The 115343-nt window shown below is 45.1% G+C and carries 93 protein-coding genes, 1 pseudogene, 1 riboswitch and 1 other annotated feature (1 of these 96 cut by a window edge); of the genes and pseudogenes, 71 read left to right on the top strand and 23 right to left on the bottom strand.

The window, feature by feature from the left end; all coding sequences use genetic code 11:
* On the top strand, positions 1-585 hold the 3' portion of the coding sequence (gene mgrA, locus NYE58_RS09190; protein ID WP_076277073.1) for an L-glyceraldehyde 3-phosphate reductase. Its footprint begins 414 nt before the window's first position; 585 of the gene's 999 nt are visible here — the last part of the coding sequence; its start codon lies beyond the left edge, outside the window; its stop codon occupies positions 583-585.
* A gap of 94 nt (positions 586-679) precedes the next feature.
* On the opposite strand, the gene NYE58_RS09195 is transcribed toward mgrA, so the two are convergent.
* Positions 680-1576 carry an AraC family transcriptional regulator gene (locus NYE58_RS09195; RefSeq protein ID WP_248547687.1) on the bottom strand — a complete coding sequence of 299 codons (897 nt, stop codon included), beginning with the start codon at positions 1574-1576 and terminating at the stop codon, positions 680-682.
* Positions 1577-1764: 188 nt separating this feature from the next.
* Between NYE58_RS09195 and NYE58_RS09200 the strand changes: the two genes are divergently transcribed.
* The 12 genes from NYE58_RS09200 (at position 1765) to pulA (ending at position 18480) form a co-directional block, all read left to right on the top strand.
* Positions 1765-2940: a galactokinase gene (locus NYE58_RS09200; protein WP_076126360.1), complete on the top strand. Its 1176-nt coding sequence runs from the start codon at positions 1765-1767 to the stop codon at positions 2938-2940.
* Between the two features lie 4 nt (positions 2941-2944).
* The gene (gene galE / locus NYE58_RS09205) at positions 2945-3931 is read left to right on the top strand and encodes a UDP-glucose 4-epimerase GalE (RefSeq protein WP_076126362.1); all 987 of its coding nucleotides are present in this window, start codon (positions 2945-2947) and stop codon (positions 3929-3931) included.
* Positions 3932-3985: 54 nt separating this feature from the next.
* Positions 3986-5566: a UDP-glucose--hexose-1-phosphate uridylyltransferase gene (locus NYE58_RS09210; protein ID WP_076218462.1), complete on the top strand. Its 1581-nt coding sequence runs from the start codon at positions 3986-3988 to the stop codon at positions 5564-5566.
* 163 nt (positions 5567-5729) lie between these two features.
* Complete coding sequence (locus NYE58_RS09215; protein ID WP_076218461.1) at positions 5730-6893, top strand: iron-containing alcohol dehydrogenase; 1164 nt, start codon at positions 5730-5732, stop codon at positions 6891-6893.
* 54 nt (positions 6894-6947) lie between these two features.
* The gene (locus tag NYE58_RS09220) at positions 6948-7127 is read left to right on the top strand and encodes a hypothetical protein (RefSeq protein WP_341001587.1); all 180 of its coding nucleotides are present in this window, start codon (positions 6948-6950) and stop codon (positions 7125-7127) included.
* Positions 7128-7880: 753 nt separating this feature from the next.
* A complete protein-coding gene (locus NYE58_RS09225) occupies positions 7881-8417 on the top strand; it encodes a protease (RefSeq protein ID WP_076184696.1) in 537 nt (178 codons plus the stop codon).
* Complete coding sequence (locus tag NYE58_RS09230; RefSeq protein ID WP_139330125.1) at positions 8417-10009, top strand: flotillin family protein; 1593 nt, start codon at positions 8417-8419, stop codon at positions 10007-10009. Before NYE58_RS09225 ends, NYE58_RS09230 begins: the two co-directional genes overlap by 1 nt.
* Before the next feature lie 410 nt (positions 10010-10419).
* On the top strand, positions 10420-11298 hold the full coding sequence (gene glcT / locus NYE58_RS09235; protein WP_076126370.1) for a glucose PTS transporter transcription antiterminator GlcT: 879 nt from the start codon (positions 10420-10422) through the stop codon (positions 11296-11298).
* A 265-nt stretch (positions 11299-11563) separates the two neighbouring features.
* On the top strand, positions 11564-13633 hold the full coding sequence (ptsG, locus tag NYE58_RS09240) for a glucose-specific PTS transporter subunit IIBC (RefSeq protein ID WP_076135917.1): 2070 nt from the start codon (positions 11564-11566) through the stop codon (positions 13631-13633).
* 98 nt (positions 13634-13731) lie between these two features.
* Positions 13732-14007 carry an HPr family phosphocarrier protein gene (locus tag NYE58_RS09245; RefSeq protein WP_076126374.1) on the top strand — a complete coding sequence of 92 codons (276 nt, stop codon included), beginning with the start codon at positions 13732-13734 and terminating at the stop codon, positions 14005-14007.
* Entirely contained in the window at positions 14000-15712 is a 1713-nt protein-coding gene (ptsP, locus tag NYE58_RS09250) for a phosphoenolpyruvate--protein phosphotransferase (RefSeq protein WP_076126376.1), read from the top strand. The genes NYE58_RS09245 and ptsP overlap by 8 nt, the downstream gene beginning before the upstream one ends.
* Before the next feature lie 380 nt (positions 15713-16092).
* Positions 16093-18480, top strand: a complete 2388-nt coding sequence (gene pulA / locus NYE58_RS09255) for a type I pullulanase (protein WP_341001588.1) — start codon at positions 16093-16095, stop codon at positions 18478-18480.
* Between the two features lie 61 nt (positions 18481-18541).
* Here the strand turns inward: pulA and NYE58_RS09260 are convergent, their stop codons facing one another.
* The 5 genes from NYE58_RS09260 to NYE58_RS09280 form a co-directional block, all read right to left on the bottom strand.
* Positions 18542-20155 (bottom strand): sensor domain-containing diguanylate cyclase, encoded by a 1614-nt coding sequence (locus tag NYE58_RS09260; protein WP_341001589.1) that lies wholly within the window; start codon positions 20153-20155, stop codon positions 18542-18544.
* A 413-nt stretch (positions 20156-20568) separates the two neighbouring features.
* On the bottom strand, positions 20569-21741 hold the full coding sequence (locus NYE58_RS09265) for an ABC transporter permease (protein WP_341001590.1): 1173 nt from the start codon (positions 21739-21741) through the stop codon (positions 20569-20571).
* The gene (locus NYE58_RS09270) at positions 21738-22436 is read right to left on the bottom strand and encodes an ABC transporter ATP-binding protein (protein ID WP_076277650.1); all 699 of its coding nucleotides are present in this window, start codon (positions 22434-22436) and stop codon (positions 21738-21740) included. Before NYE58_RS09270 ends, NYE58_RS09265 begins: the two co-directional genes overlap by 4 nt.
* Positions 22433-23893, bottom strand: a complete 1461-nt coding sequence (locus NYE58_RS09275; RefSeq protein WP_076277651.1) for an efflux RND transporter periplasmic adaptor subunit — start codon at positions 23891-23893, stop codon at positions 22433-22435. Before NYE58_RS09275 ends, NYE58_RS09270 begins: the two co-directional genes overlap by 4 nt.
* Positions 23894-23917: 24 nt before the next feature.
* Entirely contained in the window at positions 23918-26479 is a 2562-nt protein-coding gene (locus tag NYE58_RS09280) for a hypothetical protein (RefSeq protein ID WP_076277652.1), read from the bottom strand.
* 265 nt (positions 26480-26744) lie between these two features.
* Positions 26745-27030 (top strand) — a binding site (T-box leader).
* Between the two features lie 60 nt (positions 27031-27090).
* Here NYE58_RS09280 and pheS point away from each other — a divergent pair.
* The 3 genes from pheS to NYE58_RS09295 all read left to right on the top strand — a co-directional run bounded on the left by pheS (position 27091) and on the right by NYE58_RS09295 (position 32978).
* Entirely contained in the window at positions 27091-28125 is a 1035-nt protein-coding gene (pheS, locus tag NYE58_RS09285; protein WP_076126387.1) for a phenylalanine--tRNA ligase subunit alpha, read from the top strand.
* A gap of 118 nt (positions 28126-28243) precedes the next feature.
* On the top strand, positions 28244-30688 hold the full coding sequence (gene pheT, locus NYE58_RS09290) for a phenylalanine--tRNA ligase subunit beta (RefSeq protein ID WP_076126389.1): 2445 nt from the start codon (positions 28244-28246) through the stop codon (positions 30686-30688).
* 199 nt (positions 30689-30887) lie between these two features.
* A complete protein-coding gene (locus NYE58_RS09295) occupies positions 30888-32978 on the top strand; it encodes a hypothetical protein (RefSeq protein ID WP_076277653.1) in 2091 nt (696 codons plus the stop codon).
* A 137-nt stretch (positions 32979-33115) separates the two neighbouring features.
* On the opposite strand, the gene NYE58_RS09300 is transcribed toward NYE58_RS09295, so the two are convergent.
* The gene (locus NYE58_RS09300) at positions 33116-33469 is read right to left on the bottom strand and encodes a cupredoxin domain-containing protein (protein WP_256719075.1); all 354 of its coding nucleotides are present in this window, start codon (positions 33467-33469) and stop codon (positions 33116-33118) included.
* A gap of 316 nt (positions 33470-33785) precedes the next feature.
* On the opposite strand from NYE58_RS09300, the gene NYE58_RS09305 reads away from it, so the two are divergent.
* Positions 33786-34853 (top strand): GGDEF domain-containing protein, encoded by a 1068-nt coding sequence (locus NYE58_RS09305; protein ID WP_076220126.1) that lies wholly within the window; start codon positions 33786-33788, stop codon positions 34851-34853.
* Between the two features lie 70 nt (positions 34854-34923).
* Here the strand turns inward: NYE58_RS09305 and NYE58_RS09310 are convergent, their stop codons facing one another.
* Positions 34924-35271 (bottom strand): phage holin family protein, encoded by a 348-nt coding sequence (locus NYE58_RS09310; protein WP_036683548.1) that lies wholly within the window; start codon positions 35269-35271, stop codon positions 34924-34926.
* A gap of 152 nt (positions 35272-35423) precedes the next feature.
* On the opposite strand from NYE58_RS09310, the gene NYE58_RS09315 reads away from it, so the two are divergent.
* The 3 genes from NYE58_RS09315 to NYE58_RS09325 all read left to right on the top strand — a co-directional run bounded on the left by NYE58_RS09315 (position 35424) and on the right by NYE58_RS09325 (position 38999).
* Complete coding sequence (locus NYE58_RS09315) at positions 35424-37790, top strand: endonuclease MutS2 (protein ID WP_076277654.1); 2367 nt, start codon at positions 35424-35426, stop codon at positions 37788-37790.
* A 31-nt stretch (positions 37791-37821) separates the two neighbouring features.
* Positions 37822-38241, top strand: a complete 420-nt coding sequence (locus NYE58_RS09320) for a DUF350 domain-containing protein (RefSeq protein WP_036683543.1) — start codon at positions 37822-37824, stop codon at positions 38239-38241.
* A 212-nt stretch (positions 38242-38453) separates the two neighbouring features.
* Positions 38454-38999, top strand: a complete 546-nt coding sequence (locus NYE58_RS09325) for a hypothetical protein (protein WP_081387621.1) — start codon at positions 38454-38456, stop codon at positions 38997-38999.
* 439 nt (positions 39000-39438) lie between these two features.
* Here the strand turns inward: NYE58_RS09325 and NYE58_RS09330 are convergent, their stop codons facing one another.
* Complete coding sequence (locus tag NYE58_RS09330) at positions 39439-40689, bottom strand: NAD(P)/FAD-dependent oxidoreductase (protein ID WP_076277655.1); 1251 nt, start codon at positions 40687-40689, stop codon at positions 39439-39441.
* A 176-nt stretch (positions 40690-40865) separates the two neighbouring features.
* On the opposite strand from NYE58_RS09330, the gene NYE58_RS09335 reads away from it, so the two are divergent.
* The 12 genes from NYE58_RS09335 to NYE58_RS09390 all read left to right on the top strand — a co-directional run bounded on the left by NYE58_RS09335 (position 40866) and on the right by NYE58_RS09390 (position 51361).
* A complete protein-coding gene (locus tag NYE58_RS09335) occupies positions 40866-41099 on the top strand; it encodes a spore coat protein (RefSeq protein WP_036683535.1) in 234 nt (77 codons plus the stop codon).
* 30 nt (positions 41100-41129) lie between these two features.
* Entirely contained in the window at positions 41130-41513 is a 384-nt protein-coding gene (locus NYE58_RS09340) for a spore coat protein (protein WP_076126401.1), read from the top strand.
* 259 nt (positions 41514-41772) lie between these two features.
* Positions 41773-42273, top strand: coding sequence for an Lrp/AsnC family transcriptional regulator (locus NYE58_RS09345; RefSeq protein ID WP_036683529.1), 501 nt, complete (start codon positions 41773-41775; stop codon positions 42271-42273).
* A 13-nt stretch (positions 42274-42286) separates the two neighbouring features.
* On the top strand, positions 42287-43507 hold the full coding sequence (locus tag NYE58_RS09350) for an aminotransferase class I/II-fold pyridoxal phosphate-dependent enzyme (protein WP_036683526.1): 1221 nt from the start codon (positions 42287-42289) through the stop codon (positions 43505-43507).
* Between the two features lie 251 nt (positions 43508-43758).
* Entirely contained in the window at positions 43759-43947 is a 189-nt protein-coding gene (locus NYE58_RS09355) for an aspartyl-phosphate phosphatase Spo0E family protein (protein ID WP_232061510.1), read from the top strand.
* A 608-nt stretch (positions 43948-44555) separates the two neighbouring features.
* A complete protein-coding gene (ltrA, locus tag NYE58_RS09360) occupies positions 44556-45818 on the top strand; it encodes a group II intron reverse transcriptase/maturase (RefSeq protein WP_036681916.1) in 1263 nt (420 codons plus the stop codon).
* 197 nt (positions 45819-46015) lie between these two features.
* A complete protein-coding gene (locus NYE58_RS09365; RefSeq protein ID WP_076126402.1) occupies positions 46016-46582 on the top strand; it encodes a cob(I)yrinic acid a,c-diamide adenosyltransferase in 567 nt (188 codons plus the stop codon).
* Between the two features lies 1 nt (position 46583).
* Entirely contained in the window at positions 46584-47570 is a 987-nt protein-coding gene (locus NYE58_RS09370; protein ID WP_076219945.1) for an RluA family pseudouridine synthase, read from the top strand.
* A 193-nt stretch (positions 47571-47763) separates the two neighbouring features.
* Complete coding sequence (locus NYE58_RS09375) at positions 47764-48129, top strand: arsenate reductase family protein (RefSeq protein ID WP_341001594.1); 366 nt, start codon at positions 47764-47766, stop codon at positions 48127-48129.
* A gap of 60 nt (positions 48130-48189) precedes the next feature.
* Complete coding sequence (locus tag NYE58_RS09380) at positions 48190-49089, top strand: 5'-3' exonuclease (protein ID WP_076126491.1); 900 nt, start codon at positions 48190-48192, stop codon at positions 49087-49089.
* Positions 49090-49252: 163 nt separating this feature from the next.
* Positions 49253-50134 carry an ROK family protein gene (locus NYE58_RS09385; protein ID WP_051491338.1) on the top strand — a complete coding sequence of 294 codons (882 nt, stop codon included), beginning with the start codon at positions 49253-49255 and terminating at the stop codon, positions 50132-50134.
* A gap of 210 nt (positions 50135-50344) precedes the next feature.
* Positions 50345-51361 carry an HRDC domain-containing protein gene (locus NYE58_RS09390; protein ID WP_076219947.1) on the top strand — a complete coding sequence of 339 codons (1017 nt, stop codon included), beginning with the start codon at positions 50345-50347 and terminating at the stop codon, positions 51359-51361.
* A gap of 87 nt (positions 51362-51448) precedes the next feature.
* Here NYE58_RS09390 and corA read toward each other — a convergent pair whose 3' ends face one another.
* Positions 51449-52384 (bottom strand): magnesium/cobalt transporter CorA, encoded by a 936-nt coding sequence (gene corA / locus NYE58_RS09395; protein ID WP_036684479.1) that lies wholly within the window; start codon positions 52382-52384, stop codon positions 51449-51451.
* Positions 52385-52781: 397 nt separating this feature from the next.
* A riboswitch (SAM riboswitch) is annotated at positions 52782-52910 on the top strand.
* A gap of 115 nt (positions 52911-53025) precedes the next feature.
* Between corA and metA the strand changes: the two genes are divergently transcribed.
* From metA to NYE58_RS09485, 18 genes are all read left to right on the top strand, one after another.
* Positions 53026-53946, top strand: a complete 921-nt coding sequence (metA, locus tag NYE58_RS09400) for a homoserine O-acetyltransferase MetA (protein ID WP_076126410.1) — start codon at positions 53026-53028, stop codon at positions 53944-53946.
* A gap of 36 nt (positions 53947-53982) precedes the next feature.
* On the top strand, positions 53983-55155 hold the full coding sequence (locus NYE58_RS09405) for a PLP-dependent transferase (protein WP_076103991.1): 1173 nt from the start codon (positions 53983-53985) through the stop codon (positions 55153-55155).
* 627 nt (positions 55156-55782) lie between these two features.
* Positions 55783-56919: a cyclic dehypoxanthinyl futalosine synthase gene (mqnC, locus tag NYE58_RS09410; RefSeq protein ID WP_076184682.1), complete on the top strand. Its 1137-nt coding sequence runs from the start codon at positions 55783-55785 to the stop codon at positions 56917-56919.
* A 535-nt stretch (positions 56920-57454) separates the two neighbouring features.
* Positions 57455-58297, top strand: coding sequence for an SPFH domain-containing protein (locus tag NYE58_RS09415; protein WP_036684473.1), 843 nt, complete (start codon positions 57455-57457; stop codon positions 58295-58297).
* Positions 58298-58308: 11 nt separating this feature from the next.
* The gene (locus NYE58_RS09420) at positions 58309-58479 is read left to right on the top strand and encodes a toxin-antitoxin system HicB family antitoxin (RefSeq protein ID WP_341001595.1); all 171 of its coding nucleotides are present in this window, start codon (positions 58309-58311) and stop codon (positions 58477-58479) included.
* A 506-nt stretch (positions 58480-58985) separates the two neighbouring features.
* Entirely contained in the window at positions 58986-60926 is a 1941-nt protein-coding gene (gene thrS, locus NYE58_RS09425; protein ID WP_341001596.1) for a threonine--tRNA ligase, read from the top strand.
* Between the two features lie 385 nt (positions 60927-61311).
* Positions 61312-61911 carry a 3D domain-containing protein gene (locus NYE58_RS09430; protein WP_175618916.1) on the top strand — a complete coding sequence of 200 codons (600 nt, stop codon included), beginning with the start codon at positions 61312-61314 and terminating at the stop codon, positions 61909-61911.
* A gap of 146 nt (positions 61912-62057) precedes the next feature.
* Entirely contained in the window at positions 62058-62201 is a 144-nt protein-coding gene (locus NYE58_RS09435; RefSeq protein ID WP_156113077.1) for a hypothetical protein, read from the top strand.
* 239 nt (positions 62202-62440) lie between these two features.
* Positions 62441-63517 (top strand): cell wall-active antibiotics response protein LiaF, encoded by a 1077-nt coding sequence (gene liaF, locus NYE58_RS09440; RefSeq protein WP_076277657.1) that lies wholly within the window; start codon positions 62441-62443, stop codon positions 63515-63517.
* Entirely contained in the window at positions 63518-64594 is a 1077-nt protein-coding gene (locus tag NYE58_RS09445; RefSeq protein WP_076126420.1) for a HAMP domain-containing sensor histidine kinase, read from the top strand.
* 3 nt (positions 64595-64597) lie between these two features.
* A complete protein-coding gene (locus NYE58_RS09450; RefSeq protein ID WP_036684464.1) occupies positions 64598-65251 on the top strand; it encodes a response regulator in 654 nt (217 codons plus the stop codon).
* 236 nt (positions 65252-65487) lie between these two features.
* Complete coding sequence (locus NYE58_RS09455) at positions 65488-67161, top strand: S1C family serine protease (protein ID WP_076126421.1); 1674 nt, start codon at positions 65488-65490, stop codon at positions 67159-67161.
* Between the two features lie 105 nt (positions 67162-67266).
* The gene (locus NYE58_RS09460) at positions 67267-67956 is read left to right on the top strand and encodes a response regulator transcription factor (RefSeq protein ID WP_076126423.1); all 690 of its coding nucleotides are present in this window, start codon (positions 67267-67269) and stop codon (positions 67954-67956) included.
* 1 nt (position 67957) lies between these two features.
* Entirely contained in the window at positions 67958-69424 is a 1467-nt protein-coding gene (locus NYE58_RS09465) for a sensor histidine kinase (RefSeq protein WP_076126425.1), read from the top strand.
* Between the two features lie 59 nt (positions 69425-69483).
* A complete protein-coding gene (locus tag NYE58_RS09470) occupies positions 69484-70440 on the top strand; it encodes a 4-hydroxy-3-methylbut-2-enyl diphosphate reductase (RefSeq protein ID WP_076126427.1) in 957 nt (318 codons plus the stop codon).
* A gap of 263 nt (positions 70441-70703) precedes the next feature.
* On the top strand, positions 70704-71750 hold the full coding sequence (gene aroF, locus NYE58_RS09475) for a 3-deoxy-7-phosphoheptulonate synthase (protein ID WP_076126429.1): 1047 nt from the start codon (positions 70704-70706) through the stop codon (positions 71748-71750).
* Positions 71751-72033: 283 nt separating this feature from the next.
* On the top strand, positions 72034-73458 hold the full coding sequence (gene glnA, locus NYE58_RS09480; protein WP_036684454.1) for a type I glutamate--ammonia ligase: 1425 nt from the start codon (positions 72034-72036) through the stop codon (positions 73456-73458).
* Between the two features lie 113 nt (positions 73459-73571).
* Positions 73572-75130 (top strand): IS3 family transposase gene (locus NYE58_RS09485; protein ID WP_341001598.1). Its coding sequence is split into 2 segments (ribosomal slippage): positions 73572-74205 and positions 74205-75130, totalling 1560 coding nucleotides; the frame shifts between segments, so codons are not numbered across the junction.
* Between the two features lie 138 nt (positions 75131-75268).
* Here the strand turns inward: NYE58_RS09485 and NYE58_RS09490 are convergent.
* Positions 75269-76303 (bottom strand): LacI family DNA-binding transcriptional regulator, encoded by a 1035-nt coding sequence (locus NYE58_RS09490; protein WP_076101584.1) that lies wholly within the window; start codon positions 76301-76303, stop codon positions 75269-75271.
* A 376-nt stretch (positions 76304-76679) separates the two neighbouring features.
* Here NYE58_RS09490 and NYE58_RS09495 point away from each other — a divergent pair, with 376 nt between their 5' ends.
* From NYE58_RS09495 to NYE58_RS09530, 8 genes are all read left to right on the top strand, one after another.
* Positions 76680-78050, top strand: a complete 1371-nt coding sequence (locus tag NYE58_RS09495) for an ABC transporter substrate-binding protein (protein WP_076126433.1) — start codon at positions 76680-76682, stop codon at positions 78048-78050.
* A 127-nt stretch (positions 78051-78177) separates the two neighbouring features.
* Positions 78178-79071, top strand: coding sequence for a carbohydrate ABC transporter permease (locus tag NYE58_RS09500; RefSeq protein WP_076126435.1), 894 nt, complete (start codon positions 78178-78180; stop codon positions 79069-79071).
* The gene (locus tag NYE58_RS09505) at positions 79071-79907 is read left to right on the top strand and encodes a carbohydrate ABC transporter permease (protein ID WP_036684447.1); all 837 of its coding nucleotides are present in this window, start codon (positions 79071-79073) and stop codon (positions 79905-79907) included. Before NYE58_RS09500 ends, NYE58_RS09505 begins: the two co-directional genes overlap by 1 nt.
* Positions 79908-79936: 29 nt before the next feature.
* The gene (locus tag NYE58_RS09510) at positions 79937-82675 is read left to right on the top strand and encodes a GH36-type glycosyl hydrolase domain-containing protein (RefSeq protein ID WP_076218320.1); all 2739 of its coding nucleotides are present in this window, start codon (positions 79937-79939) and stop codon (positions 82673-82675) included.
* A 111-nt stretch (positions 82676-82786) separates the two neighbouring features.
* The gene (locus tag NYE58_RS09515; protein WP_341001599.1) at positions 82787-83674 is read left to right on the top strand and encodes a hypothetical protein; all 888 of its coding nucleotides are present in this window, start codon (positions 82787-82789) and stop codon (positions 83672-83674) included.
* Positions 83675-83780: 106 nt separating this feature from the next.
* A complete protein-coding gene (gene serC, locus NYE58_RS09520; protein WP_076141387.1) occupies positions 83781-84869 on the top strand; it encodes a 3-phosphoserine/phosphohydroxythreonine transaminase in 1089 nt (362 codons plus the stop codon).
* 124 nt (positions 84870-84993) lie between these two features.
* Positions 84994-85458 carry a tRNA (uridine(34)/cytosine(34)/5-carboxymethylaminomethyluridine(34)-2'-O)-methyltransferase TrmL gene (trmL, locus tag NYE58_RS09525; RefSeq protein ID WP_076135879.1) on the top strand — a complete coding sequence of 155 codons (465 nt, stop codon included), beginning with the start codon at positions 84994-84996 and terminating at the stop codon, positions 85456-85458.
* Positions 85459-85584: 126 nt separating this feature from the next.
* Positions 85585-85839 (top strand): AbrB/MazE/SpoVT family DNA-binding domain-containing protein, encoded by a 255-nt coding sequence (locus tag NYE58_RS09530; RefSeq protein ID WP_036684437.1) that lies wholly within the window; start codon positions 85585-85587, stop codon positions 85837-85839.
* Positions 85840-86185: 346 nt separating this feature from the next.
* Here NYE58_RS09530 and NYE58_RS09535 read toward each other — a convergent pair whose 3' ends face one another.
* Both NYE58_RS09535 and NYE58_RS09540 read right to left on the bottom strand, forming a co-directional pair.
* On the bottom strand, positions 86186-87250 hold the full coding sequence (locus tag NYE58_RS09535) for a phosphodiester glycosidase family protein (protein ID WP_143761961.1): 1065 nt from the start codon (positions 87248-87250) through the stop codon (positions 86186-86188).
* Complete coding sequence (locus NYE58_RS09540; protein WP_036684435.1) at positions 87247-87654, bottom strand: hypothetical protein; 408 nt, start codon at positions 87652-87654, stop codon at positions 87247-87249. Before NYE58_RS09540 ends, NYE58_RS09535 begins: the two co-directional genes overlap by 4 nt.
* A gap of 284 nt (positions 87655-87938) precedes the next feature.
* On the opposite strand from NYE58_RS09540, the gene NYE58_RS09545 reads away from it, so the two are divergent.
* The 3 genes from NYE58_RS09545 to NYE58_RS09555 all read left to right on the top strand — a co-directional run bounded on the left by NYE58_RS09545 (position 87939) and on the right by NYE58_RS09555 (position 90127).
* Positions 87939-88595 (top strand): response regulator transcription factor, encoded by a 657-nt coding sequence (locus tag NYE58_RS09545; protein ID WP_036684433.1) that lies wholly within the window; start codon positions 87939-87941, stop codon positions 88593-88595.
* Positions 88596-88739: 144 nt separating this feature from the next.
* Positions 88740-89957, top strand: coding sequence for an aminotransferase-like domain-containing protein (locus NYE58_RS09550; protein ID WP_076277658.1), 1218 nt, complete (start codon positions 88740-88742; stop codon positions 89955-89957).
* 8 nt (positions 89958-89965) lie between these two features.
* Positions 89966-90127, top strand: a complete 162-nt coding sequence (locus NYE58_RS09555; protein WP_179087044.1) for a hypothetical protein — start codon at positions 89966-89968, stop codon at positions 90125-90127.
* An 803-nt stretch (positions 90128-90930) separates the two neighbouring features.
* Here NYE58_RS09555 and NYE58_RS09560 read toward each other — a convergent pair.
* Positions 90931-91905 carry a DUF2161 family putative PD-(D/E)XK-type phosphodiesterase gene (locus tag NYE58_RS09560; RefSeq protein WP_341001601.1) on the bottom strand — a complete coding sequence of 325 codons (975 nt, stop codon included), beginning with the start codon at positions 91903-91905 and terminating at the stop codon, positions 90931-90933.
* Between the two features lie 194 nt (positions 91906-92099).
* Between NYE58_RS09560 and NYE58_RS09565 the strand changes: the two genes are divergently transcribed.
* The 5 genes from NYE58_RS09565 (at position 92100) to NYE58_RS09585 (ending at position 99279) form a co-directional block, all read left to right on the top strand.
* Positions 92100-93995, top strand: coding sequence for a PrkA family serine protein kinase (locus NYE58_RS09565; RefSeq protein ID WP_036684429.1), 1896 nt, complete (start codon positions 92100-92102; stop codon positions 93993-93995).
* Positions 93996-94549: 554 nt separating this feature from the next.
* Positions 94550-95476: an AraC family transcriptional regulator gene (locus tag NYE58_RS09570; protein ID WP_248547664.1), complete on the top strand. Its 927-nt coding sequence runs from the start codon at positions 94550-94552 to the stop codon at positions 95474-95476.
* 391 nt (positions 95477-95867) lie between these two features.
* Positions 95868-98021 carry an S-layer homology domain-containing protein gene (locus NYE58_RS09575; RefSeq protein ID WP_341001603.1) on the top strand — a complete coding sequence of 718 codons (2154 nt, stop codon included), beginning with the start codon at positions 95868-95870 and terminating at the stop codon, positions 98019-98021.
* A gap of 92 nt (positions 98022-98113) precedes the next feature.
* The gene (locus NYE58_RS09580; protein ID WP_341001605.1) at positions 98114-98581 is read left to right on the top strand and encodes a hypothetical protein; all 468 of its coding nucleotides are present in this window, start codon (positions 98114-98116) and stop codon (positions 98579-98581) included.
* A 257-nt stretch (positions 98582-98838) separates the two neighbouring features.
* The gene (locus NYE58_RS09585; RefSeq protein ID WP_076277659.1) at positions 98839-99279 is read left to right on the top strand and encodes a GNAT family N-acetyltransferase; all 441 of its coding nucleotides are present in this window, start codon (positions 98839-98841) and stop codon (positions 99277-99279) included.
* A 61-nt stretch (positions 99280-99340) separates the two neighbouring features.
* Here NYE58_RS09585 and NYE58_RS09590 read toward each other — a convergent pair whose 3' ends face one another.
* From NYE58_RS09590 to NYE58_RS09615, 6 genes and pseudogenes are all read right to left on the bottom strand, one after another.
* Positions 99341-100732 (bottom strand): SpoVR family protein, encoded by a 1392-nt coding sequence (locus tag NYE58_RS09590; RefSeq protein WP_312151138.1) that lies wholly within the window; start codon positions 100730-100732, stop codon positions 99341-99343.
* Between the two features lie 420 nt (positions 100733-101152).
* A complete protein-coding gene (locus NYE58_RS09595; RefSeq protein WP_076195279.1) occupies positions 101153-101689 on the bottom strand; it encodes a TetR/AcrR family transcriptional regulator in 537 nt (178 codons plus the stop codon).
* 153 nt (positions 101690-101842) lie between these two features.
* Complete coding sequence (locus tag NYE58_RS09600; RefSeq protein ID WP_076278199.1) at positions 101843-102478, bottom strand: FMN-dependent NADH-azoreductase; 636 nt, start codon at positions 102476-102478, stop codon at positions 101843-101845.
* A 263-nt stretch (positions 102479-102741) separates the two neighbouring features.
* Positions 102742-103562, bottom strand: a pseudogene (locus NYE58_RS09605) (SpoVR family protein); the annotation flags it as partial.
* A gap of 641 nt (positions 103563-104203) precedes the next feature.
* Positions 104204-105217 carry a bifunctional glycosyltransferase family 2/GtrA family protein gene (locus NYE58_RS09610; protein ID WP_341001608.1) on the bottom strand — a complete coding sequence of 338 codons (1014 nt, stop codon included), beginning with the start codon at positions 105215-105217 and terminating at the stop codon, positions 104204-104206.
* Positions 105214-106185 carry a phosphodiester glycosidase family protein gene (locus tag NYE58_RS09615; RefSeq protein WP_341001610.1) on the bottom strand — a complete coding sequence of 324 codons (972 nt, stop codon included), beginning with the start codon at positions 106183-106185 and terminating at the stop codon, positions 105214-105216. The genes NYE58_RS09610 and NYE58_RS09615 overlap by 4 nt, the downstream gene beginning before the upstream one ends.
* 158 nt (positions 106186-106343) lie before the next feature.
* Between NYE58_RS09615 and NYE58_RS09620 the strand changes: the two genes are divergently transcribed.
* The 5 genes from NYE58_RS09620 to NYE58_RS09640 all read left to right on the top strand — a co-directional run bounded on the left by NYE58_RS09620 (position 106344) and on the right by NYE58_RS09640 (position 111565).
* A complete protein-coding gene (locus tag NYE58_RS09620; RefSeq protein WP_076277544.1) occupies positions 106344-107060 on the top strand; it encodes a response regulator transcription factor in 717 nt (238 codons plus the stop codon).
* The gene (locus tag NYE58_RS09625) at positions 107060-107995 is read left to right on the top strand and encodes a sensor histidine kinase (RefSeq protein WP_076301345.1); all 936 of its coding nucleotides are present in this window, start codon (positions 107060-107062) and stop codon (positions 107993-107995) included. The genes NYE58_RS09620 and NYE58_RS09625 overlap by 1 nt, the downstream gene beginning before the upstream one ends.
* 117 nt (positions 107996-108112) lie before the next feature.
* Positions 108113-109033 carry an ABC transporter ATP-binding protein gene (locus NYE58_RS09630; RefSeq protein ID WP_076126453.1) on the top strand — a complete coding sequence of 307 codons (921 nt, stop codon included), beginning with the start codon at positions 108113-108115 and terminating at the stop codon, positions 109031-109033.
* A complete protein-coding gene (locus NYE58_RS09635) occupies positions 109017-109718 on the top strand; it encodes an ABC transporter permease (protein ID WP_232061220.1) in 702 nt (233 codons plus the stop codon). The genes NYE58_RS09630 and NYE58_RS09635 overlap by 17 nt, the downstream gene beginning before the upstream one ends.
* Before the next feature lie 209 nt (positions 109719-109927).
* The gene (locus tag NYE58_RS09640; protein WP_341001611.1) at positions 109928-111565 is read left to right on the top strand and encodes an ATP-binding protein; all 1638 of its coding nucleotides are present in this window, start codon (positions 109928-109930) and stop codon (positions 111563-111565) included.
* Between the two features lie 64 nt (positions 111566-111629).
* On the opposite strand, the gene NYE58_RS09645 is transcribed toward NYE58_RS09640, so the two are convergent.
* From NYE58_RS09645 to NYE58_RS09655, 3 genes are all read right to left on the bottom strand, one after another.
* Complete coding sequence (locus tag NYE58_RS09645) at positions 111630-112481, bottom strand: DegV family protein (RefSeq protein ID WP_076126458.1); 852 nt, start codon at positions 112479-112481, stop codon at positions 111630-111632.
* Between the two features lie 158 nt (positions 112482-112639).
* Positions 112640-113503 carry an AraC family transcriptional regulator gene (locus tag NYE58_RS09650; RefSeq protein ID WP_179087039.1) on the bottom strand — a complete coding sequence of 288 codons (864 nt, stop codon included), beginning with the start codon at positions 113501-113503 and terminating at the stop codon, positions 112640-112642.
* Between the two features lie 145 nt (positions 113504-113648).
* Positions 113649-115331, bottom strand: a complete 1683-nt coding sequence (locus NYE58_RS09655) for a glycoside hydrolase family 13 protein (RefSeq protein ID WP_036684397.1) — start codon at positions 115329-115331, stop codon at positions 113649-113651.
* Positions 115332-115343 lie beyond the last annotated feature (12 nt).

The raw sequence follows: 115343 nt of genomic DNA on the forward strand, positions 1-115343 counted from the left end.
CGTCCAGACCCGGAAACACCGCTTGAAGAAACCATGCAGGCGCTGGATTATGCGGTACGTTCTGGCAAAGCTTTATATATAGGACTATCCAACTATAATGCGGAGCAGACGGCTGAAGCCCTCAGTATTCTAAAAAGCCTGGGCACACCGCTCTTAATCCATCAGCCTAGTTATTCTATGCTCGATCGTTGGATTGAGGGCGGCTTACAGGATGTACTGGAACATAGTGGTGTAGGAAGCATCGCTTTTACACCCCTGGCTGAAGGCTTGTTAACCAACAAATATTTGAATGGTATTCCAGAAGGGTCAAGAGCTGCCAAGCCGTCTGCCGCCTTGAATGAGAGCCGGATTACACCGGAGGTGCAGCGGAGGATTCGCGCACTTAATCAGCTTGCGGTTTCGCGAGGACAGAGTCTGGCTCAGTTTGCACTGGCTTGGACACTCCGGGGTGGCAAGGTTACTTCTGCCCTAATTGGAGCAAGCAGAGTGGATCAGATTGAAGAGAATATAGCTGCTTTAGCTAATCCTGATTTCAGTCCGGAGGAGTTAGAGCGGATTGAAACGATTCTAAAGACAGAACTATAGCATATTGAACACAGTAACAGCCCGGTTCCTTACGTTAAGGAAGGCGGGCTGTTGTTGTATAGTGGATTTATGGATTTATGGATTAAAGGGCAAACTAACGTTCAGGTTTCTCTGCTTGTCTCGTTGTAGTCATCCGGTAAGCCGTCGGTGACTGGGCACAAAACCGTTTGAATTGGCGAGAGAAGTATAAAGCATCGGTGAGCCCCACAGATGCTGCTACCTGTTCCACGGACAGCTCCGGTCGTTCACGCAGCAGCTGTCTGGACTTTTCAATCCGCAGCTTCAGCAAGTAGGTCACCGGAGATAATCCGGTCTCTTGCTTAAATACACGGGACAGGTAGGCTCGATTATAACCCAGCGTATCACACATTTGTTCAATAGAGACCGGGTGCGCATATTGAGATGCCATGTAGTGGATCATTTGCTTCACAGTACGCTTAACCTGTGATTCTGCGCCGGGAAGACGAGAGAAGGAAGAGAGCAAATCAGCTGCTTCGCCGACAATGAGATAGAGATAGCCAAGCGAAGTCAGATGGGCACTCTCTTTGTTGGCGTTGAAGGCTTGCATGATGCTGGACAGGGCACCTGGAATTAGGCTTTCACCTGTTGTAGTCACCACAGGCTGTTGTGGTGTGAACCCTGTCTGCAGCACCAGATCGTCAGCTTCGCTGCCAGTAAAAGCTGCCCAGCGATAGCACCAGGGCTGGTCTTTATCCGAGACGTAACTGACTAATTGTCCCGGATGGATCAAGAAGCAGTCCCCTTTACCCAACTCATATTTATGATGTTCTGTACGGAAAACGCCCGAGCCAGATTCTATGAAATGCAGCAAATAATAATCATAGATCTTGGGTCCAGCTTGATGCATGGGCAGGGTCTGACTCTGGCCGGCAAACAGTACATGAAGGTTCTGTTTATCGTAATACACTGGATTGGATCCTACGGAATAAGTATGCTCCATTTGGGACAGCCTTTCTTGTGTTAATGTCATTTAATGGCTTATAGTTTAGAGAGTAACAGTAATATATGTAATTATTATATTATGGGAAGTCACATTTATCCATACATTACACACATGATTGCATTATCAGAGGATGAATGAATCTATTATAATGAGTACATAAAGAACGCTTTACTAATTCCCACTGGCTGAAGCAGCGAAAGGATGGAGTGGCATTAATGAGCATACAGGAACTTAATAACAAATTTATTGAAAAATATGGGGTGAGCGGGGAAGAGGCTAAGGTGTTTTATGCACCAGGTCGTGTCAATCTCATCGGAGAGCACTTGGATTATAACGGCGGGTATGTACTTCCCGCAGCTTTGGAATTCGGTACAACGCTGATTGTGCGTCCACGTAGTGACAGCAAAGTGAATTTTGCATCAACTAATTTTCCTTACGAAGCTTCTATTGATTATAGCGAAATTGGCAAGGCCAAAACGGGTGAATGGATTGACTATCCGATTGGGGTAATGGTTGAGCTGGATAAGAAAAGCACACCAGTATCCAAAGGGTACGATCTGCTGTTCCATGGCGATATTCCGAATGGAGCAGGCTTGTCCTCCTCGGCCTCTCTTGAAGTCGTTACTGCTTATGCGTTCCTGACTCTCGAAGGTGGCGATACAGACACTGTTGAGATTGCACTTTTGTCCCAGCGTGCTGAGAACCAGTACGTAGGTGTAAACTCCGGAATTATGGATCAGTTCGCAGTTGCTAACGGCAAACGCGATCATGCGATCCTGCTGATGTGCGACACACTTGAGTACAATTTGGTACCGTTCATCACAGGTTCATACAAATTGGTTATCGGCAACACGAACAAACGCAGAGGGCTTGTAGATTCCAAGTACAATGAACGCCGTCAGCAGTGTGATGAGGCATTGGCTATTTTGCAAAAAGAAGTGCCTTCACTAGCTTATCTGGCACAGCTTAATCGTGAACAGTTCGAAGCACATCAAGATAAAATCACAGACGAAATTGTAAGACGCCGCGCTCGCCATGTTGTGGAAGAGAATCAACGCGTGCTAGATTCCGTTGAGGTATTAAAAAACAATGATCTGAAGCAGTTTGGACAGTTCATGAATGATTCGCATGCGTCCTTGCGCGATTTGTATGAAGTTAGCTGTGCAGAGCTTGATATTATGGTTGAAGAAGCTGGGCGCATCCCAGGTACACTCGGTTCCCGTATGACTGGCGCGGGTTTCGGAGGCTGTACAGTATCTTTGGTACATGAAGATGATATAGAACGTTTTATTCGTGAAGTTGGTGAAGCCTATACCACAAGATCTGGTTTGGTTGGCGAGTTCTACGTTTGCGGCATCGGTAATGGTGTCCAAGAATTGAAGGGAGTGTAATCAGATGGCGATTTTAGTAACAGGTGGAGCAGGGTATATTGGGTCCCATACTGTAGCGGAGCTGCTGGATCGTGGTGAAGAAGTGGTGGTCCTCGACAATCTGCTAACAGGGCATCGTGAGGCGTTGCTGGGTGGCAAGCTGTACGAAGGTGATCTGCGTGATAAAGAACTGCTGGGTAAGCTGTTCGCTGAAAATGAGATTGAAGCGGTTATCCATTTTGCTGCAAGCTCTTTGGTCGGAGAAAGCATGAAGGACCCTGTAAAATATTATGACAACAACGTATATGGTACACAGTGTCTTCTAGAAGCTATGCAAAAAGCGGGCGTGAACAAGATCGTATTCTCGTCCACAGCCGCAACCTACGGCGAACCGGAAAAGGTGCCGATTGAAGAAACAGACCGCACTGAACCAGCCAATGTGTATGGAGAAACTAAGCTGACCATGGAACGGATGATGGCTTGGTTTGATAAAGTACTGGGCATTAAATACGTAGCATTGCGTTACTTCAATGCAGCTGGCGCACATGCCAGTGGCAAAATCGGTGAAGACCATCGTCCAGAAAGTCATTTGGTGCCGCTGGTATTGCAAACGGCCTTGAAGCAACGTGACAGTATCGCAGTTTTCGGAGATGACTATCCTACAGAAGACGGTACTTGTGTGCGCGACTACATCCATGTCAGCGATCTGGCTGACGCCCATGTTCGTGCGGTAACTTACCTGCGCAGCGGAAGCAGCAGCAATATTTTTAACCTGGGCAATGGACTTGGATTCTCGGTAAAACAGGTGATTGAAACGGCGAAGAAGGTTACTGGACTTGAAATTCCTGTAGTCATTCAAGAACGCCGTGCCGGCGATCCGGCTGTGCTGGTAGCTTCTTCTGACAAAGCGCGTAGCGTCCTTGGATGGAACCCGCAGCATGCAGATTTGGAAGATATCATTCAAAGTGCATGGAACTGGCACTCTGCCAATCCGCAAGGATACGGAGAATAAGGGACTTTAGGTTAGCTTATCTTGAACTTGAGACCCTACTTAAGGAGAATTAAAATGCACAACGAGAATAAGATTACACCTGCTGGCCAGAAAGCATTACATGCGATTGAGCAGCTTGTTCTGTTCGCACTGCGCCAGCAGCTTATAGCTCCATCCGATGAAGATTATAGCCGTAATGTGCTGCTCGAACAGTTCGGTTTCAGTGAGCCGCATGTAGGTGATATCGATCAAAGTCCATTGGAAGGGCCGCAGGCTCCACTCGATGCACTGATTGATTATGGTTTTGAAATCGGATTGATCCCAGAGAATAGTGACACTTACCGTGACTTGCTGGATGCCAAGATTATGGGACTTCTCATGGCCCGTCCTTCGGATGTAAATGCTGAGTTCTATAGTCTGACCGCTGAAAAAGGCATCTCCGCGGCTACAGACCGTTTTTATAAATTGAGCATTGATTCGAACTATATTCGGATGGATCGGATCTCGAAGAATGTCTACTGGCTGCAGGATTCGCCGTATGGAGACATTGAAATGACGATCAATTTGTCCAAGCCTGAGAAAAATCCGAAGGAAATCGCAATGGCTCGGCTGCTCCCGCCGCCAGTCTATCCGAAATGTCTGCTGTGCCGTGAGAATGTAGGTTATGCCGGACGGATCAATCATCCGCCGCGCCAGAACCTGCGTATCATTCCGCTTAACCTGAATAATGAAAAATGGTTCTTCCAATACTCGCCATATGTTTATTACAATGAGCACTGCATTGTATTCCATCATGATCATGTGCCAATGAAGCTCACCAAGGATACCTTGAAGCGGCTGCTTTGCTTCGTGGAATCATTCCCGCATTATTTTATTGGCTCCAATGCAGACTTACCGATTGTTGGCGGCTCTATTCTGACGCATGACCATTTTCAGGGCGGACGCCACACATTCCCGATTCAAAAAGCGCCTAAGGAAGATACATTTACACATGCTTCTTATCCGGGTGTCAGCATTAATATCGTAAAATGGCCGATGTCCGTATTGCGCTTAAATGGAGAAGATCCTGCGGTTCTATTGGAATGCGGAAATGCGCTTTATGAAGCTTGGAAAGCCTACAGCGATCCAGAGGCGGAAGTGCTAGCCTTTAGTGAGGTTGACGGTGAAGTACAACCACATAATACCGTTACTCCTATCGTACGCCGGGCCGAGGACGGCAGCTTCGAGATGGATCTTGTGCTGCGGAATAACCGGACTAATGAGCAATATCCTGAAGGGATTTTTCATCCACACCGGGAAATGCATCATATCAAGAAAGAAAACATCGGCTTGATTGAAGTTATGGGACTGGCGATTCTGCCGGGCCGTTTGAAGGAAGAACTCGATTCCATCGCAGGTATTCTTGCAGGAGATCAAGCGCTGTTAGAAGCGGTGAAGAATGACCCTAGTCATTCTCTTGCGCAGCATGCGGCTTGGATTCAGGAGCTGGTGGAGCGATTCGGAACTGCACTGCAACACGAGGAAGCGCTCAAGATTGTGCAGAACGAAGTTGGCATCAAGTTTACGCATATTCTTGAACACGCTGGCGTTTACAAACGGACTCCAGAAGGTCAAGCGGCTTTCCGCCGTTTCGTAACAAGCTTCGGCGCTTTGTAGTAAGTGAATTTGGATTTAAGGATGTCCTCTAGCCTATGGGCTTGGGGCATCTTTTTTTATTCGGAATGACGAAACCCAGCCACCTAATTTGAATGCGGGTAATCAGAGGTTTATAATACGAAGGAGTAAGACATTATGAATTAACTACTGGAGGTTTACACATATGCGTAAATTTGAATTTTATAATCCTACCAAGCTGATTTTTGGACAGGGTACCCTTGAAGCCTTGAAGACAGAGGTGCCTAAGTACGGTAAAAATGTGCTTTTGATGTACGGTGGCGGCAGTATCAAGCGCAGCGGTTTGTACGATAAAGTAGTTGCTGAGCTGAGTTCAATAGGCGCTACAGTGACTGAACTCTCTGGAGTAGAACCCAATCCACGTCTTTCCACAGTACATAAAGGCGTAGAGCTGTGCCGGGAGCATAATATTGACCTTGTTCTTGCAGTAGGGGGCGGAAGCGTATTGGACTGCGCAAAAGCTGTTGCTGTTGGAGCGAAATATGATGGTGATATGTGGGACTTTGTAGAGCGTAAAGCAGCGGCTCAAGACGCGCTTCCACTGGGTACAGTGCTGACAATGGCTGCTACGGGTTCCGAAATGAATAACGGCTCGGTAATCACAAACGAGGTTACTAAGGAAAAAATGGGTTGGGGCAGCGTGCATGCCTACCCGGCATTCTCGATTCTTGATCCAGAGAACACTTTTTCTCTGCCACGTGATCAGACCGTTTATGGCATGGTGGACATCATGTCGCATGTTCTGGAGCACTATTTCCATACAGACGGCAATACACCGGTACAAGACGGGTTCTGTGAAACTTTGCTGCGCACTGTAATTGAAACCGCACCGAAGCTTATCGAAGATCTGAACAACTACGAGCTGCGTGAGACCATTATGTACTGCGGTACGATGGCGCTTAACGGAATGGTCAGCATGGGTTTTGCCGGAGATTGGGCGACTCATAATATCGAGCATGCAGTGTCGGCTGTATACGATATTCCGCATGGCGGAGGTTTGGCGATTCTGTTCCCGCAATGGATGAAATATAATCTCAGCACAAACCCTGCGCGTTTCCGTCAGCTTGCAGTAAATGTGTTCGGAGTTGAACCTGCTGGCAAAACTGATGCAGAAATCGGGCTGGAGGGTATCGAGGCTCTGCGCAATTTCTGGGATTCCATCGGTGCGCCGAAGACACTCGGAGATTATGATATTGATGACAGCGAGATCGGCAGTATGGCTGACAAGGCTGTTCGTTTCGGAGCATTTGGTAATTTCCGCAAGCTTGAGCGTGAAGACGTAGTTGAGATTTATAAAATGGCTTTGTAAGTAATTCTTCTACGAAAAGAGACCAATTGTCTTTATTCCAGAAGTCACAATAGAATGTCAAAGAAGCGATTCCTCCGTTATGGAAGAATCGCTTCTTTGTATTTATGTTCTAGTGTGACTTGCTCCTCTTTCTATACTTTCCTGTCGCTCTCATCCCAAGGTTTCGCTGCCGCTGACCGTACCTCCGCTGCTGCTGGGGTACCTCATCAATCACTGTTCGCACCCGTAATCTAATCCGTCGACCGTCCTCGGTAGTCTTACGGACCCAGCTGACGTTATTTGCGAATTTTCAGCCTTTTGAGCAAGTTTTCGGACACCAGAGACACTATTGCTTCGAAATGGTCTTATATTTGCTGGTTTTTATGCCAATAGGGACTATGCGGTCCGATAGCATACCAAATGTTGGATAAATCGGCGAATAGGGTCTGCTGAGTCCGATGGGCCGAGGTGCGTAAGCAGCATAGCCTCTTCATACGCGCGAGAGTGTTACCCAACCAACTAGTGTTTGTAATCCCCCCTCACAACCGATTCCTCTACCAATACACGCCTACCCTACGGACCTAGCTGACGTTATTTGCGAATTTTCAGCCTTTTGAGCAAACTTTCGGACACCAGAGACACTATTGCTTCGAAATGGTCTTATATTTGCTGATTTTCATGCGAATAGGGGCTATGCGGTCCGATAGCATACCAAAAGTCGGATAAATCGGCGAATAGGGTCTGCTGAGTCCGATGGGCCGAGGTGCGTAAGCAGCATAGCCTCTTCATACGCGCGAGAGTGTTACCCAACAAAAATCCGCGCTTCACCAACTATGGGACGGCCTTTAGGACAACCCAGCACATGTAATAAAATAGTGCCAATGTGAGCATGCTTATCCTCTGAATGGAACTTATTTGGGTGAATATCCAAAGATTGTGAAACCAAGGACCTACTTTGTACGTTTAATGTAATATGACAGTCCTGATTGAAGACAGGAGGAAATAAAAATGCAAACGCTGTATTTAGGCTGCTTGGCGCTAGGCGTCATATTTGCCATAGTCAGCGTCCTGGTGGGAGATCTGATCGGAGATGCCTTGCATGGGGTCTTTGATTTCGTATCCGTAGATTTTCTGAATCCCACCGTACTGGCAGGAGGGATAACCGTGTTCGGCGGAGCGGGCATTCTTCTAACCCGGTACAGCGCTCTGGAAGCTGGGGCGATCATTGCTTTGTCTTTGTTAGCCGCCGCTTTTTTGGGAGTACTTATGTATCTAGGGGTGGTTAAGCCCATGGAAAAAAGCGAAATGTCCAATGGTTTCTCAATGAGTGATCTGCCTGGCAAGATCGGGGAAATCACAATTCCTGTTCCCGCCACTGGTTATGGTGAGATTATGGTAAAGTTTGGCGCCGGCAATAGCCTGCATACGGCAGCAAGCTTTGATCATGAGCTGCTTCCGGCAGGGATTAAAGTTGTTGTAGTGGAGGTTAGAGAAGGCGTTGCATTGGTGTCAGAATTCGAAAAGAGAAGAGGAGTGGATCTTTAATGTTCGGTATTCCTGAGTATTTGTTAGTCCCTGCTGTTGTCGTTGCTGTTTTGTTTGTGCTAGGTATCGCATTCTGGGCACGTTACAAAACGGTTGGACCCGATGAAGGGATGATCGTAACGGGGTCGTTCTTGGGGAAAAATCATATTTCAGACGATGGTTCTGGTCGTAAAATAAAGATTGTACGCGGGGGCGGGGCCTTTATACTCCCAGTCTTTCAGAAGGCTGAATTTATGTCGCTTCTTTCTCATAAACTCGATGTGACGACCCCGGAGGTATACACCGAACAAGGGGTTCCGGTTATTGCCGACGGTGTGGCGATCATTAAAGTGGGTAGCTCAACGGAAGATGTGGCGACAGCTGCTGAGCAATTTATGGGCAAACCGATTGAAGCACTGAAGAGCGAAGCACAAGAAGTTCTTGAAGGTCATCTGCGGGCCATTCTCGGTTCGATGACCGTTGAGGAAGTATATCGTAACCGTGACCGCTTTGCGCAAGAGGTTCAAGGCGTGGCGGCACGTGATCTTAAGAAAATGGGTCTGCAAATTGTTTCCTTTACCATCAAGGATGTGCGAGACAAACATGGATATCTAGAGGCACTGGGTAAACCGCGGATAGCTGCTGTGAAGCGGGATGCAGAGATCGCTGAAGCAGAAGCAGTGCGGGATGCGAGAATTCAAAAGGCAAACGCAGAAGAGCAAGGGCAAAAAGCTGAGCTGCTGCGGGATACGAATATTGCCGAAGCCTCCAAGGAAAACCAGCTTAAGGTGGCTGCGTTTAAACGGGATCAGGATACAGCGAAAGCGGAAGCCGATCAGGCTTATCATATTCAAGAGGCACGTGCAAAGCAGACCGTTGTTGAAGAACAGATGAAGGTTGAGCTGGTACGTAAGGAACGTGAAATCGATTTGCAAGCCAAAGAAATTCAAGTCCGCGAGAAGCAGTATGATGCTGAAGTGAAGAAAAAAGCAGAAGCGGATCGTTATGCAGTAGAGCAAGCGGCGGAAGCCGATAAGGCGAAGAGAATGCGTGAGGCAGATGCCTTGCAATATAGTATTGAAACGCAAGCTAAAGCGACATCTGAGCAGAAGCGTCTTGAAGGTCAAGCGATGGCGGATGCAGAGCTGGCTAAAGGTACAGCGGATGCTGAGGTTATCCGGTTGCGCGGTCTAGCGGAAGCAGAAGCCAAAGAGAAACTGGCGGAAGCTTTCCAGAAATTCGGCGAAGCAGCGGTGCTCGATATCATCGTCAAAATGCTGCCTGATTTGGCTGGCCAAATTGCGAAGCCGCTGGCATCTATTGATAAACTTACCGTTGTAGATACCGGTAACGGGGAAGGTGCAGCCCGGGTCAGCAATTATGTGACTCAGCTAATGTCCACCGCTCCAGAGATGTTGAAGAGCGTCTCAGGGATTGATGTAGAGGCACTGATCAAGGGGTTGACCTCTAAAGCTTCCGGAAGCAAAGGAGCATCAGTTACACCAGTCGCACCTGTTGCACCAGCTACACCTGCAACTTATATTCAGCCATCAGTAACATCTAGTACAGCCAGCGAGACTTTAACTTCTGTGCCTGAACAAAAGGAAAAATAGTTTAATGCAATTTATATGGATTTAATTTACTTAAGGTATGACTGGCAAAGCTGCTGGTCATACCTTAATCTTTATGTTTTGATCTGTTTTGATCTAAATTAGACAACATGATAAAAAGCTCATGCGTTTACAGGTGATTTTTGATAAACCTTATAGCTTATCGGCATCCCGTGGGAATTATTGTATATACAGACATCGACGCTTTCACTGGTGTTTAAAGATTTTTTCAGGTAAAATAAAAGCCTTTAAGGCTGTTCACTCTGATCTACTAGCTTAGTAAGGACACAGAGTGTTCTTCTAATATGCAATTCTTGGTGTTATGATGGTAGCAAAGCTTGTATTCATCGTACGATTTCTTATTGCGTATGCTGCTGGAAGTTAGGTGTTTAGAAATAAAAGAGGTGTCAAAAATGAGTAGCATAACAGTGGCGAAGGTGTTGAATAACAACGTTATCATTGCCCAGCATCCTCAATATTCCGAGGTTGTAGTTATCGGTAAAGGGATAGGGTTTAACCGCAAGCTGCGTGATCAGATTAATCTATCCTCCGTGGAGAAGATGTTTATTCTTCGCAGCCAGGAGGAACAGGAACAATATAAACAGCTTCTTCCCCAAGTGGATGAGAAGTTGATTGAGGTCGTTCAAGAAATAGTATTACATATTATGCATTGTAGCCGTCAGCCGCTTAATGAGCATATTCACATTGCACTTACCGACCATATTTCTTTTGCTATCCGTCGTTTCGAACAAGATATCCCAATTCATAATCCATTTTTGTATGAAACTAAGGAGATTTATCCTGAGGAATATAAGATGGCAGAATATGCGATTGGAAGGATCAATGAGGCTATGGGCGTGGAATTGCCGGTGGATGAGATAGGTTTTGTGGCTCTTCATATTGTCAGTGCACTTAGTAATAGGCAAATTTCCGAGGTTAGACAACATTCTCTCTTGATTGGAGAGCTGGTTGGGTTAGTCGAGAATTATCTGGACTATCGAATCCCACGTGATTCACTTGATTACTCAAGACTGGTAACCCATCTGCGATTCGTTCTAGAAAGATTACGCCGTGGAGAGGCGGTACAAGAGACCTCAACCCTGGATGGACTCATGAAACGGGAGTATCCTGAGATGTATTCGTTGGCTTGGAAATTAACAAAAATTATCGAACAGCGTGTGCGAATTCCCGTGTATCAAGCTGAGGTGAGTTATTTGACGATTCACCTGCAGCGTATTGCCCAGAAAAAAGTGGACGAACAAGATATGGACAAGAATGGTGAAGCTCCTTAAAGTGCAAAAGTTGTAACAAATCATGGTTTCAAAAAAAACGCTTGCCACTTAAAAAAAACGATGCTACAATGTTCACTGTCATCAACAAAACAGAATATCGAGCGTGTAACTGATTCGATCAGGCATGAGTGAATTACAGTATTTTGGTTGTTAACCCCCTTCTTGGGGCAATCTAACGATAGCGTTAGATTACAACTTCTATACTGTGTTGCTCATGCCTTTTTTGGCATCTGTTTTAGTGAAATTAATGAAAGGAGTAACCTAAATGTTTAAAAAGTTGTTTGGTGTTTTACAAAGAGTTGGTAAAGCTCTGATGCTTCCAGTAGCTATTCTGCCTGCGGCAGGTTTGCTTCTTGGAATAGGAAACATGCTGGTAAACCCAGACTTCCTGCAATATGTTCCAGCACTGGAGAACCATGTTGTTCAGGCTGTTGCCAACGTATTGATGAACTCAGGACAAATTGTATTTGATAATCTAGCCTTACTCTTCGCGGTGGGGGTTGCGATAGGTTTAGCCGGCGGTGAAGGTGTTGCAGGTCTAGCTGCCATTATCGGTTTCCTCGTAATGAACATTACGATGGGTACAGTTATTGGCGTTAATGATTACGTCCTGAGCCAAGGCGACTTCTCGTATGCCAGCGTATTAGGGATTCCAACACTGCAAACAGGGGTGTTTGGAGGTATACTCGTCGGGATATTGGCTTCGGCCATGTACAAGCGATTCTTCAAAATTGAGCTTCCTTCTTACCTGGGTTTCTTCGCAGGTAAACGTTTCGTACCGATCATGACGGCGGTAACAGCTCTAATCTTGGGCTTGTTACTAACAATAGTATGGCCACCTATTCAACATGGTCTGAACTATGTGTCACAAAGTATGATTGATACGAACAAAACGCTTGCAGCGTTTATCTTCGGAACGATCGAGCGTTCGCTCATTCCTTTTGGACTGCATCACATTTTCTACTCTCCATTCTGGTATGAATTTGGTACCTACGTTGATAAAGCTGGAGAATTGGTACGTGGTGACCAACGGATCTTCATGCAGCAGCTTCGCGATGGAGTAGACTTCACAGCAGGGACATTTACTACAGGTAAATATCCATTCATGATGTTTGGTCTTCCAGCAGCGGCTTTGGCTATCTATCATGAAGCTAAACCTCAGAATAAAAAGATCGTCGGAAGTTTGATGATTTCCGCGGCATTGACATCGTTCTTGACAGGGATTACCGAGCCGCTCGAATTCTCGTTCCTATTCGTGGCTCCGTTGCTGTTCGCTGTACATGCTGTGTTTGCAGGTCTGTCCTTTATGACTATGCATATTCTGGATGTTAAAATCGGCATGACATTCTCGGGTGGCTTTATCGATTTTGTGCTCTTTGGTATTATCCCGAACCGTACAGCTTGGTGGCTGGTCATTCCGGTAGGTCTGGTCCTTGCCTTAATTTATTACTTCGGCTTCCGGTTTGTAATTCGGAAATTCAATCTTATGACACCGGGTCGTGAAGAAGATACGAATGAAGAAGAAGAAGTGAATACGGAGTCTGTCTCCAGAGCCGGTGATGATCTACCGCGGAACATTTTGTCCGCTCTAGGTGGTAAAGAAAACATCACTCATCTAGACGCTTGTATTACCCGCCTTCGTGTTGAAGTTAAAGATAAGGCAGGCGTAGACAAGAACCGTCTTAAGAAACTTGGTGCATCAGGTGTGCTGGAAGTGGGTAATAACGTTCAAGCGATTTTTGGCACACGTTCAGATACGATTAAATCGCAGATTCAAGATGTGATTAACGGAAAGACACCTGCAGCTTCAGCAGCTCCAGTAGTGGTTACTCCAGAGCCAGAAGAAGAACAACAGGCAGGTGAAGCTGGTGAAGCGATTATCAAGGAAGATATCGTATCTCCAGTAAACGGTGAATTGTTGGATATCACAGAGGTGCCAGATCCAGTATTCTCCCAAAAAATGACGGGCGACGGCTTCGCGTTCCTATCCGAAGATGGGAAGATTGCTTCACCGGTTTACGGTAAGGTATTTAACGTGTTCCCGAGCAAACATGCCATCGGTATTATGTCTGACGGAGGCAAGGAAGTGCTAGTTCATATTGGGGTTAATACGGTTAAGCTTAAAGGTCAAGGCTTCACGGTATTAGTTGAAGAGGGCGATCTTGTAGCGGCTGGACAACCGATTATGGAAGTGGATTTAGAGTATGTAAAAGCACATGCACCTTCTGTAATCTCACCTGTTATTTTCTCTAATTTACCAGAGGGCTCTTCTGTGACATTGAAGAAGCCGGGTAAGGTTTCTATAGGAGACCAAGACATCATTACGATTCAGTAAAAGTGCAAGGGCCGATGCTTCCTTGTTCATACAAGGAAGCGAAGCTTTCACTATAAATTTAAAATACTTTAATAACAGAAAGCGAGTTGGATAATATTATGCAAAAAACATTCAGAATTGTCGATGAAGATGGAATTCACGCACGTCCAGCAACTGCCTTGGTAAATACAGCAACAAAATTCAAAGGTACAGAAGCATATGCAGAAGCTAAAGGTAAAAAAGTAACTTTGAAATCCATTCTTGGCGTATTATCATTGGGTCTTGAAGCTGGGGATACTTTGTCTTTAATTACTGAAGGAAGCGAAGAAGCAGAAGCTTTGAACGCTCTTCAAGAAGTAATGATTAAAGAAGGGCTAGGGGAAATCCATGAATAAGATTTCAGGAATCGCGGCTTCAGCAGGGATTGCAGTAGCCCGTGCTTTTATCCTGAAACATCCGGATTATACGATTACGAAGACAAGTATCAGTGATACTGAAGCAGAAGTCGCTAAGTTGAATGATGCACTCGCCAAATCAAGAGTGGAGCTGCAAACGATTAAAGAGCGTACTTTGGCAGAGCTGGGGGAGAAGAAGGCTGAGATTTTCGAATCACATCTGCTTATTCTTGATGACCCAGAGCTGATCAATCCTGTAATTGATAAAATCCGTGAGGAATCGGTTAACGCGGACTATGCGCTAAACGAAGTGGCTACGCAATTCATTGAGATGTTCGAAAATATGAAGAGTGCCTATCTGCAGGAACGTGCAGCTGACATGCGTGATGTTACCAAGCGCTTGCTGAACCACCTGCTGGGCATTCATTATGTAAGTCCTGCAGAAATCAGTGAAGAAGTAATCGTGATTGCTCAAGATCTAACACCATCGGATACAGCACAGCTTAATCGTAAGTTCGTTAAAGGCTTCACAACGAACATTGGTGGACGTACTTCCCACTCTGCGATTATGGCACGTTCTTTGGAAATTCCAGCGGTTGTTGGAACTAAAACGGTTCTGTCAGAAGTGAATTCTGGCGATTTGGTGATTGTCGATGGTCTGAACGGAGACGTTCTGATCAATCCTAGCGAAGCTGAAGTGGCAGAGTACACTCGCAAGCAGGAAGCTTACGACTTGCAAATCGCAGAATGGAAGAAACTTCGCGACGAACCTACAGTATCAGCAGACGGTAAACATGTTGAACTAGCTGCCAATATTGGTACACCAAATGATGTGAATGGTGTCATTGAGAATGGTGGCGAAGGTGTAGGTCTGTACCGCACTGAGTTCCTTTACATGGGTCGCGATAAGCTGCCTTCTGAGGAAATTCAATATAACGCCTACCGTACTGTACTTGAGAACATGAAGGGTAAGCCGGTAGTCGTACGTACCCTGGATATCGGTGGCGATAAAGAGCTGCCTTATCTTGACCTTCCGAAGGAAATGAATCCTTTCCTTGGTTTCCGTGCGATCCGTCTTTGCCTGGATCGTCAGGATATTTTCCGTACTCAATTACGCGCATTACTAAGAGCAAGTGTTCACGGGGATCTTCGCATTATGTTCCCTATGATAGCTACGCTTGGTGAATTCCGTGCTGCACGTGATCTTTTGCTCGAAGAGAAAGCTAAGCTTCGGGAAGAAGGTAAGGAAGTATCAGACAACATTCAGCTTGGCATAATGGTTGAGATTCCATCAACTGCTGTACTGGCTGACCAGTTTGCTAAGGAAGTTGATTTCTTCAGTATCGGTACGAATGATCTTATTCAATATACAATGGCTGCGGACCGTATGAATGAACAGGTATCTTACCTGTATCAGCCTTACAATCCAGCCATCCTGCGTTTGGTCAAAAATGTAATTGATGCAGCCCATGCAGAAGGTAAATGGACGGGGATGTGTGGTGAAATGGCTGGTGACGCAACAGCTATTCCGCTGCTACTGGGTCTTGGTCTCGACGAATTCAGCATGAGTGCAACTTCCATTTTGCCAGCGCGTAGTCAAATATCTAAATTGTCGGCTGCCGACATGAAGGATTTGGCTGCAAAAGCGTTGCAGCTTGGCACGGCTGAAGAAGTCGCTGCGCTTGTTCAAAGTATCGCTAAGTAACTTTTTACGCATGCATTAATCCGTTTTAGCGTTCTACTGTTTTTCCAACTACTATTGCCGACTTCCGATGGCTGGAGGTCGGCTTTTTTATGTTTTTTAACCTATAATTTTCTGTAATTCGACCTCATTTACTGTTCACTGTTTATTTTCTTTATTGCGCAGATGTCTATACCGATAGTATTAGTAATGAGCATAAAGTCGATAAGGAACCCAAACCTATAAATATGTCGTACATATAATAGTAAGGATCCATAGAAAGTTTATACTCCATTTGCCGACTTGCAGCGCTGTGCAAGTATTAATATGAAATGAATTGGTAATATATGGACTTATAAGCAACCCCACAGGTTAGGTGGGGAGCCATAGGATGGTGTTAATTCATGAGTAAAAATTATATAAATGCAGAATTGATGATGGAAGTCTACGAGGGCAAGGATTTAGGCTTGACGTATTCAACGGAGTACAGTGTATTTAAAGTCTGGGCACCTACGGCACTTGCTGTGTCCCTTGTACTGTACGAAACAGGTGGGCATCAACTGAATACTGAGTCACCAAAGAGTGCTATGGACAATGGTCGTATTGTATATATGCAGCGTAGTAATGGTGGAGTCTGGCAGACCAAGTTATCAGGTGATCTAAAAGGGAAATATTATATGTACCGTGCTGTTTTTGCAGATGGCAATGTGACGGAAGCAGTAGATCCTTATGCAACAGCGGTATCTGCAAATGGTTTAAGATCAGCAATCGTTAATTTGCAGGATACGAATCCAGAACATTGGGATCAGGATGTAGCGCCTCCGTTACAGCATCCTGCCGACGCAGTGATTTATGAACTGCATGTTCGTGACTTCTCCTCACATGAGAGCTCAGGTATGCATTATAAGGGTAAATTCAAAGCATTTACCGAATTTGGATTAAAGGATTCGGCAGGAAATACAGTGGGGATTGATCATCTGGCTGAATTAGGGATTACCCATGTACATCTGATGCCGGTATTTGATTTTCAGACCGTGGATGAGCTGAAGGTGGTCAATCGGGGTTCCTCCATAGCTAATGTGGACTACAATTGGGGGTATGATCCCCAGCATTATAATGTACCTGAAGGATCTTACAGCACCGATCCTGCCAATCCTGGCTTGCGGATTCGTGAATTTAAAGAGATGGTGCAGGCCTTACACAGCCGCGGGATCGCGGTAATTATGGATGTCGTTTACAACCATACGTATGCTGTGGAGAATGGCCCCTTTGAACCGCTTGTCCCAGATTATTTCTATCGCCGCGATTTTACGGGACGTTTGTCGAATGGCTCCGGGGTTGGCAATGAGCTGGCTACAGAACGTCCGATGGTCCGTAAATTTATTAAGGACTCCTTATCTTATTGGGCTTCGGAATATCATATGGATGGTTTCCGGTTTGATCTAATGGGACTGATGGACAGTGTTACCATGCGGGAGATTACCGAAGAGCTTCGGCTAGAAGTGAATCCGAATCTGTTGCTTTACGGTGAACCTTGGACGGGTGGAGATTCTCCGCTGGCCACTAAAACGCTAAAAGGTGTACAACGGGGCAAGGGCTATGCTGTCTTCAACGATAACTTCCGTTCAGCAATCAAAGGGGATAGTGATGGCTTCGGAAGAGGGTTCGTGACAGGCGAATACGGCAAAGAAGGTGCTATTGCAGCCGGAATTAAAGGAGCAATTCATGAGTTTACGGACTCGCCTGTGGAATCGGTGAACTATGTAACTGCCCATGATAATTTGAATTTATGGGATAAGATGCTTATCGTTCAAGGAGGGAGTCAGGAAGCTGATTTTCCGGTAATCGCTAACATGAATAACGAAGATCTGGAAGAGGCAGTGGCCCTTGCCAATCCATACGTGAATGTAGATCAGGAGAATATTCTCGGTAATGAAACTGTACGTCGATCCTTGCTTGCTAACGGAATGATTCTGACCTCGCAGGGGATTCCTTTCCTGCATGCTGGGGATGAGCTCCTGCGCAGTAAATTTGGAGATCATAACAGCTACCGCAGCGGTGATGCGGTCAACTCGATCCGCTGGAATATGAAAAGTGCATTTAAGCCCGTATTTCAATATTATAAAGGCCTGATCGAGCTGCGGCGTACACATCCGGCATTTCGTCTGCATGGCCGCCAGGAAATTGAACGCTCCTTAGAATTTCTGCGTTGTGATGGCGGAATAGTATCGTATCTGATTAGAAGCCATGCAGGAGGCGATCTCTGGAACAATATTACCGTTGTCTTCAATGCTAATAATGACCGGATGTCGGTATCACTTCCTGAGGTTGCTGATAGTTGGAACGTAGTAGTAGACCATACCCGTGCCGGGATAGAAGCCATCCGCAGAATCGAAGGCAATGAGGTAGAGGTGGAAGGGTTGTCGATGATGGTCCTTTATGATGAATGTGGTGAGCCAGCCCCACGCTCTAAAATTATCGAAATACACTATGAACGCCCAGATCAGAATTACCAAGGCTGGAATCTTTGGGTTTGGGATACAGGAATCCAGGATGGACAATGCGATTTCCGTTATATGGAGAACGGGCGTGCAGTAGCCCGTATCGAAGTGCTGCCAGATACCCAAACTATCGGATATATTTTGCGGCTTAATGATTGGGAAGAAAAAGATGGGGACGGAGACCGTTTCATTGATTGTTCTACGAATGGAGAGTTAACCAAGGTCTTAGTTCGGGATCGTGATCAGGAGATTGACGAAATTTCAGAAGATCATCTTCGGTTAAGCAGTTAGAGGCCATACAAAAAAAGCTGTTTCAGGGTTGATTTTTCCTGAGACAGCTTTTTATTTGCTCTTATGGTTTTACAATGGTCTGGTTAGCTAAACCTTCGTCCACAAGCTCGTAGTAGAGATGGGCTTTATTGCCACCATGGTCTTTGGAGCGATACATCGCCAAATCGGCGGCACGCAGCAGTTCATTAATACTGCTTCCGTGTTCAGGAAATAAAGCGACTCCGATACTCGCGGAGGTGTGGAAGCTGGACCCGTTATCAACAGACCAAGACTTGTTGAACAGTTTAAGTAACCGCTGCAGTGTTTCATCAAGCATCTCTGGAGAAGTGAATCGATGCAGTACAACTGCGAACTCATCTCCGCCGATCCGGAAGGCCTGACCTATTCCTTTAACCGTATGCTGAAGTTCACGGGAGAGCAGCTGAAGAAATTCGTCTCCAGCCAGATGGCCTAAGGTATCATTTAGCTGCTTGAATCTATCACAGTCCAGCAGGGCAAGCGCAATATTTTGCCTCCGTCCTTCGGGTTGGGTGATAAGGTTCTCCATATACATTTTGAAATGAGCCCTGTTGGGAATCGCTGTTAAATGGTCATAGAAGGCTAGCTTATGTAGTCGTTCTTCGTATTGTTTTCGCTGGGTAATTTCCCGAGATAACAGCATAAATTGTGCTGGGAATTTACGGCTGCCGAGAACAGGTGACACCTTAGTTTCAAGCCATACCCACTGACCTTCTGCTCCGCGCATGCGCAGTTCAGAAATACGCGGAGTTCCCTGAACAACACTTTTTAATTTAGCCCAGGCAATTTCCGGTTCACGTATGTAGTTGGATAACGGATCTCCTTTTTTAGGCACATAGCCTAGAATACTGGAGTGTGAGGGAGAAGCATATAGAATCAACCCGTTGGGATCCGTCAAAATAATGAAATCAGACATGGTTTCACCGATAAGCTGATAAAGTGTTTGTTCTTCCAGCATTTCATTCTGGAGCCAGATGATTTTGCGTCCAAGGTAAATAATAACTAGGAGAAACACAAATAAGAGGAGTGAATAAAGAGAGAACAAAGCGCTTTTTTTATCTCCAAATCCATCCGTTACTTGCAAGGCGTAGTTGCCAATCAAGTCCTCTGCTTGATCGAGATGTGTCCTAGCTTCATTGAATTGCGAGTTTAGGGTGAGCGCAGAATATGAATCTGGGTTCCAGCTGCTCTTCGTCCGTTCTGTTATTAGCGTATACCCTGAATTTTTCCATTTGATAATGGTAGTTTCGAAGGAGCTGAGCTCGTTTTTTAATTCGGAAAGGATAATTCCACTTTGTTTCATATCACTGTAAGGGTTTTTTATAGCGTTGATATTTGATCTTGCTACACTTATTCGTTCCTCCGCTTGAAGATTATTATCTATAAACTCCTTAGTGAACTGTTCACCTTCTGCGGCTGTTAGGTTTGAACCCATTGCGATTTGCAAGGCTACAGCGGCTTGATGCAGATCACGATCCGCGCTCAGTATGAGCTTAGAGTTCTGATATATATCATCATAAAGAGAATCTGACAATCTATTAATCGTGTAATTTAAATAGAGTAGCGAGGCGACGCTGATCCCAACCAGAAGGACGGAGATTGCAGCGAAGACATAGAATAGTTTGCGTGTTACCTTGAACTCAAAGAATCCTGCCACAGTCATCTTCTCCCTGTATAAGATGATTAAGAAAATCTATTGCTGCTTAAGTAGAACCTGCAGAACGCAATCTATGGTCAGGCGTAATTTAATACATTCACTGATGTTTGAAGGTGCTTTTGGGATAAAAGAGGTGTTGTATACATAGTGGGAAAACATAGGAAAGTGTACGTGTGAGTAAATGGTAGTTTCTAGTATATCAAGTATATAGGACGTGCTGCTTATAGAGCAATCTTTACTCAGATAATAATCAAAATGACAAAATTTAAAGTTTAGTGTATGGGCCTATTGAATTATCTATATTCAAACCGATGGTTCCTATTACCCAACTCGAGCATAAATGATACCTTTTACAGCTGCTGAAAAAAACTGCCCTTAGTCATCTTAATGACTATAGGACAGCTAATCATTCATTATTCGTTACGCAGTGCGTGAATGGGGCGAAGTCGTGCGGCTTTGTTCGCAGGCATCATTCCAAAAATCACGCCGATGAGTAAGGAGAAAATAAAAGAAATCAGTACCATATCCCAAGCAATGGAAACTGTAAGTGCAGAGTATTTACCCAGCAGCCAACTGACCGCGATACCAATGCCGACCCCAAGCACCCCACCCAAACCGCTGAGCACGATGGATTCAATCATGAATTGAGCGAGGATATCGAATTTTTTGGCACCAATTGCTTTACGGATACCAATCTCACGTGTTCTTTCATTGACAGATACGATCATGATGTTCATGATTCCGATGCCGCCGACAAAAAGTGAGATGCCTGCTATGCCTGCAAGCGCCATGGAAAGTGTATCTGTTGTGGAATTGACAGTTTCCAGCATTTCCTGAGAATCAAACACACTAAAAGCATTATCCGCATAATTGAATTTAGCATCAAGCGTACTTTCCAGTTTTTCTTTTGCAGCTGCTACAGTATCTGCTGAAGTTGTCTTAATGGTGATGGAACGGACGCCTTTACTTTTTAATTGGCGTTCTGCCGCGCTTATAGGAATGAGTATGATATCGTCGTTGGAACCACTTAGACTGGAGCCTTTTGTTTCTAAAAGCCCAACGATTTTATAGCTAATTCCGTTTAACTGGACCTTCTGCCCTACAGGATTGTCTGTACCGAATAAATCTTCGGCCGTACCTGAACCGATCAACGCTACCTTTTGCCGGTATTCGTTATCAATGTCAAGCAAGAAGCGGCCTGCCTGTACATGAAAATCCTTTACCTCCTCATAAGAGGGGGTGATTCCTTCTACAGTTACACTAACGTTGTCTGTTTTATTCTTGGCTGTAGCATTGCCGCTGATCACAGGAGCTACATTTGCTATACCCTCTATATCCCCTAGAGCAAGGGCTTCCGCATAGGTGAGAGAGGTAGTCGCCCCACGGCCAGTAATGTTTACAGTGAGTTGGTTTGTGCCTAGTCCGTTTAGCTGCTCTGTGATCTGTGAAGTAGTTCCTTGCCCAACAGAAACAAGAATGATGACCGAAGAGACTCCAATAATTATCCCAAGCATCGTTAAAAAAGCTCTAACCTTACTGCTGTTGATGCTCTTCAAGGCCATTCGCATGCTTTGGTACAATTTCACCCCGCATTCCTCCGATCTTCCACGAGGTTGCCATCCTGAATACGAATAATCCGCTCCGCTTGTTTAGCTATTTCCAGATCATGTGTGATAAGGATGATGGTATGTCCTTGCTTATTTAACTCACGTATCATTTGCATGACTTCCTGCCCCGTCCGTGTATCCAGTGCCCCGGTTGGTTCATCGGCGAGTAGAATAGGGGGAGATCCCGCCATAGCCCGGGCAATCGCTACCCGCTGTTGCTGTCCTCCCGAAAGCTCAGAAGGGCGGTGATGCATCCGATCCTCCAGCCCTACTTTAATGAGTGCTTCCTGTGCTAGTTGTCTTCTTTCCCGATGGGGGAGGCCACGATAAATCAATGGCAGCTCCACATTTTCAATGGCTGACAGCTTGGGGAGCAGGTTGAAATTTTGAAAGATAAAGCCGATCTTCTCATTGCGGATCGTTGCGAGCTTATTGTCGGATAACTTGCGAACCTCTTGTCCATCTAGAAGATAACTTCCTTCATCAGAGATATCGAGGCAACCAAGCATATTCATGAGTGTTGATTTACCAGAACCGGAGGGACCAATAATAGCTACGAACTCCCCCAGATCAATTGTAAAGGAAAGGCTATTTAAGACCGTCATGGTTTCTCCGGCCATTGTGTAGCCGTGGGACATGTCGTGAACTTCGATCAGAGATGCTGAAGCACTCATCTGCCGCCACCTCCGCCACCACCTGGTGCGCTGCCCATACCACCAGCGCCACCTCCGGTGAAGCCGCCACCCCCACTAAAGCCACTGCCGCCGAAGCCAGCGCCACCCATACTGCCCATACCACCTCTAGTTTCCGTTTCCGTGCTGGTTGTTCCGGTTTTCGTAGAGATTACGGTAGGGATGATCACCTGGTCCCCTTCATGGAGTCCGCTGACAATTTCAATGCTGCTCTCATCATGGAGACCCACTTCGACAGTGACCATCTGTCCTGAGCTATTGCCGCGATTTCTTCCACCGGCAGCGCCGCTGCGAGCGTCAGGAGCCCCGCTGGGCATAGCGCCGCCGCGAGCATCAGGAGCCCCGCTGGGCATAGCGCCGCCGCGAGCGTCAGGAGCCCCGCTGGGCATAGCGCCGTCGCGAGCGTCAGGAGCCCCGCTGGGCATAGCGCCGCCGCGGGCGTCAGGGGCACCGCTAGGCATTGGTACTTGGCCCTCGCCAGCAGTTTTGGAAGTTGTGACTGAACCCGCTGCAAGAGGAATAGAAACTGTGTATTTTCCGTTTCTTTCTTGTACAGCTTCAATAGGTACTGTTAATACATCCTTTTTCTCAGCAGTGGTTACTGAAACTTCCGCAGACATTCCAACAAGAGCACCTTCGGAGCTTGTTAGACCTATGGTAACATCGAAGAGGGAAACACCGTTTGAGGCGGTGCCCTCATTAGCTATTTTCGTAACCGTTCCCTTGAATTCCGTATCAGGCAGAGCATCCAATGAAATAGTGGCAGGCATCCCTAGCTTTACAGTAGGAATATCAAGCTCATCCACCTGCACAACTACACTTAAATTAGCATAATCGGTAATGTCGATGAGTTCAGAGCCGTCCATGGCTTTTTCGCCGCTTGCAATATTAACTGTCGTTACAGTTCCATCAATAGGAGCCGTTAACGGATCAGGAGGAAGCATATCTTCTTGGACAGAAGCTATTTTTTCCTGTTGCGCCGAAATGTCGGTTTTGGCCTTTTCAATCGAACGTTTGGCATTGCCTAGCTCATCTTCTGATGCACCTGCCACGGCCAGCTTCTTATATTGCTCCTGCTTGTCCTCAAGATCGGTCTCAAGCGAGGCAAGTGAAGTTTGCTCCTGCTTAAGATTGTCACTCAGATCATTGCCTTCAAAGGTAATCAAAGTCTGGCCTTTTTTCACGAGATCGCCCTCTTTGACAAGAACCTCAGCTGCGGTCCCGCTGTCCTTCGTTTTTACTTTACCAGTTTCTGTAGCAATCACGGAGCCGGCTCCGGATACACTAACTACGATATCGCCCTTTGTAACGGTAGCTGTGTTAACAGGCACTTCAGCGGCTTGACTGTTCTTATCAGGTAACAATGTATAAACCAGCATTCCTGCTGTGGCTACAACTACAACTCCAAGAGTCCAGAACACTATTTTTTTCTTCTTCATTTCTATCCTCCATAGCTCATCATATTAATTGCCCGATGTATTGCTGGTGTCTGGTTCTGTGCCAGAAGTAGAGTTGCTGTTCGAAGTCGTTGATGCCGCCTGATAAGTGACAACATAGGTTTGTGTTCCCAGCAGATTTCGATGGCCTTGGAATTCGTCGTATAGATTCAACCGGATTGCGCCGCCACCCAGTGTTTTGTACAGGCTGCTTGTGAAGGTTGTGGTGTACGACTTGAAGGTACCTAATTGTAGATCTGTGCCAAGCGTTAATGTTTTTTCCATGCTTTGTCCTAAGGGGTCAATCAGCTCCAACACCAGTTTGTGCTCATAGGTGCCTGATTCATAAAGCGTGCTGGCTGACATGTTGTAGGTTAGGACAGTGCTGAGCGTATCTTTACCAGCGGTGACGGTGGCGACTGCATTTGTAACGGATAGGGTATAAGGAAACATTTCCACGTTCAAAAGATTGCCTTTGGGCTCCACCCCCAACTGGTTCAGTCCAAGCGATACCGTATTGATGTAACCCGTCGATTGACCGCCAGGAGCGGTAAGCTTGCCTTCAGAAACACCCTCCCCGATGTAAAGGACAAGGTTCGCTGGATCTATACCGAGAGGGAGCTTACTCCAGAGGGTGACCAGACTTTTTCCGTTAGGACTGGTGGAGGTTTTGGACTGGGTGACTTCGGCTTCATAATATTGATTGTCTTGTGTTTTGTAATAGGCTACGAGTTGAGCCTGTTCGGATTTACGCGATTCCTCACTGTTCATTTCTAGTTCTGTGTACAAGAGATTTGAATCTGTACCTGGGTACACGAGGTTCCGGCGTACAAGTAATTCCGCTTTTTTACCTTCAAGCTCAAGATGGAAAGAATTTTCAGCTGCAACACTCTGTACCCGGCTGTCCAGTTGGGTAGTACTTAGAGAAAGGAAGTTAAGCTTACTTTCACCTGAAGTTTCTTGCAGGGTGATTTTTAATTGATTGAAAGTATAGCTATAAGGAACATTGGCTACGACATACACAGCAGCCGATTCATTTGGACCGAGGATGGTTTGCGTACTTTCTGAGACAACCTGGGAAGTGCTGCTGATGTCACTTTCTCCAGCTTTGACGACACTTGTAAGCGCAGGAAGCTGAACAGAGGTTGATTTAGTGTTGCGAATGTTGATTTTAGCCACGATCTGGTCTTTGTCAGACCAAGGGAGTCTTTGAATGTTTGCAATTTTGACAACAAATGTACCGTGACTGTTCTCAATGGGGTATTCCGTGTCCTGCCAATTGTTAGTTTGCAGCGTGTAAGGGATCTGATAATAGGCGGTAGGAAAAATGATCTTGCCCTCAGCAGCCGGCTCAGTCATTTGCAGCTGCAATGTTCCTTGATTGAGTGTGAGTGGTACATCTGCGCTGAGTTCAATAATCTTTTCTTCAAGCGGTTTCAATGTTAGGCTGGCAAAATCCTTCGTATCTACCGGAAAGCTATACCCTTCAGCGGCTTTAATAGCAAGTTCATAGGCAGGCACATTCACTGCTTTGTTGCCGCTATTTTTGATGCGGAACTGTAGTGTCCACTTTGCGTTGCCATTGTCAGCATAGACGTTAGCCGTTTTCAGCTGTGTTTCGACTGTATTATTGCTGATTGTAAGCTTCTTCGTGACATTGCTGGCTACGACAAGATCCGGTGTTGTTGCAGCGGGGAGATTGTAGGCGACAACCGGCAACGCTATTTTTAATGAGGCATCTTCTCCGGCAAATTGCAGCGCCATGTTGTCTGTCTTCATATAAGAAGGGATTTCCGTCAAATAGTAGATCGTCTTCTTTTCCTGAGGCTGTACTTTATAGCTGGTGCTGGTGTCATCAAGTGCGAGTTCAAATACAGATCCTCCAGCGGAAGCGAGGTATCCTTTAAGTCCAGTATCACTGAGTACCTTGGTTCCTTGATTAGTGAAGCTAACGCCAACCTTGGCATAGACCTTACCGTTATATTTATAAATTTGCAGGCTCTCTGCCTTGGTGGTTACAGGGAGATTGTTTAGGGTGATCTTTTTACTCTGCCCTCTGGCGACAGCTTGTGAATATCCTGTTGGTACGGTGAAGTTCCCTAGCTTTTTTTGATAATCGGTGGTGTTGAAGTCCCATCCGTACAATGAAATTTTGACCCCGTTTAAAGAGGTGGATTTGCCGATGTTTACATAGTAGGTGATAGATTGACTGCTTTTCGCGGCAATAGATTTGATGGTTGCACTGCTGGTAATAGAGCTTCCTTGAATAACTGTACCGCCGCTAGTAGTTACTTTGGAGAAAAAGTCCACCAGATTGAGGCTAGCGTTGCTTCCATTAGAGTAGCTGAGTGTGTATGTAAGAATATTTCCGCCATCCTGAGTTAATAAGCTGACATCCGTCAGCTTTGCGCTGATGTTAGTCTTCAAGGCTATGGAGCCTAGTTTATCCAGAGCGGATACGGAAGCTGTTGTTGCTATTTTGGTGGATGTAGTCCCGGCCGAAGCGGCATGAGCTCCATACGCTGCAGATTGGCTAAGCACAGCTGTGCTTAGCAGCACCGCGGCTACTTTTATTCTCCGTACATGCATTTGATTTCCTCCCAATAGGATAGTTAATAGTCTGCGAAGGTGCACCCGAGTGGATAAGCAAGCCTTCCTAGTAATGGAAATTATCAAGCTCCGCTGAATGTTAGCTGAAGAAAAGTTGGGAAAATGGCTCTGAAGCTTAAAGCCAGCTTAAAAGAAGATAAAAATTAGCCTAATTTTGTCCAGCTTGTCAAAACGACAGATTTTGCATATAATAAAGAGACATATCTCTTGTAGTAAAGAGATACCTGACAATTAGCATGAATTGTGAAATGCAGTGATGGAGAAGAGTACACAGTGCCTGACTTACAGGGAGGAGACGCCGCGGATTGAGAGCGTTTCTAAGAAGCAGAGCTGTCGAAGTTCACTCCGGAGCAGTTCCCTGAATTCCTTAAGCTGTCTAATAGGGAAGGGTAGGGGATACCGGTCACAGACCGTTATTTCTGTATAAAGTGAGATAGGTATCTGTCCAGCCAAAAGAGGGAATGAAGCTCTTAAGGGGAACAGATCAGCTTGTCTAACAAGGGTGGTACCACGGTCTTTTCGTCCCTTACCGGGAGGAAAGGCCTTTTTTTGTTGAACTAGACAATGATTGAAGGGGGCTGTACACGGCCATGAAAGAGAAGTTGGAAGCATTGAAGGTTGAAGCGCTGGCTAAGCTGCAGGAGGTTATGGATCCGCAGGTACTAAATGATCTAAGAGTGAAGTATCTCGGTAAAAAAGGTGAGCTTACAGAGGTTCTGCGCGGTATGGGAGGACTTAGTGCTGAGGAACGTCCGGTAATCGGGCAAGTAGCGAATCAGGTTCGCAGTGCTATTGAGGAGATTATCGGCGCAAAGCAGGAGGCTTTTCAAGAGCAGGAAACCCAGCAACGTCTGCAGGCTGAAAAAGTAGACGTAACCTTACCGGGTCGCCGTATGCAGCAAGGGGGCATTCACCCGCTTAGCAGAGTCGTACAGGAGATTGAGGATATTTTTATCGGCATGGGCTACCGTGTAGCTGAAGGCCCGGAAGTAGAGACCGATTATTATAACTTTGAAGCTCTAAATCTGCCTAAGAATCACCCGGCACGTGATATGCAGGATTCTTTCTATTTAACGGATGACCTGTTAATGCGCACACAAACCTCGCCGGTACAGATTCGTACTATGCAGGCTATGAACGGTGAAGCTCCGGTAAAAATCATCTGCCCGGGTAAAGTATTCCGCCGTGATGATGATGATGCAACGCATTCCTTCCAGTTCCACCAAATCGAAGGTTTGGTCATTGGAAGTAACATTCGAATGAGTGATCTGAAGGGCACCCTGCAACAATTTGTGCAGGAGATGTTTGGACCGAATACAGGCATTCGTCTTCGTCCGAGCTTTTTCCCATTCACTGAGCCAAGTGTTGAAGTAGATGTAAGCTGCTTCAAATGTGGCGGCGATGGCTGCAGACTATGCAAGCAAAGCGGATGGTTAGAAATCCTTGGCGCAGGTATGGTGCATCCAAATGTACTGAAAATGGGTGGCTATGATCCTGCTGAGTACAGCGGCTTCGCTTTCGGAATGGGTGTAGAGCGGATTGCAATGCTTAAATACGGCATCGATGACATCCGACATTTCTATAGTAATGACATGAGTTTTGTGAAGCAATTCAAGGGCGTTTAGTTTTTGTGGGCGCGCTGGCTGATAGTGGCGGAGAATGGCTTTGGAGCGTTCTCCCACAGGAAGCAGCGCGAACGACAGTGAAATAAATACATCTGAAACATAAAGGAAGTGAGCGGATATGAAAGTATCAACCGGATGGTTGGCTGATTATACATCGATTGAAGGAGTAACCGCCGAACAGCTAGCGGAGAAGATTACCGCTGCCGGCATTGAGATTGACGGCGTAGAGCGCCGCAATAAAGGCATTTCCGGCATCGTAACCGGCTATGTAAAATCAAAGGAAAAACATCCTGATGCAGACAAGCTGAACGTATGTATCGTGGATGTGGGCCAAGATGAGGAGCTACAAATCGTTTGCGGCGCAAAAAATGTAGCTGCAGGTCAAACTGTACCTGTAGCAATGGTTGGCGCAAAGCTGCCAGGACTGGATATCAAAAAAGCCAAGCTGCGCGGTGTCCTGTCGCAAGGAATGATCTGCTCGGCCAAAGAATTGGGACTGAATGATAAATTGCTTCCAAAAGAGCAACAAGAAGGTATTCTTGTGCTGCCTGAAGGGACAGAGATTGGTCAGGATATTTCCAAGGTCCTCGGTTTAGATGACGAGATTCTGGAATTCGATCTGACTCCGAACCGTTCAGATTGCCTCAGCATGATTGGTGCTGCTTATGAAGTAAGTGCAATTCTTGGGCGTGAAGTTAAATTACCTGATCCAAAAAGCGAAATGATTGAGATCAGTGGTCCTGCTGCGGATTCCATTTCCGTCAAGATTGAAGATGAAGAATACTGCAGCCATTATGCAGTTCGTTATATTGCAGGTGTTAAACCTGCACCATCACCGCTGTGGATTCAGAATCGTCTGATGGCTGCTGGGGTTCGTCCAATTAATAATATCGTGGACATTACCAATTATGTGATGCTGGAATATGGACAGCCGCTGCATGCTTTTGATGCAGATAAAGTACAAGGTGGAGAACTCGGCGTTCGTCTTGCTCATGAAGGTGAAGTTTTGGTTACACTTGACGGTCAAGAGCGTAAGCTAGAGCCGCAAATGCTCGTTATCGCTGATGGAGTAAAAGCTGTAGGTCTGGCCGGAGTAATGGGTGGACGGGATACAGAGGTTACTGCTGAGACGGTAAACCTTGTTCTGGAATCTGCTAAGTTTGATGGAGGAACGATTCGTAAAACCTCGCGTCAATTGGGACTTCGCTCGGAAGCCTCCCTTCGTTTCGAGAAGGAGGTGGATCCAAGTGCAGTTATTCCTGCATTGAACCGTGCAGCCGTACTGATTGCACGTTATGCTGGCGGATCGGTCCATGAAGGCATCGTGCAAGCAGGAACTGACGCTGTTCAAGAGAAGGTTCTCACCTTGTCCTTAGAGAAACTGAATCGTTATCTGGGAACGGATTTGTCCTTGTTGGAAGTGAAGACATTGTTTGGCCGTCTACATTTCAAATGTGGAGATACCGCACAAGGGCTGATTGAAGTTCAAGTCCCAACCAGACGAGGCGATATCAGCTATGATGTTGATCTTATTGAAGAAATTGCCCGCCTGTACGGGTATGACAATATTCCAACGACTCTAATTGAAGGAATTACAACACCAGGAGCACTAACTCACAAGCAAGCGCTCCGTCGTGAACTGCGTCGCCTATTGTCACATGGCGGTTACCAAGAGGTGATGGGTTACTCCTTCATCCAGCCGCAACAAAGCACAATGTTCCCTGAGTTATCAGAAGGAGCAGTAGCGGTGAAGCTGGCTATGCCGATGAGTGAAGAACGCAGCGTACTGCGTACCAGCCTTCTACCACAACTCTTGGATATTGCCAGCTACAATACCAATCGTCGTCAAAGCGACTTGGCATTGTTTGAAATCGGCAACGTCTTCTTCACGGATGAAGAACAGTTGACTCGTCAGCCACGCGAACTGCCGGTGCTGGGGCTGCTGCTTAGCGGAAGCTTAACAGTGAAGCAATGGAATGTTTCGGCACAGCCTGTGGACTTCTTTGATTTGAAGGGCGCGCTGGAAACGGTATTTGCTCATTTAGGGCTGACCGATAAAATCGTCTATGTAGGAGATAGTCCAGAAGGATATCATCCTGGGCGTTCCGCGTCGGTATATTTACTCGGAAACGAGGGTCGTGTGAAGATCGGAACGATGGGACAGATTCATCCGGATCTGCAAAGACAGCTGGATCTGGTGGATACTTATGCGGCGGAAATCTTATTGCAGCCGTTATATGAAAGTGCGCAAAGCCGTTTGCAATATAATGAGCTTCCGCGTTTCCCAGGAATGGAGCGGGATATTGCTGTGGTCGTGGATTCCGCTGTACCAGCGGGCGATCTGCTAGCTTCCATCCGCGATAACGGAGGTTCTTTGCTCCAGTCCGTACAGGTATTTGACGTTTATACTGGTGGTAAGCTGGAGAATGGAAAGAAGAGCATCGCGATCTCACTGCTGTATCGTCATAGTGAACATACACTGACTGATGAGGAAGTAGGAGAGGTGCATGAGAAGGTATTAGCATCTCTTCAACAAACTTTTGGTGCAGAATTAAGAAAGTAGCAGGAATTGTGTAAAGCCGCAGCGAATCCATTTAGAAACTGAGATTCGCTGCGGCTTTTTCTAGGTAGAGTGCAAAGCGGAGAATATCAGCCATAATCTATTGAATATTAGGGATTTTGCCAAATGCTTACCAAAAAAGCTACAATAGAAGAAGTGAAACTAGCTTAGAATCCGCACACATACAAAGGAGGGCACAACTGTGGCTATGGACCGGACACGTGTCGCCGTGGAGATATACGGAACTTCCTATAAACTCGTCGGAAGCAGTACTGAATATATGAAACAAGTGGCCCGTTATGTTGATGAACATATGCGCACGATTTCTAAATCTCACACCAGACTGGACACACCGCGTATAGCGGTGCTTGCAGCTGTACATATGGCGGAGCAGGCTATTCAGGTTCAGGACTTCAAAAATGAACTAAACATGATGACAGGTGAACGCAGTGAACTGCGATTGGAAGTATCTCGCCTGCTGGAGGTACAGCGGGAGCGGCAAGAAGAATTCGAGCGACTTGAAGCTGCGGCCAAAGAAGAGGCTGGGCGACTGATTGCTGCTGCGGAGGAAGAACGTAAGCGGCATTTGGAGATTCAGGAGAATGAACGCAAGGTACATGCGGAACAGCTTCAGGAGGCAGTGCAAGCTGTGGAAGCTGCACGTAAGAAGCTGGAAGAAGAATTGCTTGAGCGCGAGATAGAGCTGCAAGCACTGCGGACAAGCTACGAAGAAGAGCAGGCAGCTAGTCGTGAACACCAGCGGCAGGAACTGGCGAAGGCGGAAGCCATCCGCTTGCAGCAGCTGGAGGAGCAGAAGGCTGCTCATCTGCAAGAGCTGGAGAACATCCGGGAGACGCTGACCAAGGAGAAGACAGACACGCTGTCTGCTCTGCAGCTTGAGCTGACCGAGACCAAGTCAACACTGGAGGAAGAGCTTGAGGTTACCAAGTCTACATTAGGTAAAGAACTCGAAGATACCAGATTGGCGCTGGGTAAGGAGCTTGAGGATACCAAGTTGACGTTAGGTAAAGAGCTTGAGAGTACCAAAGCGAAGTTGAGCAAAGAGCTGGCGGAAGAACGTGAAGCACTGCAGCGGGAACAAACCAAGAATAAGGAACTGCGGCAGTCACAAGGCACTCAAGAGCATAGACATAAGCAAAATATTCAAGAGCTGGAAAAACAGCTGGCTGAGCTTCGTGGTGGGACAGGGCAACTTCAGTCCAGATTACGTGCGGCTGAAGCCAGTCTTAAGAGTGAGCGAGATGCAAGACAGACGCTTCTTGGACAATATGAAGCGATTGTTAAACGTGAAGAACAGCTCAGTGAAGAGCTGCGCACGGCTACTGAGCTGGGCACACTGTTGAATGAGGAGCTGGAAGAGTTACGCCAGCGTTATCAACAGTCACAGAATGAAGCTACAGAGCTAAGAGCGTCACTACAGGAGACGAGTGAAAATCTGCACCGTGTTCAGGAAGAGCTTGCGGGATCAGCAGCAGAGGCGGCTAACTGGCAGGAGCTTTCGGATAAACGCATGGAAGATATTGGTGAACTGGAAATGAATCTGCTGGAGTCTGAGGAGAAATCCGTGTTGCTCCAGAAAGAGATCGACACGCTACGTGGGCAAGCCGATGGATTAGTACAGCAGCTGGATCAGGAGGTTCAGCTTCGTACAGATGCAGAACGCGAAACAGCGGTACTTCGGGAGCAAGGTGTGCAGGCTCAGAGGGAATTGTCTGCGCTTCGTGTTCGTTATGAGGAATTGATTGCTCAATACGACGATGTACTGCAAGAAGGAGAACGCCTGCAGGAAAGATATCAACTGTTGCAGGAAGAAGGCGAAGAGGCAACACGACGCTTAGAAGAGTTATCTGAAGCTAGTCGTGAAGCTGCTGCTACTGTTGCTGAGCAACAGGAAGTGCTGAAGGAAGCAGAGGCGTACGGAGCTTCCTGGAAGCATAAGTACGAGGAACTATCCGATCAGCAGCTGCAGTGGACGGATCTCGAAGCGAAGCTGCGTGAGGAGATCGACATTTGGCAGCAGGAAGCCGGTGAGGCTGAAATGAAGCAGGAAGCTATTGATCGTGAACGTAGCGAAGTGCTTCAGCAGCTAGGTGAAGTTGGTGAAAGCTATGAAATGGTTCAAGGACAGCTTCGTTTGTTGCAGCTCCAGTTTGAAATGCGTCAGGAAGAGTTTGACAAGCTTACAGATGAGCATCGTAACCTTAAAGAGGAATATGCCAAGCTACAAAATGAATATAATGAATGGATTCAACTGATCGAGCAAGACAGTTGAGTGCCGGATGCAAGTAAGAGAGCTGACCTGATGAGTAGAGAGATCTATTTCGGGTCAGCTCTCTTTATTATTGAGCTCAAATTAAAAAAACAGCCGATCTCAGGGGAATCCCTAATAATCGGCTGTTTATGTGTAATCTATTCCACGATGATTGTAGCTCTCATTCCGCTATGTCCGGAGCCACACATAATGGAGCAGGTCATTTCGAAAGTTCCAGCTTCCTCGGGTACGATCACCTTTGAGGATTTTTTTTCATTAAGCTGCAGCTCGAACTCTGGAATAAGGATACCGTGATTGCCGTCATCATTTTTAAAAATGATTTTGACGGGAACACCCTTTTTTAGATGATATTCTTCCTGATCAAAGCTGTAATTTGTAGCTGTAATTATGAGTTCTGTTTCTGCCTCGATTTCCGGCTCCGCTGTGTTAGCATTGCCAGCAGCACTATCATTGTTGTTCCCACAGGCTGTAAGTGCTATAACGAACACCATTGAAAGTAGAATTGCAAATTTTTTAATAATCTAAATCCCCTCCCAAGAAGTCCAAGCATAGTGAAAATGTGACAATTATGTAGACATCATAACTTAAAATTTAAGTAAGCGCTTTGATGAAATGTGAAAAATATGTGAACAGGTAGACTGTTCAAACTTTGTCGTAAATTGCAAAAAAAATGATGAAAATATAACTAAAATTTATTATAATGAAAGCTATTACATTAACGGATAAAAGTAGGGGATACATATTACAAGTATTAATGATGCGCTAAGTACGGAGGTTTGGCACCGTAGAATCTTAAAAGGCTATTGGATGGTAGTCATTCTTTTATTAATCTCACAGTTGCTGTTTTTGTCGAATATTGACCGACTCCAAATAAAAACAGCCATGGATACGAATCTATGGCATTTATTTATAGCCTGTAATTTACTAATTGTGTTCCTTATGATTACTGCGGAGCTGTGGCTGCGTTATAGTAAACAGTCCCCTAAATATGGGGTGGTTAGCTGCGGGTTTTTAGTGTCTTACCTTATGTATTTTGTATTAGAGCCTTTTGTTGACGGTGCTCAGATGACACTTATGATGCCGATTATGGTTGCTCTTATTTATTTTGATCGTAAGCTCCTGTACATAATGGGGTTATTTAGTATTGTGTTTTATGCCGGGGTATATTTTGGGTTGGAACGGCCATTCCTACATAAACCGCTGCTTGAATTCTTGATGGTAGAGTGTGTATTTTTGGTATTTGTACTGATGGCTATTGCAGTAATTATTCGTGCTCGTGAAGCGCGTATTAATTTAGAAAGATTAACCAAGGCGGGCCAAGATCTAATGGTGGAGAGGGCTATTTCGGATAAGCTGCTGAAGATAGACGCACTCACTGGACTCTATAATCATAAAACCTTCCATGAATATTTGGATTCATTATTGGAGCAATGTGAAAGCAACAACCTTCAGCTACAGCTGGCTCTTTTCGATATTGATAACTTCAAGCAAGTGAATGATACCTACGGACACAGGGTTGGAGATCTTGTACTTAAGGTGATAGCGGACAAGGTTGGCGGCATGATTGAGTTAAATGATTTTGCGGCTAGGTATGGCGGGGAAGAGTTCGCTGTGATTTTTACAGATAAAAGTTTCTCGGAGTCCTATGAAGCAGTAGAAAAATTACGGAAAAATATTGCTCGAATTGAACATTTGCAGGCTGGTAACAAGCCGATCACCGTGAGCATTGGAATTTGTGATTATCAGCTTGGGGATGGAAAAGAGCTTCTCTTTCGTAAAACAGACAAAGCGCTCTATACCGCTAAAAAGCAAGGCAAGAACAGAGTGGTCAACTGTGCGGAGAGTCATAAAGAGGAGATTGTGTCTTTTGCATAAAAACAACACAGAACCCCTTATTGCCGGAGAAGAACCGGAATAGGGGGTTCTGTGTTGTGAAGAGCTTTTGTTACTTAGCTGCCTCAAATGGAGTGGATACCGGCAGAAACAGGTCGATAATCCCAATGACAAGAGCTGCTAAGATGGCACCCAGAATGGATACGCTGACTCCGCTGACTACGAATTGAGCGACCCAGATTACTACCGCACTGACAATAAATCCGACGATACCACGACCGAAAGGCGTTGCTTTTTTGCCGAAGATTCCTTCGACTACCCAGCCGAGTAGCGCAATCACCAGTGCAAGGATTAAAGCGCTCCAGAACCCACCAACCGTGAACTGTGGAACAATCCAGCCAACAACCATCAGAACAAGCGCTGCGACCACAAAACGACCAACATGACTTAAGAAATTCACTGTACTAACCTCCTTTGGCCCATGCTAAGGATATGTGCAGTTCTTATTGTGACCTTATTACGTGATTCTATGCTTAAAAATAAGACCCAAATAGCGAAATTGACCTGAATTCTGTATAATGGAAACATCTATGAAGGGAGCTGTGACTGTAATTGGACGACAAAATTTTGCATACGCTTGAATATCGCAAGATTTTAAATAAATTAATGCAATATACGCAAACCCCCATGGGAAGATTAGCTGCGGAGCAGCTAAGGCCCTCCGGCGATTTCGAAGGTGTGAAGAAGCTGCTTCAAGCCACGGATGAAGCGGCTAATGTGGATCGCCTGAAGGGCATTCCTTCGTTCGGCGGGGTAAACGATATTCGAGCTGCACTCAAACGTGCTTCTATAGGCGGAATGCTGGGAACAACTGAGCTGCTGGCCGTTGGAAATACCATTGGCGGCGCACGCAGAGTCAAACGTTTCCTGGCAGCTATGCATGAGGAAGAAAAGATTGAGCTCCTGTTCTCACTGAGCGACGTTTTATCGGAGCAAAAACATGTGGAAGATGCCATCCGTTTATGTATAGACGAGAATGCTGATGTACTTGATACAGCTAGTTCTGAGCTGGCTAACATTCGCCGTGAATTGCGCGGAGGAGAGACCAGAATTCGTGAGAAGCTGGATTCGATGATTCGTTCGTCTTCTGTAGCGAAAATGCTGCAGGATCAGCTGGTGACCATTCGTGGTGATCGGTTTGTTATTCCTGTAAAAGCAGAGTACCGTGCCCATTTCGGTGGTATCGTACATGATCAGTCTGGATCAGGAGCGACTTTATTTATCGAGCCAGAGTCTATTGTGGCGATGAATAATAAACTTCGTGAAACACGGCTGCGTGAGGAACGGGAAATCGAGATCATTTTACACAGGCTGACGGCACTTGTAGCCGACATTGCGGAAGAAATGACCTACGATATTGATATTCTGGGAGAACTGGACTTCATCTTCTCCAAGGCGCGTCTTGCTCGTGATATGAAGGCTACTCAGCCGCGTATGAATGACCGCGGTTATCTTAAGCTGCGCAAAGGGCGGCATCCGCTTATTCCATCGGAGCATGTGGTTCCTTTGGACGTGGAGCTGGGCAATCAATACAGCTCAATTATCGTAACCGGACCGAATACCGGTGGTAAGACCGTTACCCTCAAAACCATCGGCTTGTTGAGCTTAATGTCGATGTCCGGCTTGTTTATTCCAGCAGAGGAAGGCAGCCAGATGTGTGTGTTTGATGCCATTTATGCTGATATTGGCGATGAACAGAGCATTGAGCAAAGTCTGAGTACCTTCTCTAGTCATATGACTAATATTATCTCCATTCTGCGTAGAATGACTCCTAAGAGCCTTATTCTGCTTGATGAGGTGGGGGCTGGAACCGACCCGGCAGAAGGCTCTGCGCTGGCAATTGCCATTCTGGAGCATATTCACCGGATCGAATGCCGTATGGTCGCAACAACACATTATAGCGAACTGAAAGCATACGCTTATGAGCGTAAGGGAGTCATCAATGCCAGTATGGAATTTGATGTCCAGACCCTTAGCCCAACCTATCGCTTGTTGATCGGCGTACCCGGACGAAGCAACGCCTTTGCGATTGCCGAGCGTCTAGGCCTGCCTCATGCGATTCTGGAGCATGCCCGCGGCGAAGTGAAGGAAGAAGATCTGCGCGTGGAGCATATGATTGCTTCTCTCGAAGAGAATCGGCTGGGAGCGGAACAGGAGCATGAACGTGCAGAGGGCATCCGCCGCGAAGTGGAGGAGCTGCGCAGCAGACAACAGCAAGAGCTTGAGAAGCTGGAAAGCCAGCGTGAGAAACGCCTCGAGAAGGCTGAGAAGGACGCCAGCGCGATCCTGGACAAAGCACGTAAGGAAGCTGAGGGAATTATCAGTGATTTGCGCCGCTTGGCTATGGAAGAAGGAGCTTCAGTTAAAGAGCATAAGCTGATTGAAGCGCGGCGACGTCTGGATGAAGCTGAGCCATCACCGCGCAAGAAGGCTGTTACCCGCAAGACTACCAAGGCTCCACGTACAATTGGTCCTGGAGATGAAGTGAAAGTCGACAGCTTGAACCAAAAGGGCTTTGTGGTGGAGCTAAGCGGTACTAAAGAGGCGCTGGTGCAGTTTGGCATTATGAAGATGAAGGTAAGGCTGGATGATTTGGAATTGCTCTCCTCGAAGGCAACAGCTGCGCCAACGGCCCTTCGCCATGCGACAACCGTCAAACGTTCCCGTGATGAGAACATTCGCAGTGAACTGGATTTGCGCGGGACTAACCTGGAGGAAGCTATCATGGAGACAGATCGTTTTATCGATGAAGCCTTTTTAGGTAATCTGGGTCAGATCGCCATCATTCATGGTAAAGGAACGGGTGTGCTGCGTACAGGAATTCAGGAATATTTGCGTAAGCACAAGCATGTGAAGAGTTATCGGCTCGGGAATTATAACGAAGGCGGCGCGGGCGTAACTGTGGCTGAGCTGCAATAGCGGGATTTCCCGGCAGAAAGAAGGGGAAAGCGTGCAAGAAGATATTGATCTTTTGCTGGGTCATCCGCTAGGTGCCTTGCTTGGCTACTTTGCAGTGGCGATTCTTGGGCTGGTTGTATTTCTGTCTTTTTTTGAAATGGTAACGAAATATAATTGCTGGGAAGAAATACGTAAGGGAAACCTGGCAGTGGCAATGGCGACAGGCGGTAAAATCTTCGGAATTTGCAACGTACTGCGTTTCAGTATTGAAGCTGGTGTTTCAATTTACGAGACAATGAAGTGGTCCGTCGTCGGTTTTTTGCTGCTGCTGCTTGCCTATTTTTTATTTGAATTTCTGACCCCTGTATTCTCTATTGACGAGGAGATCGCTGCGGATAACCGTGCTGTTGGACTTATTGCCATGCTGATCTCGGTATCGTTGTCTTATGTAATAGGTGCGGCTATTTTTTAAATCCGTCCTTATAAGGACACCCTGCAAAGGATTATGGATCTGGACAAGCTTTGAATTGAGCAGTCCCACTCTTTGTGGGGTATCTTAGGAGGAAATCATGAAGATTCTCACCCGAGTTCTGTTTCTGTCAGCGATTGCTTTTATAGCAGCCGGTATTATTTATTTAATGATGAATTAAATTTAAAAGTGAAAGTATGAAGGAGATTATAAAGATGGAAACAACTGTATGCCCTTGGTGTCATACTGAAATTGTATGGGACGAGGAATTTGGACCTGAGGAGAATTGTCCTCACTGTAACAATGAGCTTAGCGGATACCGTACGGTCACTGTTGGGATTGACGGCATCGAAGAAGAAGAAGTAGAGGAAGTCGTAGAGGAACCCAAACAAGAGGTTGTTAATGACGATGATCTTTGGGGAGCGCCTGATAAAGACAGCGTAGTTCCAATCTATAATACGCTTAATCAATTCGGCGATGATTATGACTTGAACAAGTACGAAGAGAGTGTCTCAGCTATTCTGGCCATTCAGGAGGAAGCTCCGGAATGTACTCAATGCCATGAGCTTACGATCCTTGCGGGTAAGCAGCCTGTGAGCGGCTTTGAGCCGTCTGCTCCAGCTACACTAGGTAAGTCGGTATTAACCGCTCCATTCTCACTCAATGTTTACGTATGTCCTTCCTGCTTCCATGTTCAGCACAGTCTGGCGCAGGAAGATCGGATTCAGCTCGTACGCAATTTGAGCAACGCTCAGGCGTAAGAATAAGTATATAAAAAAAGGGGCGGTCCCATAAGCTAATAGCTGCTGGGGCGTGCCCCTTCTTTTTTTGGACCTTACTTGACCGTTGACCGTTGTCGGAAGCGTGCGAATATGTAATCACTGTCGGATGCGCATAGTAACCCGCTAACGGACACAACCGGCCTTAATCGCACCATTATCCGATATTTGGAATGCTATCGGACTCGAGTGCAGCTATTGGCTTGAAAAACGCCTATATATGGGCCTCTTTCCAAGGATAGCATCACTGGAGTCCGAAACCTTGCTTTAAAGGCTAAAAACATGTAAATAACGTCAACTGTGTCCGTAAGCTCCATGGGATGATGGATTTATGATTGAAGCAGGGAAAATAAAAAGCGGGGTTGTCCAAAAAGCAGTGAAGCGGCTGCGAGGGCCAGCCCCGTTTTTATTATCTACAAAATCAGTTCTGTTTCATCACGTCCAAACTCTTAGAAGGAGAGGGTTTGGCTGACCGGGTGAGTGAGAATAAATCTAACTCAGGCCGATGTTTGCCGGCAATCGTATCCGTTAACAACTCCGCAGCGATCATACTGTACACCGTCCCATTGCCTCCGTAGCCCTCGATGAAGTAACAGTGAGGGAACTTTGGATGTGGGCCGATATATGGAAGCCCATCACGAGTAGAACCGAACACAGCACCCCAGGAGTACTCCAGCTCAATGCCTTTAATTTCTGGAAATAAGGCTTCAAGCTCTTCGAGCAATTTTTGACCTTGAGAAATCACTCGGACCTCACGACGTTCGGGGTCTGTCAGCTGCTCATCCTTACCTCCTGCAATAATCCTGCCTTCAGGGGTTGTCCGAAAATATAAATAAGGGCGGGCTGTCTCCCACAGCAGGCTACGCTCATGCCACTTTGGAAAATCCTTTAGAGGTTTGGTCATCACTGCATACGTGTTGATCAGCTCAGCGCCCCGGTCTTTTTTGAATTCCTGTGTTTCATAACCCATTGCAAAAATAACGTCCTTGGCAATAATCCGGCCACTTTCTGTATGGCAAATCACACCATCCTCAGTAAACTCATAATGTTTCGCTTCGCTCTGTTCAAAGACGCGGACGCCATTCGACGCTGCCTTGGCGATTAGGCTGTGCACCGTTCGATAAGGATTCGCTTCGGCATCCCCACGGGAATAAAGTCCTGCTGGTTTTGAAAAAGAGTACAGAGCTGCAATCTTATCCTCTTCCCAAAATTCAGAATCGAAGCCATTAGCCACGAGATTCTCATATTCTTCCCGCAATGCAGGTACATCCGCAGGAGTGCTGGCATACAAAAGACTGCTGCGAGGAATGATCTGCGGATCGATATCGAGCTTGTCCGGCAGGTCCAGAATGTTCCTTACCCCAGCCTGGCATAACTGATAAAAGAGCAAACCGTTCTTTTGCCCAAAGGTGTTCATGCATGAGGTTAACGATTTATCGTTGGAAATCTGCAGGAGTCCAGTGTTAGCATGCGAGCTGCCGCTGCCGACCCGTCTTTTTTCGATCAGAACAGCATCCGCTCCAATTAAGGACAAGCGATAGGCGGCCATTGCCCCACCCATTCCGGCGCCTACAACCAGGCAATCACAATGAATAGTACCTTCTAGAGAGGGGTAAGTTGGAGGGTTCTGTAAAGTGCTTGACCAAGGTGTATTTCCACTATTTAAATTCATGAATTGTTCGCTCCTTCATTCGTGCCGTGATTTAGTATTGGCGGCATTTTATCGTCTCATTCGCGGTATGTTCTTATTTCTGTCATAACTCTCTAGTGCCTTCCGGCAAATAAATCGCGGGCATAGGCGGCATACTAAAGCCTGTATGAATCAACTACAAGGAGGGACTACAACAAATGCAATCAACGCAAATGCAAGCGCTAAGTGGTAAGGAATTGGAATATATCGCTGACTCCATCTCTAATGAGGACTTGCTTCTTAAGCAATGTGCAGCAACAGCTGCGACAACACAGAATCAACAAGTTCGTCAAATTTGTATGCAGCATATGCAAAATCACACCAAACACATGACTGAGCTCACTCAGTTAATCCAACAACATCAACAATACGCGCCAACAAGCCCACAATAATTGCAATATTAATTCTAAGGAGGTTATTTAATGAACGCGCAAAATACTGGGGCATTTATGCCGGATGAGGATTTACTAAACACCATTTTGTGTGATTTGAAGCGGACCGTACGCGAATATGCTACAGCTGCTACAGAATCAGCATGTCCAGCCGTTCGTAGGGTTTTTAACACTATGACCATGGACACTTTGCAACTCCAAGGTGATTTATACACGCATATGTCTCAACTGAATATGTATCCTGCACCTGCAAAAGCATTGCGCCAAGATGTGGACAAGCAGCTTCAAACCGCACAGCAAATGCAACAGCAAACCGGGCAATTTGTTCAACAAAAAACCGGGCAATTTGGCGCATACGCTCAGAATGCTCATATCCCGGCTAACGGACAACATCAGCCTTCCCATTTAATGTAACCATGATGGTTGGCGAATGAAGCAAATCACTTCATGTGTGTGGAGATAACGCCCGTTTTTACTGGTTAAATCCGGTAGAACGGGCGTTTTTTCTATTTTTTTGTGTATGTTCTATGTAAACTCTGCCTTTCATGGAAGCTCCTATGGGGTTATTTTGTTTGCAGAGATGCACATTTCATGTCATATTAGTATTAAACTCTTTTCGCGGGGCGACGCATTAATAGCGTACCGTCATTGGCGAACTATCCGGAGGGAAGGCATGAAGGAAATGAACGAGCTTAAGAGGAAAGTGCTGGAACTGCTTAAGGAAGACGCGAGAAGATCTACTGCACTCTTAGCAACGCTGCTTGGCGCGGAAGAAGAAGATGTGAAGACTGCGATTGAGCAGTTGGAGAAAGATCATGTCATTGTAAAATATGCCGCCGTTGTAAACTGGGATAAAGTGGACGATGAGAAGGTAACCGCACTGATTGAGGTGCAGATTACGCCTGAACGAGGGCGTGGTTTTGAAGGGATTGCCGAGCGAATCTACCTGTATCCACAGGTCAAATCAGTTTATCTGATGTCTGGTGCTTATGATCTTCTGGTGGAAGTGGAAGGCCGGAATTTACGTGAAGTGGCCAATTTTGTATCTGAGAAGCTGTCTCCAATTGATTCAGTACTTTCAACCAAAACGAATTTTACCCTTAAAAAATACAAACAGGACGGGATCATCTTCGAAGAGCATGAGGAAGACAACCGTCTGATGATCTCTCCATAAAGGAAGTAATCATATGATCACGAATAAATCGCAGCTAACTGGAGAAGACAGCAAATCAATGGATTCTTATTTGGCCCCGTTGGTACAGCAAATTCAGCCTTCGGGTATCCGCAAGTTTTTTGATCTGGCTGCAGGCAGTAAGGATATCATCTCTTTGGGAGTCGGAGAGCCTGACTTCAAGACCCCCTGGCATGTCAGAGAAGCTTGCGTCTATTCGCTGGAAAGAGGGTTTACAGGGTATACATCCAATGCAGGGATGCCTGAACTGCGGGAAGGGATCGCGAATTACTTGCACAGCCGTTTTGCTGTGGAATATGATCCTGCCAATCAAATTATAGCAACCGTTGGCGGAAGCGAAGCCATCGATTTGGCACTACGTGCGCTGATTTCACCGGGGGATGAAATTCTGATTCCTGAGCCTTGTTATATCTCTTATTCACCGATCACCGCGATTGGTGGAGGAATACCTGTAGGTATTGAAACGGTTGGTGAGAATAACTTTAAACTTACTGCGGAAAGCTTGGAAGCCAAAATCACTCCGCGCTCCAAGGTTCTGATTTTGTGTTACCCAAGTAACCCTACGGGAAGTGTAATGACCCGAGAAGATTGGGAGCCGATTGCTAAGGTAGTAGAGAAACATGATCTTATAGTGATTTCAGATGAGATTTATGCAGAATTGTCTTATGGCATTAATCACGTCAGCTTTGCCTCTTTACCAGGCATGATAGACCGTACGATTCTGGTTAGCGGCTTCTCCAAAGCTTTTGCAATGACCGGATGGCGGATGGGGTATGCTTGTGGTCACCCGGATCTTATCGCTGCAATGCTTAAGATTCATCAGTATACTGTGATGTGTGCTCCTTCTATGGGACAGGTGGCTGCACTTGAAGCGCTGACCAATGGGATGGAAGAGAAGGACCGGATGGTGGATTCCTATAACCAACGGCGGAGGTTGATCGTCAAGGGCCTACGCGATGCAGGGCTGGAGTGCCATGAGCCGCAGGGCGCCTTCTACGCTTTTCCAAGCGTGCGCAAGACAGGGCTGACTTCTGATCAATTTGCTCAGCGGCTTTTGCTTGAATACAAGGTTGCAGCTGTGCCTGGAAGTGTCTTTGGATTAGGTGGAGAAGGCTACTTGCGCTGTTCTTACGCCACATCAGTATCCCAACTGAACGAAGCAGTAGAACGCATTGGTGCTTTTGTCACAAAGCTTACACGTGAGAGAACGGATTAGTGAAAATTGAACTATAGCCGATCATACAATCCTATGGTATTATTTTACTTTGAGAGTAATTAGCCCCTATAATAGAACTTAAAAGGATTCATTTACTCTGGAACTAAGGCGTTGCTTTGAAGTTGCTTTATTTAACTTTTATGCTCTTTTGCAGCACGCGCTCAATAATACTTTTGGGAGGGATGATTGTGCTTAGCGCCGATTATTACTTACCTTCCTATGGTGGGAAATGTTTCTCTGGAAATGGGAAAATACCCCCCAAGGGTGATGCTTCTGCTCGCATACTCTCTCTGGAAGATGAAATTAGAATACTCCGCAGCAAGATGGAGCAGCTTTTCCTGCAGGAAAAATCATTCACTTCGGATAATGTGATTGAAATTAGCAGTTTATTGGACCTCAAAATAAATGAGTATATGAAGGGGCGTCCAGCTGGAAAATAGTGCTGCTGAATGCTCTTGAGAGGACCCTAGGGTCCTCTTTTTGTGTGCGCCCAGCATGGGCGCTATCTATAGGGTTGAAGTCCCGAATGGCGAAGGCAGTAGTAGCCATTAGCTTAAGGCAAGGGTGTCCACCGCGAGGTGGAATCTGAAGGAAGCCAGCGGCAAATCTCCGGTCTGAGGAATACGAACTTCATACAAGGCTAACGTAGGCTGGATGAGGTTGCACAACAAACCAAAGTCCATACTGCCAAAGGCGTACGAGAGTAAATGAAGCAGATAGATGGAGAGGAAGATAGCGTTCTTACCTGGGGAGATCTGTGTGATAGGCGAGTATACTTCGTAACCCTACTTGTGAGAGTAGGCTGAGTGCACAGAAGTCAGCAGACGCCATAGTACGCAAGCTGTTGCAACAGCTGCGGAAGGGCTGAACATGGAATAGGATTTATACATCCAGGCGTTCAAGATGAGCGATGAATGCAGAAAAAAAAAATCCGAAAGGACCTGACTGAAGAAGGAAACGGTGAATCCCGTGGGGGTCTTCAGCAGGGCGGAGTTCATCTTTGGCACAAATGGAAGGTATAAATCACGTAAAGAGAGGTTAAAAAAAAATGTTGGAGCAACTGCTATCACGGGAAAATCTTCTGCAAGCCTTAAAGCGTGTTGAAGCGAATAAAGGAAGTCATGGCGTAGATGGGATGTCCGTAAAATCCTTACGAGAACACATCGTACAAAACTGGCAGACCTTGCGGCATGCCATAGAAGAAGGAACCTATGAACCGAGCCCCGTGCGCCGAGTCGAAATCCCGAAACCCGGTGGCGGAGGTGTTAGGTTACTAGGAATACCTACCGTGACAGATCGAATGATTCAACAAGCAATCGCGCAGGTGTTAACTCCATTGTTTGATCCAGAGTTTTCCGACCATAGCTATGGATTCCGTCCGAAAAGACGAGGGCATGATGCGGTGAGGAAAGCTCGAACCTTTATGAAAGAAGGATATCGATTCGTAGTCGACCTAGACTTGGAGAAATTCTTTGATCGCGTCAACCATGACCGACTGATGATGAAGATTTCGGAGAAAGTGGAGGACAAGAAAGTTCTCCTGCTTATCCGCAAATATCTTCAGTCAGGTGTGATGGAGAACGGGTTAGTAACCCCGACAACGGAAGGTGCCCCGCAAGGCGGTCCACTGAGTCCGTTATTATCTAACATTGTCCTAGATGAGCTCGACAAAGAACTCGAGAAACGTGGGCACCGCTTCGTTCGTTATGCGGATGATTGCAATATTTACGTGAAAACGCTAAGAGCAGGAGAGAGAGTCAAGACAACGGTCACCCGATTCATCGAGACGAGGCTAAAGCTGAAGGTGAACCAAGTAAAGAGCGCGGTAGACCGTCCCTGGAAACGAAAGTTTCTAGGATTTAGTTTTAGTGTGGACAAAGAACCAAAGGTGAGAATTGCGAAGCAGTCCTTACAGAGAGTCAAGGTTCGAATACAGGAGATATCCTCTCGAAAGAGATCGATGAAGATGGAAGAGCGAATCAAGGAACTAAACCACTACCTCATGGGATGGTGCGGTTATTTCTCGCTGGCGGATACCCCAAGTACCTTTCGAGATATGGATAAATGGATACGAAGAAGGCTACGAATGTGCCTCTGGAAGCAGTGGAAGACCCCTAGAACCAAAGTCAAAAGACTTATATCCTTAGGGGTACCTAAGGATAAAGCCTATGAGTGGGGAAATACCCGAAAAGGGTATTGGCGAATTGCAGGGAGTCCAATTCTACAACATGCATTGAATAACCAATATTGGGAAGCCAATGGATTAAAGAGTGTATTGGACAGATACAACTCCTTACGGAATATTTCATGAACCGCCGTATATCGAACGGTACGTACGGTGGTGTGAGAGGTCGGGGGCTAGCCGCCCCCTCCTACTCGATTGTGCACTCTTACTAATGATGGTGTTTTTGTTTATACTCTTAATTTGCTATCTTTATTGCCTTCCTTATAGCAGAAAGCTTAAACTATCAGTATATGTTTTTTAAGAATGGATAGGAGGCTTAAACCATGGCGATTTATACACGTACGGGTGATGCAGGTCAGACCTCAGTGATTGGCGGCCGGGTCGGCAAGGATGATGTCCGCGTCGAGGCCTACGGAACGATCGATGAGCTGAATTGTTTTGTAGGGCAAGCACGAAGCCTGATGGAAAGTGATAATTTCGACGATGTCCGCGAGCAATTGCTCGAAATACAGCATGAGCTGTTTGATTGCGGCACGGATTTAGCATTTGTTAGACTTGCTGATGGTGGTCAATATATGGTGACAAGTGAGATGGCTCAGCGGCTGGAAGGCTGGATAGATACTCTACAAGAGGAGAATCCGCCACTTGAGAAATTTATCCTGCCAGGAGGTAGTCAGCTGGCTTCGGTTCTACATGTATGCCGCACGGTTTGCCGTCGTGCAGAACGCCGGGCGGTTACCTTAGGGCGAACTGCGGACATTAACCCAGAAGCGGTGATTTATCTCAATCGATTGTCGGATTATTTTTTTGCTTTGGCTAGAACGGCTAATACACGGTCAGGGATTACTGATGTAGAATACATCCGCAGTAAAAAGGTGTTCCGAGACTAATATGACAAGCTATTATTCACCCATTACTTATATCATACCGCCTGAAGAGGATGACTTCCTGCTGAAGACCATCCTGCACAAACGGATGGATGTCTCACGCAAGCTGCTCTCTCGCCTGAAGCAGACGGAGCAAGGCATTACATTAAACGGTGAACGTGTATACATTAGTGTGCATGTAAAGGCAGGAGATACCGTGCAGATTCGCATGGAAACGGAGACTTCGGATGATATTTTGCCGCAGCCGATTCCATTTGAGATTTTATTTGAAGATGAACATCTGCTAGTGGTTAACAAGGCAGCGGGAATTATAGTTCATCCCACACATGGACATTACACCGACACGCTTGCCAATGGTGTGGTTTATTATTGGGCACAGAAGAATGAACGCTTCCGTTTCCGGCCTGTTCACCGTCTGGATCAGGAGACCTCCGGTGTGTTAGTGATCGCCAAAAATCCTTACAGCCATCAGCATATTTCCGAGCAGATGATCGCCGGTACTGTGGATAAGCGTTACGCTGCATTTGTTCACGGGGTTCCTGCGGAGTTATCCGGCGATATCGACGGCCCTATCGATCGTGATCCTGAGGAGCCACATCGGCGTATCGTGACACCGGATGGATATCCTTCCCTAACCCGATATGAGGTTAAGCAGGTGTATTCAGCTGGCTCTAGAGTTGAACTAAAGCTGGAGAGTGGGCGTACGCATCAGATTCGGGTCCATATGACCTCAATCGGCTGTCCGCTGATTGGGGACAGCATGTACCGTCATGAGCTGTACAATCTACCAGAATTGACTTCAACTCAAAGCGAGCAATTGGAGACCGTTGCAGCACTCGATGCTTCCATACCGCGTCAGGCACTGCACGCAGTGCGTCTGACGTTCAAGCACCCTGTGCTTTTGCAAGAAATGATTTTCGAAGCCCCGTTGCCACCTGACATGGCAGCCTTGGAGAAAATATTGGAGCAAGGTCCGACAGCGGATTTGTGATAAAATTATAATTCAGGCGATGGAGTGGCGAAGGGGAGGATTGGAACTGTAGGAGCGATAGCGACCGCCTTTGTCTGCGGATTTCAACCGTGTTTAACGGTAAAATTGAAGAAATCTGTAGACAACAGCGGCCGGAAGTTCAAACATTCCCCGTAGTTACGATATTATTAGCCGATTATTAAAGGAGCACAGCATGAGCAAATTAAAAGTATTTCAATATCCCAAATGCAGCACCTGCCGCAGCGCAGTAAAATGGTTGCAGGGACAAGGTCATGAGCTGGAGCTTCAGCACATCGCAGAGCAGCCACCTACGGTGGACGAGCTGCGTGAGCTGCTCGCGAACAGCGGCCTTGAGCTGAAAAAGTTTTTTAATACAAGCGGTGAAGTATATAAATCATTAGGTCTGAAGGACAAGCTTCCCCAGCTTACGGAACAGGAGAAGTTAGAGCTGCTCTCAAGCCACGGGATGCTGGTCAAACGCCCGATTGTCACCGATGGAGTTAAAGTTACGGTGGGATTCAAAGAAGACCAATATGCCGATACTTGGGCTAATGTTTAATATCAATACAACGATCAAGGGAGAGGTTTATAAGTGAGAACAGATACAACGGGCCGGGTAATGCTTGTAGATGGAATGGCTCTGCTGTTCCGGGCCTTTTATGCGACCTCTTATGGAGGATATATTCGCAAGACAAAAGAAGGTTTACCGACGAATGCGGTATATGGATTTTTGCAGTATTTTTTTGATGCAGTAAGTACGTTTGAGCCTTCTCATGTCGTATGCTGCTGGGATATGGGTAAAGGAACGTTCCGTACCGAGAAATATGATGGATACAAATCCAACCGGATCGAAGCTCCGCTGGAATTAATTCCGCAATTTGATCTAGTAAAAGAAGTAGTGGCTGAGCTAGGTGTGCCAAACATCGGTCTTGCCGGCTATGAAGCAGATGATTGCATTGGTACGCTAGCATCCTGTTACAGCGATAATTCTGAGGTTTACATTCTGACGGGTGACCATGATATGCTGCAGCTTATTGATGAGAATGTTAAGGTCGTCATTATGAAAAAAGGACGCTCCAACTATAAAGTTTATGACCTTGCAGAATTGCTTGAGGATAAAGGTCTAACCCCTAGACAGGTTATTGACCTGAAGGGCTTTATGGGCGATACAAGTGATAATTACCCTGGTGTAAAAGGGATTGGTGAGAAAACCGCGCTGAAGCTGTTAACGGAATACGGTACAGTTGAAGGTGTAATTGAGAATCTTCACTTGCTCCCTAAAGGTGTACGGTCCAAAATTGAAGCCGACCTTGATATGCTGCATCTATCAAGAGAGCTGGCTGAAATCCGTTGTGATGTGCCTGTGGTCTGTGAGCTGGCGGAAGCTTTATGGCAATTACAACGGGAAACAGCCGCGCGTAAATTTCAAGAACTGGAATTTGGCAGCCTGATGCATTTGATCGCTGAGGTGCAGGACGAACGGGGAATTGTACAGATTGAGTTAGGTGATCTGGGTTAAGGAGAGTCTCCCTTCATGCAAAAAAGCATGAAGGGAGTTTTATTATTGTGATAGCGCTTCATCCAACGTATAATAAGGGCTGTTGATTGTTTTATTTTATATTAATTTTTATTTTCAAACTGGATGGCGGATTATTGCTTAATGGAGAAGGGAGATAGTTGCTATGAAGTTATTGGGAGCGATTGAAGCAGGCGGAACGAAGTTTGTATGCGGAATTGGTTATGAGGACGGTACCATTCTGGACCGAGTTAGCTTTCCGACAACAACACCGGAAGAAACGATGGGACTCGTAATCGACTATTTTAATGGGAAGAATGTAGAAGCTTTTGGTATTGGATCGTTTGGACCGATTGATCCCGTGCTGGACAGCCCTACTTATGGTTACATAACAACGACACCAAAACCTCACTGGGGACAATATAATTTGGTAGGTACAATGGCTGAGCAATTTAACGTGCCGATCGGTTTTGATACGGATGTGAATGGTGCAGCGCTTGCGGAAAGTAAATGGGGAGCGGCTAAAGGTCTGGACAGCTGCCTTTATATTACGGTTGGGACAGGCATTGGAGCGGGAGCAGTAGTTGGAGGTCAGATGGTGCATGGATTGTCTCATCCAGAGATGGGACATATTCTAGTTCGCAGACATCCAGAGGACACGTTTGAGGGCTACTGCCCTTATCATGGCGATTGCCTTGAAGGGTTAGCCGCAGGTCCGGGGATTGGCAAACGCTGGGGACAACCAGCAGGCGAGTTGCCTGTTGACCATCCAGCTTGGGATATGGAAGCTCATTATCTTGCACATGCACTTATGAATTACGTGTTGATTCTGTCTCCCGAAAAAATCGTAATGGGCGGTGGTGTCATGAAGCAAAGCCACTTGTTCCCGCTAATTCGTACCAAGCTGCAGGAGCTGCTGAAGGGTTATGTTCAGCATCCAGCGCTCAATACCGACATCGATAATTATGTTGTGCCACCGCAGCTTGGAGATAATGCAGGACTTGCAGGTGCGATTGGACTGGCAACTTTAGCTTTGGCAAGGAACTAGTATAAAAAGATATTGACTGTTAGGAAATATATGGTATTGTAGGATCTAACAGTATAGCATTTAATGAGGGAGCACCTCTTTCACGTTTATCGTGAGAGTGGTGCTTTTTTGCGTTTTCCGAGTCTGACAGTGTGGGATTCACATCAGCGAATAAGTAGCTCAGACCGGTAGGTATAGTGCTTGCTGAAGACTAGAAAGGCAGGGATGAATATGCAAATTGTATTTATGAATCGCTTATCCAGAATATCTGGGGTGGATCAAGAGGTGTTCGCTCAGCTATGGATTGGAGAGGAAGAAGGAGTGTGGAGCCTGGGCTGGCGTGATTTTTCAGGCGGTGAGGAAACACAGGAGCATTTGTGGTACGCGGGTGGTTCATGGAATGAAATGCTTTGTGTTTACAGGCATGAGCTGGCGGTGAAGATGGGGGATGGCTATCGGCCGTTGATTGATGGCGTATTTCATGAAGAAGACGGCCTTACCGGGCGTAATCAGGAGCAGCTAAGGCTGCAATATTACAGTGAATATAATGGGAACGAAGCTATTTATGAGGAGTTATGTGCTTGGCGCCGCAGCCGAGCTTCTAGTGAACGGAAAGCCCCTTACATTCTTGCCAGCAATCGTTTGTTACGTTTGATAAGCACTTTCTTGCCGCATACACCAGAGGAGCTGCTGCAGATCCCTGGTGTAGGGGAAGGAAAGGCAGCCCAATATGGCACGGATTGGTTGGCTATAACCTCTACGGCTGCAAGGGAACATTCCTTTCCTTTGAATTGGGTACACCAAGAAATTGAGGAGGATTCTTTTGTATCCTGGCTCTATAAACAGAAAGAGGTCAAATATAAGAAACAGCTAGAAAGACTGCGATTACGGCGAATTCTGCTGCAAGGGATCGAGAATGGGTTAGGGTTAGAACAGCTTAAGGTGAACAGTGGAGTGAACCGTCGCGAACTGATTGAGACGGTAGAGGAGCTGGAAAGAGAAGGTTATTGCGTGGAGAAATTGATCGAGGTAGAACTGAAAAATGTGCCGCAGAATGAGCAGGAGGCGATATGGAATGCCTATGCAGAGGTAGGAGATCTTTTTCTAAAGCCAGTGCTGCATAAGGTGTATGGGGAGGATTTTTCAGCAGCAGAAGGGCTGGATAGCTATTATGAACGTCTGCGGCTGATCCGCATTCGTTTCCGGCGGGAGCAAGCTCCTAAAGTGGGCATGGCGACCAGTTTCTAGTAGCTTTTTTATCATATCAAAAAGACGAAGGCTTCCTTACACCATAGGGTTAAAGGGCCTTCGTCTTGCCTATTCGTCCGTTTATTTTCATAGCCATTCTTTCTTGCGGAATACATACAGCATCCCACAGCCTAACGTCAACATTAGACCTATAACGGCAAAATAACCGTATTTCGTATGCAATTCCGGCATATGATCAAAGTTCATCCCATAGATTCCGGTAATTACGGTCAAAGGCATGAATATCGTTGTAATCGCGGTAAATACTCTCATAATTTCATTGGCGCGGTTGGCGATACTGGATTGGTAGGCCTCACGTAAGTTGCCCATGAGATCGCGGTACGTCTCAAAGGTTTCGGATATTTTAACTGCATTTTCATAAATGTCGCTAAAGTATTTCTGCAGCTGATCATCAATCAGACGGAGGTCTTTTTTATTCAGGGTATTGATAACCTCTTTCTGAGGTCCCAGCATCTTCTTTAACCATAAGATCTCACTTCGCAGACCGATAATCTCACTCAGATGAGATTTCTTGGTATGCATTAGGATATCCTCTTCAAGCTTCTCAATCCGGGCTTCAATTCGGTCACCTACGGAGAAATAATTATCTACGACAAGGTCGATAAGCAGGTAAAGGAATTGGTCGGGTTCGCTAACCTCTTGTTCCCATAACATGGGCTTCAGTACGCGTAGCTCGTGAATCTTTTGTTTCGTTACAGTAATAATATAATGTCTGCCCAAGAATATATTGAGCGCCCGCAGGAAGATTTCCTCATCATCAAAGCGGATGCTGTTTACAACAATAAAGTAATGACTTTCGTATATTTCGATCTTTGGACGTTGATCCTCTTCACTAAGGCAATCCTCAACAGCGAGATCATGCAGGTTGAACAGGGGCTGAAGCAGCTCCAAATCCTCCACATCTGCATCAATCCAATAGAACCCTTCTGTTGGGGGTGTCAATGTTTCATCAATTTCATCAATAGGTGTAAAAACCCCTGCATTCACCAGCCGGATTTTCATCTGATTCCACTCCTTCTATCCCCGGGTCTTCACCAGGGACTGCTAATTAAGCACAGAGAAAAAAATCAGCTTGGCCGGCGTTACAATCAATACAAGAGGCCGAATGACGATTCGAGGGCATGAAGAAGAACTGCTCCCGCCGCCGGCAAGCTGATGATTATCCTGTGTGGTTGCTCATTCTGTACACTTAATTGCGAGCTCGGGTCGCCTTCCATTCTTCTTCTCACCTCTTCTTTTCGTTCAGGTATGAAATACTTGTCTAGTATAACAACGGAGTATGCCTCTTTCAAGCAAATTTATTGTTACTTTGAGGCTACTTCAGCATTGTATGGACTTGACGAAAAGGAGGTTCATGATTTAAAGTAAATTTTAAAGAAATTTAATTGAATACAGCTAAATCTTATCAAGAGCAGGTGGAGGGACTAGCCCTATGAAACCCGGCAACCGGCGTGTGAACGCACGGTGCTAATTCTTGCGGAACTTTGCTGACGACTAACCTCGTCCAAAAGTTTCTGGCAGATGAGAGAGGCGCATATGACTGTAGATATGACCTTTCTCGTTTTCCGAGAAAGGTCTTTTTATTGTTCAGAAAGCCGCGATGTGACAACATAACCTAAATACAGTTAAGGAGTGGAAAGACAATGCCAATTAAAATTCCCGACAGTTTACCAGCAAAAGAAATACTATCCGGTGAAAATATTTTTGTGATGGATGATAGTTTGGCTTTCCATCAGGATATCCGCCCACTAAGGATTGCTATTCTGAATCTCATGCCGACTAAAGAAACGACGGAGACTCAATTGCTGCGTTTAATAGGAAATTCACCGCTACAAGTTGACGTTACCTTGCTGCATCCACGCTCACATACTTCTAAGAATACTTCTGCTGAGCATTTGAGAAGCTTTTACAAAACTTTTGACGAGATCAGCCACCGCCGTTTGGATGGTCTTATTGTTACAGGAGCACCCGTAGAGCAAATGGAGTTTGAGGAAGTATCCTATTGGGAAGAGCTAAAAGAGATTTTTGAATGGAGCAAGGATAATGTGACCTCGACCATGCATATCTGTTGGGCGGCACAGGCAGGGTTGTATCATCATTTTGGTGTTCGTAAAGTGGCTTTGCCTGAAAAATGTTTTGGAGTATTCTCCCATACGATTAATCAAAATAACATTAAATTGCTGCGCGGCTTTGACGAGGTATTCCATGTACCGCATTCCCGTCATACCGATGTCTCCCGCGAAGATATTGAGAGCAATCCAGATCTGCAGATTCTGGCGGAATCCGAAGAAGCTGGTATGTATCTAGTAGCTACGACCGACGGCAAACAAATATTTGTGACCGGACATTCCGAATACGATCCATTATCCTTGAAATGGGAATATGATCGTGATTTGGAGAGGGGCATGGAGATGGCCTTGCCGAAACACTATTTCCCTAAAGATGATCCAGAACGAACACCTCCTGCAGTGTGGCGTGCACATGCCAACTTATTATTCTCTAATTGGCTCAATTACTATGTATATCAAGAGACACCTTACGATATCGACCCGATTGTTTATTAAGATCAGCGCTACATTACAATTTAGGAGGCATTTATCATGGACGACAAACTTAGGATTGAAAGCAGACTGGCACAAATAGGTTCACAAGAAGATCCGGCTACCGGAGCCATTAATTTTCCTATCTATAATGCTACGGCATTCCGTCACCCGAAGCTTGGGCAGAGCACAGGTTTCGATTATAGCCGTACCAAAAGTCCAACCCGTTCCGTACTAGAGAATGCGGCTGCGGAATTGGAGTCTGGTGATGCAGGTTTTGCCTGTAGTTCTGGGATGGCAGCTATTCAAACCATATTTACTCTGTTTGGGCAAGGCGATCACTTGATCGTTTCGCTGGATCTTTACGGCGGGACCTATCGTTTGTTGGAACGAATTATGTCCAAGTTTGGAATCACTGCTTCCTATGTAGACACGAATGATTTGGATGCGCTTGAGGCTTCACGTCTTCCAAATACGAAGGCGATATTTATTGAAACGCCAACGAATCCTTTGATGATGGTTACGGATATTGCGGCCGTAGCTACTTGGGCCCGTCATCATGGGCTGCTCACAATTGTAGACAATACACTGCTGACTCCATTTTTCCAGCGTCCTCTGGAATTAGGTGCAGACATTGTAGTCCATAGTGCTACCAAATATTTGGGCGGACACAATGATGTTCTTGCTGGTCTTATTGTATCTAAAGGGGCTGAATTATCCGCTGAAATAGCGATTCTACATAACTCTATTGGCGCTGTGCTTGGGCCAACAGACAGTTATCAGCTGATGAGAGGCATGAAGACACTGGCCCTGCGTATGGAACGGCACGAGAGTAATGCGCTAGCAATTGCCCGCTATCTACAAGAGCATCCGGCGATTGCGGAAGTGTTCCACCCAGGCCTGCCGGATCATCCGGGATATGAAATCCAGAATCGCCAGTCCTCGGGCAATACCGGAATTTTTTCTTTCAAATTAAAAGATGCCAGATACGTAGAACCTCTGCTTCGTCATATCCGGCTTATTGCCTTCGCGGAGAGCCTCGGCGGGGTTGAATCGCTAATGACCTATCCTGCAGTACAGACGCATGCCGATATTCCTGTGGAAATTCGGAATGCGGTGGGTGTAGATGATCGATTGCTGCGCTTCTCGGTTGGCATTGAACATGCGGAGGATCTAATTGCTGATCTTGGTCATGCTTTGGAGGCTGCGCGGGCGGAAATCGAAACGAAGTAAAAGTAACGGCAACCCAGATCGGCACCGAATTGCTGGAAAATATCGAGGATCTATCTCAACGTTGATTTAGAGCTGGTGTTGGACGCAGGATGAAATAGAGCTGTCTCATAAGCCGGGAATTGGCTGCTGGGATAGCTCTTCTTTTTGGACTTTTTGCTATTGGACACAGCTGACCTTAGACACAGCATTATTACACATTTGGAATGTTAACGGACTCCACAGCAGCTATTGCGCTAAAAACCTGCCTTCATGAGTCTCTTGTCAAGGAATAGCGTCGCTGGAGTCCATAACTATGCTCCAAAGGCTAAATACTAACTAATAACGTCATCTGTGTCCGGCAGCCTCCAGGAATTTTGATTCACCGGGTGCAGGCAGCAATGTAAGGACTCTTTCTGCTGGATGGTATCTTGCTAAGAAAGTAAAAAGTTTTTCAAGCTGTTCAGATTGTGATACGATGAGGAAATGAACTGTTCATTTATTAAAATATAAGGTATAAGTTACATACTGTACTTTATCCTTATGTTACTACGAGAAACGGTTGTTATCTCTAAAGGACGACAACGTTATTTTTCTTGTGATTTTGTGAATCTACCATATCCCTAAGGGTTTAAAAGGAGGATGCGAACGATGAGTACGATAGATCTTATTTTGGATAAAGCCCTGCGGGGTGACCGTCTCCAATTGGAAGATACCATCCGACTATTCGAGAGCAACGAAATTGAGAAAATGGGTGCTGCTGCAAACACTATTATGGAACGCTGGCATCCGGACCCGTTAGCCACATTTGTAATTGGCCGTAATATTAACTATACGAATGTATGTGATGTGTACTGCCGTTTTTGTGCTTTTTACCGCAGACCAGGCTCGGATGAAGGCTATGTGCTGCCAGATGAAACGATTTATCAAAAAATTGCTGAAACGATTGCTGTTAATGGTACAGAAATTCTTATGCAAGGTGGAACTAATCCTAACCTTCCATTTAGCTACTATACAGATATACTGCGCGGAATTAAGCAACGTTTCCCTGAGATTACAATGCACTCCTTCTCTCCTGCGGAGATTATGAAGATGAAAGAAGTATCAGGATTACCACTGGAACAAGTGGTTCGTGAAATTCATGCTGCGGGTCTGGATTCCTTGCCAGGCGGAGGCGCAGAAATTCTTGATGACCGTACACGCCGCAAAATCAGCCGGCTAAAAGGCTCGTGGCGCGAGTGGATGGATGTAATGCAGACAGCACATAAAGTGGGTATGAATACAACAGCAACAATGGTGATTGGGCTTGGAGAAAGTATGGAAGAACGAGCTTTGCACTTACTACGTGTACGTGAGGCTCAGGATGAGTGTATTGCCAACAAATATGATTCTGAAGGTTTCTTGGCCTTTATCTCATGGACATTCCAGCCGGACAATACCAACCTGAAGCTGGACAGACAAACGCCTGAGGAATATCTGAAGACGGTAGCGATCAGCCGCCTTGTGTTGGATAATATTAAGAACTTCCAATCTTCTTGGGTCACTATGGGGCCAGAAGTCGGCAAGCTCTCCTTGCAATATGGCTGCAACGATTTCGGCAGCACAATGATTGAAGAGAACGTAGTATCTTCAGCGGGTGCGACTTATAAGGTAAACATCGAGTCGATTACTCAGCTGATTCGCGAAGCAGGCAAAGTTCCAGCACAGCGGAATACACGTTATGATATTCTGCGGGTGTTCGATGATCCTAATGCGAAGATTGATAATGATTTTGTAATGCAGAACTAATATATATTAATTATTAATCAACGCTTGATGCTTGTTAATCCTTAAGTGGATTACTGAGCATCAAGCGTTTTTTTGTAAGGTTAGGATTACGATCATTAGTAAGCCTTATTGCAGAACACATCTGAATCTTCGCTTGTTATATCATCCGCTAGGCGTACGGACTCAGTGGACCTTAATTGCAAATTCAGCGCTTCTTGAGTCGGGGTTCGGACCCCAGCGACGCTATTCCTTTAAAAGAGCCTCATCTCATATAGGCTGGTTTTTAGTGCAATAGGGACTGTGGGGTCCGATAGCATAGGGAAAATCGGAAAATGTGGCGTATAAGAGCATCAGTGTCCGATAGAGCTGATGTATACGAACAATATGAACTAATGTTAACTACACAAACGAGGGTTGGTGTGGAGTACGCCTTTTAACGAAGCTTTATATAAATGTGAACATAAAAATATTTTTTTATTTCTTTTTACCCATTCACATTATTATCCAAAAGTGATATCATAATCATATCAAAAGAATATCTAGTGGGGGTGCTTTTATGAAAGAGAAAACGCTTCGTCCTGTCAGTGGATTTTGGGTTCTCGCCTTAATTGCAGTTTGTTTAGCTGGGGGAATTTATGGTGCGGTTCAAGAGTATGTCGCAGTGCCGGTCATTCTGTTCGTTGTAGCTGGGGTATTATGTACAAGTGTTACGGTTGTGCAGCCCAATAAGTCGGTTGTAGTTACCTTTTTCGGGCAATATGTAGGGACTATCGTGACAAGTGGCTTGTTTGCAGTCATTCCGTTCAGTTTGCGCAAGACGGTTTCCCTCCGCGTACGTAACTTTAACAGTGTCAAGCTGAAGGTTAATGATGTGGAAGGTAATCCGATTGAAATTGCTGCAGTTATCGTATTTAAGGTAATTAACTCTGCAAAAGCGCTTTTTGATGTAGATAAATATATGGCGTTTGTGGAAATTCAAAGTGAAACAGCGCTGCGTCATGTGGCCAGTAAATACCCGTATGATAACTTCAATGAATCGGGCATGTCCCTGCGGGCCAATGCAGATGAGATTGCTAAAGAATTGGCAACCGAGCTGCAAGAACGTTTGTCGATATCTGGTGTAGAGGTCATTGAAGCGCGGCTCACACACTTGGCTTATTCCACAGAGATTGCCAGTACAATGTTGCAACGTCAGCAAGCATCTGCAATTCTGTCCGCTCGTCAAATCATTGTTGAAGGCGCCGTGGGCATGGTCGATATGGCGATTAAACAGCTTAAAGAGAGTGGCGTGGTTGAGCTTGATGAGGAACGCAAAGCGGCGATGATTAATAATCTGATGGTTGCGATCGTGTCGGAGCGCGGAGCGAGTCCGGTCATTAACGCCGGCTCGTTGTACTAAGGCGGTGCATCATGGCGGCCAAGAAAAGCTTTCCACTGCGGATTGATCCGGATATACATGAGGCGCTGGAACGATGGGCGGGCGAGGAATTTCGCAGCGTAAACGGACATATCGAATACTTGTTGCGTGAGTCTTTGAAACGTGCAGGCCGCTTACCTGAAAAAAAACGGCGAGAGGAATAACCATAGAAGGGCTGTTTCAGCATCCATGTATTGGCTGCCAGAACAGTCCTTATGTGTGTCTTCTGACTGTGTTTCTATCATTTTGGACCCTTTTCTGACTTGACTGTCAGAGAGGACAGATTTATAATTACTCCATAATTCACGTTAACAGCATTGACGAAGATATGAGTTGATTGTTCTGGACCGTTCAGAGAGAGGAAACTTAGGCTGAAATTTCCTCCGGCATCCTGCTTTCGATTTACCCCTTTGTAGCTGCGGTTTTGAACTCCCTGCAATGGGATAGTAAGAGCTGCCGGTTCATGGTCGTTACTCCATGCTTACGAAGGATTCTATCTTCACTCCGCTTGAGGATTCAAGGGAGGCTAGAGAGAATCGAATTTGGGTGGAACCACGGGTGTAATCGCTCGTCCCTTTGCGGGACGGGCGTTTTTTTTTGTGCGTGGATATTATTGTTCCGCAAAGGTTAAAGGGCCCTTAGGCTTAATTATATGAAGGAGGAATTAGCAATGTCAGTAAGTATTAAGCTTCCGGACGGTTCTGTCCGTGAATACGCAGAGGGTAGCAGTATTGATGATGTAGCAGCTTCTATTAGCAGTGGCCTGCGCAAAAATGCAGCAGCGGGGAAATTGAACGGTATCGTTGTAGATTTATCTACTCCCCTTGAAGAGGGCGCACTGGTAGAGATCGTAACTTTGGATTCACCTGAAGGTCTGGAGGTTATGCGTCACAGTACAGCTCACTTGATGGCTCAAGCGGTTAGACGTTTGTTCGGAACAAAAGAAGTTAAGCTTGGTGTAGGTCCGGTCATTGAAGATGGCTTCTACTACGATATGGATCTGGAACATCCTCTAAATCCTGAAGATTTGCTCAAAATCGAAAAGGAAATGGACCGCATAATTTCGGAGAACCTGCCGATCGTGCGCAAAGAAGTTAGCCGCAAGGAAGCACTTGAAATTTTCGGTGAGCTAGGTGATCCTTACAAGCTGGAATTGATCGAGGCATTGCCTGAAGATAGCGTAATTTCTATCTATGAACAAGGAGAATTCTTCGACCTATGCCGTGGACCCCATGTGCCGTCGACTGCTAAGATCAAAGTCTTTAAATTGATGAATGTAGCCGGTGCTTACTGGCGCGGCGACAGCAAGAATAAGATGCTTCAACGCGTATACGGCACAGCTTGGATTAAAAAAGCTCAGCTTGATGAGCATCTTCGTCTGCTTGAAGAAGCGAAGAAACGCGATCACCGGAAGCTTGGTAAAGAGCTTGAAATCTTTACATTTAATCAATTGGTAGGACAAGGCTTGCCAATCTGGTTGCCTAAGGGTGCTAAATTGCGCAGTATTCTGGAGCGTTATATCGTAGATCTGGAAGCAAGTCTTGGCTATCAGCATGTATACACACCAGTTCTGGGTAATGTTGAACTGTACAAAACTTCAGGACACTGGGAGCACTATCAAGAGGACATGTTCCCTAAGATGACTATCGACAATGAAGAATTTGTTCTTCGTCCAATGAACTGCCCGCATCACATGATGATTTATAAGAGCTCGATGCACAGCTACCGTGATCTGCCGATCCGTATTGCTGAGCTTGGTATCCAGCACCGTTATGAAATGTCAGGCGCATTGACTGGCTTACACCGTGTGCGCTCGATGACTCTTAATGACTCCCATATTTTCTGCCGTCTGGACCAAATTAAAGGCGAGTTCATTCGTGTAATCGAATTGATTAAACAGGTATACAGTGACTTTGGTATTAATGACTACCGTTTCCGGTTGTCCTATCGTGATCCTAAGGATACTGAGAAATATTATGCGAATGACGAAATGTGGGAAACTGCACAGCGGATGTTGCGTGAGGTTGTAGAGGAAGCTGGACTGCCGTTCTACGAAGCAGAAGGCGAAGCTGCATTCTATGGTCCTAAACTTGATGTGCAAATTAAGACTGTATTAGGTAAAGAAGAGACTCTGTCTACTGTACAAATCGACTTCTTGCTGCCTGAACGTTTTGAACTGGAATATATCGGCGATGATGGTCAAAAACACCGTCCAGTCGTTTTACACCGCGGAATCTTGGGTACAATGGAACGTTTCGTGGCCTTCCTGTTAGAGAACTTTGCGGGCTCGCTGCCGCTTTGGTTATCTCCACAGCAGGTTAAAGTAATTCCTGTATCGACAGCGTTCGACGATTATGCCAAGGAAGTTACAGACAAGCTGCGTCGCTGTGGTATCTCTGCTGAAGCAGATCTCCGCAATGAGAAGCTGGGTTATAAGATTCGCGAAGCTCAGCTTGAGAAACTGCCATACATGTTCGTCGTTGGCGAGAATGAGATGAACGCTCAGACGGTCTCCATCCGTAAACGCGGGGAAGGTGACATCGGAGCTAAGCCGCTTCAAGAAGTGATTGAGCTCTTGTCTCAGGAAATTGCTGATCGTGTGATCTCCTAATTTCTTGTAATTAACAACACCAAAATTACGTCTAAATAAGACCTCTGTTATATGCCAATGAGGATCAACTTCTGATCTTCATGTATAAAATTTTGTGAATCGGGAAACCTTCGCTAATAAGGGGGAGGTTTTTCACATGAACAAAATGGGCATATTTCAGAGGTTTTGGTGTCTTTTTGTCACCATCGTTTTGCTATTGACCGCTGCTGGAATCATTCCAGAATCTAAGCAACAGGCAGTAGGGGCCATTGGGACAGGAGACACTTTACAGCACACGGGTATTAACAAAACGCTATCGAACGAGTTGCAATATACCAAGGCTAGTTCTGTGTTTATGAGAACTACAGATGATAAGGTCATTCTTACGACTGGCCGTGCCACACTTATGTCAAACGAGGCGCATTCCGTCGCACCTGTATTACCTGCAACAACAAAAAATAAACCAGCAGCGACGAAGGCACCGCAGAGCACCAAAGCTCCAACCACTAAAACAAACGGTGGCAGCGGATCTTCCAAACAGTTACCAAATTCTATTCCTGTAGCCGCACCTGCGGAAGACCAGATCATTACTTCAATGAAAGTGATGGCGACTGGATATACTGCGGGTTATGAATCTACAGGTAAAACATCTAAACATCCCGAATATGGAATTACCTATTCAGGGGTAAAAGTGCGCAGAGACAAAAATACAGTCTCAACCATTGCTGCGGACCCTAAGGTTTTGCCGCTGGGGAGTATTCTTTATATACCGGGCTATGGATATGCCATAGTTGCTGATACGGGCTCGGCTATTAAAGGGCGGAAGATTGATCTGTATTTTGCTACTACGAAACAGGTGTATAAGGAATGGGGCAAAAAATCAGTTGTAGTTCAACTCATTAAGCGTGGTAACGGGACTTGTACGGAAGTCATGCTGAAGAAGCTGAGCCAAGCGATTGAGACTTACAAAGCAGTACCGCAATCCATGCTCGAAGAATCCATTTAAAGGGTTTGAACTTATTTTCACTTGGTCATGCATAATAGTGACATCACCTTGCCATAATACGGACTGGGGCAAAGCAATTGCCTCTTCCGAGATGTTCTCTTAGTAAGCATATTCTATGCTGCATAAGAGAAAAGGAGGTGAATTCCGTGGCCAATAACAAGAAATCTAAAGTACAAGAAAATTACAAAACACCAAATGAAAAATACAATGCTGAGTTTGCTGTTGAGAATGACGGCGCTACTAAGCAAAGTGGAAATACTTCTAAACCAGCTCAGAAACCGCAACAATAATGCGCTGACTGAAGCAGAAGACTGCTAAAAAAAAGAGACTGTCCAATTCAGTTAATTACTGAGGGACAGTCTTTTTTCATATATAATGAAGTAAATAGAATTTTATCCCATTCATCTCAGTCTAGAGACTGAGGGGAAGTTCCTTCTCTCGCCGCTGTTTCTCAGTACTTCATTCCTGTAGACTAAGGCTATAAGATTGAAGAAGAGAGCGTTCCACTACTTTAAAGGGGAAATGAATGATGAAAAGAAGGTTCACCAGCCAGGTTTTAGGCGGCCTGATCCTGATAGGGATTGGAGCTATGTTTCTACTGAGACAATTAGGTTACACTGATTTCAGCTTAGGTTACCTGATTTCGAATTATTGGCCGGTAATTTTGATCCTAATGGGAATGAACCGGCTTTTAGGTACAGGGGATGGACAATCCAAAGGTTCTTCACCTATCGGCGGCTTTTTCTTTCTGGCGATCGGAGTGTTTTTCCTTGGACGGAATTTAGATTGGTTCGATATTTCAGCCGGGGATTTTTTCAAAATGTTCATTCCAGTTATGTTGATTGGCGGCGGACTTTATGTGATTTTTAAACCACGCGGTTCAGTACCACCACCTGTGCCACCAGCTCCATCGTCACCACCAGATCACTTTCCTTCAGGAAAAAGCTCACTAGATGTGGAGCCGCCCAAACCACTGGATTCCACACTTGATGAACAATTTGAGCAAAAATTTGGCAAGGCTTCTGGTCAACGCGACTGGAAGGACTATCTTCAAAAAGATGAAGAAGACGATGAGGACGAAACAGGATCTTATAAGTCCAGCGCTGAAGCACGTTGGCAAGAGAAGCAGGAACGACACGAGCGCAGACGTCAGGAACGTCATGAGCGTCATGCTCATAGACATGGTAAATGGCATGAGGAATTCCATGAATCAAATAATCAAAAGGAATCGACCAATCGCTCTGCTTTTATCGGAGATGTCCACATGGGGCGCGAGCATTTCCAACTGAAGAACACGAATATCTCGCAGTTTATCGGCGATACCGTACTGGATCTGACGAATGCACAGATTGCTTATGGCGAAACGAGGATTAATATTTCCGCTTTTATAGGCGACATTAAAGTGTACATTCCGAATGATATGGATCTTGGCATCTCGGTGAACAGCAGTTCTTTTATCGGGGATATGGAAGTTCTGGATCAGTCTCGCAGTGGGTTTATGAGCAGTGTACAGTGCAAGACTCCTTATTATAAAGAAGCAGGCAAAAAAGTCCGTATAAATGTAAGTGCATTTATAGGTGACATTAAAGTTAAAACGGTGGGTTAGATGGGGACAATCTTCAGTAATACCAAATGGTTGCTGTTGTTTTACTTTTTGCTCACTGGAGCGGTAAGTGCAGGATTGATGTATGCAGGCACTTGCCTTGGTTATATCGAAGTGAAGGATTATCGGATGTGGCTGTACTTATGTCTCGGGATTGTGTTGTTCACCGTAGTTATCGGCTATATGGCAGGCCAGCGGATTCAGCGCCGGATTGATCATCTGGATCTGAATATGCTGCAGGTCGCCAAAGGAAATCTGTCCGTGCGGATGCCAGAAAGTGACGATCAGTCTTTTGCCCGAGTGTATCACGAGTTTAATGTCATGATGGATACGGTCGAGAATAAGATGCAGCTTCTACAGCGATTGGGTGAACAAGAGGTTATTGAGAAGGAACAGGCAGCGGAGAGTGCGGTGTTGGAGGAAAGAAGGCGTATGGCCCGGGATCTGCATGATACGGTGAGCCAACAGCTTTTTGCCATCCATATGTCGGCTTCTTCGCTGCCTAAAGTGCTGAAGGTCAATGAAGCTCAAGGTCAAATGGTCATGGACCAGTTGATTACAATGTCTCAGATGGCACAAAAACAAATGAGAGCATTAATTGCACAACTGCGTCCGGTGGAGCTGGAAGGTCGAAATCTGTTCGAGGCGCTGGAAAAATGGTTTCCCGATTATTGCCGCCAGAATGGCTTAAAAGGAATGAAGGAGCTCGAACTTCAGGGCGAGTTATCGGAAGCAATCGAACATCAGCTGTTCCTAATTATTCAAGAGGCGATGGCGAATATCGTGAAGCATGCCGGGGCTAGACTGGTGAGTCTATCGCTGCGTGAAGGATCAAGACAAGTTGTGCTGAGTATCAGTGATGACGGTCAAGGTTTTGAACATGTGCAGCAAAAACAAGGCTCCTACGGTCTCACCACCATGCGCGAACGGGCGGAGAAACTGGGTGGGCAAGTGGAGATTATTAGCCGCAAGGGTGCGGGAACGACGATCCGTGTACATATTCCTAAGTTTGTTCAAGGGAACCCAGAATTAGAGCAGAATAGATCGTTAGGAACAGATACACAGGACGAGGAGGAGTAGAGCATGAGTGTCATAAAAGTGTTGCTCGTAGATGATCATGATATGGTACGGATGGGCCTCAAAACTTATCTAATGCTGGAGCCTACATTCGAGGTCATCGGTGAGGCGGCGAATGGACAAGAGGCGCTGGAGATGCTGCGTGCTGGTGGACATGAAGGTCTGCCTGACCTCGTGCTGATGGATTTGATGATGCCAGTGATGAATGGTGCCGAGACCACAAGAGCAGTGCTGGCTGAATTTCCTGGCCTCAAGATCGTGATCCTCACCAGCTTCCTGGAGGATGATCTTGTTGTAGATGCTATAGAGGCTGGTGCAGTCAGCTACGTGCTCAAAACAGTGTCGGCAGAAGAGTTAATCTACGCATTGCAAGGGGCTTACCGCGGCATGCCAGTCATGACGGGTGATGTGTCACAGGCGCTGACCCGTGGTATTCGCCAGCGCACCGTGCAAGGTGATTCCTCCGGTTTAACAGAGCGTGAGAAGGAAGTCCTGCTGCTTATAGCTGAGGGCAAGACCAATAAGGATATCGGTGAGGAGCTGCATATCAGTATCAAGACAGTGAAGACGCATGTCAGCAATCTGTTGATGAAATGCGAGCTTGATGACCGTACCCAGTTGGCTATTTACGCTCATCGGAAGGGCTGGGCTCAGGGGTAGGACTTGTAGACTAAGGTGCATTACTATTTGAAATGGTTTTAGAAGCTCGGGCCGCGATGTTTTTCGCGCCCGAGCTTCTTTTTTTACTTTCCTGCCTAATCTCCTCCCATTTGCCTATATCTTTTATCTGCGCTTAAATTGTTTTTAATGTGACCTTAAGGTTTAAAGTACAAAATAAGAACATGAAAACAAATTAATCCTTGTCACGGCGACAGGAAGCAGGAGGAAAGATAAACATGGACGATAACAAAAACAACTTCAATCGCGACAATGGACCAGCACCAGATCGGGAATGGGACAATAATAACAATAGCAGCAATAATAATAATTCATCTGAAGCAGGATCATCATCATACTACTATTCTTACGGACCTTTTAAATCTTTGAACAAAGATGAGAATAACGCTGACGGCGGCGCACAACACTACAATCGGATGGAGCCAGAACGTGTCGAGGTTACACCTCCACAGCCTGTAAAGCCATTACCTTATAACACATCGCTTCGCACCACTGGCTATGATGGCAATGGTGGTGGCCGCGGAGGAAATGGCGGTGGCGGTTCTGAAGGTGGCGGCGGCTGGCAATATAATAAAAAACCAAAAAGCTCGTTAAAAACAGTGCTGGTATCATTCCTAGCCGGTATGGTCGTTCTCTCGGGCTCAATGTATATGGCAGACAGAGGTAACTGGTTTACGGGAGATACAGCTACAACGGTTGCTAGCTCCGGAACGAATGGAACGGCGAAGACAACGGGCGAAAGTGCAGGTGTTGCGCCTTCTACTTCTACTACATCCTTGGTGACTGGATCTCGTGATGTGACAGGTGTTGTTGATGCGGTGGGACCAGCAGTTGTTAAGATTGAGACACTAGTTAAATCTAATTCGCGTAATGGAAGCTCATCCAGCCCGAATCTGAGTGATCCCTTCTCACAATTTTTCTTCGGGGATCAATACAGTGGAAATGGTTCTTCCCAAAATGAACAGGATTCCAAATCAGGCTCGGATTCTTCATCACAGCTTATCCCTTATGGAATTGGAACAGGCTTCATTTATGAGAAATCCGGCTATATTTTGACCAACCAGCACGTAATTGACAATGCCGATGTAATCCAAGTCACCGTGGATGGCGTAACCAAGCCTTATGAAGCGAAGCTGCTAGGTTCTAGCAAAGATCTGGATTTGGCTGTGCTTAAAATTGAAGGAGATAGTGATTTCCCTACAGTAGCACTGGGAGATTCGGATAGCATAAAGGTAGGTTCAGAAGTGGTTGCTATCGGTAACCCACAAGGCTTTGATCATACTGTAACTTCCGGTGTTCTTAGTGCAAAAGGACGCAGTATTGATATTAACGAAGAAGATGGCAGTGGAACACGTAATTACAAAAACCTGCTGCAAACCGACGCTTCTATCAACCCGGGTAACTCAGGTGGGCCGCTGCTCAACATGAATGGGCAGGTAATTGGGATGAACGTAGCCGTCAGCACGGATTCTCAAGGTATTGGTTTCGCAATCGCTGTGAATACGATTAAAGAAGTCGTAGATAAGCTGGAAGCCAACCAAGCCATTCCGAAAGAGCCGGTACCTTTCATTGGTGCAACTCTTATGACGATTACAGATGAGGTTGCTAAGCAAATGGGTACGGATATTAAAGAAGGTTCTGTGGTTGCAGATATCATCTATAAATCCCCAGCGTATACCGCTGACCTGCGCCCTTACGATATTATTACCGGTGCGAATGGAACGAAGTATGCAACCAACCAAGATCTGATTACTTTCATTCAAACGTTAAAAGTTGGTGACAAAGTAACATTAAATGTTGTGCGCGACGGTAAAACCATGGATCTCTCAGTAACCATCGGTAACAAAAATGATTTTGATACAACGACTACACAACAAAGTCAGCAGCAATAATACCGGACGGTAAGTCACACGGAAGGGGCGACCCTTCCGTTTTTGTCTAATTGTGATGTAAACTGCTACAATATATAAAAAGAACTGAACAATGGGGGCTGCTTGATGCGACCGAATATTCTAATTATTGATGATGACGAAAAGATTATTTCTATGCTGCGTAGAGGTTTAGCTTTTGAAGGTTACGATGTGAAAACAGCGGTGAATGGAGCGGATGGATTACGGGCAATCTTGAGCAGTGATCCGGATGTGGTAATTTTGGATGTAATGATGCCTCAGGTGGATGGCTTTGAAGTATGTCGCCGCTTGCGGGAAGGGGGCAGTAATGTTCCTGTTCTCATGCTTACCGCGAAGGATGAAATTGAGCACCGTGTAAAAGGGCTGGATCTGGGTGCGGACGATTATCTGGTTAAACCTTTCGCGCTGGAAGAACTGCTTGCACGTGTACGTGCGCTGCTTCGGCGTAAGAGTGAGCAAAACGAAGGTGGAGAGCAAGCGGTTTCTTATGAAGATATTACGCTGGATGTGGATTCACGTGAGGTTACCCGCGCCGGTAAAAGACTGGAGCTAACAGCGAAGGAATTTGAGCTGCTTCATCTTTTTATGCAAAATCCGAAACGTGTGCTTTCACGGGATCTGATCATGGATAAAATATGGGGTTATGATTATAGCGGTGAATCTAATGTGCTTGAGGTATACATAGCTATGCTACGTCAAAAGACGGAGGAGCATGGCGGTAAACGCCTCATTCAAACGATCCGGGGTGCCGGTTACATTCTAAGAGGTGACAACTAACATGTCTATAAGATTGCGGCTGACTGCTTGGTATTCAGGGATTTTGGCCGTTATGCTGCTGGCCTTATCAGCCGCAATTTACGGTTTTGTTTATTTTAATACTTATGGGGACTTGAAGGATCGTATACAAAAACAGGGTGAACAGCTTGTAACCAATCTCAATCCTAACTGGGCGTATGACGGTTCATTGCAAAGTGTGAGCATAAACCCCTTCTTCGGCAACAAACTGGAGGAAGCTAATATTCTGGTGCAAACCTATATCTATAATAATGAGAACCTGCAAAAGTCAGAGAACTTGCATTATCTAGATATCCAATTCGATGTTCCGAAACTGGAAGATATTGATAAAGCTCACGGGTTCAAACAGACTACGCTTGGCGGATATCATTTGATGGTTTATCAGATACCGATATATGACTTGAATAAGAGTCCTGTGGCCCTTCTGCAGGTGGCAACACCGTCAAATTCGGAAGACAAGCTCTTGGAGCGTTTAAAAAATATACTACTCGTAGGTTCTTTTGCTACCCTGATCGCGGCATTTACCTTCGGTTTGTTCCTTGCTCGCAAATCCATGAGTCCAATCGGCAAAGTAATTGAAGCTGCGAACGGGATTCAGACGGGGAATGATTTAAGCTCGCGGATTGAATACGATGGGCCGCCAGACGAGATAGGAAGACTTATTGAGACCGTTAACAGTATGCTTGGGCGTATGGAAGGATTCTACACAGAGCTGGAGGATTCGTATGCGGCTCAGCGCCGTTTCGTTTCAGATGCTTCACATGAGCTTCGGACACCGCTCACTACGATCCGCGGAAATATTGATCTGCTGCAAAAGGTTTGGGAGATGGAACCCGGAGAAGGGAAGATGAGTGAAGCTGAGATTCGCCAGCTATCGCTTGAATCGGTGCAGGATATCGCAGACGAGTCTAAGCGTATGAGCCGCTTGGTAGCGGATATGCTCTCGCTCGCGCGTGCGGATACTGGACGTACTTTTGATATAGAGCCCGTGGCACTGGAACCGATGATGAATGAGATTGCGCGCCGCGCCTCTTTCCTGCCCCGTCAAGCCGAGTGGGTTACAGGTGATATGTCAGTCTTAAATGGCAAATATATAGTTGGGAATAAAGATTATTTACAGCAAATGCTCTTTATTTTTATTGATAATGCCTTTAAGTACACGCCTTCAGGCATCGTGAGTTTGGATACCCTCTTCTATCAGAATCAGATTGGCATTCGGATCACTGATACAGGGATTGGTATGGATAAAGATGAGGTTCCATATATCTTTGACCGTTTCTATCGTGCAGATGAATCGCGTGGAATTACGGAAGGGATTGGGCTTGGCTTATCCATTGCTAAGTGGATTATTGACGAGCATGGTGGGTCTGTGGAGGTTGTGACACGCCAAGGTGAGGGTACCACTTTTGTCATCTGGTTGCCGCTTCTCTTTGCTCCGCCGCTGGAATAGGGTATAATTTAGAAGTGTCCTATTACAGAGGTCAATGAAAGCAGAAAGCTGGTGAACTCATGGAAGTCATTAAAATCTCTCCCCGGGGATATTGTTACGGAGTTGTCGATGCAATGGTTATGGCACGGCAGGCTGCGCAAAATCTCGATCTTCCCCGGCCGATTTATATACTGGGTATGATTGTTCATAACAGTCATGTCACGAATTCGTTCGAAGATGATGGCATTATTACTTTGGACGGACATAATCGTCTGGATATTCTGGATAAAGTGGATAGTGGGACCGTCATATTCACTGCACACGGGGTTTCTCCTGAGGTACGCAAGATGGCTAGAGACAAGGGTCTAACTACGGTCGACGCTACCTGTCCTGATGTCACGAAGACCCATGATCTTATTCAGGAAAAAGTAGATGACGGTTATGAGGTCATTTATATCGGCAAAAAAGGCCATCCGGAACCGGAGGGTGCTGTGGGTATTGCCCCTGAGCATGTGCATCTGATTGAAAAAGAAGATGAGATTGCTACGTTATCCATCTCTTCTTCACGTATTGTCATTACGAATCAGACTACTATGAGCCAGTGGGATATTAAACACATCATGAAAAAGCTTCTAGAGACCTTCCCAGGTGCTGAAGTGCATAATGAGATATGTATGGCTACCCAGGTACGTCAAGAGGCTGTGGCGGAACAAGCGGGGCAATGTGATCTGGTGATTGTTGTCGGTGATCCGCGAAGCAACAACTCCAATCGTCTGGCACAGGTGTCGGAAGAAATCGCTGGGGTTCCTGCCCATCGTATTTCTGATGTGTCTGAACTCCAAACAGAATGGCTAGAGGGTGTAAATATCGTCGGGGTCACTTCTGGCGCGTCCACACCTACACCTATCACCAAAGAAGTGATTAACTACTTAGATCAGTATGATTCGGCTAATCCGGAGACGTGGGAGATCAAACGTACAGTGAATATGGCGAAGCTGCTGCCACCGGTTAAGAATAAAAGTGCAAGTACTACTTAATGTAATGGGCTAAGCTCGAACTTATATATTATGAACGCTGCAACAAGAGCGCTTAACTTCGTCAGTCGAGGTTAAGTGCTCTTTTTTATCGAAAGAACGCTTCCGGCATAGGAATTAGAATATAGATTGACTATAATCGTTTTTTGAGGTAAAATTGCTTTAGTGATTAAAAGCATAAAAGCTTAAAAGCGAACACGCGTCGTAGCGCGATAGTACTTAGCGGAATTATTATAAATTTTAAATGTAGAGAGGGAGTTATAAATATGATCGTCATTACATCAAATCAAACACCGGAAGAGCAGGTTAAAGATATAATTGCCGTAATCGAAAAAGAAGGTTTGCAGGTGCATCTCTCCAGAGGAGCAGATCACACGGTGATAGGTTTAGTGGGAGGCGTCACTCCTAAGCTCGCCGAGCATTTGCGGCAAATGAAGGGTGTAGAGAACGTCGTGAAGATCTCCAAATCCTACAAGCTGGCCAGCCGGGATTTCCATCCTGAGGATACGATTATTGATATCAAGGGTGTGAAGATTGGTGGAGAAAACCTGGTGATCATGGGCGGACCTTGCGCCGTTGAGTCTCCAGAGCAGATTGATGAGATCGCCCGGCTTGTTAAAGCGTCTGGTGCTCAGGTACTTCGTGGAGGCGCGTTTAAGCCCCGTACAGGACCGTACAGCTTCCAAGGCGTAGGTGTGGAAGGTTTGACTATGATGGCTGAAGCAGGAAAGCGTCATGGGCTGTTGACCATTACAGAGGTTATGACACCAGAGTATGTTGATATCTGTGCGGAGCATGCGGATATTCTGCAGGTGGGTACACGGAATATGCAGAACTTTGATTTGCTGCGCAAGCTGGGGACCTGTGGCAGACCTGTTCTTCTAAAACGTGGCTTCAGTGCGACCTACGATGAGTTGCTCAATGCAGCGGAGTACATTTTGGCAGGCGGTAATAAGGATGTAATGCTCTGTGAGCGCGGGATTCGCACATTTGAGACCTACACTCGTAACACGCTGGATCTATCGGCTATTCCTGTGCTACAAAGCTTAAGCCATCTTCCAGTAATCTCTGATCCAAGTCACGGAACCGGTCGTCGTGAGTTAGTTGAGCCTATGGCCAAAGCTTCTGTTGCTGCTGGCGCAAATGGTCTAATTATTGAAATGCACACAGATCCGGACAATTCCATGACAGGTGATGGTGTTCAATCGTTATTTCCTGATCAGTTTGATAACCTGCTTAAGGATCTGGAAAAGCTGGCTCCAATTGTTGGACGTAAGTTTTCAACTTCGCCAGAAGCGGTTTCGGTCCTATAAAATTTAATCTAATAGCTTCCTCGGAAGCCCTCTTAACCCGCGACCTAGTGGGAAAAGAGGGTTTTTTTGGAGTTGGATAAAATAAATGTGACATGGAAATATGCGAAAATAACAGATTTCACGAAAGCGTTAGAATATCTTACATTGCTGAAAGAAATACCTGACATAAGCATTGACGATGTTAGGTATGAGATTTATAATTACGACAGCAAAAAAAATTAAAACAAGAACATTTGCATACTGTGAGCGGCCTAATGTTCGGAACTTGGGGGAGGAAAAATTCATGTCGGTTGAAAAAGTGTTGCAAACAATTAAAGAGAACAATATCGAGTGGGTAGATTTTCGATTCGTAGATTTAGGTGGTCGTGCCCACCACATCTCTCTGCCAGCTTCTGAAGTGGAAGATGAAACTTTTGTAAATGGGGTAGCATTCGACGGTTCTTCCATCAAAGGTTTCCGTGGTATTGAAGAATCAGACATGGTTATGATGCCTGATCCGAATAGTGTATTCATAGATCCGTTTACAGCTCATCCAACGCTGAACGTGATGTGCGACATTTTCACTCCTGATGGCGAACGTTATGAGCGCGATCCTCGCGGTATTGCTGTGAAAGCAGAAGAATTCCTGCAAAAAAGCGGAGTAGGTACATCTGCATTCTTCGCACCTGAATCAGAATTCTTTATCTTTGACGATGTTCGTTACGAAAGTGGCATGAACAGATCCTCATTCTTCGTAGATTCTGAAGAAGCGGCTTGGAATACGGGTCGTAAAGAAGAGGGCGGCAACTTGGCATTTAAAGTTGGCGTTAAAGGTGGATATGTTCCTGTAGCACCAGTTGACTCCCAACAGGATATCCGCAGTGAAATGTGCCGTCTGCTCGCTGAAGTTGGACTACGCATTGAACGTCATCACCATGAAGTAGCCACTGCAGGTCAAGCGGAAATTAACTTCCGTTTTGATACCTTGAAGAAAACTGCTGATAATCTCATGACTTATAAATATATTGTACAAAACACTGCACGTCAGTATGGCAAGGTAGCAACCTTCATGCCAAAACCGCTGTTCGGTGATAACGGTAGCGGAATGCACGTGCATCAATCCATCTTTGACGGAGACACTCCTTTGTTCTACGAAAAAGGCGCTTATGCTAACCTGAGCGAAATGGCTCTTCATTATATCGGTGGTATTTTGTACCATGCACCAGCATTGATCGCTTTGACTAACCCAAGCACCAACTCCTTTAAACGTCTGGTTCCTGGCTACGAAGCACCGGTTAACTTGGTTTACTCCAAAGGAAATCGTTCTGCAGCAGTTCGTATCCCGGTAGCAGCTGTGACACCAAAAGGCTGTCGTATCGAATTCCGCACACCGGATTCCACAGCTAACCCTTACTTGGCATTCTCCGCAATGCTGATGGCTGGCCTGGACGGAATCAAGAACAAGATTAACCCGCAAGAACTGGGTTATGGTCCTCTGGATAAGAACATCTATGAATTGTCTGATGCAGATAAAGAAAAAATCCGCAGCGTTCCAGGCAGCCTGAGCGAAGCGCTTGATTCTTTGGAAGCTGATTACGAGTTCCTAACAGAAGGCGACGTATTTACTAAGGACTTCATCGATAACTATATTGCTCTGAAACGTTCTGAAGCACAAGAGGTTGCAATTCGTGTTCATCCACATGAATACGCCTTGTACTTCGATCTATAAGATTCCTGCTATTATAATCTTTATAATAAAAGAAGCTGTCTCAAAATGATATGCTCCCCATATAGTAGACAGGTGAAATAATAAAAACCTGTCGCTGTATGGGGAGCATTTTTATGGAACAAAAGAAGTTTACAGCACTGGAAAAGTTAACGATTCTCCAAGAAATTGAACGGGGCGACATTGGTTTGAAAACTGCGGCCCGGAAGTATGGAATATCCAAAAACTCATTAGTGAAGTGGCGGCAACGTTATCAATTGTATGGATACGAAGGGCTGGAAGTCCGAAGCTACAATCGTACATATTCTGCAGAACTTAAACTCCATGCCGTTAAGGACTATCTCGAGGGAGGATTATCGCAAAACCAAATCATCTGCAAGTATAAGATTGCAAGTTCAACCCAACTCGCCAACTGGATTAGGAAGTATAATGGTCATAGCAACAGCTTAACAGCTCATTCAGGAGGAACTAAAGCTATGACCAAAGGACGCGTAACCACTTGGCAGGAACGGATAAATATCGTGCTGTACTGCCTTTCGAACAGAGAAGACTATGCGAAGACGGCAAGCCATTTTCACGTGTCTTACCAACAAGTATATAGCTGGGTAAAGAAGTACGAAGCTGGTGGTGAAGAGGCGTTACGAGACGGTAGAGGACGCACTAAAGCGCCTGAAGAACTTACGGAAGCAGATCGCCACAAACTCGCGATGCAAAAGCTGGAATACGAGAATGCACGCCTGCGTGCGGAGAATGCTTTTCTAAAAAAGTTAGAGGAACTCGAAAGGAGGAGGCGTTAAGGACCATTCGCCAGGTGAACATCTACCTGGCCATTCAGGCCGTTCAGCAGGAACAGTCTTGCTCCATTCGGCTTTTGTGTGACATCGCAGGGATATCACGGTCAAGTTATTACAAATGGTTGAATCGCAAACCCAGTTCTCGAGAGGCTGACAACGAGAAACTGACAGAGGCTATGCTCCTCTTGTATGAGAAGGTGGAACGAACCTTTGGGTATCGCCAATTGACCCTGCATTTGCGCAGACAAATGGATAAATCTATTAACGCAAAGCGAGTGTATCGGCTGATGAGATGCCAAGGCATCCAGTCAGTCATCCGCAGAAAGAGAAAGAAGTATGTAGGCTCCACACCTCAGCAGGTTGCAGAGAATGTGCTGAACCGTAATTTTGAGGCTGAAGCTCCAAACCAAAAATGGGTAACGGATGTAACGGAATTCAAATACGGCAACGGCAAGAAGGCGTATTTAAGTGCAATAAAAGATCTGTATGACAAGTCGATTGTTGCTTACGTTCTGGGTCATTCCAATAATAATTCGCTAGTTTTTAACACACTGGAATTAGCTTTGAAGGCAGCACCGGGGAGCCGAACCTTACTCCATAGCGACCGTGGTTTTCAGTATACCTCTCTGCATTTTAAAAAGATGCTGGACGATGTAGAACTGAAGCAAAGCATGTCCCGAGTAGGCTGCTGCATTGACAATTCGCCGATGGAATCCTTCTGGGGAACATTGAAATGTGAGAAGTACTACTTACATTCCTACCAGACCTTTGAAGAACTCCAAACAGATATTGATACCTACATTCATTTTTACAATAACGAACGGTTACAGGCAAAACTAAACGGCCTCAGTCCCATTGAATTTAGGACTAAGGCCGCTTAAACTACTTTTATTTTTTGTGCTGTCTACTTGACGGGGTGCAGTTCAAAAGTAGTGAATTCTACTTGGGGCAGCTTCTTTTTTATGAATCAGGAAAAGTAATGGATTTTACTGTGCCCTATGACTATATGCTAAGAAAGACTACACTAGCCCCCGTTCAGGAGCGCCGCAGGACTCTCTAATGATAAGCTCTGGCTCCACGCTGAAAGAACTCGTGCCGGATTGGTTGTTTATTAGATCATATAGCATTAGCGCTGCTAGGCGGCCGATCTTATCTTTATTTTGGCGGATGGTAGTCAATAGGGGTGTTGTATAATTGCAGGCCTCGATATCATCACAGCCAATAATTGCGACAGTTTCAGGAACGGCGATAGAAGCCTCTTTAAGAGCACGCATCGCCCCTATAGCAAGCTGATCGGACGCCGCGAAGATCGCTCTAGGTAAATTTCCATTCTCAATCATTCTACGCATCGTCTCATACCCGCTGGCCTCAAAGAAGTTACTTCCGTTTAAGAACCAATTCTCGTTAATAGGCAGTCCTAAATCTTCAAGAGCTTTGCGATAACCACTTTCGCGCATATTGGAGATGTCTGAATCTGAGGAACTGCCGATATAGCCAAGCTCTCGATAGCCCAGTAAGTAAAAGTGTTCCACCACTTTGGAGGACATTTTGAAATTATCCGACATGATAAAACCAGAGTTGTCACCGGTCAGCTTTAAATCTACGCCGATACACGGAATTGCACTGTTGTCTAGTTCGCTGATAGAGGTTTCTAGCTCCTGTCCGGATAGAAGCACACACCCATCTACATTAAAATGCTGGCAACGGGCAAGATAATCGTTAGTATCGCCACTTTGGAATTTTTCATTGGAAAAAAAGATAAGGTCGTAACCTAGTAGTCCCATTTGTTTTTTGAATGAATTTAGCACCTCAATGAAAAAAGGGTGGGTAAAGTCGACATTCAGCATTCCGGCAAAAATCACTCCGATTAGATTGGATGATTTCGTAGCCAATGTTTTAGCTGAATTGGAGGGGGTATATCCAGTTTCTTTTATAATTTGTTGAACCCTTGTCTTGGTATCTTCCGAAATATCACTGTAGTTATTAATGATTTTGGACACTGTCGAAACAGAAACTCCAGCAATTTTCGCTATATCTTTGATGCTGTAGGCCAAATTAAGTCCCCCTTATAGTGAAAAATGTTCCGTAATATATGTTTAAAATCTACTCAAGGCTATTTTTTATGACTTGAATTTATGATTTACGAAATAGTTTCGTTACTTATTTTATAGTTCAATAAGATTATAGTCAATGGAATGTTTACTCTTAAACTAGGATTATGCTTGGTTTTAAAGGTTTTTTTGAATATTCGGTTCAAAAAACGTTCAAAAACGAACAAAGAAAAAAGACTTTACAAAGACAAATAACGATGTAATAATAAAAACACCGAAACCGCTTTCTGTGATATCGTCCTTACTGTTTCGTGATTTTCAGAAATTAACATGTGGTTTCGTTAAAAGGGTCATAACAAATTATCTGGGGGGTAACAAAATGGTAAAGAAGCTTTCTGCGGTATTGTTGAGCTCAGCGCTAGTGCTCTCATTAGCAGCATGTGGAAACAGCAATAACAACGCGAATGGTGAGGCTACTCCGGGCAGCGGAACAAACAAGCCTGCATCTGGTGATAAGAAAGTGATTAAGATCTTACACTGGAAACAAGAGAATATTAACAAGGTCATTACAGAAATTAATAAAAAGTTTGAAGAAAAATATCCGGAATACAAAGTGGAGTACACAACCACGGGTCCGGATGATGAATTCAAACAAGCACAAAGAGCAAGAATTACAGCTGGTGACGTAGATGTTCTTGCCGATCTATCCGGTATGAGATTGTCCCCGAAAGATTGGACACCAGGTGCGAAAGTGCCAGACTGGCAACAATGGATTGATTCCGGACTGATTGCTGATCTGAGCAACGAAGCTTTCGTTAAAAACTACAATGCGAATGATATTGCTAAAGCCGGCACTTATAAAGATAAAGTGTATGCAATCCCAACCGGTAAAGTAGCAATGTCAGGATTCTTCTATAATAAAGAAATTTTTGAACAAAACGGTCTGACTGTACCTACAACTTGGACAGAGTTCATTAGTGTTCTAGATACATTGAAAGCCAAGAGTATTGTTCCAATCGTAGTGGCTGGTAAAGACGTATGGCCATTGAAACTGCCAGTGTTCGGTTTGCAAGCTAAGATTTTGGGTGGCGGCAACCAACAACAATGGATTGAGGGTGTTTGGAAAGGAACTTCAGCATTTAACGATGCTGAGGCTGTAGAAGTATTGGAGAAAATGAAGACGCTTCAAGATAACTACATCATCGACGGTTTCTTGGGTATCGACTATGCAACAGCACCTTCGTTTTTCGCAACAGGAAAAGCAGCTATGATTGCTGACGGAACTTGGGATGCTCCTACGATCGCGGCAGCAAATCCAGATGTGAAATTTGGTTACTTCCCAATCCCAGCTACAGAAGATGCTGCTAAGAATAATTCTCTTGTCGGTAAATACGATGTAACTTGGTATGCAGCAGAAAAAGGCCCGAACAAAGAAGGTGCTTTGAAATGGCTGGAATTCTTCTCTGAACCAGAAAACTACACAGAATATGTTAAAGCAGCAGGATTCTTGCCTACACAAGACAATATTGCCACTGAAAGTGATTTTATTGACAAAGAACTTGCTCCATACATGACTGGAGATTTCGAACTTGCTTATGAAATTATGATGATTAACCGTGACAACGTTGGTGAACACATTGCAGCTGAAGGCGTTCACACTGAGTATTTGGCACCAGGCGGCGAGTTTAAAACCGCTAAAGAGCTTGCAGACGTACAACAAAAAGAATGGGAAGCAGCAGCACCTAAATAAGTAGCTATCCCGATAAATAAAAAAGAATCTACAACATACTGTACACCAAACATGTTTTACAGCTTCGGGGTCTGTTTTGGGCAGGCCCCGATCATTTTATTGAATTAGGATTGGGTAGGTGAGAGAAATGTATCCGTTCGGGAAAGGTTTTAAACGATATATACCGCTTCTGCTGCTAATGATTCCATTATCATTGTATGTAATTTTCTATTTTGGCCCATCTATGATGACGGTCATCTATTCATTTACAGATATCACTAACGTTCCTGGAAGCAAGATGAGTTTCGTAGGCCTTGACAATTATTATGATGTATTTTACTCAGGAAATTCAGGCGAGCGTTGGGATTCCATTATACGTACTATTTATTTCATGGTCATTGTAACCATTGTACAGAACGGTGTCGGTCTGCTTATGGCCGTAGTTATCAATCAGAAGCTGAAAGGCGATTATTTCTATCGCGCGGTATTCTTTTTACCGGTTGTGCTTGGTGTGGCGGTAGTTGCACTGGTATGGGGCATGATGTTCGATCCGCTGAGTGGTCCGGTTAACCAACTGTATGATTCTTTGTTCGGTTATAAAGATATGTTCTTTGGAAGCTTCACTCATGCGTTCGGTTATATTATATTTACGCAAATTTGGATGTATATGGGATATTCGATGTTGATTTTCCTTGCGGGACTACAATCCGTACCGAAAGATTTGTATGAGGCTGGATATATAGACGGAACTACGAAGTGGCAATCTTTTAAAAATATCACATTCCCACTTATCGCTCCATCCTTTACGATTAACATTATTTTGTCTATTATCGGTGCGATGTCCACCTTTGATATTATTCTCGCAACTACGGACGGTCGCTTTAACACAAGAACGATGGCATATGACGTTTATAAAGAGACGTTCCGTGGTTCTCTACAGATGGGACTTCCTTCCGCGCTTTCCGTGGTTCAGTTCCTTATGATTCTGGTGTTTGTAGTATTTGCAGTGAAACAAATGCGTAAGAGAGAGGTGGAATATTAATGAAGGATTCCAAAACCGCCAAAACTCTCTCTTATATTCTGATTGCAGTGCTGCTTGTTTTGTATATCATGCCGTTGTTATTTGTAATCAATATTTCATTCAAGTCCTTTACAGAATATCTGTTAGATCCTATCGGTCTCGTAAAAAGTATTCAATGGGATAATTATAAAGAAGCTTGGCTACAGGGTAATTTCTCTAATTATTTCTTAAACAGTCTGCTGTATACAGCCGTAGCAACAGTGCTGACCCTAATTGTTTCGTTATTCGGGGCCTTCCCGGTGGCGAGAAATTATGTGAAGTGGAGCGGATTTATTTATTTGTTCTTCTTGATGTCTCAGTTCCTGCCGAATCCAATGGTCGCACAGTTCAAGCTGATGCTTACCATGAAACAGGAGCTAGGATTTGTAGGTTATGACACGAAGCTGGGTTACATTCTCCTTAAAACAGGCGGAACGGGTATCGTGTTCATGATGTTTGTAGGTTACATCAAAGGAATTAGCCGGGAGATGGATGAAGCAGCAGGTATGGATGGCGCTGGATATATGCGTTATTTGTTCCAGATCATCATGCCACTTATGAAACCAGTAATTGCTACAGGTGTTATTCTAACAGCAATTAGTATCTGGAATGACTTCGTGGGGCCGGTCATGTATTTACCGAGTCCAGAAAACTATCCAATCACCTTCGGGCTTAAAGAATTCCGCGGTCAATACGGAAACAACTGGCCTATGTTGGCGTGCGGGATCATGATCGTATCTGCACCGCTTATCATCCTATACACCTTCATTCAAAAGTATATCGTTGACGGTGCATTGGCAGGTGCGGTTAAAGCTTAAGTAGTTGTGTAAATGAGAGGATGGAGAGAATGGATCGTAATAAAATTCATGGCTTCGAATTCACCGGAAATGATGGGGAATTCAGGCTTCAGCAACCGGATCGCAGCAGTTTTCTATATTTCCCTCTAGTGAATGAAGGGGGAATGATGTCGACAGTAACTCCAAAACTTCATGGTCAGGTTACCACAGGTCATAATTCATTTTTAACACCGCCATTATCTGTTGAAGATTTGCATAATTCGCGGGCTTCCCGCAACTTCTGGGTATACGTAGACGGCAAGGGAGCTTGGTCGGCAGTGGGGAACTCCGCTAAGCAAAATGCCGATTTTTATACATCGTCTACTGATGAAGCAGTACTAGAGGCTGGTTTCTTGTGGCAACGCGTAACGCGTTGTAACGCAGAGATGGGTGTTAAAGCAGAAATCACCAGCTTTGTGCCAAGTGGTAATGATAAAGTCGAATTAATGAAGGTTACGTTGACCAATACAGCAGCAGAGGCTATTACGCTGACACCGACAGCGGTAGTTCCGATTTACGCGCGTTCGGCGGATGATCTGCGCGATCATAGACATGTAACCTCCTTGCTTAACCGGATTTATACTTCACCCTATGGTGTTGAGGTTCAGCCTGCGCTCTCCTTTGATGAGCGGGGACACCGCATCAATCACACTTCTTATGGAGTATTTGGTGCAGAGGGTGACGGCAGTCAACCTGCGGGGTTCTTTCCGGTGCAGGAGGAGTTCATTGGAGAAGGTGGAAGCCTGGATTGGCCGGAAGCTGTTATCCTGAACAACACGCCGGAGATTGGCAAGGGCGGAGGCGTACAAAGAGAGGGATATGAGGCTATCGGGGGTCTTCGTTACGAAACGCTTACTCTGTCTCCTGGTGACAGCCATTCTTATATAGTAGTTATGGCGATCCATAATGAGAGAATTGACGTGGATGCTTTGATGAACAAATATGGTACATCTGAAGCTTTTGATCATTTGCTTGAGGAGACTAAAGCCTTCTGGGCAGATAAAGTGAATATGGTAGAATTTCATACCGGTGATTCAGATGCTGACCAATGGATGAAATGGGTTACGATTCAACCCGTGCTGAGAAGACTTTATGGTAACTCCTTCTTGCCTTATCATGATTATGGAAGAGGCGGACGTGGCTGGCGGGATCTTTGGCAGGATTGTCTAGCACTCCTTATTATGGAACCGGCTGAAGTACGGAGCTTACTGCTGAACAACTACGCTGGGGTAAGAATAGATGGTAGTAATGCCACTATTATCGGTCAACAGCCTGGTGAATTTATTGCCGACCGTAACAACATCCCGCGGGTGTGGATGGATCATGGGGCTTGGCCGTTCTTAACTACTATGTTATATCTGGATCAGAGTGGTGATCTTGATTTCTTATTGCAGGAACAGACGTATTTCCGCGATACCTTTATGAGTCGCTGTAAGGAACGTGATACTTCATGGGATACCTCGCTAGGAAGTGATCTCAGAACAACTTCTGGTGAGGTTTATAAAGGTACGATTCTGGAACATATCCTGCTGCAAAATCTGGTTCCGTTCTTTAATGTTGGAGAGCACAATAATATCCTGCTGGAGGGTGCAGACTGGAATGATGGTCTTGATATGGGCGCAGACCGGGGTGAGAGTGTAGCTTTCACAGCATTCTACGCAAGTAACTTATTGGATATTTCTCGTGTGCTGCGTACGCTAAAGACTTCTAAAGGGCAAGAGACAGTTGAATTGGCAGAAGAAATGAAACTATTGCTAGATTCGCTTGGTGAGCAAGTGGATTATGAATCTGTATCAGGCAAGCATGAAAGACTTAATCAATATTATGCTGCCGCTCCGAACAAAGTTAGCGGTATTCGTGCAGCACTCGACATAGAGACAGTAGCGGACGATCTGGAACAAAAAGCAGAGTGGATCTTTAATCACTTGCGCCGCAATGAGTGGGTGGAAAGTGAACAAGGTGGAGGCTGGTTTAACGGTTATTATAATAATGATGGAGAACAAGTGGAAGGGGAATTCGCAGAAGGCGTTCGAATGACGCTTACAGGTCAAGTATTCCCGCTGATGGGTCATGCAGCTGCGCCAGAGCAAATTCCGCATATCATTGCCGCCGTGGATCGTAATCTACTGGATGACAAAATTGGGTACAGACTTAATTCCCGTTTTGGAGGCATCCAGCAGAATCTGGGTCGTGCCTTTGGCTTTGCCTTTGGACATAAAGAGAACGGTGCTATGTTCAGTCACATGACCATCATGTATGGCAATGCGTTGTATAAACGCGGATATGTGAAAGAAGGACATAAAGTATTAGAATCTCTGTATAGCTTAAGTACTGACTTTGCAAAAGCCCGCATATACCCAGGAATTCCTGAGTATATTAACGAGCAAGGCAGAGGGATGTATACGTATTTAACAGGATCAGCAAGCTGGCTGCTGTTAACTATGGTTACTGAAGTATTTGGTGTAAAAGGTAAGCTAGGCGATCTTTTGTTGGAACCGAAGCTTGTTAAAGAGCAGTTTGATTCCGAGGGAAAGGCCTCTATTAAGACAATCTTCGCGGATCGCGAGTTTGAAGTGGTCTATAAAGCCACAGGAAGCTTAAACTACGGGGAGTACCAAATACACTCTGTTACCCTGAATGGCAGCGAGGTGACGCTGCAGCGCGGCTCAGGAAGTGCGATTATTCCGCGTGAAGAGTTGCTCTCTCTGCAGACAGAGAAATGCCACTTGATTGAAGTGACATTGGCGTAGCTTTATACGATATTTTAAGACGTCTGCACCGTTATTCATAGCGGCTGCAGACGTTTTTTTCAATAATGAATATTTATTCATTGTAACAATGAACGAAAGGGCGCGTTAGGTATGGGTTGCAGACTGTCAAATGGCATATTAACTGTCGATATCGCTGATATCGGAGAGTATAAGGGCACTCGTTTTGACTGGACAGGATTTATTACACAGGTGACATTAGAAGAGGGGAAACATACGTTTTGTGTGCCGGAAAGCTTGAAGCCAGGCGAAGGAACTGGAGGCAAGGGGCTTTGTAATGAGTTTGGCATTTCCCGGGCAATTGGATATGATGAAGCACCAATCGGAGGCTGGTTTCCAAAAATCGGAGTCGGATTATTACAAAAAGGAAATTCCCCATTATACAGTTTCAATGAGGAGTTCCCCTTAACCTCTTTTAGTAAGGATGTCGAAGCAGGGAATGATGCGGTCACCTATACGATCCACCCAATGGAAAGCAACGGATATGCTGTGCAGCTAACCAAAACGATTTCTTTACAGGGGGATCTATTAATAATTGCATATGAATTGCATAACAAAGGGCAGAAGCCTTTCCATACGGAGGAATATATTCACAACTTCATCGGAATCGACGGGTTGAATATTGGGCAGGATTTCGAACTGCGTCTTCCGAGGGAAATCAAGGTAGTAGAACCAGAATCCTCCTATACGAAAGAATTGCTAGAGGTATCCGGGAATACCCTTACTTGGTCAAAGGAACCGGATAAACCCTTTTATTGCAAGTTGAGCGGTTGGGAAGGTCAGGAAAATGAGTTCACCTGGGAGTTGGTTCATAAGCCTAGTGGAACAGGCGTGCGAGAGAGTGGGGACTTTCCAGTAGAACGTATGGCCCTGTGGGGAGAAGGTCATGTAGTCTCTCCTGAAGTATTTGTGAACATTAGTCTTTTACCGCGTCAAAGCAAGAGCTGGCGCCGATCTTACCGGTTTTTCACTGCGAAATGAGTACCGTCTTAACCTTTTATGTGAATAATTATACTTGCTGGTGCGGGAGAATATTGCTATCATAACCATATCCATATTGATAGGAGAGAAAGGGTGGGGAGCAGTTTTGAATAAGAGAGCATACAATTTTAATGCCGGACCGGCAGCATTGCCGCTTACGGTACTGGAACGCGCACAAGCGGAGTTTGTTGATTTCCGGGAAAGTGGAATGTCTATCATGGAGATGTCGCACCGTGGTGCCATTTACGAATCCGTGCATAACGAAGCGCAGGAACGTCTGCTTTCGCTCCTCGGCAATCCGAAGGGCTATAAGGTATTGTTCTTACAAGGCGGAGCAAGCACGCAGTTTGCAATGATCCCTATGAACTTGATTTCCGAAGGCCAAGTAGGTAGCTATGTAATGACAGGTAGCTGGGCAGATAAAGCTTATAAAGAAGCCAAATTGGTAGGAGGCGCTCATGTTGCTGCTTCTTCCGAAGATAAGAAATTCTTGGCTATACCTGAATTAAGTTCGATCAAAGCTGCGGAGAATGCTGCTTACCTTCATGTTACTTCCAACGAGACCATTGAAGGAACGCAATATGCAGAATTTCCGGATGCAGGCTCGATTCCGTTAATCGCGGATATGTCCAGTGATATACTTTGCCGTCCAATCGATGTGAACCAATTCGGAATGATCTATGCCGGAGCACAAAAGAACCTTGGACCTTCAGGCGTGACTGTAGTTATCGCGAAAGAAGAATTGCTTGCAGAATCACCTTCTAACATTCCTACTATCATGCGTTACAGCACTCATTATAAGAATAACTCTCTTTACAATACACCTCCATCTTTCTCTGTATATATGGTGAACGAAGTATTAAAATGGATTGAGGAGCAAGGCGGCTTAGCTGGCATCCATTCCAAGAACCTTGAAAAATCGGGTCTGTTATATGATCACATCGATGGAAGTGACGGTTTCTACCGTGGTGTTGCAGAACAAGGCAGCCGCTCTATTATGAACGTTACTTTCCGGATGCAATCAGAAGAACTCGAAAAGCAGTTTGTCAAAGCTGCTGAACTGGAAGGTTTTGTCGGCTTAAAGGGTCACCGCAGTGTTGGGGGCTTGCGTGCTTCCATCTACAATGCAGTTCCTTACGAAAGTGTAAAAGCACTATCCGATTTCATGAACCATTTCCGGCAAACTCAAGGTTAATGAATTCTATCTATAACCTTCCGCCTTCTTGGTGGAAGGTTTTCAGTTTGTTTGGAGAAGCTATGGTTAGGCACTAGAGTAAAACATCTGGCTATTAAGCCTTTAGAGAGGAAGGAACCATATAATGGCACTCCATATCGTATTAGTCGAGCCGGAAATTCCGGCCAATACTGGCAACATTGCGCGTACTTGCGCCGCTACCGGCACTCATCTTCACTTGGTTCGTCCACTCGGATTCCGTACAGACGATGCTACATTAAAAAGAGCAGGATTAGACTATTGGCATGCTGTTACTATTGAATATCACGACTCCTTTGCTGAGGTTTTGGAGAAATATAGCGAGGGGCGTTTCTTTTACGCAACGACGAAAGCAGAGAAAAGATACAGCGACTTTGAGTTCCAAGATGGCGATTTTTTTGTTTTTGGCAAGGAAACGAAGGGGCTTTCTGCAGAGATTCTAGAAGCAGGTAAAGAAACAAAAATGCGCATGCCAATGAGTGATGCTGTGAGATCTCTGAATTTATCCAATTCGGCAGCAATTATTGTGTACGAGGCGCTTCGACAATTGGATTTCCCTAATCTTATTTAAAAAAAGACAAATTTTTTATTTTTTTCAGCAGGATTCGACAATTAGGTAACGAAATATATTGAAAGAGCCGAAATAAGTAGTAGCTACTAAATAATTTTTCTTGAACAGGAGAGGTGTACGTTAGTTATGAAACCTGCTGGTGTAGTTCGCAAAGTGGATCAGTTGGGTAGAATTGTTCTGCCTAAGTCCCTGCGTAAAAGGTATCAGATGAATGAAGGCGACCCGGTTGAAATTTTGGTACAGGGTGACCATATCATCTTGGAGCGTTACCGTCCAAAATGTGTTTTCTGTGGATCGATGGATGGTGTAAGCGAATATAAAGATCGTTATATTTGTTCTGCATGCCTTTCGGAAATGACTCAATTGCCAAGACATGCCTAAGAAGTACATATTTTGAATTTTGACAGCCAAGAGCTTATAAAAAAACTGTCCTCTTCGTAGAACTCTTCTACTTGGGGGCAGTTTTTTTATGTATACAAAAAATGCCCCCGCACCAAGTGGCTGCAGGGACATATCGGCTTTATAGGCCTTTTGTTTTGTCGTCGTTGTAAGATGAGGTAAGGATGCCGACCGTAAATAACACAAATACGAACATTACGATCCAAAAGGTTAATGAGAACGACATACTGGCACCTCCAATAGCGAATGTATTCGTTATCAAGATTATAACCTGCAATTTAATAAAAATAAACGCAAATGTGATATGTTACATAGACAATTTACTATATTATTTAAAAAACAGAAAATTCGTGGGCACAGCTCTTAGATTTCCATCAGATGGTTTATTGATAACTCTTCCGTTAAAGATCAATGAGGAAGAGCCACCACCATCTAAATTATAAGCATCTACGAGACCCATATTCGATAATTTGTTCTGAATCTCCTCCAGCTGTGCACCAGAGCTGCCATACTCATTATATCCATCCGCTACAAAAAGCAGGATCTGATCATCTTTATATTTGCCGATCACGGTACGTGGTGCCCGATTAGGGGATGTTTTCCACTTTTCGGGTATGGGTGTTTTGATGTTGTTTTTAAGGAGGACAGGCACAAAGGTGGCGCCGAATACCGGATCTAGCTGATCTAATTGTGCGCGACTGTAGAATTTCCCGCCGATTAATTGCCCGGATTTGTTCAGCCCAACAAAACTTAGGTCCTTGTACGTCGGCTCAAAACCGTATAAATACTTTCCATCTACTACAGTTGTGCTTAAGGGATAACGTTTTCCGGATTGATCTGCAAAGCCGCCCGCATTAATACCAGCAATGGCACCATTACGCTGTACGGCATGCATAGTAGTTTCCGCACCGGAGGCTGTCTCCGCCAAGCTCATCTTCATAGCGGTCGGGTCCTTCAATTTGATTTTCAACGCATAAGCTTTGTAGTTTCCTGGATTCAATCGATATAACTCAACTCTTATACGGTCGCTAGTAACGATCTCTGAAGGTATACCAAGCTTGGCTGAAATCCTGCGGTTATAGATCAGTTCAGGCCGGGTCGCCTGAGTCTGTGCTGTTTCGACCAGCTTATTCATCGTAGTGGTAGTCTCTTTATATAGCTTGGCACTAGCACTGACAGCATCAATGGTGTAAGCTGCGGAGGCCTCTGCCAGCGTCAGCTCTTTTTTTAAGGAAGCTGTTTCATTCACTGGCCCAGCGCTTGGTGTGAATTGTCCTACATCAAGGTCTAGCTGTAGCGGTGGTCGATACCACGACATACAAATAAACAAGCCTATGAACGGTGCAGTTAGAAGCATGAAGAAGCGGTTTACTCTTTTGACTGGCGTCATCATTTGATCAGATCCATTTCTTTCTTCAAAGCTTCTAACTGTTTGCTTACCTCACTCAATTGCGTATATAGCTTGTTGCTGTTATCTGTCTTGGCACTAGCATTATCTTTAGTGAAGGTTAATAGTTCGTTAAAGCTTTGCACTGTATTCTGCAATTCCTTCACTTCTTCAGAGAGAACGGCAATTTTTGCTTCATAGTCGGTCTTCAAAACGGTAAGCTGCTGCTGGCTCTGAGTACTAAGTTCGGTAAGCACCTGTTGCTTCAGATGGTTCGTGTAGCTGTATACAGCATATACGCCGAGTCCGATCATCATAATCCAGAACAGTAAAAACCATTTTACGGAAGGGCCGTTTCTCGCAGTAGTAGAGCGCGAGCGTACCGGGGACGTTTCCGCTAGCGGTTGCATTTTATCACCTCGGGTTGGTCTTTTTTTCAAGTCCCCATTCTATCAGACTTTGACAAGATTCGCAAAAATGTAAGAGAGTATGAAAACTAGAAAAAGTAATTGCATCCTATTAAACTACTGCGATACAATTTCTATAGATTGGAATTCTGATAGACGTACACAAGGTAACCAGCTAGAGATTATACAGACAAGTCATCATACAGCCTTGCTTGCGTTTTAACCGGAAACGCTGCGGCGCTTTCCTTTCTAGATGATTATATATAGAGCAGGGGGTCAGGGCATTAATGATGAAGGTTTGGCAGGTGGTCATTGTGGGGTGTCATCCTACAAGTATGCTGGGGACAAAATTGATTTTGGAAGAGGAAGAGGGGCTTAAGGTTCTGGGAATGTATTCCACTTGGGACGAAGGCGCTACCATCGTAAGGGAAAAAAATCCCGAGCTAGTGCTAGTAGATTATCATATGCCTGAGGGGAATATTGAGAGTGTGCTGTTAAATATGAAAAAAAGCTCACCAAACTCACATTTTGTCGTGATGACAGACGAAGACGGGCGAGAACTGCTTCAGCCCCTCGTAGAACTAGGAGCCAGCGGGATATTCTCGAAGGGAGCTTCTCCCCGTCAGCTTTTACAGCTGATCCTGGGTTTACGGGAGGGTTTTCTTTCAATGCCGTTGGAATGGATTGAAAAAGGAGCTTGGCCGATTTCGACATTTAAAGGATTAGATGATGTTCTGCAACTGACGGAGACAGAGATGTTTATCATGGAGCGAATTGTTCAAGGGATTACCTACGATAAAATTGCGCTTGAAATTGCGGTAAGCCGTCGGTCCATTGATAATTATTTGCGCAAAATCTATGTAAAGCTCGATGTTTCGACCCGGGCACAAGCGATTGAGAAATTCGCGCTCTTCTCAAGACAAAACAGGCAAATCTACGCCTAACCCACGCTTTACGACATAATGACGTATGGGGTGGAATATTCTTGGAGTAGAAGTAAGAATATCATGTTGAATGGGTAACCATCCCATCCTTGGATGAGGATGACGAAGCCGTTTCTACTTGGTAACAGGGAAGGGGGATTTCGCATGATTTACGAATTTTCTGCTCGCGCACACACATTGTTGTCGTCATCGCTTCTTAGTATCCGCACCCAAACACGGAGAAGCTCCATGATATCGCTAGCTGAAGAATTACCAGCGGAAGAACTATTCCCATTGTCACTGCTTGCTGAAGCAGCATCTACGGTGATTTCAGCAGATGCGGGAGCACTGCAATATGGTGATCCTGCAGGGTACGGACCGCTTCGGGAGTGGCTTGCAGGGGATTGGCTTAAAGAAAAAGGGGTAAATGTTGTTGAAGGTGGAGTTCTGCTAACAACGGGTAGCCAGCAAGCCATTGATTTGTTGTCGCGGGTGTATATTGATCCAGGAGATCGTGTATTAGTAGAAAATCCGACCTCTCCAGGATTTTTGCAGACTCTTCGGATGCAGGGGGCCGTTATTATTCCTGTACAGGGTGATTTGGACGGGCTTGATCCGGAGCATTTGCGGAGCCAGATCGAGCTGCATAAGCCGAAAATGCTGTTCGCAACCCCTAGCTTTACCAATCCAAGCGGCATTTTATGGAGTTTGGAGAGACGCCGCGAAGTATTGGATTTATGTATCGCATATAACATCTTGATTGTGGAAGATGATTCTTATGGGGATTTGCACTTCCAGAAGCAGGGTGAACACAAGGCTAAAAGATATCCGTCTTTGTATGCACTGGAAAATATCAGCGATGGCGGACACGTACTTTATATCGGTTCGTTCAGCAAGACCGTTGCGCCCGCGCTGCGGACGGGCTGGGCGGCAGGCAGCCGAGTCTTGATCAGAATGATGTCTGCGGCTAAGCAGATGGCCGATTGGCAGTCGAGCGCATTAAATCAGCGGCTGCTGCATCATTTATTGGATGTGTCTGCGTTTGATCTGCGTGAGCATATCGCGCAGCTGAATCGAGAGTATAACACCCGTCTGAAGCTTATGGTGGAACTGCTCAAGCGGCCTGCTTGGAAGGGCAGCTCCTATGACCTTCCATCAGGAGGCATGTTCCTGTGGGTCGCACCACCAGAGGGAATGGATGTTATGGCGTTGCTCAAATGTGCGCTAGGTAAGGGAGTGGCTTTTTTGCCAGGTCCGTTATGTAGTGTAGATGGAGTCAGCAATCACCTTCGCCTTAACTTTAGCCATCCCGGCCGTGATGAGCTGCTGCTTGGCATGAATCTGATGAGCGAAGCGGTTAAGGAGTTCACAGCACGGAGTTAGGTAGTGGAATGAAAGTTGGGAATGAAATGATTGAAATGAATGACATGATGAAAACACAAGACACTTTTAGAGCTAAAACAAGGACAGAATTACAAGTCGGGCAAGATGAAGTTCGTGATGAGAGATTAATTAGGGAAATCCTCCCTAAAACTGGTCGATTTGAACTCTAAAATGGACTGTTTAGGGAATTTCTCCCTAAAAAATCAAGGGATTCCCCGTTTTAGGGGTAAATCTGGCGAAAATCAGGGAGGAATTCCCTAAAATGCAGTTTTTAGCGTGTGAATCGAAGAATATTGGGGAGGATTTCCCTAATAACTTAGTGTGCCTTTTTCGGAATGGTGTTTTTAAAGCTTATTTTGCTTTGAATGATTCAGCAAGAGTAGCTTGTTAAAGCAAGAGTAGAGAAAATAGTAATTAGTAAATAGCGCTCGTGTTCGAAGATTGTAAATAAGTTAGTTAAGTACAGTCAAGTAGAGCTGGATGAGGTACGCATGAGACATGAACGTGATACGAGTGAGATATGAACGTGGTACGAATGAGTTACTAATGTGATGAGAATGATTTACGAACGTGGGAAGAGCGAGTTAAACACGCGGGAAGAATGTAATTCGAATAGTAACGTATGAGTACTAATGAGATATGAGTAAAATAAGACATGGTACGTATGAGATACTAGTGTGTTAAAAATGTAATCTAAATGTGATATGAGTGTAGTAAGAGCTTGGTACGCACCAGATAATAATATGTTAAGTGTAAGTTAAGAACATGGAATGCACAGAGATAGGATTTAAATAAGATTAGACATACGAAAAAGCATCCCGTAGTTGGGATGCTTTTTGGCGTTATTTACACATGTTATGTGTGCATCAGAATAATAAGTTTAAAGTCTGAGTAAATGATTAGAACCGAGCTAAAAGAATAAGACCCGACTAAAAAGAAATAGTCGATAGAAGTACTGTCCAGGCTAGGTTAGCTAATTAATGGGATGATTGCTGTTATTGGGTACGCCGCTTGTTATCGCGGCATATTCCACCAGCGCCGCATGACCGGCTGGGGTTAGGGTGTAACGCCCACGGCTTACCCGGTGAAACCAGCCGTAGTAGTTATTCTGAAGCATAGCGGCGGCGGTGGGTACGCCGCTACGCTTCCGCAGCTCGGCCGGAGTGATGCCGGCCGAGCGGGGAGCGCTTCCTGCGGCCAATACGGCCGCTGGAAGCGTGCTTGAGGCAGCGCTAGGGGCACCGCTTCGCGTGCCTACCGCCAGCGCCTCCCGTGCTGCCGTGTCCCCGGCAGCACGGCTCTCCGGCGCTGAGCTCAGCGCCGGAACCTGTTCAGCGGTGCCCGCCGCTGAACGTTTGGCAGCTGCGAGCGAAGCCTTCGCAGCTGCCTTCTCCGCAGCGGCGGCGGCGTCCGCCTCCGCTGCTTGCAGAGAAAGCGCGACACGCAGCGCTTTCTCGCGGTAGGCTGTCACGAGCTTGACGCGCGTGCTGCCGCCGGTGTTGTAGTCTCCGCTGCGCTCGCGGAACTCATAGAGCAGGCGCTCGCGCCGCCGCTTATTGCTGCGCTGCGCAGGCGGCTTCTCGTCTGGCTCTACGAGCACCTCGACCAGCGGTGCTTTGGTCTTATAAAAGATAACAGTGATCAGCCCAAGACCGAGCCGGCGGCATAACCCGCTAAGCTCGCCCCAGCGCTGGTTCACCGCTCCTTTTTTATCACGGACACGTTCCACTGCAAGATAGACGGTGGGACTGAGCTTCAACCGTTCTACCCCTTGCAGCAGCAAGGCGAGATTGAATGATTTTTTCATCTCCACGATCAGAGGATGCTCAACGTCCTCCCGAATCCCCACCAAATCGCAGGTCCGAACCTCACCTTTGATGCTGTAACCCTGCTTTTCAAAAAAAATCTTCAAAGGAGCATACAGCTCCGTTTCATGTCGTACCGCCATCTTGTCACTCCCGTAGGCCTTTATTTTCGGGTTTCCCAATAAGGTTTTACAGCCATTTTCTGATTCTCTATTATAGCACAGTAAAAAAGAGGTCAACTATTCCGCGCTTGCCGCATAGGTATGTAATACACTTTTTAACGCTATAGGAGAGCAAGTAGAAGAGCAAGTAGGAGCGCAAGAGGAGGCAGCGAGCAATGGACATTTTTGAGCGTATAGCTTCGTATCGGGCTGAGAACGACCGGTTGGCGTGGAGCGGCACCTTCAAGCAGTATATAGAACTGTTGAGAAAAGACCCCTCTCCCGCAAAAACCGCTCACTCCCGCGTTTATGACATGATTAAGTCGCACGGCGTAGAGGACATAAACGGACGCAAACGGTATAAGTTTTTTGAACAGGAGATTTTTGGACTTGATCGTGCAGTCGAAAAGTTGGTCGAGGAATATTTTCACTCTGCAGCACGTCGGCTTGATGTTCGCAAACGGATTTTGTTATTGATGGGACCTGTCAGTGGGGGGAAATCGACCCTGGTCACGCTGCTTAAACGTGGTTTGGAACAGTACTCGCGGACAGATGCGGGTGCGGTATACGCAATAGAAGGCTGCCCGATGCATGAGGACCCGCTGCATTTGATCCCGCTGGAGCTCCGTCCGGAGATTGAGAAGGAACTTGGTGTACGGATTGAGGGCAACTTGTGCCCATCCTGCCAGATGCGTCTAAGAAATGATTATGCTGGTGACATTGAGCAGGTTAAGGTGACGCGTGTTATTCTGTCAGAAGAAGAGCGGGTAGGGATTGGTACTTTTAGTCCCTCTGATCCGAAGTCTCAGGATATCGCCGATTTGACAGGAAGTATTGATTTTTCGACCATTACTGAATTTGGTTCGGAATCTGATCCGCGCGCTTACCGTTTTGATGGGGAGTTGAACAAAGCTAACCGTGGGCTGATGGAATTTCAGGAAATGCTCAAATGCGACGAAAAGTTTTTATGGAACCTGCTGTCACTGACGCAAGAAGGCAATTTTAAGGCTGGCCGCTTCGCGTTGATAAGTGCGGACGAAATGATAATTGCTCATACAAATGAAACCGAGTATAAGTCGTTTATTTCTAATAAAAAGAATGAAGCGCTCCAATCCCGTATGATTGTTATGCCTGTTCCGTATAACCTCAGAGTTTCGGAGGAGGAAAAAATCTACGCGAAGCTGATCGCCCAGAGTGATATGAGTCATGTGCATATTGCACCACATGCGCTGCGTGCCGCCGCTATTTTTTCCATTCTAACCCGTCTTAAAGAAAGCAAAAAACAAGGTATGGATCTGATCAAAAAGCTGCGGATGTACGATGGCGAAGAGGTCGAAGGCTATAAAGAGGCCGATCTTAAAGAGATGCAAACGGAGTATTTAGATGAGGGCATGTCCGGAATTGATCCGCGTTATGTTATCAACCGCATTTCCAGCGCTCTGATCAAAGGAGATCTGCAGTGCATGAACGCACTGGATGTCCTGCGGGCGATAAAGGATGGCCTGGATCAGCATCCATCGATTACAAAAGAGGAGCGGGAGCGTTATTTGAACTTTATCTCCATTGCCCGCAAGGAATATGATATTTTAGCGAAAAGCGAAGTACAAAAGGCATTTGTCTACTCCTTTGAGGAATCTGCGAAGACACTTTTTGAGAATTATCTAGATAATATCGAAGCTTTCTGCAATTGGTCGAAAATTCGTGATCCGCTGACGGATGAGGAAATGGAGCCGGATGAGCGGTTAATGCGTTCGATTGAAGAGCAAATTGGAATCTCTGAGAATGCAAAAAAAGCGTTCCGTGAAGAAATCCTGATCCGGATTTCCGCGTATTCACGCAAAGGGAAGAAATTCGAGTACAACAACCACGACCGCCTGCGGGAAGCGATTGAGAAAAAGCTGTTCACAGATCTCAAAGATATTGTCAAAATCACCACCTCGTCCAAAACACCTGATGAAAGTCAGCTCAAACGAATTAACGAGGTATGCGCCAGACTTATTGATGGACATCACTACTGCCCAATTTGCGCCAACGAGCTGCTGAAATACGTGGGAAGTCTGCTTAACCGTTAAAAAAGAATTCATTTATGCGGGGTGTTCCAAAAGCCATGAAAATGGCTGTGGAGCACTCTTTTTTTGCCCTTCCATGTTGTATTTTCTTCCTTTTACCCTCCTAATGTTAATCTAAACGCCGCAACCCGTCTGACTAATTTGGCTGTTGTGCGTAAGAAGTTGCTAAAGGACACAGGTGACCCTAAACGTAGATTTTGAGCATATTTCGCAGGCTATCGGACCCCATGGTCGCTATTAGCAGGAAAAACCCTAAATATGAGCCGTTTTTGACTAATAGCTGCACTGGAGTCCGAAACTCCGCTCAAAAGGCGATGTTTTTGCAATTAACTTCATCTGGGTCCTTTAGTCAGTCGTTGGGAGCAACAGAACTGAAGAGTAAGTAGTTACGTGGATCCAGCATTGTCTACTTCGAGGCTTACCCAAAATGATGGTGACTAAGAATACGCAGAGTTGTGATCCTTTTGTAAATGGAGGATCACTGCTCTGTTTTTCTATACAGGCAATAATGCAGCTCAGCAAAACAGGAACAGTCCATTTCCAGCGCAGTTGATATAATGAAATCACCGTACGGGGAAAGGCTGGTGCTGCACTTGAATTACAGTAAAGATATAGAAAAATGTGTTGAATATATAGAAGCTCATATTAAAGAAAATATAACGGTTGAAGAAATAGCGACGGAGGTCGGATATTCGGTGTATCATTTTTGCCGAGTGTTTAGCTTGTGCAAAGAAATGTCTGTGATGGAATATGTGCGGAGCCGAAAATTATCCTTAGCCTCAATTGAATTATTTGCTGGAAAAAAGATCATTGATATTGCGCTGGACTATGGTTTTGAAACACAAAGTGGCTTTACTAAAGCTTTTCGCAAAACCTTTGGTTATAGTCCGACACAATATGCGGCACGGATGGATGGGTTTAGTAAAGGAAATTCAATATTTGATATCGGAGGTTATATTATGAATCCTGTTTTTGTTCGTAAGCCTGCTTTTAAGGTGGCTGGTTATGGTATCCAAACTAATGTTGCGGGTAGTATGTACACTAAGGATATTGCTTCTTTTTGGAGCCATTATGAGGGTGAAAACCTGGAGTCCAAAATGTATAAAATACTAAACCCGCCTAAACACGGAGAAGTTGGTTTATGTATTCCGTCTTCAGATAACGGCAATGCCACCTATCTTTTGGGTGTTATTGTTGAGGACTACTCCAAGGTAGAAGCTGATATGTTGACGATGGATGTGCCAGAAGCCGAATATGCCGTGTTTACAACACCTCCAGTGGATACTTCAACGGATACAGAGCAAATAGAGTTTGCCCAAGTCATAAAAAGCAGCTGGAAGTACATCTTCGAAGAATGGTTTAAGGACAGTGGTTACGTTTATGACGAGACTAAGCTGGATTTTGAGTTTTACGATGAACGCTGCCATTCGCGGCCAGATACAGTGATGGAGATTTACGTTCCTGTGAAAAAGTTGACTGAATAGTCGATAAGGGCAAAGACCGCGCGGTGATAATTGTAATTTCAGAAATGTTTGGACTTTAGGTCGCTGACAAAGGCGAACGCTACGCGCCTACATTTTCAAACTTCCTTACGTTACGTTCACCTGAGCATTTGCCATGTGCAGTTATTAAGTTGATATGAGGGTGTCGATGGAGGTCCGCAACGGTTAAGTTGCGGGCTTTTTTTAATGATTAAAAGGACTATCCCTAGGTGGATTTTTTAGACATAAAATCTGCTTACTCTCGACAAAAAGAGACAACCATGTAAAAAACAATATGATATGATCTCTATGAATTATCTAGCACTATTGTACTAGAAGTTAAGGGATTAGAAGTGGTTCGTAGTTCATTTCGTAGATAAGTAGGAGGAGAAACGTGGTTATTAAAAAGATTTTATCTAAAAAAGCTATTGTATTCATGCTTATTGTTTGTTTAACATCATTACCTTTAGGTACTGTTTTCGCAAGTGAGGTTTCAGATATTCAAGGGAGTTGGGCGGAAGCGCAAATTTCTAAATGGATGGAGAAGGGGCTAATATCAGGTTATCCAGACGGGGGTTTTAAACCTGACCATTCGATTACTAGGGCTGAATTGGTTGCATTAATCAATAAGTCATTTGGATTTGTTGAGTTGGGGGAGCGTTCTTTTAAAGATGTAAAAGCTTCAGATTGGTATTATTCTAGTCTTTTAGCGGCAAATGCTGCTGGTTACATACAAGGTTATTCAGATGGATCCTTTGGACCTAATAAAAAGGTAACACGTCAAGAGTTTGCAGTGATTGTTAGTAAATTACTAGCACTGCCTTCCTCCGATTCTGCTAATAAATTTAGCGACACATCAACAAGCCCTTTATGGAGTAAAATAGCTATCGGCTCTGTATACGATAAGGGTATTATGTCGGGTTATTCGGACAACACCTTTCATCCAGAATCGTTTACTACTCGTGCTGAGGCTGTTGTAATTTTGGACAGATCTTTAACAATCAAGGGTGAATCTTCAATTGGAACCCTCTCTTACGATATAGCGGGTACTTATGGTCCTGCAACAGGGGAAGAGAAAGTAAGCCAAAACGTAATCATCAACTCTTCTGATGTAACTCTACAAAACATGACGATCTTAGGGAACTTATTACTAGCAGAAGGAATTGCTGAGGGAGAAGTGTTTTTAAAAAATGTTACTGTTAACGGTGTTACTACGGTTAGCGGTGGGGGAGCGCATAGTGTTCATTTTGAGAATGCTAGACTAACCTCGGTGATCATTGATAAGAAGACAGGGATTATTAGAATTGTTGTTGAAGGCTCTACAGTTATTAGTGATATTCAAGTTCAATCCCCTGCAACAATCCAATCTTCTAGCGGGGCTACTATTCATACAGTTACTCTATCCAAAGCGCTTCCTAAAGACTCGCAGATGAGTTTGCTTGGAAGCTTTAAGAATGTAATTGTTTTGGCGCAAAATATCAATATTGGATTGCCACAAGGCAGCGTTCAAAATTTTAGTTTTAATAAAGATGCAAGTGGAAATAAGCTAAACAATGGGGCTAGTATCCTTTCTTTGATTATGAACGCTAGCACGAATGTTGTAGGGAATGGGACTATTGATCAAGCGGTTATAAATGCATCTGGAATTACTATGGAACATGCTCCACGCAATTTAGAAGCTGGAAAAGATGTCCCATCAAATGTGAATGTGAATATTGGTGGTGTAAATAGACCGGCAGCAACACCTACACAGGCACCAGCAGTAACAACACCAATTTCACCAGTGTCCCCGGGAACATCAGATGGAACAGTAACGCCAACAGCGACACCAGCGGCAACGCCAACAGCGACACCAGTGGCAACGCCAACAGCGACACCAGCAGCAACGCCAACAGCAACGCCAACAGCGACACCAACAGAAACACCGACAGTCACGCCATCAGCAACGCCAGACGTGACTCCACTGCCAACGTTGTCTCCAATTCCGACAATGGTGCCGACTTTTACTCCGGAACCGACACCGCCAGGGCCAACACCGCAACCAGAACAGTATAATGTAAATGGAACTATTATACGTGCAGATGGGAAGGAAATATTTAAAGAGGGTATTCTTTATATAAGTAAAGTTCAAGATAATATGACTATTGGTTATGAGACTAAATTGGTTGACGGGAAATTCAGTATTAATTTGTACGATGGGGATTACCAGATCACAAAAGTATCTGATTTGAATTCTTCAGATTTTATTTCGCTTTTCTATACCTTTAAGATATCTGATGAGAAACCTATTCCTAGCTCGCTTGATATTGTAATTCCAGAGGGGCATGAAGGAACTATAAAATATCAAGATGGTACCTCAATAAGTAATGGTTCGTTATCAATTTTAAGAATAGAACCTAATTTATCTGTCGGGTTCAGTGCGCCGATCAAAGATGGTAAATTCACTTTGTATTTACCGGATGGAGACTATCTAATAAAAACCAGAATAATTATGCTACTGAAGAGCAAATTTCACTATATTACACATTCAAAATTGTTAATGGGCTGACTGAGCCAAGTCAAATTGATATAGTCATTCCTTCAAAAATCAAGGGGACTATAGTTAATTCGGAAGGGGTAGCAGTTCCTTCTGGAACACTTATGGTGCATAGAACAGATACTCCAGAATTAAGTATTTATTATGCTCAAATTTACGGGGGGAATTATAGCTTATTTTTACCTGACGGTTCTTATCAAGCCGATGGTTTCTATCCTGTTAATATGTCAAGTCGGATTTCAATTGACTATAGATTTACAGTGAATAATGGAAAGACCACACCAAATCCATTAGCCATTACAATACCGAAAGGATACAACGGAACGATAAAAAATGCAGATGGAAGAATCTTTAGATATGGATCGATAACTGTTTATAAAAATAATAAAGATGGTTCTCAGTCTTTTTACACAGCCCCTATATTCTCAGGGGAGTTTAAGTTGTTTTTGCCAGAGGGTACTTATCAAGTGAATAGTTTATTTAACGGTGAAGATCAAATCCCATTTAACTATACCTTCACCCTTGCTAAGGGTCAGTCTGACCCGAATCTATTAAATATTCTAGTGCCATAATGAACTTCGGCTTTATTTACCGGAAGACTCTTAATAAAATATATCAATTGTTCAAACAATGCTCAGTCTTATCATCTTAATCTTATCGGGTATATGATTGAATTTGCACCCCAAAACATTGGAACCTCCATATGGAAACCAATGATACTTTTGGGGTGTTTTTTTATCTAATCAGTTTATGTTTGACGAGTATCATCTTCCGTAGTGTAATAGAGTCAATTAGAAAGGTAATTCGAAAATAACGGGGAGTGGGGCAGATGATTAGAGAAGCGAGAGCTGATGACTGGAAAGACATAGCGGAATTATTAGAACAGTTGGGATATCCGGATACAGAAGTGTTCATGCAAGAAAAAATAGAAAAGCTAATCCTGCATCCGGACGAGGAATTATTGGTTTTTGAGGAAGATGATAAAGTGGTAGCTTGTATTTCCATGCATTACATACCCCAATTAGGTCTGGTAGGAGAGACTGCAATTATAAGTTATCTTGTGGTGAGTAATTCCATTAGGAGCAAAGGAATTGGACGAAAGCTTGAGGAGTATTGCGCTGATTCAGCTAGAAAAAGAAACTGTGATAAAATTCAGGTTCATTGTCATTCTAGAAGAACTGATGCGCATAGATTTTATGCCCGGCAAGGATTTGTTGAGGCTCCAAAATATTTCTCGAAGTCGTTAAAAGAATCTGAATCCTCATTTTAGTCATAGCAAAAAGCGGCAGACCAGGGTGTTAATACCCGTTTAGGTCTGCTGCTTTTTTAGTTTAAATAAACTTCCGCTGCACCTTTTTGCCATCGTATGAAAAACGCGCCTTTTTGTCTTCCACAACCGTCTGTAGATGAACCGTCCGCCCCCATAAAGAGTAGATGTGAGGGAGTGTGCGCTCCAGATACTTCAGATCCAGCTCGATGCTTTCATAGCGATGAGTTATAAATAATTCACCATTCTTCTCGAAGTCTGCGTCCTCAATGACCAAGTAAGGAGACCCGCCATTGACCCGGGCGAGCACCAGTTGATCTCGTACATTTTCCCATGCTTTATCGGTGATTTTCCATTCGGGGCCTTTTTTCTCAAAAACATAAAGATCGAGGTCGTTCACCAATTCCTTCGACAGATAGCTGCGGATAAAGGAGGTATCGGATTCCAACTCACGTACTTCAAAGATTTTCTCACGGTCCCAGCGGCGTTCGATGTCTTCAAAGATTTTCAGCCCCAGATAGTAAGGATTCAGGCTTTGCCGTGAGGGCTGCACGACGGATGAATTCAATTTTGCATATTCCACAGTTTCCTCTTCGGTCAGATCTAGTTCGCGAACGATGCGCTGATGCCAGTAGGAAGCCCAGCCTTCGTTCATGATTTTTGTCTCCATCTGTGGCCAGAAGTAGAGCATTTCGTCATGGAGCATCGTCATAATGTCACGCTGCCAATCCTCCAAAACAGTGGAATATTGCTGGATAAACCAGACCATATCTTTTTCTGGCTCAGGGGGGAAAGCACGGTTTCCAGAGGTTGCTTCCTGTGGCCCGGTATTGCTTTTATCTAAATTCCATAATTCGTCATAAGGATTGGATGATTTCGAGCCGCCTGGAGGGGCGTCTTTGAGCTCCTTCATCTTAGCTTCCAGTAGGTGAGTTTTGCCCAGCTTGCGTGGCTGGATCAGACTGGGGTCTATATGCTCCTGGATAGCCAGCACTGAATCGATGAAGCTCTCCACAGCATCAGTTCCGTAAGTTACAGAATAACCGGCAATCCGATCTGCTGTAGCTGACATGCTCTCGACCATATCTCGGTTGGACATGGAGAAACGCATATTATTTTTGAAAAAATCACAGTGCGCTAGCACATGGGCAACGATCAGCTTATTCTGAATCAGTGAATTTCCATCCAGCAGGAAGGCATAACAAGGGTTGGAGTTAATAACGAGCTCGTATATTTTGCTCAGTCCGAAATCGTATTGGGATTTCATTTTATGAAAGGTTTTTCCAAAACTCCAGTGTCCAAATCGTGTAGGCATTCCATAAGCGCCGAATGTATAAATAATATCTGCGGGGCATATTTCATAACGCATGGGATAAAAATCTAAACCGAAGCCAGTGGCTATTTCCGTAATCTCGGCAATGGCCCGCTCTAGCGCATTAATTTCTTCGCTTGGCATGAATCTTTCTCTCCTTCCTACTCTGGGCACCGCCTGTATGGGGCAGAACCTATATGAAATGCGGATACCTGTATCGAAAAATGCTATTCATACTATGTATATGGGAGGAGGGGAGGCAATATGACGGGGGAACTATCGTAGCCACCACCCAAACGTATTTATAAATAGATGATTCCTCATTCAGAAATTCGGCGAATTCTTCCTCGCTGTCACTGTATGTGGAAATTCCATCCTTGCGATCCTTCTGAGCTTGCTGAAGTTGAGACAGGACACCTTCATTGTTGAAAATGACTGAAGTCATTCGCTTCTTCTCCAACAAAGATAATACAAACGAAAAGTATAACAGCGAGAGAGATTTTCAAGGCGTCTTGAAGTAAAGAAGAAACTATGGGGTGGAGAATTTATAGAATGGTTTCTATACTAGCCTAAAATGATATTTGTCAAACGGTTTACCGCCGTATGCAAAGTTTCTTTCCCCTCTACACAAGCCATTGCAACCCCGTAGATGCCCCAACTCCAAAATGTAGCCAGTAAATAATGTTCTTCCTTCACACCATGCTCTTTATCTAATAAAGCTTGAAGTGTTTCCGTCAATCGTTGTTTAATTTCATAGTCCATTTTCGATTTGAATTCTTCAAGAGCATGTTGACATTGTAAGGATAAATTTATTTGAGAACTCATAATAGCTTGGAGGGACATAATAATTGTTTGTTCATTGATGACTTCTTGTAAGGCTACTTCATTAAAAATTTCTTTCGTAAGAACTTCTCTTTGAATCACATCGATTAAATCGTATTTATCCACAAAATGATAGTAAAATGTTGAACGGTTAATCTCTGCTTCTTGTGTAATATCACTAATGGTAATATCACTAAAATCTTTTTGTTTAATCAGTCTCATAAAACCATTCATGATATTTTCTCTTGTTCGTTGAATCCGTGGATCTTGTTTTTTCATTTGTACCTTCCTTCTTAAAATACTAATACTTTTTGACACTTGTTGGATTAATGGGTGACCCCATTATAACAGAAAAAATCTTCGAAAAAAAAAAACACTTCATGGTCCATTTTTTGTATGGACTACGAAGTGCAGTATAAAGATAATAAACGATTAGAAGCTTTGTGCTAATTGCTTGGCACGCTCGATGCCTGCTGCTTTAATTTTCTCAGCATTATTTGGCATTTTAGCTTGACCTTCAATAAATAAACCTTCATATTCAGTAATACCCATGAAGTTCATAATATGTTTTAAATATCGGTCGCCTAGCTCTTCATCTGCTAAATGACCTTCTGAATAAAAATCACCGCGAGCTTGAATATGAAGCACTTTCTTATCATGAAGTAAGCCAACAGCACCAGTCTCCGTATATCTAAACGTCTTACCAGGTACAGCTACGGCATCGATGTATGTTTTCACAACGGATGGGAATGAGAAGTTCCACATCGGCGTTACGAATATCATTTTATCCGTTGCAATAAATTGATCGAGAATTTCGTTTAGGCGACTAACTTTCGCTAATTCCTCAGTTGAAAGAGTGTCAATTTGCTGTCCTGCACGAAGTTTCCCCCAACCACTCATAACATCTGCATCTAAATTTGGAATATCTTCTGTGAATAAATCCAATGTCACGATTTCATCCGTTGGGTTTGTCTCTTTATATGTTTCAATAAATGCCTTTCCTGCTGCCATACTAAACGAACGATTTTCGTCATTTGGATTTGCTGTAATAAATAATACCTTAGTGATAATAATCTCCTCTATTCTTTTATGTTTACAACAATTGTTGTTAAAGTTAGTATAAAACGATTAATCTACTAAACAAACCATCAATTTTATTGAATTGTTGCAAATCCAACACTCAGCTAGCATTGATTGAAATAGTTTTGGAAAAAGAGAAGCGGCCAATCGGACACAATCCACGAAGGGGATGAATCTGAAATAAAAAAGCTCTCCATAAACGATGCTTCATCGTTTGTAGAGAGCCTTTTTGCGTAAGCACCTTAGCTGACCGAAGCCCAGCCTTCGTTCATGATCTTCGTCTCCATCTGTGGGCAGAAGTAGAGCATTTCGTCATGGAGCATCGTCATAATGTCACGCTGCCAATCCTCCAAAACAGTGGAATATTGCTGGATAAACCAGAACATATCTTTTTCTGGCTCAGGGGGGAAAGCACGGTTTCCAGAGGTTGCTTCCTGTGGCCCGGTATTGCTTTTATCTAAATTCTATAATTCGTCATAAGGATTGGATGATTTCGAGCCGCCTGGAGGGGCGTCTTTGAGCTCCTTCATCTTAGCTTCCAGTAGGTGAGTTTTGCCCAGCTTGCGTGGCTGGATCAGACTGGGGTCTATATGCTCCTGGATAGCCAGCACTGAATCGATGAAGCTCTCCACAGCATCAGTTCCGTAAGTTACAGAATAACCGGCAATCCGATCTGCTGTAGCTGACATGCTCTCGACCATATCTCGGTTGGACATGGAGAAACGCATATTATTTTTGAAAAAATCACAGTGCGCTAGCACATGGGCAACGATCAGCTTATTCTGAATCAGTGAATTTCCATCCAGCAGGAAGGCATAACAAGGGTTGGAGTTAATAACGAGCTCGTATATTTTGCTCAGTCCGAAATCGTATTGGGATTTCATTTTATGAAAGGTTTTTCCAAAACTCCAGTGTCCAAATCGTGTAGGCATTCCATAAGCGCCGAATGTATAAATAATATCTGCGGGGCATATTTCATAACGCATGGGATAAAAATCTAAACCGAAGCCAGTGGCTATTCCGTAATCTCGGCAATGGCCCGCTCTAGCGCATTAATTTCTTCGCTTGGTATGAATCTTTCTCTCCCTCCAGCTTGGGCTTATGCTGCAACCTATTCTGACAGGGCTGCAAAGGTTCCGCGACAACGTCCGGGACTATTCCATTTATATATATGGGGGAGAAGATGAGTGTATGACGTTCTGAATTTTTGAGCAAAGATAATGTGATTTTGTATACATTATTGGAAGGAAGCATTAGCTTTTTTGTATGCGAATTCTATCAACGGTATCCTTCTCGGTGAATTCGGACTCAGCTGACGTTATTTGCAAATTTCCAGCGTTTTGAGCAGGGTTTCGGACCCCACAGACGCTATCCCACAAAAAGAGGCTCATATGTGGTGCCTTTCTTACCAATAGCGGCAATGGGGTCCGTTAGCATACCAAAAGTGGAATAATACTGCGATTAGTGTCATCTGTGTCCGATAGGTGCTCAATAGGTGCCCAATAGGTGCTCCATATGTGTTCGAGGAGCAGTTCCATAGGTGCCCGATAGAAGCTCCACAAGTATCCGATTAGTACTCAATAAGTGTCCGAAAAGTGCTCCACAAGTGTCCAATTATTGCTTCACAAATTCCCAATTGCTCACCACACAAGCATAAGCAGTCGAGAGAACGTAACCTTCCCCAGAGTACCCAAACCCTCAGTACCCAAACCCTCAGTACACAAACCTCCGTTGCGCCCAATAGCTGAATAGGAAGATTGAAGCCTCGGTCAGTAGCTTGGCGGCGACAAGCGGAATAATCAGCTTTTCATTATAGAAATAGAGTAGCCCATAGTTGAACAACAATACGAGGATCACCAGCGCAAAATATTTGGGAAGCGATGCCTGAATCTTGGAGCGTTTGCCGTCTGTGAAGACGTATTTTCGGTTCATAGAATAGTTAAAGACAGAGCTGCACAATCTCGCGGCCGCGACGGACAGGAATAGGTTATGGCTGAGCCTCTGAAACAGGAATAAGAGTGTGAAGTCGAGCAGGGCTGACAGCAGCGAAGAAGTGCTGAACATCAGTATCGGCAGATAAATCCGGAAGGAGTCCATCAGAGGCCGGAAATGGGATGATTTATTATCGTCCAGATAGACGGTATCGATGTACTCTTCCGTAATGGTGTACCCCTCTTTATGGGCAGTCAGCAGCATGTTCATTTCATATTCAAACCGTTCGCCGGGAATCTGGCATAGCCAATCAAGCATTGATAGGGGGTAGCCGCGCAGACCAGTCTGTGTATCATAAATCTTAGTGCCTGTAGTTAAGGAAAAGACCGTCCGGGTTACCGAGTTGCCGAAGCGGCTGCGCAGAGGAATGGTTCCGGTGAACCGGCGGCTGCCGAGTACGATTCCCGGGGTAGTCTGGTTCCGCAGAGATTCAACGATTCGGTTAATATCATAAGGCAGATGTTGGCCGTCGCTATCCGCGCAGACTACATAATCCGGCAGACCAGTCCCCTGAATATACTGGAACCCTGTCTTCAGAGCACATCCTTTTCCGAGGTTGACTTCATGGGTTAGGACAGTGCAGCCGAATGCTTCTGCCATATCGAAGATTCCACGGTAGTGCGGGCCGCTGCCGTCATCCACAAGAACAATAGGTTCGAGCTGGAAATTATGCAGCTGTAAAATCAAATCGAGCAGTCGTTCATCTGGCTCATAGGCTGGGATCAGTATAGTCATGATGTTGCACCCTCCTTGATATAAAGAATGTCGCTGACGCCCCGCTCCTTGTTTTTGCCCTGCGGATTATTTACGACCCGTCCCATGAAGTACATAGTGGATGAACCACCGCCGTCCAGATTGTAGGCTTCTGTGGCGCCAAGGTCGGACATTACATCAGCTAGCTCAGTAAGGGTCATCCCACGGCTGTACCCTTCATTGCGCCCGTCAACTACGACAAACACATAATGGTTTGGTGCGATCATACCAACTGCGGTGCGGGGATTCGCGTTCTGGATGGAATGGTTGCCGAAGTTGGTATCGATTTTGACATTGCTGAAATCACTGGCAATCTCCCCGTCCTGAATCAGAATCGGACCAAAGGAAAGGGTATCGGTGGCCCCTTGCGCCAGAAGTTCAGAGGAAGAAATCTCTTCCTCGTTATAGGTTTGCATTGTCCCATCATCGAACAGCACCATTGCATCCCGCACAGGATCATCACGATACACCGTGCCGTTACGGATTATCACTCCGTCATTGCGGAAGCCATAGTAATCACCATTGATGGCAAAAATCGCATAGTTCGCGGAAGCAATGTCCGAGGTATCCTCAGTGATGTTTGTTCCAAAGCTGTTGTCGGCAAAAGCAGTGCGCAGACTGCTCGCTTCCTTGAGGACGATATCAGCGACAAAATAAGTGATCTGGTCTGAACCGGAACCGGTCTGCACTTGGTCGATCTGGATCTGAATATCATCGCTGGAGTAATTCCAGTCGTCAGAGGTTGCGTTAACTTCGGCAGTTGTAACGGCTGTAGCTCCTGAGCTGCTAGTTGTAGCTGCATCATCCGCAACTACGACTTCGACATGTTCGATTAAGTAACGATCTGCCAGACTATATATCACTGTGCCGAGAAGCAGGAGGACAATGATCATCACGATCAGCAGCTTTCGTTTGAAGCTCCAGGCTTGCTTACTTCTCTTGTTCAACATTGAAACATCACCTCATTTTGTAAGTTGTTAAGGCCATAATACCTGGGCTACCTTTAATGAAACTGAAATTAAAGCTGAAATAAAAACCGAAATAGTAAGAGCTCCGGGAAATTGGTATAATTTAACGAAGAGGTTTTCGACTACGGGGAGGTTTGGACATGCCACAGCGTGTGCTGCTGATTGAGGACGACGAAGCAATCAGTGAAATGGTCAGGTCTTATTTGGTAAAAGAAGGTTATGAGGTTGAAGCTGTATTTGACGGTGAAGTAGCGGAGAGAACATTTCGGACCGGTGGTCCATTTGATCTTGTACTGTTAGACCTTATGCTGCCGAAGCGTAGCGGGACTGACATTCTTCAGACTATTCGTGCGGAGAGTCTGGTTCCAGTGTTGATCATGTCCGCTAAAGACAGTGATGTAGATAAAGCGCTTGGGTTAGGCTTTGGGGCGGATGATTATATTACGAAGCCCTTTTCTATGATTGAGCTAGCGGCTAGGGTGAAGGCAGCGATCCGTCGTGCAGGTTATGCATCTCCCAGTATCCAAGTGGAAGATCAAGCTCCGGTGAAGCAAATGATCTCCATTGGCCGATTGACTGTAGATTTAGATAACTTCTCTGCGTTGAAGAACGGGGAAGAAGTAAAGCTAACGTCGAAGGAATTTCATATTCTTAAGCTGTTTGTGACGCATCCGGGCCGAGTATTTACCAAAGCGCAGATTTATGCGAGCGTATGGGAGGATGATTATTTCGGGGATGAGAACGTCATTAATGTACATATGAGAAGATTGCGTGAAAAAATAGAAGACGATCCCTCCCATCCCGAATACATTAAGACGTTATGGGGCATCGGGTATAAGCTGGGAGAACAGCTATAATGATAGCGGTGCTAGGTGTTGTCATTGTGCTCTTACTCGCCGTCATTGTGTGGCAATATCAGAATTCGCGTAAAGCTTCTAATGATTTGCGATATATGCATGACAAGTTAAGCAGCATTATGGAGGAAGGCTCACATGAAAGATTGCTGCTGTTCAGCGGTAATTTGGAGCTGCAGAGCGTGCTGATTGACCTGAACCGGCTGCTGGATATCAATCATAAAGGAAGCATTGAGCGCGTTAGGCTGGAGAAATCCATGCGTAATATGCTGTCTAATATTTCTCATGATCTTAAGACTCCGCTAACGGTTGTGCTTGGTTATATTGAGACCATTCAACAGGATGAGCATTTGCCGGCCGGGGAACGGGAACGAATGATGAAGATGATTCATCAAAAAGCCCATGAAGTGATCCAGCTGATGAACAAGTTTTTTGATTTGTCCAAGCTGGAGTCTGGGGATCGGGAAATTGCGCTTTCACGAGTTGAGGCAGGTGAAGTATGCAGACGCAACATCCTTTCTTTCTATGATATCCTCAGCGCTAAGGGCAGTGAGGTGGAGATTGAGATTCCGGATGAGGCTGTTTACTTCATGGGAAATGAAGAGGCTCTTGATCGAATATTGTCCAATCTGTTGTCGAACGCAATTTCTTATGGCGACGCTGGGAGCGTATTAGGATTAAGGCTCTATAGTGATGAGAACAAAGTATACATAGAGGTGTGGGACCGGGGAAAAGGCATCAGTGAAGTACACCAGGATAAAGTATTTGAGCGTCTGTATACGCTGGAAGATTCAAGAAATCGGGCTTATCAAGGCAGCGGTCTAGGTCTGACGATCACCAAAAGATTAACGGAGCAAATGAATGGAACGATTACACTGGTTAGTCAGCCGTATGTGAGAACGGTGTTTACCCTTACTTTTCGCAGATTACGCTTCTAAGGAATAGAATTGTGCGCAGCTTAAGATTTTCGTAAGAAACGAGTAATAAAAAAGAAAATTCTGCTGTGTACAATAAGAACTAAGGAAGACGAGACGAAAACAAAGGGGAGCGCGGAATTGACTACAATACTTCGGACAAGAAATTTAACGAAAACCTATCAAGGTAAAGAAGTCGTCAGCAATGTGAATATGAATATTAAGCAAGGTGAAATTTACGGGTTTCTTGGACCCAATGGTGCTGGCAAAACTACCGTGATGAAAATGGTCACGAACCTCGTTAAACCTACGAGTGGAGAAATTGAATTTTTTAATGAAAAAATGACTGAGCATTCTTACGAAATGCTGAAGCGGATGGGCTGCATCATTGAATATCCAGTGTTTTATGATAAATTGACAGCCAAAGAAAATCTGATTTTGCACGGAGAGTACATGGGCTATTATGATCCGCAAGCGATTGGTGAAGCGCTGGAGCTGGTAAAGCTCACAGGTGTCGATAAAAAGCCGGTGAAGCAATTTTCACTTGGGATGAAGCAACGTCTGGGTATTGCCAGAGCCTTCATGACGAAACCTGAGCTGCTCATTTTGGATGAGCCGATTAATGGGCTAGATCCTGTGGGAATCAAGGAGATGCGTGAAGTGTTCCGGATGCTTAGCCGTGAATATGGAATGACGTTACTTGTATCTAGTCATATTCTGGGGGAAATAGAGCAGATTGCTGATACGATCGGTGTGATCCGGCAGGGTGCTCTGGTAGAAGAAGTGGCGATGGATTCCATTCGTGGCCAAAATACTGAATATATCGAAGTGGTTACGAATGAGATTAATAAAGCAGTGTATGTGTTGGAGCATAAGCTTGGGCTTAATAATTTCAAAGTGCTGGACCATATTACAGTTAGAATATATGACGGTGGAATCTCACAACGTGATCTGAATAAGGCGTTAGTGCTAGCAGATGTGGAAATTGAAAGTATCAGCAAAAAACAACATACGCTGGAAGATCATTTTCTGCAATTGATTGGGGGTGAAGGCATTGCTTAAATTAATATCTTTGGAAATTCGGAAGAATAAGCTAAAAACGCTTCTTACAGGTGCAGCAATCGTCAATCTTGCGATTCTTGCGTTTATGATTATGGTTTTATTCGTTGATCAAAATGAGAGCGAACCGTCATTTGCTTCTTATGCAGAGTTGTTTGAGGGCGTGTTCGTTTTTGTAAAGGCTGCTTATATTATTTTCGCTTCGGTAATTATTAGCAAGCTGGTGATTGATGAGTATAAGAACAACACCATTACTCTTCTCTTCATGTATCCTATCTCACGTAAAAAGCTGATGACTGCGAAAATATTGATAGTGTTCGCCTTCACATTTGTTGCCATAATCGTGGCAGACATTGTAGTCGGCGCTATCCTAATAGGATTCAATTCCTTTGCAGGGCTTATTCCGGGTGAACTGACCCTTCATGTAATCACTTCAGAGCTGATTAAGTTAGGCGCAAACGCTTTTTACGCAGCGGGTATTGCTCTAATCCCATTGTACTTTGGAATGAAGAAAAAATCGGTCCCTGCCACCATCGTCTCAGCTGTGTTAGTTACCTCCTTAATTTCTGGGGGATTTGATCAAGCTCGCTTAGGTAATTTAGCGGCGGTGTCGATCTCACTTGGATTGCTAGGAGCAGGTATTGCCTATATGGCTATTCGCAACATTGAACATAAAGATATAGCCTAATAGATTCGGAATTCACCCCCTTTTATAACCCTTTTGTAACGATGAAAAAGCATCGTGATTGGGGTTATAAAGGGGGGATTTGACGTTTATCTACGACTGATTTCCGTAATTTTGATATAATAGATATGAAATATATTTTAAATTTTAGATGAACATTGCTCGTTTAGGGGTAATGATAATGGATGAGAGAGCCTGAGGGGATGTGAACTGTGGATAAAGACTGGACGTCCATTCTGAGACGGTTGCTTTCGGAAGAGAGCGCTTATAAATCGTTATATGACCAACATCCTGATTTGATATTCGTTCTGGATAGACAAGGTCGCTGCGTAGGAACCAACCGAACTTTTCATCTAGGCTTGAGCGCAGAAGCGAAGTTGCAAAATACAAGTCCGATATCAGCAAAGAGAAAAAATCTTGGCAATATTGCTAGTTTTGAGGCTGCTCTGCAGGGGAACTCCTCAAGCTTTGAGCTACAAGATTTAGAGAATCCCAAAAAAGGCTCGGATTGCGTAGGCGTTAAACTTTTACCCATCAGAACGGAAGAAGGGATCGCCGGGGTATTCGCGATTACCCAAGTGGCTAACGGAAGCGCTCTTTTACATGCGGAATTGTTACAAGACTGGCTAGATGAATTAGCGGACACCTTAGATACTGAATTACCTATCACGGGCGAAGTGGAGTTAAGCTCCAAAGATAGCTCAATAGTAGCTGTGAAGGATAAACAATCGAGCCTCATTCTGAATTCCGTCTCCGCGGGAATCTTTGTGCTGGATACAACGGGGCGTGCTCTATTTATTAACCGTGAGGCAGCGGATATGTTAGGCTACCAACCAACAGAATTGATGGGTTTGAAGCTTATGGATTATATCCATCATATCCAAGGTGATGGTTCGCGTTATTCGACACCTGATTGCCAGATTAGTCTTACGATAGAGGATGGAGTCATCCGCAAGAAAGATGATGAGATCTTCTGGCGTAAGGATGGCACCAGTTTTTTTGTTAATTATCGGGTAGCACCTCTTATTGATGAAGGGCTGATCGCAGGTGCGGTTATTGCCTTCAGTGATATTACGAATGAGCGAGAAATCATTCGTGCGAAAGAATCAGCAGAGCAGGCAGCGCAAGCCAAATCTGATTTCTTAATGATGATGAGCCATGAAATTCGGACGCCGATGAACGGGATGATCGGAATGGCTGATCTATTGTTGGATACTGAACTTGGAGAAGAGCAGCGAGGTTATGCCGAGATTTTACGCAGCAGTAGTTATACGTTATTACAGATCTTGAATGATATTCTTGATTTCAGCAAAATGGAAGCAGGTAAAATGTCACTGCAATCCGAGAAGTTTGATCTCCGCGAGATGATCTCAGACGTCATTGATTTATTTGCACCGAAAGCGGAAGAGAAGAAGCTGGCATTACGTTGGTGGATGGATACTAGCGTTCCAACCATAATCATTGCTGATCCGATCCGCTTGCGGCAGATTGTCGTGAATCTGGTAGGCAATGCGCTGAAATTCACGGAACGTGGGAGCGTGACCCTATCGGTGAAGAACATTCCACTATCTGATGAACAAGAATTTTTGTTGGAATTTTCAGTGCGGGATACAGGTGTAGGAATTGCCGGTAACAAACTCAATCTATTGTTTCAATCTTTCTCACAGCTGCATCCGTCCATAAACCGTAAATATGGAGGCACAGGCTTGGGACTGGCGATTTGCAAGCAGCTTGTGGAGCTGATGGGTGGGACGATCTTTGTAGAAAGTGAAGAGAATCACGGTTCTACGTTTCGTTTTATGTTGCCTTGCAGAGCAGAAGATATAGAGCTGGAAGTAACTTCAAACTAGGGGGGTTACACACAAATCTCCGGTCCATTTGCTTAAGAAGCAATGGCCGGAGATTTGTGTGTTATTAGTCCTGAAGCATATACATGAGACCTACAGTATGCGGCCCACAATGGCTGCCAATTACACAACCCGCATGGAGGATTGCTATTTCATTAACTTGAGTTTTCTCTCGTAGTGCTGCCTCCAGATAGAGCGCATCTTCTTCCGCCAAGGTATGGACCACGATGAGCAACTCATTATCCATTCGATCGACATGAACCAAAGCGTTCTGGAGCATTTGTTCCACAGCTTTTTCTTTTTTGCCACGGATTTTGCTGGTAGGTATGATGCTTCCATCTACCAGTCTAAGAACAGGACGGATTTTGAGCAGACTACCGATGAAGTTCTGCATGCCTGAACAGCGTCCACCCATATATAAGTAATCTAGCGTATCCACAACGAATTCAGTTTCCACAAGGCTGCGGCTGTGCTCCAGCATGGCTGCAATCTCTACGGCAGAGTGGCCCTTTTCAGCAGCTCTGACAGCCTTCATAACAAGGAGGGCAATGCCTCCGCACAAGGTTTGTGAATCTATAACCTGTACGCGTCCCTCAGGAAATTCCCCGGCAGCCAAAAGTGCATTCTGATATGTAGAGGATAGTGAGGAGGAGAGACTGATATATACAATATCTTGTCCGCTGCTAATCACGGGTTGAAATGCAGCAATGAAATCTGCTGGCGAAGGTGCTGCCGTTTTCGGCAATACTCCACTAGCGGCTACACGGCGATACACTTCCTCGGGTGTAATATCTTCACCATCTTTGTAGGTACCTTCTTCAAATACAACATAAAGAGGAACGATGCCGATGTCATAAGTATCCTTCCAGTTTTGAGGTAAATCGGAAGTGCTGTCTGAAAATATTTTTACAGTAGACATGAAATTCTCCTTCACCGATAATTCGGATGACAATAATCAATAATCATTATAGAACTACATAATCTATTTATTATACCAAGACTATGCCAATTCTCAAAATGAAATAGTAGGCAATCACAAGAAAAAAGACTATCGGGATTTCGATAGTCTTTTTAGTTCTATTCTTTTTTCGTAACAGGGATCCATATCTCACAGCGATAGTCCTCTGCGTCTGGTCTCCCTGGAAGATATAGCTCAAACTCAGGTCCGCCTGTGTGCTCGTAGCCTGTGGAAGGGAACCACTCCTGAAAAATGCGTGCCCATACCTGCTGGATCGCATCAGGCATCGGCCCTACTGAGGTGAACACAGCCCAACTTGCAGCTGGGATTGTTGTAGAAGCAAAGCCCTGTGCATCAGTCTCTGGAGTAGCTTCGACAGCGATCCAATAGGAGAAGGTTTCTTTATCATGGTTCATGTCAGAGCAGATGCCTAATAAATCCTTATCTTCACCGAGCTCAATCAGCTTATCCGACGTACCATTTTCATTAGCTTCTATCCACAACTGAGGGATGCGGCGCAGATTCTCCCCATCCTTCGTTGTCATTTCCTCTACTAGTCCGATAACATTAAAAGCGTCTCTTTTCTCAATTCTGTAGTCCATTTCTTTATCTCCCTTCAGTGATAGATGGAAGGAGAGTCTAGGGAAAGCCTTGAGCTGTACCCCTGACTCCCGCGCAGCAGAAGGAGTAATTCCATGTGCCTTGCGGAATGCTTTGGCAAACGACTCGGGCGAGTCATATCCGTATTTCAGTGCAACATCCAGCACTTTAACTTTAGAAATAGCAAGCTCCTGTGCAGCCAGAGTTAATCTGCGCTTACGGATATAGTCTTTAATAGATACTCCGGTAAGCATATTGAACATGCGCTGGAAATGAAAGGGGGAGGAGTAAGCAACCTTGGCGATTTCATCAATGGTCACAGATTCCTCCATCTTGCTCTCCATATAATCTAAAGCTTCTTTCATGCGGATAAGCCATTCCAAGTCCGTCATCTCCCTTTAAGTTCATACTATCAGGCTGCATTTGCAAAATCCTGTTATTCCGTGCTCTCTAATGACAGGTAGCAGGCAGAAGGATAATCTCATAAAAAATCATCCTAAATAGTATAACTCAGGAAGATAGACAAAGTTAGTCTTTCAATCGATACACTCTTGCTTCATAAGGTCGTAATAATTCCCGTGTGGGTGCATCATCAGGGTAATTTCCAATAATAAGTTCCGTAGCCTTACTTAGCTCTGCGGAAAGATCAACAGTCTGTGGAACCTCATTGAAATTGAGCAGCACTAGCCACTTCTCGTCATCCAGAGTACGCGTATAGGCATAAATATCCTCATGCTCTGGCAAAAGTAGCTTGTATTCGCCATAAGCCATGATCGGATTTTTTTTGCGCAAAGCAAGCAGCCTTTGGTAATAATAGAAGATGGAATCCGAATCCGCCAGGGCCTGCTCCACGTTAATTTCCTTGTAGTTCGGATTAACTTTGAGCCACGGCTCCCCTTCAGTAAAGCCGGCATTCGCAGAATCATCCCATTGCATCGGAGTGCGCGCATTATCACGGCCTTTGATATGAATAGCGTTTAGCACGCTGTTAGGATCAGCGCCGCCTTCGGTAACCTTTTCGCGATACATATTGAGGATTTCAATGTCTTTATAATGTTCAATGGCTGTGAACTTTACATTAGTCATCCCGATTTCTTCGCCTTGATAAATATAGGGTGTCCCTTTCAGCGTGTGCAGTAAGGTAGCGAGCATTTTGGCAGAGATCACACGATACTTACCGTCATCCCCGAATCTTGAGACCATACGTGGCTGGTCATGATTGTTAAGATAAAGACTATTCCAACCCTTATCCGCCAGACCCACTTGCCATTTATGAAGAATATCGCGCAGCTTCGACAACGTCCACGGGGCTACGTCCCATTTGCCGTCAGGACCCGAGTCCACATCCATATGCTCGAATTGGAATACCATTTGCAGCTCTTTGCGTTCCTCGTCCGTGTAAAGGATGGCATCTTCAACTGTAGCGCCAGGAGTCTCGCCGACAGTCATAATGTTATAGTTGGATAACACTTTGTCATTCATTTCATGTAAAAACTCATGAACACGTGGTCCATTCATATAATATTCGCCGCCCCAAGCAAGTTCCCCGGGAGCAAGGCCGTCTCTATGAGAGGAAGGGAGACCTTCCACTTTGGAAATCATATTGATTACATCCATTCGTAGACCATCCACACCCTTGTCGAGCCAGAAGGTGATCATCTTGTATAACTCCTCACGCAGCTGCGGATTCTCCCAGTTGAGATCCGGTTGCTTGCGCGAAAACAGATGCAGATAGTATTCACCAGTGGTTTCATCCAGTTCCCAAGCCGGGCCGCTGAATACAGAACTCCAATTGTTGGGGCGCTCACCATCTGGTCCACCCGGACGCCAAATGTAGTAATCGCGATATGGATTATCTTTTGAAGAACGGGATTCTACGAACCAAGGATGCTCATCTGAGGAATGATTGATTACAAGGTCCATCATTAGTTTTATGCCACGGGCGTGCAATCCAGTCAGTAATTCTTCCCAATCCTGCAATGTGCCGAACTCATCCATAATATCTTGATAATCGCTGATGTCATAACCGTTATCGTCATTTGGCGATTTATATACAGGTGACAGCCAAACTACGTCGACACCTAGCTTTTGCAAATAATCCAGACGTGAAATGATTCCTTGCAGATCTCCAATCCCGTCACCATTGCTATCTTGAAAGCTGCGGGGATAGATTTGGTAGACAACGGCTTCTTTCCAAAAGGTTCTGTTCATTCAAAATCACTC

The sequence above is a fragment of the Paenibacillus sp. FSL L8-0708 genome (genome assembly GCF_038009325.1).
In the GTDB taxonomy this organism is placed as follows: domain Bacteria; phylum Bacillota; class Bacilli; order Paenibacillales; family Paenibacillaceae; genus Paenibacillus_AQ; species Paenibacillus_AQ odorifer.

Excerpts from the sequence above, each read along its gene's own strand:
- NYE58_RS09195 (WP_248547687.1), bottom strand. The coding sequence starts at position 1,576 with ATGACATTAACACAAGAAAGGCTGTCCCAAATGGAGCATACTTATTCC.
- NYE58_RS09200 (WP_076126360.1), top strand. The coding sequence starts at position 1,765 with ATGAGCATACAGGAACTTAATAACAAATTTATTGAAAAATATGGGGTG.
- galE (WP_076126362.1), top strand. The coding sequence starts at position 2,945 with ATGGCGATTTTAGTAACAGGTGGAGCAGGGTATATTGGGTCCCATACT.
- NYE58_RS09210 (WP_076218462.1), top strand. The coding sequence starts at position 3,986 with ATGCACAACGAGAATAAGATTACACCTGCTGGCCAGAAAGCATTACAT.
- NYE58_RS09215 (WP_076218461.1), top strand. The coding sequence starts at position 5,730 with ATGCGTAAATTTGAATTTTATAATCCTACCAAGCTGATTTTTGGACAG.
- NYE58_RS09220 (WP_341001587.1), top strand. The coding sequence starts at position 6,948 with ATGTCAAAGAAGCGATTCCTCCGTTATGGAAGAATCGCTTCTTTGTAT.
- NYE58_RS09225 (WP_076184696.1), top strand. The coding sequence starts at position 7,881 with ATGCAAACGCTGTATTTAGGCTGCTTGGCGCTAGGCGTCATATTTGCC.
- NYE58_RS09230 (WP_139330125.1), top strand. The coding sequence starts at position 8,417 with ATGTTCGGTATTCCTGAGTATTTGTTAGTCCCTGCTGTTGTCGTTGCT.
- glcT (WP_076126370.1), top strand. The coding sequence starts at position 10,420 with ATGAGTAGCATAACAGTGGCGAAGGTGTTGAATAACAACGTTATCATT.
- ptsG (WP_076135917.1), top strand. The coding sequence starts at position 11,564 with ATGTTTAAAAAGTTGTTTGGTGTTTTACAAAGAGTTGGTAAAGCTCTG.
- NYE58_RS09245 (WP_076126374.1), top strand. The coding sequence starts at position 13,732 with ATGCAAAAAACATTCAGAATTGTCGATGAAGATGGAATTCACGCACGT.
- ptsP (WP_076126376.1), top strand. The coding sequence starts at position 14,000 with ATGAATAAGATTTCAGGAATCGCGGCTTCAGCAGGGATTGCAGTAGCC.
- pulA (WP_341001588.1), top strand. The coding sequence starts at position 16,093 with ATGAGTAAAAATTATATAAATGCAGAATTGATGATGGAAGTCTACGAG.
- NYE58_RS09270 (WP_076277650.1), bottom strand. The coding sequence starts at position 22,436 with ATGAGTGCTTCAGCATCTCTGATCGAAGTTCACGACATGTCCCACGGC.
- NYE58_RS09275 (WP_076277651.1), bottom strand. The coding sequence starts at position 23,893 with ATGAAGAAGAAAAAAATAGTGTTCTGGACTCTTGGAGTTGTAGTTGTA.
- NYE58_RS09280 (WP_076277652.1), bottom strand. The coding sequence starts at position 26,479 with ATGCATGTACGGAGAATAAAAGTAGCCGCGGTGCTGCTAAGCACAGCT.
- pheS (WP_076126387.1), top strand. The coding sequence starts at position 27,091 with ATGAAAGAGAAGTTGGAAGCATTGAAGGTTGAAGCGCTGGCTAAGCTG.
- pheT (WP_076126389.1), top strand. The coding sequence starts at position 28,244 with ATGAAAGTATCAACCGGATGGTTGGCTGATTATACATCGATTGAAGGA.
- NYE58_RS09300 (WP_256719075.1), bottom strand. The coding sequence starts at position 33,469 with ATGGTGTTCGTTATAGCACTTACAGCCTGTGGGAACAACAATGATAGT.
- NYE58_RS09305 (WP_076220126.1), top strand. The coding sequence starts at position 33,786 with ATGGTAGTCATTCTTTTATTAATCTCACAGTTGCTGTTTTTGTCGAAT.
- NYE58_RS09325 (WP_081387621.1), top strand. The coding sequence starts at position 38,454 with ATGGAAACAACTGTATGCCCTTGGTGTCATACTGAAATTGTATGGGAC.
- NYE58_RS09330 (WP_076277655.1), bottom strand. The coding sequence starts at position 40,689 with ATGAATTTAAATAGTGGAAATACACCTTGGTCAAGCACTTTACAGAAC.
- NYE58_RS09335 (WP_036683535.1), top strand. The coding sequence starts at position 40,866 with ATGCAATCAACGCAAATGCAAGCGCTAAGTGGTAAGGAATTGGAATAT.
- NYE58_RS09340 (WP_076126401.1), top strand. The coding sequence starts at position 41,130 with ATGAACGCGCAAAATACTGGGGCATTTATGCCGGATGAGGATTTACTA.
- NYE58_RS09345 (WP_036683529.1), top strand. The coding sequence starts at position 41,773 with ATGAAGGAAATGAACGAGCTTAAGAGGAAAGTGCTGGAACTGCTTAAG.
- NYE58_RS09350 (WP_036683526.1), top strand. The coding sequence starts at position 42,287 with ATGATCACGAATAAATCGCAGCTAACTGGAGAAGACAGCAAATCAATG.
- ltrA (WP_036681916.1), top strand. The coding sequence starts at position 44,556 with ATGTTGGAGCAACTGCTATCACGGGAAAATCTTCTGCAAGCCTTAAAG.
- NYE58_RS09365 (WP_076126402.1), top strand. The coding sequence starts at position 46,016 with ATGGCGATTTATACACGTACGGGTGATGCAGGTCAGACCTCAGTGATT.
- NYE58_RS09370 (WP_076219945.1), top strand. The coding sequence starts at position 46,584 with ATGACAAGCTATTATTCACCCATTACTTATATCATACCGCCTGAAGAG.
- NYE58_RS09375 (WP_341001594.1), top strand. The coding sequence starts at position 47,764 with ATGAGCAAATTAAAAGTATTTCAATATCCCAAATGCAGCACCTGCCGC.
- NYE58_RS09380 (WP_076126491.1), top strand. The coding sequence starts at position 48,190 with ATGCTTGTAGATGGAATGGCTCTGCTGTTCCGGGCCTTTTATGCGACC.
- NYE58_RS09385 (WP_051491338.1), top strand. The coding sequence starts at position 49,253 with ATGAAGTTATTGGGAGCGATTGAAGCAGGCGGAACGAAGTTTGTATGC.
- NYE58_RS09390 (WP_076219947.1), top strand. The coding sequence starts at position 50,345 with ATGCAAATTGTATTTATGAATCGCTTATCCAGAATATCTGGGGTGGAT.
- corA (WP_036684479.1), bottom strand. The coding sequence starts at position 52,384 with ATGAAAATCCGGCTGGTGAATGCAGGGGTTTTTACACCTATTGATGAA.
- metA (WP_076126410.1), top strand. The coding sequence starts at position 53,026 with ATGCCAATTAAAATTCCCGACAGTTTACCAGCAAAAGAAATACTATCC.
- NYE58_RS09405 (WP_076103991.1), top strand. The coding sequence starts at position 53,983 with ATGGACGACAAACTTAGGATTGAAAGCAGACTGGCACAAATAGGTTCA.
- mqnC (WP_076184682.1), top strand. The coding sequence starts at position 55,783 with ATGAGTACGATAGATCTTATTTTGGATAAAGCCCTGCGGGGTGACCGT.
- NYE58_RS09415 (WP_036684473.1), top strand. The coding sequence starts at position 57,455 with ATGAAAGAGAAAACGCTTCGTCCTGTCAGTGGATTTTGGGTTCTCGCC.
- NYE58_RS09420 (WP_341001595.1), top strand. The coding sequence starts at position 58,309 with ATGGCGGCCAAGAAAAGCTTTCCACTGCGGATTGATCCGGATATACAT.
- thrS (WP_341001596.1), top strand. The coding sequence starts at position 58,986 with ATGTCAGTAAGTATTAAGCTTCCGGACGGTTCTGTCCGTGAATACGCA.
- NYE58_RS09430 (WP_175618916.1), top strand. The coding sequence starts at position 61,312 with ATGTCAAACGAGGCGCATTCCGTCGCACCTGTATTACCTGCAACAACA.
- liaF (WP_076277657.1), top strand. The coding sequence starts at position 62,441 with ATGAAAAGAAGGTTCACCAGCCAGGTTTTAGGCGGCCTGATCCTGATA.
- NYE58_RS09445 (WP_076126420.1), top strand. The coding sequence starts at position 63,518 with ATGGGGACAATCTTCAGTAATACCAAATGGTTGCTGTTGTTTTACTTT.
- NYE58_RS09450 (WP_036684464.1), top strand. The coding sequence starts at position 64,598 with ATGAGTGTCATAAAAGTGTTGCTCGTAGATGATCATGATATGGTACGG.
- NYE58_RS09455 (WP_076126421.1), top strand. The coding sequence starts at position 65,488 with ATGGACGATAACAAAAACAACTTCAATCGCGACAATGGACCAGCACCA.
- NYE58_RS09460 (WP_076126423.1), top strand. The coding sequence starts at position 67,267 with ATGCGACCGAATATTCTAATTATTGATGATGACGAAAAGATTATTTCT.
- NYE58_RS09465 (WP_076126425.1), top strand. The coding sequence starts at position 67,958 with ATGTCTATAAGATTGCGGCTGACTGCTTGGTATTCAGGGATTTTGGCC.
- NYE58_RS09470 (WP_076126427.1), top strand. The coding sequence starts at position 69,484 with ATGGAAGTCATTAAAATCTCTCCCCGGGGATATTGTTACGGAGTTGTC.
- aroF (WP_076126429.1), top strand. The coding sequence starts at position 70,704 with ATGATCGTCATTACATCAAATCAAACACCGGAAGAGCAGGTTAAAGAT.
- glnA (WP_036684454.1), top strand. The coding sequence starts at position 72,034 with ATGTCGGTTGAAAAAGTGTTGCAAACAATTAAAGAGAACAATATCGAG.
- NYE58_RS09495 (WP_076126433.1), top strand. The coding sequence starts at position 76,680 with ATGGTAAAGAAGCTTTCTGCGGTATTGTTGAGCTCAGCGCTAGTGCTC.
- NYE58_RS09500 (WP_076126435.1), top strand. The coding sequence starts at position 78,178 with ATGTATCCGTTCGGGAAAGGTTTTAAACGATATATACCGCTTCTGCTG.
- NYE58_RS09505 (WP_036684447.1), top strand. The coding sequence starts at position 79,071 with ATGAAGGATTCCAAAACCGCCAAAACTCTCTCTTATATTCTGATTGCA.
- NYE58_RS09510 (WP_076218320.1), top strand. The coding sequence starts at position 79,937 with ATGGATCGTAATAAAATTCATGGCTTCGAATTCACCGGAAATGATGGG.
- NYE58_RS09515 (WP_341001599.1), top strand. The coding sequence starts at position 82,787 with ATGGGTTGCAGACTGTCAAATGGCATATTAACTGTCGATATCGCTGAT.
- trmL (WP_076135879.1), top strand. The coding sequence starts at position 84,994 with ATGGCACTCCATATCGTATTAGTCGAGCCGGAAATTCCGGCCAATACT.
- NYE58_RS09530 (WP_036684437.1), top strand. The coding sequence starts at position 85,585 with ATGAAACCTGCTGGTGTAGTTCGCAAAGTGGATCAGTTGGGTAGAATT.
- NYE58_RS09535 (WP_143761961.1), bottom strand. The coding sequence starts at position 87,250 with ATGATGACGCCAGTCAAAAGAGTAAACCGCTTCTTCATGCTTCTAACT.
- NYE58_RS09540 (WP_036684435.1), bottom strand. The coding sequence starts at position 87,654 with ATGCAACCGCTAGCGGAAACGTCCCCGGTACGCTCGCGCTCTACTACT.
- NYE58_RS09545 (WP_036684433.1), top strand. The coding sequence starts at position 87,939 with ATGATGAAGGTTTGGCAGGTGGTCATTGTGGGGTGTCATCCTACAAGT.
- NYE58_RS09550 (WP_076277658.1), top strand. The coding sequence starts at position 88,740 with ATGATTTACGAATTTTCTGCTCGCGCACACACATTGTTGTCGTCATCG.
- NYE58_RS09555 (WP_179087044.1), top strand. The coding sequence starts at position 89,966 with ATGAAAGTTGGGAATGAAATGATTGAAATGAATGACATGATGAAAACA.
- NYE58_RS09560 (WP_341001601.1), bottom strand. The coding sequence starts at position 91,905 with ATGGCGGTACGACATGAAACGGAGCTGTATGCTCCTTTGAAGATTTTT.
- NYE58_RS09565 (WP_036684429.1), top strand. The coding sequence starts at position 92,100 with ATGGACATTTTTGAGCGTATAGCTTCGTATCGGGCTGAGAACGACCGG.
- NYE58_RS09570 (WP_248547664.1), top strand. The coding sequence starts at position 94,550 with ATGAAATCACCGTACGGGGAAAGGCTGGTGCTGCACTTGAATTACAGT.
- NYE58_RS09580 (WP_341001605.1), top strand. The coding sequence starts at position 98,114 with ATGGTGCATAGAACAGATACTCCAGAATTAAGTATTTATTATGCTCAA.
- NYE58_RS09585 (WP_076277659.1), top strand. The coding sequence starts at position 98,839 with ATGATTAGAGAAGCGAGAGCTGATGACTGGAAAGACATAGCGGAATTA.
- NYE58_RS09590 (WP_312151138.1), bottom strand. The coding sequence starts at position 100,732 with ATGCCAAGCGAAGAAATTAATGCGCTAGAGCGGGCCATTGCCGAGATT.
- NYE58_RS09595 (WP_076195279.1), bottom strand. The coding sequence starts at position 101,689 with ATGAAAAAACAAGATCCACGGATTCAACGAACAAGAGAAAATATCATG.
- NYE58_RS09610 (WP_341001608.1), bottom strand. The coding sequence starts at position 105,217 with ATGACTATACTGATCCCAGCCTATGAGCCAGATGAACGACTGCTCGAT.
- NYE58_RS09615 (WP_341001610.1), bottom strand. The coding sequence starts at position 106,185 with ATGTTGAACAAGAGAAGTAAGCAAGCCTGGAGCTTCAAACGAAAGCTG.
- NYE58_RS09620 (WP_076277544.1), top strand. The coding sequence starts at position 106,344 with ATGCCACAGCGTGTGCTGCTGATTGAGGACGACGAAGCAATCAGTGAA.
- NYE58_RS09625 (WP_076301345.1), top strand. The coding sequence starts at position 107,060 with ATGATAGCGGTGCTAGGTGTTGTCATTGTGCTCTTACTCGCCGTCATT.
- NYE58_RS09645 (WP_076126458.1), bottom strand. The coding sequence starts at position 112,481 with ATGTCTACTGTAAAAATATTTTCAGACAGCACTTCCGATTTACCTCAA.
- NYE58_RS09655 (WP_036684397.1), bottom strand. The coding sequence starts at position 115,331 with ATGAACAGAACCTTTTGGAAAGAAGCCGTTGTCTACCAAATCTATCCC.